Source organism: Streptomyces sp. SLBN-31, assembly GCF_006715395.1.
In the GTDB taxonomy this organism is placed as follows: domain Bacteria; phylum Actinomycetota; class Actinomycetes; order Streptomycetales; family Streptomycetaceae; genus Streptomyces.
Map to the genome: position 1 here is coordinate 734400 of NZ_VFNC01000001.1, position 111983 is coordinate 846382.

The following is a 111983-nucleotide window of genomic DNA, read 5'->3' on the forward strand; positions in this document are numbered from 1 at the left end:
CGCGCGGCGCGCCCGTCACCGACATCACCAGGGAGTACACCGTGGTCGCCGCCGTGATGAACAGGCGGTTGTTCTTCGGGCCGCCGAACGTCACGTTGGCCACCGTCCCGGGCACCCGGAGCCGGCCGATGAGGGTGCCGTCCGGGGCGTAGCAGTGCACCCCGTCCTCCAGGGCTGCGGCCCACAGCCGGCCCTCGTCGTCGAGCCGGATGTTGTCGTAGTGCACCCCCTCCCCGGCCTCGGCGAAGACCCTCCCGCCGGACAGCGTGCCGTCGTCGGCGACGTCGAATACACGGATGCGGGCGGCCCGCGAGTCGGAGACGTACAGCCGCCGCTCGTCCGCCGACAGGATCACGCCGTTGGGCCCCTCGAACCCGTCGGCGGCAAGATGCACCCGCCCGCTCGCGGGGTCGATCCGGTACACGTTGCAGGCGCCGATCTCGGACTCGGCGCGGTGGCCCTCGTAGTCGCTGAGGATGCCGAAGTCCGGGTCGGAGAACCAGATCGTGCCGTCGGAGCGTACGACGGCGTCGTTCGGGCTGTTGAGGCGCTTGCCGTCGCAGCGGTCGGCGAGGACGGTGACCGTGCCGTCGGGCTCGGTGCGGGTCACCCGCCGGTTGCCCTGCTCGCAGCTGACCAGCCGCCCCTGCCGGTCGAGGGTGTTGCCGTTGACGTGACCGGCGGGGTGACGGAACACGCTCACCGCGCCGGTGGCCTCGTCCCACCGCAGCAGCCGGTCGTTGGGGATGTCGCTCCAGACCAGCTGCCGCCACGCGGGCACGTACAGGGGGCCCTCCGCCCAGCGGCAGTCGTCGTACAGCACCTCGAGCCGCCCGTCGCCGTTGGCGCAGCGTCCCGTGAGGAAGCGGTCGTCCAGAACCTCGTACAGGCCGTTGACCACGTGACCGGACATGTCCACCCCTCGCTGCCGCTGATCGGAACGTGATCCAACCTACGCCGTGTCAGGTCCCTTGCTGATCGCTTACAGCGAACGTCACGGCGGCCCGGGAACATCCGCGGAGCCTCGCGCATTGAGTCGGCATAGCTCAACTTGACTGCCGAAGGGGAGATCATGGCTTCGACGTCCACACCGCTCACCCTGCCCGTGCTGCCGCTCGACGGCGAGGTCGTGCTGCCCGGCATGGTGGTTCCGCTGGACCTCAACGACGCCGACGTACGCGCCGCGGTGGAGGCCGCCCAGGCCGCCGCCCGGTCCGAGCCCGGGAAGCCCAAGGTCCTCCTGGTTCCACGCATCGACGGGACGTACGCGAGCACCGGTGTCCTCGGCACCGTCGAGCAGGTCGGCCGGCTGGCCGACGGTGACCCGGGCGCCCTCATCCGCGGCCGCGGCCGCGTGAGGATCGGCGCCGGCACCACCGGGCCGGGCGCGGCGCTGTGGGTCGAGGGCACGCGGATCGACGAGAGCGTTCCCGAGCCGCTGCCCGGGCACGTCGCCGAACTCGTCAAGGAGTACAAAGCCCTCGCCACCGCCTGGCTGCGCAAGCGCGGCGCCTGGCAGGTCGTGGACCGCGTGCAGGCCATCGACGACGTGTCCCAGCTCGCCGACAACTCCGGCTACTCGCCGTTCCTGACCACCGAGCAGAAGATCGAACTGCTGGAGACCACCGACCCGGTCGCCCGCCTCAAGCTCGCCACCCAGCACCTGCGCGACCACCTCGCCGAGCAGGACGTCGCCGAGACCATCGCCAAGGACGTCCAGGAGGGCGTCGACAAGCAGCAGCGTGAGTTCCTGCTGCGCCGTCAGCTCGAAGCCGTCCGCAAGGAGTTGCGCGAGCTCAACGGCGAACAGGACGGCGAGGAGTCCGACGACTACCGCGCCCGGGTGGAGGCCGCCGACCTGCCGGAGAAGGTCCGCGAGGCCGCCCTCAAGGAGGTCGACAAGCTGGAGCGGTCCAGCGACCAGTCTCCCGAGGGCTCCTGGATCCGCACCTGGCTGGACACGATCCTCGAACTGCCGTGGAACGAGCGGACCGAGGACGCCTACGACATCCAGGGCGCCAAGGCCGTCCTCGACGCCGAGCACGCCGGCCTGGAGGACGTGAAGGAGCGCATCACCGAGTACCTCGCGGTGCGCAAGCGCCGCAGCGACCGCGGCCTCGGCGTCATCGGCGGCCGGCGCGGCGGCGCCGTCCTGGCCCTCGTCGGGCCGCCCGGCGTCGGCAAGACCTCGCTCGGCGAGTCCGTCGCGCACGCCATGGGCCGCAAGTTCGTGCGGGTCGCCCTCGGCGGCGTTCGCGACGAGGCGGAGATCCGCGGCCACCGCCGTACGTACGTCGGCGCGCTGCCCGGCCGTATCGTCCGGGCGATCAAGGAGGCCGGCTCGATGAACCCGGTCGTCCTGCTCGACGAGATCGACAAGGTCGGCTCCGACTTCCGGGGCGACCCGGCGGCCGCCCTGCTCGAAGTCCTCGACCCGGCGCAGAACCACACCTTCCGCGACCACTACCTGGAGGTCGAACTCGACCTGTCCGACGTCGTGTTCCTCGCGACGGCGAACGTCCTGGAAGCCATCCCGGAGGCGCTGCTGGACCGTATGGAGCTGGTCCGCCTGGACGGCTACACCGAGGACGAGAAGGTCGTCATCGCCCGTGACCATCTGCTCCCGCGCCAGCTGGAGCGGGCCGGCCTGGACAAGGACGAGGTGACCCTCGACGAGAGCGCGCTGCGCAAGCTCGCCGGGGAGTACACCCGCGAGGCGGGCGTGCGCACCCTGGAGCGGTCGATCGCGCGGCTGCTGCGCAAGGTCGCGGCCCAGCACGAACTGGGCGACCGGGAGCTGCCGCTCACCATCACCGACGCCGACCTGCGCGGGCTGATCGGCCGCCCGCACCACGTCCCGGAGTCGGCCCAGGACCCGGCCGAGCGCCGTACGTCCGTCCCCGGTGTGGCGACCGGCCTGGCGGTCACCGGCGCGGGCGGCGACGTCCTGTTCGTCGAGGCGTCCCTCGCTGACCCCGAGACGGGCGCGGCGGGCCTGACGCTCACCGGCCAGCTGGGCGACGTCATGAAGGAGAGCGCGCAGATCGCCCTGTCCTTCCTGCGCTCGCACGGCGCGGAACTGGAGCTGCCGGTCGCGGACCTCAAGGACCGCGGCGTGCACATCCACTTCCCGGCGGGCGCGGTCCCCAAGGACGGCCCCAGCGCCGGCGTCACGATGACGACGGCCCTGGCGTCGCTGCTGTCGGGCCGGCTGGTCCGCACGGACGTGGCGATGACCGGTGAGGTCTCGCTGACCGGCCGGGTTCTGCCGATCGGCGGGGTGAAGCAGAAGCTGCTGGCCGCGCAGCGGGCGGGGGTCACGACGGTGATCATCCCCAAGCGCAACGAACCCGACCTGGACGACGTCCCCGCCGAGGTGCTGGACAAGCTCGACGTCCACACCGTGACCGACGTCCGCCAGGTCCTGGAACTGGCGCTCGCGCCCGCGACGAGCGGCGCCGAGCCGGAGGTTCCGGTGGCGGCGTGACGGACGCCGCCGGACAGGCAGGGCCCGGGTCCCGTGAGGGAGGCCCGGGCCCTCGCCGTACCCGGGCGCCTCAGCCGTTCGCGAGAGCCTGTACGCGGTCCAGGGCGCCGTTGAACTTGTCGTGGTCGCCGACGGTCGGACCGGACGAGGTGTACTGCCACATCGTGTAGTAGCCCCAGCCGGCCGGCAGCGTCCCCGGGTCCGAGGCGTACCGGGCGATCCACAGCGGGTTGTTCGCCGCGAAGCCACCGTAGTTGCCGGTGCAGTCCGTCCACCAGCTCGTGGCCGTGTAGATCACGGCGTCCCGGCCGGTGCGCGACCGGTAGGTGTTCAGGAAGTCGGCGATCCAGCTCACCATCGCGCTCTGCGACTTGCCGTAGCAGGCGGCGCCGTACGGGTTCCACTCGATGTCGAGGACGCCGGGCAGGGTCTTGCCGTCGCGGGACCAGCCGCCGCCGTGGTCGACGAAGTAGTTGGCCTGGGTCGCCCCGCTGGTGGTGTCGGGCGTGGCGAAGTGGTACGCGCCGCGGATCATGCCGACGTTGTAGGAGCCGTTGTACTGCTGGGCGAAGTAGGGGTTGGTGTAGTACGTCCCCTCGGTCGCCTTGGTGTAGGCCCATCTGACCCCGCTGCTCCACAGGGTCGACCAGGCGACGTTGCCCTGGTGACCGGAGACGTCGACGCCCTCGGTCTGGGTGACGGCGGTGGGCGCGGGGGTGCCGTGCTGCCCGTCGTGCGCGAGGACGCCCATGCCCATGTGGGCGGAGCCGCGGGCCGGGGTGGTGGTCGCCGCGTCGGCCGGGGCGGCCAGGGCGAGGGTGAGGGCGGTGAGCAGGAGGCCGGCGAGGAAGGGGCGCCGGGGGCGGAGGGGGTTCGGTCTGTGCACGGGCATGGCGTGCCTCCGAAGGCTCGGTGATGCTCGGTGGGGGGAAACACTGGGTGCCGGTGGCCGGCCGTCGCGGGCGGCTCGGCCCCGGCTCGTCAACGAAGCTACGCACGTAGACGAGCGGCTGGGAAGAGGGGCCGGACGGTGCCGTTGGTCTAGCCCTGCGAAATACTGACGGAGCTGCGGCGATGACGGGGTTTGGCGGAAACTTTCAGTACGGGGAAAACCGAGGCAGGGACTGACGTGCACGAAGGCGGAAACGACGACGGAGGCCGGCTCTCAGCGGAGCCGTCGGCGAGTGGTGCAGACCAGGAGTACCTGTCCCTGGAACGCGAACTGACGATCCTGTTCCGGCGCGCCCGCGCCAACCAGGGCGAGATGGCCCGCGAGGTCCACCCCGACCTGGAGTCGGCGGCCTACGGCCTGCTGATCCGTCTCGACGAGTGCGGCCGCCAGCGCGCGACCGAACTCGCCGCCTACATCGGCGTCGGCAAGGCCACCATGTCCCGTCAGCTCCGGGCGCTGGAAGAACTCGGCCTGGTGGCCCGCGAGCCCGACCCGGCCGACGGACGGGCGTGGCTGGTGCACCTGACCCGGGAGGGACACGCGCGGGTCGCCAAGGTGCGCGACGCCCGACGGGCCCGGTACGTCAGCCAGCTCTCCCACTGGGACCGCCGCGAGGTGGCCCAACTGGCGCATCTGCTGGGGCAGTTGAACCGCGGCATGGAGCGGTAGGCCCTGCCGTCGCATTCCCGCCTGCCCGGAGGCGTCTGGCACGCACGCTCGTGGCGTTGCCGGAGCGCCCGAACAGCTCCGCTGTCAGGACGCTCCGGCACTTTGCGATCGCACGCACCAGACGTCTCCGGGCCCGCCCTGCGGGCGGACGGCGGGAATGTGACGGCACGGCCTGGCGCCGCTCCGCGGGGGCGGCCGGTCGTCAAGAGTGCGTCATGTGGCGCCGGACGCTGAGAGCACGGCGACCGCCGGACGTACCAAGGGGCGACAGGACGGCGACTCCCGCAGAAGGGCAACCCCGTGATTCCGCACCGCATCGTGCTCGCCTCGGCCACCGGCCTTATCGCAGCGTTCCTGCTGGCGGCGTGCAGCTCCGCCGGCTCCGACGCCTCCGGTACGGGCTCCGGCACCGTCGCCCCGGCGGCCGTCGCCTCCTCCGGCCCCGCCACCTCCGCACCGGCCACCCCCACGCCGGCCGGCGGCGGACAGGCGGTCACGACCGCCGTGCGCGGCGCGGGTGGCACCGTCAGCGACGGCAACGGGATGACCCTCTACCGCTACGACCGGGACCGGCCGAACCCGTCCCGGTGGACGTGCTCCGGCGCGTGCGTGAAGACGTGGATCCCGGTGATCGTGCAGGGCGCGGTGCAGACCTCGGGAGTGGACAAGGGCCTGCTCGGCACGGTCCACCGCGACGGCAGGACGCAGCTCACCCTCGCCGGCTGGCCGCTGTACCGGTACGTGGGCGACACCGCGGCCGGGCAGACCAACGGTCAGGGCAGGGACGGGCAGTGGCACCCCGTCACCCCCACCGGCGGCAAGGCCGGCTGAGCGTGTACGGCCGCGCGCCTCAGGGAAGTTCGACGTACACGACCGTCGCGTCGTCGTGCGTCTTGCCGCGCCCCAGATGCACCCGCTCGCGCTCGTCGGCCCGCTCCAGCTCCCGGACCCGGTTCACGAGCGCCCGCGCCCCCTCCTTGCCCACGAACCGCAGACAGTCCTCCCAGTCGCCCTCCCCGAACCGCTCCACCCACCGCGCGGCCCCGTCCGTCAGCGCGGCCAGCACCTGCGCCCGGCCCCGCGGCACCGCGCCGGTCACCGCCCGCGCCGCCACGGCCGGATCGGCCGCCGCCGTGAAGAAGCCGCCCTCCTTGTTGCGGACCGTCGAGTCCACGATCGCGTCCGTGGCCAGCGAGGCCGCCGGCAGGCGGGACAGACGGTCGTCCAGCACCGCCGTGACCACGCCGTCCGGAGACCGCAGCAGCAGGGCCGAGTCGGACAGGACCAGGTACTCGACCGTCTCCGCGCCCCAGCGCGCGACGGCCACGGTCGCCTGCGGGGTGCGCGGGTGAGAAAGGTCACAGGTCCGCTCATGCGCCTCGGCGGTACGGGTGATGGCGCGGGAGAGCACCTCGGTCAGCGGCACATCCGGGAGGGAAACGGTCAGTTCGGTCAGTGCGCCGCCCAGGCGGGCCGTGTACCAGGGAACCGAATGCAGACAGCCCGTCCCGCCGCGCGGCGGCGTCACCCCGTCCAGGACGACCACCGCGCCGCCCTGGCCGGAAGCGGGCAGCGCCACCGAGGCGAAGTCCTCGTTGGGACGGCCGGGATCGCCGGGTTCCGAAACAAGTTCCGTACGCATCCGGCCAGTCTCCACGACGTCTTCACAGCGTTCACCAAAGGCTGGCACCGGTCGCCGAATTGGCGCACCCGCGCAGGTCAGGCGTCTGATTTGGGGTGTAATTCGTTGATCCGGGAAAGCGCGGCGGCAAATACTGCCACCGCCCGTCGCGGACGTCCAACCGGCCCGCCCCGCAGGGCGCCCGCAATCGCCGGAGGAACTTGCCCGCCAACTCCTCTCCGAGGTTCACTCCTTCGGGTGGCGGGTCAGGTGATGCGCGACCGCTGCCCAACGGAGTTGGGAGGGTCGGGACCCGTACCCGGGTGCGCGGTCGGCGTCAGTTGACACAACGTCACTCGGGCCCACGAGTATCACGAGTCAGGAATGCGAGCACCGGTGCAGAAGACGCGGCCTCGTCGCACAGGCAAGCAGACGGCCCCCCAAGGGGGTTCGGAGCAGCCCTCCGGCACCGTCACCGGCAAGGGCCGGCCCACCCACGTACGCAATCGGCTCATCGTCGCCGTGGCCGTCGTGGCCGCCGCCATAGCCGGAGCGGGAGCCCCGTCAGTCCTGGCCGCCTCCGGGCAGCTCAAGGACTCCCAGGACCTGGTGACGCTGGCCGGGCAGACCCAGGACGCGCTGGTCCTCGCGCACTCCCTGGCCGACGAGCGGGACGACGTCACGTCGTACATCGCGGCCGGCCGGTCCAAGTCCAAGGCGCCCTCCGAGCAGCGCAGCGCCCGGGTCGACCGGCAGATCGAGGAACTGCGCGCCGACCCCGACATCCCCGCCTCGCTCCGCGGCGATCTCGACGGCATCGCGACCCTGCGCCGTTCCGCGCTCACCGGCAAGAGCAGCGCCCTGGAGACGCACGACGCCTACTCCACCGCCATCGCCGGGCTCCACCGGCTCGCCGAGCAACTGGCCGAGAAGATGCCGCCCGGGGCCGGAGGCGGCGCCCACGCGCTCGCCCAGCTCGACACCGCCGTACAGCAGTCGGCCGCCGCCCGCGGGCTGCTGCTGGCCGCCCTCGGCGTGCCCCGCTCCACGCAGACCGTCATCAGCCCCGTCACCGGGCTGCCGACCACGACCACCGGCTCCTCCTCCGCCGACGCCAAGACGCGCGACGCCCTGTCCGCCGCCGCCCAGCAGGCCCGGCTGCGCTCCGACGCCGCCCTCGCCGGCTTCCGCGAGACGGCCCCCAAGGCGGCCCTCGCGTCCTACGACTCCACGGTCACCGGCGCCGAGGTCAACCAGGCCGACAAGTACCTGGCCTCCCTCACCGACCAGCCGACCCTGAGCGACTCCGAACTCGGAACCTCCGCCTCCAAGGTCGACGCCGCGCTCTCCGCCCGCGTCGAGATGATGCGCGGTGTCGAGTCCGCCCTCTACGACCGCCGCACCAAGGACCTCGCGAAGCTGCGCGACGACGACGTCACCGCGCTGGAGATCCGGATCGCCGTCCTGGGCGCGCTGATGCTCCTCGCCGTCGGCGTCGCCACCGGGATGGCCCGCAGCCTCACCCGGCCCCTGTCGGTCCTGCGCCGCGGCTCCGCCCGGCTCGCCGAGTCGGCCGACCCCGCCGCCGAGGAACCGGTCACCTTCACCGGCCGCAACGACGAGTTCGCCCAGGTCGTCCGGTCCGTCAACGCCCTGCACGCGCACGCGGCCACCCTGCACGAACGCGTCACCACGCTGGAGTCCGACCGCAAGCACCTGGTCGGGCAGCGGCAGAAAATGGCCGACGCCCGCGAGGAGCTGCGCGCCGAACTGACCGACTCCGCCGCCCAGCTGGAGCGCCTGCGGGAAAGCATCGGCGGCACCTTCGTGAACCTGGCGCTGCGCACGCTCGGCCTGGTCGAGCGTCAGCTGACGGTCATCGAGGGCCTGGAGGAGCGCGAGCAGGACCCCGAGCGCCTCGCGACCCTGTTCAAGCTCGACCACTTCGCCACGGTCATGCGCCGCCACAGCGAGAACCTCCTGGTCCTCGCCGGTACCGAGCACGTCCAGCAGCACGCGGGTCCGGTGCCCCTGGTCGACGTGGTGCGGGCCGCGGTCAGCGAGATCGAGCGCTACGAGCGGGTCCGTATCTCCGCGCTGCCCCCGCACGCCCATGTGGCGGGCTTCGCCGCGGACGACCTCTCGCACCTGCTGGCGGAACTGCTGGAGAACGCGGCCTCGTTCTCCCCGCCGGACCTGCCCGTCGAGGTCTCCGGCTGGCTGCTGGAGAACGGCGAGGTCATGCTCTCCGTCCAGGACGAGGGCATCGGCATGACCGCGGAGCGGATGACCCGCCTGAACGCCCGCCTCGCCGAGTTCGACCCCGAGTCCCCCTACGACCAGGAGGGCGAGGAGGGCCTCGGTCTCGGCCTGTACGTCGTCGCCCGCCTCGCGCACCGGCACGGCGTCCGCGTCCAGTTGCGCGAGCAGAAGCAGGGCGGGGTGGCGGCGGTCGTCGTCCTGCCCAAGTCGCTGCTGGCGGCGGCCCCGTCGTCCGCGGTACCGGCGTCGTCGTCCTCGGTCCCGACCGCCCACACCTTCTCCCTCCCCGGCGCCGACGCCGAGGCCAACTCCAACCTCCTGCCCGCCCGCACACCCACCACCGACCCGTTGGTGGCCCTGGCGGAGAAGGCGGTACAGGAGAGCCCGGAGGCCCAGGAAGCCGGAGCCACCCCGGAGGTCGCGGCGGAGCTCCCGGCCCCGCGCACGGCCGGCGACGACCTCGCGCCCACCCCGGAGCGCCCGGCCGAGACCACCATGGAACTCCTGATCCCGGGCCCGGCCGCGGAGGCCCAGGCCCCGATCGCGGAGGCCCTGGCGACGGAGGCCCCGGCCGATGTGCCGGAGGCCCACGGCCGCCCGCCGGAGGCGGACGGGACCCACACCCAGACCGCTCCCGCGGCCGCCGACGGCGACTGCGCCCCACAGGGGCCACCCGCACCCGGCGACGAAACCCGCACGGGTGGTGCGGGTGGGAGCGAAGAGCGGGCCGAAGGCGAAGCCGAGGCCGCCGAACACACCCGCACCCCGGACGAGGAGGAGCCCGTCACCGCGAAGGGCCTCCCCAAGCGCACCCCGAAGATCACCACCCCCACCGAGGCACCCCGCCCGCGCGGCGGATCCGTCGACGCCGATGCTCTGCGCCGCAGGCTGGGCGGCTTCCGTCGGGGGGCGGAGGCCGGCTACCGCGACGTACAGGCGGAGATCGCCGAACAGACAGGCCAGACCCAGGCTCCCGCCACAGAACCAGCCACATCCGAAGAAGCCACGGGGGGCACAGTCGAGGAGGCAAGCAGTTGACCGCGCCCAGTACCTTCGGACTGAGCAGTGAAGCCCGTAACCTGCACTGGCTGCTGACGAACCTGGTCGAGGAGGTGCCGGGCATCCAGTCGGTGGCGGTCGTCTCCTCCGACGGCCTGCTCCTGCTCTCCTCCGACCAGTCCCGCAACGACGAGGCCCGCCAGGCGCAGACCCGCACGGCGGCGAAGGGCCCCCGCGGCTCCGCCGCCGACCTCGCCACCATCGTCTCCGGCATCGGCAGCCTCACCATCGGCGCCGCCCGGCTGATGGACTCCGGCCCCGTGAAGCACACGATGGTCGCGATGGACGAGGGCAGCCTGTTCGTGATGTCGATCAGCGACGGCTCGCTGCTCGGCGTGCACGGCTCCGCGGACTGCGACATGAGCGTGGTGGCGTACCACATGGCGCTGTTCGTCGGCCGCGCCGGCCACGTCCTGACCCCCGAGCTCCGCAGCGAGCTGCGAAAATCCCTGGAGCAGGAGTCCGCGGGGAGTGCCCGATGACCAGTGACAAGCAGCAGAGGCGGACGCTCCCCGTCCGCGGCGGCGACCGCAAACCGGCCCGTGTCCGCCCCTACTCGCTCACCGGTGGCCGTACCCGCTTCGGACATGTCCTCCTCGTGGAGACGTTCGTCGCGGCGCTCGAGGCCCCGGAGGAGCGCAAGGAACTGACGAATGGTTCCCTCAGCACCCGGGTGATGCCCGAGATGCGGGCCATCGTCGAACTGTGCCGCCGCATGCGCACGGTGGCCGAGATCGCCGCGCTGCTGAAGATGCCGCTCGGCGTGGTCCGCGTGCTGCTCAGCGATCTCGCGGACCAGGGAAAGATCCGTGTGTACGGCACCGGGACCGGTCACGGCACGGGCCGTCCGGACCGCGCTCTGCTGGAAAGGGTGCTGAGTGGACTCCGCCGTCTCTGACGCCGCTGGCGTCGCCGCCTTCGTCGACCCCGACGAGAACCTGCAGTCCTGGCAGACGGACCGCACACGCGCCCCGATCGCCACGAAGATAGTTGTGGCGGGCGGGTTCGGCGTCGGCAAGACGACCCTCGTCACCACCGTCTCGGAGATCACGCCCCTGCAGACCGAGGCGCTGATGACCGAGGCCAGCGAGGAGACCGACGACCTCACCGCCACGCCGGAGAAGCTGACCACCACAGTGGCCATGGACTTCGGCCGCCTCACGCTCGACGACGACCTGGTGCTCTACCTGTTCGGCACGCCGGGCCAGCAGCGGTTCTGGTTCATGTGGGACGACCTCGTGCGCGGCGCGATCGGCGCCGTCGTACTGGCCGACACCCGGCGGCTGAAGGACTGCTTCCCCGCGCTCGACTACTTCGAGAGCTGCGGACTGCCGTACGTCGTCGCGGTCAACCACTTCGACGGCAGCGAGCTGTTCGAACCGGAGGACGTGCGGGAGGCGTTGACGATCCCCGCGCACATACCTGTAATGATCATGGATGCGCGGCGGAGGATCTCGGTGATCGAGACTCTCCTGTCCCTCGTCGGCCACGCGCTCGACGAGACCCCCGAGTAGTCGCCCTCTTAGGAGCAGTCACCCGCATGCGGAAGATACTCGTCGTAGGAGCCGGCCAGTCCGGACTCCAGCTCGCCCTCGGCCTCCAGTCGCACGGGTACGAGGTCACCCTGATGTCCAACCGGACGGCGGACGAGATCCGTTCCGGCCGGGTCATGTCGACGCAGTGCATGTTCCACACGGCACTGCAGCACGAGCGCGATCTCCAGCTGAACTTCTGGGAGTCCCAGGCCCCGAAGATCGGGGGACTCGGCGTCTCGGTGGCGGCCCCCGGCTCCTGGAGCGAGGGCCCGGCCGCCCGTGCGATCGACTGGGTGGGCGACCTCGACGGGTACGCGCAGTCGGTCGACCAGCGGGTGAAGATGGCCGGCTGGATGGAGACCTTCGCGCAGCGCGGCGGCCAGCTGGTCATCCACGGCGCGGCCGTCTCCGACCTCGACTACTTCTCCCGCACCTACGACCTGGTGCTGGTGTCGGCGGGCAAGGGCGAGCTGGTGTCGATGTTCGGCCGGGACGCCTCGCGTTCCCCGTACAGCGAGCCGCAGCGCGCCCTCGCCGTCTCCTACGTCCACGGACTCGGCCCGCGTCCCGAGCACCCGGACCGCGAGGCGGTCCGCTGCAACCTGGTCCCGGGCGTGGGCGAGCTGTTCGTCATGCCGACGCTCACCACCTCCGGCCGCGCCGACATCCTGTTCTGGGAGGGCATACCCGGCGGCCCGCTCGACGTCTTCAACGGCGTCAAGGACCCGGCGGAGCACCTCTCCCTGACCCTGGAACTCATGGAGCGGTACACGCCCTGGGAGTACGCGCGGGCCACCAAGGTCGAACTGACCGACGCCGGCGGCACGTTGTCCGGCCGTTACGCCCCGACCGTCCGCAACCCCATCGGCCGCCTGCCCGGCGGCGGCCTGGTCCTCGGTGTGGCCGACGTCGTCGTCGCCAACGACCCGATCACCGGGCAGGGCTCCAACTCCGCCTCCAAGTGCGCCGCCGCCTACCTCGCGTCGATCCTGGAGAACGGCGAGAAGGAGTTCGACGAGAGCTGGATGCAGGCGACGTTCGACCGCTACTGGGAGACGGCCCAGCACGTCACCAAGTGGACGAACGCGATGCTCGCGCCGCCGCCGGAGCACATCCTCAACCTGATCGGCGCCGCCGGGCAGCTGCAGCCGGTCGCCGACCGGTTCGCCAACGGCTTCAACAACCCCGCGGACTTCGAGAACTTCTTCTACGAGCCGGCGAAGGCGGAGGCCTACCTCGCCTCGGTCGCGGGAGCCTGATCACCGTCCGGCCGCACGGCCCCGAGGACGGGGTACGAGGCGATCGGGGAGACCCTGATCTGCTCGCCCGTCCTGGGGGCCTGGATCACCTTTCCCGCGCCCAGGTACATCGCCACGTGCGTGGCCTCGGGGAAGTAGACCACCAGGTCGCCGGGGCGCAGCCGGTCGAGGGGGACCCTCGGCAGCCGCGCCCACTGCTCCTGGCTGGTGCGGGGGACCGGCGTTCCGGCGTGACCCCAGGCCTGGGACGTCAGCCCCGAGCAGTCGTACGACTCCGGGCCCGCCGCGCCCCAGCGGTAGGGCTTTCCGAGCTGCTGCACGGCGTAGCGCAGGGCGCGGTCGCCCGCCCGTGACGGCTCGCGCTCGGCGCCGAGCGCCCCGGAGGGCACCAGGGCGCGCTGCGCGGTGTCGACGCTGCTCTTCTCCAACTCGTCGATCTGGGCGATCTGTTGCGGGGTGAGCGAGACGAGGAGTTCCTCGACGTCCCGCAGCCGCTTCTGTACGTCGTCGCGGTTCTTCTTCTGCCGTGCGACGAGGGTGAGTTGCGCGTCGAGCGCCTTGCGCGCCCTGCGGGCGAGGTCGTCGGCCTTCTTCTCGGTGCCGGTGAGGCGGCCGACGGTCTTGGCGCGTTCCTGGGCCAACTGGCCGATGACATGGCTCTCGTCGAGGGCCTGCTGGGGGTCGCGGGCGAGGAGCAGGCGGACGTAGGGGGAGAGGGCGGTGCTGTTCTGGTACTGCTCGCGGGCCAGCCGTCCCGCCGCGCCGCGGCTGTCCTTCAGGGCGATCCGGGTGCGGGTCAGCTCGGTGTCCAGGCGTTCGACCTCGGCCCGCTGCCTGGTCAGCTTCTCCTCGGTGGCGTCGTACGTCTCGGTGGCCTTCTCGGCCTGCCGGTACAGCCGCTGAAGGTCCGTCAGCAGCTCGGAGACGGGACGCTCGCCGGTGCCGGGCTCGGGAGCGGCCGTGGCGGGCAGCGGTGCGAGGACGGTGCCGGCCGCCACCGCGGCCGTACACACCAGACGCAGAAGCCTTCCTGACATGTCATCACCTCCGGTGCGGGGCAGCCCCTCCGCCCCGCACCGCGAGCCTGCGACGGACGCCGCGGCTTCGCGCGCCGAGTGTGCGCGGTTCGGCGCAACCTCGTCACCCGTCGGTGTCCTCCGGCTTGCCGCCCGGCGTGGCGTCCGGCCGGGACCAGGGCCACTTCGGCCGGCCGGTGTCCCTGCCCTGAGGGTCGTACGCGTACTTCCAGCCTCGCGGGAGCCCGAGCCGTTTGCTGTGCCCGCGGGGCACCCGCCGGTAGACCAGCACGGTGCCGGGCCCGCCGGCCGGGTCGGGGACCGGGATGCGGTAGGTCTTGGGCGGGTGCCCGGTGGCGCCGACCAGCACCGGCAGCACCCGGCCGTTCATGGGCCCACCCTCGAAGGGGGTCGGTTCGCTTCTCACGGCACCAGTGTCAGACATCCTCGGCCATGGTCCGCACCAGCGCCGCGGTCTGCGGGTCCCGGTTCGCGGTCACGGTGAGGACGGCCAGGAACTGCTCGACCAGCCAGTCCCGCAGTTCGTCGAGCGGGGGCTGCTTGTCCTCGTCCAGCCAGATGAGCGAGGCCGCCTCCACGGCGGTGATCCACATTCGCACGGTCATGCGCAGCAGCAGACCGGGGTCGCTCACCCCGAGGTGGTTGAGGATGTGCTCGGCGGCGGCCCGGCGCACGCCGTCCACGATGGCGGTCGTCCGGGACGTCTCGACCACGCTGCCGCCCTGGAGGAGGGCGCTAAACCCGGCGTCGTGCTGGTCGACGAAGGCCAGGTAGCGGTCGAGGGCGCGGGCGAGGCGGGGCAGGAGCGGCCCCTCCCGGGGTTCGTCGAAGCACAGCCGCAGCTCGTCGGCGGCCGACCGCAGCGCGGCCTCGTACAACTGCTGCTTGCCGCCCGGGAAGTACCGGTACACCAGCGGGCGGGAGACTCCGGCCGCCTCGGCCACGTCGTCCAGGGAGACCTCTTCGGGCGCGCGGTGCGCGAAGAGGCCGAGGGCGGCCTCGAGGAGCTGGCTACGGCGCTCCTCGACACTCAGGCGGCGATAGGCGGGCGCGGCAGGGGTCATGGGTGCAGCGTAGTCGGGCGTCCACAGGTGTGTCGTGGCTGGTCGCGCGGTTCCCCGCGCCCCCGGAAGAACCCAGCCGGACCTCCTCGAGGGGCGCGGGGAACCGCGCGACCGGCCCCCCGCCGGCCCGCAGCCCGCATCAAGCCAGCAGTCCCGAGCTCTTCCACAGCCTTCGGCCGACGCCCCGGAGCACCCCGATGTCGTCCAGGAAGTCGGTCAGCCGCTTGGCGCCCGTCTGCATGATCTCGCGCCGGTGCCCGCTGGTCTTCACCTGCGCCAGGGCCTCCCGCTTGTCGAGCCCGACGTTCGTGTAGACCTCGGGGTTGACGAAGGCGACGGAGAACACCCGCGCGAACTCGCCGGAGGTGACCCGGGTGAACTCCTGCGACCACCTCGGCGCCGTCACCATCTGCCGCCGCAGCTCCTCACGCGCGTACCGCACGTGACGGGCCTCCTCCACGACATGGATGCGCGTGACGCCGCGGATCAGCGGCTGCACCCGCTCGTCGGGGAAGGTCAGTCGCTGCATCCAGTCGAGGACCTCCTCGCCCAGCAGCGTGGCGGTGAACGACCCCGGCGTGGTCGAGATCGTCTTGAACAGCCGGCCGAGGTGCTGGTGCGCCCGGGCCACCGGGTACCAAGGCGTGCCCCCGTGCGAGATCAGCCGGGCGAACATCTTCGAGTGCCGACACTCGTCCTCGATCTCGGTGAGCGCGTAGCGCACGTGCGCGCTCGTCGCCGCCTTGTCGTAGATGTGCCGCACGAGCAGCTGCATCAGGATGATCTCGAACCAGATGCCCAGCGAGGCGAGGGCGGCGGCCTCGTGCTGGGACAGCAGGATCCGCTGCTCCTCGCTCATCCGCTTCCACATCGGGGTGTCGTAGAGGGACACCAGCTCCGGCGGCCAGAACCACTTGCCCTCCTCGAAGGGGGCGTCCCAGTCCAGCTCCTTGTCGGGGTCGAAGGAGTGTTTGGCGGAGGACGCGAGGAGTCGCTCGGCGACCTGCTCGCGGTCCTTGAGCAGCCCGAGAGCGTCGCGCAGGCCGTCGAGCGCGTCGGCTTCCGTGAGAGTCGTCATGGTTCTTATGAGACTGCCTGTCAGCAAGGCAGTCAATCCCCTGCACGGGACTTGTTGACTCGGCGTCTACGTGTGAGCCTGCGGGGTATGCCGACCCGTGAGCTGTACACCAATGACCCCGGTGACCATCTCTGGCAGGTTCCCGCCTCCGGCGCGGCCCGTTTCAGCTGGGAGTACGACGACGGACGGGACCGGCTGCTCGCCCTGTACCAGAAGGGAAAGGACAAGCAGTGGGACGGACAGCGCCGCATCGACTGGGACCTGGAGGTCGACCCGCACGACGTGCTGGGCACACCGGACGAGGCCATCTCCCTGTACGGGACGCCGTACTGGGTGAAGATGAGCGACCGGGAGAAGGGTGAACTGCGGCAGCACTACGCCTCCTGGCAGTTCAGCCAGTTCCTGCACGGCGAGCAGGGCGCCATGATCTGCGCGGCGCGGATCGTGGAGTCGGTGCCGGACCTGGACGCCAAGTTCTACTCGGCGACGCAGACCATGGACGAGGCGCGGCACGCCGAGATCTACGGCCGCTTCCTGCACGAGAAGGTCGGGATGGTCTACCCGATCAACGACAACCTCCAGTCGCTGCTGGGGGACACCCTCCGCGACAGCCGCTGGGACATGCCCTACCTGGGCATGCAGGTGCTGATCGAGGGGCTGGCGCTGGCGGCCTTCGGCATGATCCGCGACACGACCACCAAGCCGCTGCCCAAGCAGATCCTCGCCTACGTCATGCAGGACGAGGCCCGGCACGTCGCCTTCGGGCGCATGGCGCTGCGCGACTACTACAAGCAGCTCACGGACGCCGAACTGCGCGAGCGCGAGGAGTTCGTCATCGAGGGCTGCTACCTGATGCGCGACCGGCTGCGGGGCGTCGAGGTCCTGGAGAACTTCGGCATCCCCACCGCGCAGGCGGAGGAGTACAGCGAACAGTCCGAATTCCTCGCGCTCTTCCGGCAGTTGCTGTTCTCCCGCATCGTGCCGTGCGTCAAGGACATCGGTCTGTGGGGCAAGCGGCTGCAGCAGGCCTACGTCGACATGGGCGTCTTCGAGATGGGCGACTCCAACCTGGACCTGCTGATGGCGCAGGACGAGGAGATCGCCGAGAAGCTGGACGCGGAGCGGTTCGCGGCCGAGGAGCACGAGCGGGTCGCCGAGGTGACGGAGGCCATCGAGGCGGGTGTCGGTGAGGGCGTCGGGGAGGGCTGACACCCCGGCGCGGACCGCGGACCCGCCCGTATGCAGTAACGTGCCGACGTGTCCACGCCACCACCGCCGCAGGGCCCCTACGGGCCGCCGAACCCCTACGGAGGGCAGCAGCCCCCGCAGGGCCCCTACGCCTCCGGCCCGTACCCGCAACAGCCGCAAGGGCAGCCGCCGTACGGAACCCCCTACCCGCAGCAGCAGCCCTACGGCTGGGGCGCGCCCCCGATGGCCCCGCCTCCGCGCAGGCGCCGGACCGGTCTCGTGCTCGGCATCGTCGGCGGAGTCGTCGCGCTGATCGTGGCGGTCGTCGTGGGGCTCGCGATGGTCGGCGCGAAGGTGACCGGCGGCAGCTTCCCCAAGGCCGAGTACACGCTGACGCTGCCCAGGACCCTGGTGGACGGCCGCTACGAGCTCGCCAAGGACCTCTCCGACACCGAGGGCCAGAAGGTCGAGAGCGAGGCGGAGGGCGCCTGGGACGCCAAGGACGTGCGGGCCGTGGTCGGCCAGTACAGCCTCGGCGGCGACCAGACCAGGGGCACGCTCGTGGTGTCAGGCATGTACGGGCGGTTCAACCACACCGAACTGACCCGCAAGAACATGATGCGGGGCGCCGCCGAGGGCGCCGGCGCCAAGGTGGCCGTACCCGCGCAGGACTTCCACCCCGAGGGCGCCGACGGCATCACCGTCAGCTGCGAGGTGCTCACCCAGACCCAGCTCGGCACCCAGGTGACCGTGCCGGTCTGCGGCTGGGCCGACGGCAACACGGGCGCCTCCGTCGCCGAGGTCACCACCGCCACCATGAGCCAGGACCCCTCCGAGGTGGACCTGGACAAGGCGGCGGCGACGGCGGCTCAGATCCGCACGGAGATGCGCAAGCCCATCGGGTGACGGGAGGTCAGACCGGACAGCCCAGGTCCTCGGGGAGATCCGCGGGCACCGGGGTCCGCGTGCCCGGCGGGAACGAGGTGCGCAGGGTGAACGCGTACGGCGTCGGGCCGTTGGCCCGCAGATGCAGGACGCGTTCCTCCGCCTCCGCGACCGTGGGGCGGTGGCCCGCCGGGACCCACCACAGGGCCACCATCGCCTCCGCGACCCGCTCGAAGAACTCCCGGCGCCGCGCCAGCATCTCGCGGTGCCGGCCCTGGTACATGTAGGCCGTCAGCGCGTTCGTGTCCCGCCACACGGACATGTTGATGATCAGCCACTCGTCGCCGAACACGCCGATGTCCGTCGCGTCGCCGCCGTCGCTCTGCAGCCGCCACACGAATCCGTCGGCGGCGTCCGCGTCGGCGTTCACGGGGTCGAGGTTGTCGACGAAGTCCTTCAAGTGCGGTGAGTCCAGCGGAGCTTTGAGACGGCCGATGTTGACCTGGGCGAGTTCGTACGCGGCTGAGATCATGGACCGAACGTTAGGTCGGGAGCCGCCGCGTCCGGTAGCCCCGTCTCATCGACCGAGAAGCCGCCCAGGACGACCGAGAAGCCCCGCCTAGGAGTGCAGGACCGCCTCCATCACCGCCCGCGCGATCGGCGCGGCCACCCCGCCGCCGGTGATCTCACTCCGGTCCGCCGAAGCGTCCTCCACCACCACGGCCACCGCCACCCGGGGCTCGGGGTCGCGGTCCCCCTGCGCCCAGGACACGAACCAGGCGTACGGCGTCCCGGAGTTGCCGACGCCGTGCTGGGCCGTGCCGGTCTTGCCGCCGACGGTCGCCCCGGGGATGGCCCCGTTGGTGCCGGTGCCCTCCGTGACCACGCCCTCCATCAGCTCCCTCATCCGCTCCGCCGTCTCGCGGCGCATCACCTGGCGGACCGGGCGCGGCCCCGGCGCGGACAGCGTGCTGCCGCCGTCCGTCGTGGTCCGCTCCACCAGGTACGGCTCCCGCAGCTCCCCGTCGTTCGCGACGGCCGCCGCGACCATCGCCATCTGCAGGGGAGTGGCCCGCGTGTTGTACTGACCGATCGAGGACAGCGCCAGCTGCGCCCTGTCGACCGTCGTGTCGAAGGTGCTCGGCGCCACCGAGAACGGCACACGCACACCAGGGTCGTTGAAGCCGAACGCCTGCGCCGTGGCCGCCATGTCCGCCACCCCGACATCCACCCCGAGCTTCGCGAACACCGTGTTGCACGACCACTCGAACGCGTCCCGCAGCGGTGCGTCCTCGCAGCCGTCGCCCTCGTTCGCCAGCAGCGTGCGCGTCCCCGGCAGCCGGTAGGGGTCGGGCGAGTCCGTCGGCCGGTCGACGTCCGTGACGACCCCCGCGTCCAGCGCCGCCGCCGCCGTGACCACCTTGAACGTCGAACCCGGCGGATACGTCTGCCGCACCGCCCGGTTCAGCATCGGCTTGTCCGGGTCTGCGTTCAGCCGCGCCCAGGAGCGTTCGGTGGCAGCGGAGTTGCCCGACAGCAGGCCCGGGTCGTACGACGGCGACGACACCAGCGCCAGCACCTTCCCGGTGGCCGGCTCCACGGCCGCGACCGCGCCCTTGCGCCCGTCCAGCCCCTCGTAAGCGGCTTCCTGCGCCGCCCTGTTGAGCGTGGTGACGACGTGTCCGCCCGGGCTGTGGGTCCGCGTGAAGTCGTTCCACAGCGGCAGCGGCGTGAGGACCGGGTCGGTGCCGGAGAGGATCGCGTCGTGCGTGTGCTCCAGCAGCGTGGTGCCGTACATCTGCGAGGCGAAGCCGGTGACGGGCGCGTACAACGGGCCGTCCGCGTACGTCCGTTCGTAGCGGAGCTGCTCGCGGGAGTCCCGGGAGCCGGTGACGGAGCGTCCGCCGACCAGGATGTCGCCGCGGGGCCGGTCGTAACGGGCGATCGTGGTGCGGCGGTTGGCCGGATCACGGTCGTAGGGGCCGGCCAGGACGATCTGGATGCGGGCGGCGTTGACGAGAAGGGCGACCAGGAGGAGCGCGCAGAAGGCGGCCGCGTGCCGGATGTACCGGGTCATGGGGCGCTCTCGCCGTCGTACTGCCTGCGGGCGCGATCGCTGATCCGGATCAGCAGGGCGACGATCGCCCAGTTCGTGACGACCGAGGAACCTCCCTGCGCCAGGAAGGGCATGGCCATGCCGGTGAGCGGGATGAGGCCGGTGACCCCGCCCGCGATCACGAAGACCTGCAGCGCGACGATCGAGGCCAGACCGACCGCGAGAAGACGGCCGAAGGGGTCGCGCAGGGCGAGGCCGGCCCGGTAGCCGCGCTCCACCAGCAGGCCGTAGAGCAGGAAGATCGCGGACAGACCCGCCAGGCCCAGTTCCTCGCCCGCCGTGGCCAGGATGAAGTCCGACTTGGTGGCGAAGCCGATGAGGACCGAGTGGCCGAGGCCCAGGCCCGTGCCCAGGACACCGCCCGCGGCGAAGGCGAACAGGGACTGGGCGAGCTGGTTCGGTCCCAGTCCCGCCTCGATCGACCCGAGCGGGTGCAGCCAGTCCTCCACCCTGCCGTGCACGTGCGGCTCCAGCCAGCCGACGGCCACGGCCCCCAGGGACGCCAGCAGCAGGCCGACGGCGATCCAGCCGGTGCGGCCGGTGGCGACGTACAACAGCACGACGAACAGGCCGAAGAAGAGCAGGGAGGTGCCCAGATCGCGCTCCAGGACCAGGACGCCGACGCTCAGCAGCCAGATGGCGAGGATCGGCCCGAGGACGCGGCCGGTGGGCAGCTGTACGAACCACACCCGACGGCCCGTGTACGCGAGCGCGCTGCGGTTCGCGGCCAGGTACGCGGCGAAGAAGACCGCCAGCAGGACCTTCGCGAACTCGCCCGGCTGGATGGAGAATCCGGCGATCCGGATCCAGATGCGGGCGCCGTTGACGGCCGGGAAGAGGATCGGCAGGGCCAGCAGGACGAGAGCGGCGGCGACGCACACGTAGGAGTAGCGCTGCAGCCACCGGTGGTCGCGCAGCATCAGGACGACCACGATGAACAGGGCCACCCCCAGTGTGGACCACACCAGTTGGGCGGGGGCCGCCCGGTTGCCGGGCGTCTCCAGGTCGAGGCGGTAGATCAGGACCAGGCCGAGTCCGTTGAGCAGCACGCCGATCGGCAGCAGCAGCGGATCGGCGTACGGGGCCCGCAGGCGCACCGCCCAGTGGGCGAGCAGCGCCAGCACGCCGAGTCCGGCGCCGTAACCGGCGGCGCCGGGCGGGACGGTGCCGTTCCTGGCGAGGCCGACGTCGCAGTAGCCGTACACGCAGAGCAGGACGGCGAGGACGATCAGGGACAGCTCGATGCCACGGCGCCGGGGGAGGCGGACGGCGGGAGCGGGGGCGTCCGCCTCGGCCACGGCGGTTCCGGCGTTGGTCATGTCCGGAACTTACCCAAATAGTGGGTCTTGTGACCTCAGGGTGTCAGCACCAGCGTGGCGTGGGGCCGAAGGTGTCGATGTAACGGGCCGACCCCCAGGCCCAGGTGCCGTCCGTGAGGAGGTACCAGAGGTGGTTGCCCTGGATGTTCTGGCCGGTGGTCTTGCAGAAGATCGAGACGCGCTCGCCCCGGTGGGCCACGCGGATCACCTGGCTGCCGCGGGTGGGCGCGCTGCGCAGGAACAGCTCGCTCGCGGTGACGACGCCCCGGTACAGCCGCTGGTCTTGCTGGTCGCCGTTGCCTCCGCCGCCGCTCCAGCCGTCGTTGCCGCCCGACGTCTGGCCGTTGCCTCCGCCGCCGCTCCAGCCGTCGTTGCCGCCCGACGTCTGGCCGTTGCCTCCGCCGCCGCTCCAGCCGTCGTTGCCGCCCGACGTCTGGCCGTTGCCTCCGCCGCCGCTCCAGCCGTCGTTGCCGCCCGACGTCTGGCCGCCGCCGCCACCTCCGCCCCAGCCGTCGTCGCGGTCGGCCGTCTGGTTGCCGCCATGGTCACCCTCGCCGTCGGCGAGTGCCGGGGTGGCGCAGACGGAGGCGAGGAGGGCGCCGGCGGCGGTGGTTATGGCGAGGCGGGTGAGGGCGCCGCGGGGGGAGCGCAGGGACATGGGGTACCTCCACGAAAAGGGGCGAACCTGACTATCCGCCACGTTAGGAGGAGTGCCGCGGGGCCGCCCGTCACGTTGGGCCGTCGGGGACGGCCGGGTCATGAGGAAGTGTCAGGACCGCCACCGCTCCGCCGTCCGGGGCGTTGCCGAACTCCAGCCGGGCCCCGAGCACCTCCGCCTGCCCGACCGCGATGGTCAGCCCCAGCCCGTGCCCCGTGGCCCCGCCCTCGGTCCGGAACCGCTGCGGACCGTGCTCCACGAGGTAGTCCGGGAACCCCTCCCCGTGGTCCCGCACGCGCACCACGGCCCCGTCCACCGTCACCGTCACCGGCCCCCGCCCGTGCTTGTGCGCGTTGGCGACAAGATTGCCCAGCACCCGCTCCAGCCGTCGCCGGTCGGTCTCCACCCGCACGTCCCGTACGACGACGACCTCCGTGTCCGTACCCGACGCCCGCACCACCCGGACCGCCAGCGCCCCCAGCTCCTCGGTGTCCACGTCGAGCTTCTCCCGGCCGGTGTCCAGCCGGGAGATCTCCAGTAGGTCCTCGGTCAGCGTCCGCAGCGCCGCCACCCGGTCCCGCACCAGTTCCGTGGGCCGCCCGGGCGGCAGCAGCTCGGCCGCAGCGTGCAGCCCGGTCAGCGGCGTACGCAGCTCGTGTGCCACGTCCGCGGTGAACCGCTGCTCGCTCAGCAGCTTCCCCTGCAGCGAGGCCGCCATGGAGTCCAGCGCGGCGGCTACCGCGCCCACCTCGTCCTGCGGCCGCGTCGCATCCTCGGCCCGCGGATCACCGACCCGCGCGTCCAGGTCACCGGCGCTGATCCGGCGCGCCACCGTCGCCGTCGCGTGCAGCCGCCGCGTCACCCGCGTCACCGCGAACGCCCCCACCAGCAGCGTCGCCCCGATCGCCAGCCCCGAGGACCACAGGATCGCCCGGTCGAGCGCCGCGATGGTGCGGGACTGCTGCGCGTAGTCGACCTCCACGGCCAGCGCCCGGTTCCGGTCGGCGGGACCGGCCGCCCACATCGTGGGATGCCCGTGCTGCCGGGAGACCATCGTGCCGCGCTCGCCGTCCACCGCCAGCTCGCGCAGCGCCCGCGGCAGCCCCGGCGGGTCGACGCCCGCGCCCGGCAGCAGCGTGTCCCCGGCCTGGTAGGCCCGCGTCGCGTCCGTCAGCCGCGACAGTGCCAGGTCGCGGGCCTGGCCGACGGTCTGGTTCGTCACCGAGACGTGCACGAGCACGCCCAGCAGCGCGGCCAGCGCGCAGCACATCACCGCGATGAACACCGCGGCCTTCACGGCGAGCGTGCCGGCCCACTGGGGCAGCCCGAGCCTGCTCACGGGGTCGCCGAGGGGGAGGGGGACGGCGTCGAGGGGTGCCCGGTGTCCCGCCGGCCGTGCTCCCGCCTGCCGATGTGCAGCATCTCGTCATGGGTGAGCAGCATGACCTTCTGCTCCGGGTCCCAGGTCCACTGGAAGCGGTACTCGTAGTCCGCGAGGTCGGACGGGGCGTGGATGATCACCGACCGCCCGGCCAGCTCGACCCCGCTGACGGCGTCGTTGTTCGACATCACCTGCACCACCCGGCCGGCCTCGACGGTGTACACGCGCACGGCCGTCTGGTTGCCGGGCAGCAACCGGAAGCCCAGCGTCAGATCCGGCTTCCCGTCCCCGGTCATGTCCCGGTAGTACGCCTTGAGCAGCGGGCACCTGCTGTCGGCGGGCTCCTTGCCGCAGTAGGCCATCCGGCGGGCCGTCACGCGGTACGGCGCCTTCGACCCGGCGTAGTCGTCCGGGTGCTGGGCGATCTCCCGGCGTACGAGGTCCAGCGGCGGCACCTCGCGGATGTCGCCGCCCGGCGCGGTGACGTGCATGGCCTCGGCCTCGCCGTTGTCGTAGTCCCAGGCCGGACTGGACGCGGGCGCGAGGTCCGGCCACAGCTTCGCCGGGCTGGTCGCCGTCGGCGTCGCCCCGGCCCCCTCCAGCCCGCCCGCGTCACCGCAGCCGGCCGCGGTCGCCGCCAGCAGCGTGACGGCGACCGCGGCGAGGGCGGTGCGAAGGGGGCGGGGCACGGGACTCCTGTGGCTGAGAACGATCGGTGGCCCAGTACACCCTATGGGGCCGAAGAAACGATTACCTCGCTACTCGGCCACGAACGATTACCGCGCTGCGCGGTCCGCAACGGCTCGCTACTCGGCCAGCTCCTCCAGCAGCCGGGCCGTCGGCAGCCCGGCCCGCAGATAGTCGACAAACAGTTCGTTGTGCAGGGCCCAGGGCGAGCGCCGGGCCCGGATCAGCCGGATCGCCTCCTCCGCGGTGTGCCCGCGCCGCACCAGGGCGTGCGCGACCACCAGACCCGAGCGGTTGTACCCGTGGTAACAGCGGACGAGGACCTTGCGGCCCTCGTCCAGTGCCTCGCTCGCGGCCCGCGCCAGGCGGATGACCCCCGCGAGCTGGGTCCCGTCCAGCGGCCCGTCCGGAATGGGCCACACATGGTGCTCGACGCCCGGATCGGGACCGTATCCGGGCAGTCTCAACAGGGTCTGGACGAGATCGAACTCATCCCGTACGACGACCGTCTCCACCTGTCCGGTCCGGCTCCGGAACTCGTGCCCGCCCATCCACAGACCGGGCACGATCTCGTTCCAGGGGCCGTCCGGAGCCGGTACGTCGGGTTGTTTTCCGCGGGTACGCAATCACGCCTCCCCAACTCCCCTCCAGCGGGGCCCAACTGCTCTCAAAGGTAGCCGGGTTCTTGCCGATGGAGCACCCCGCCTGTTCCCATGGTCGAGGGGTGATGGTGCATGAACGGACTGCGCGTCATACCGACCTGGCGACACGGTCAGGAACGGCTCTACGTGAGCCGTACGGACGGCCGGAACATCGCCTGGTACGACCGGGAGGCGGCCAGGATCAACCTGCTCAGCGAGGAGGTGAGGGACGACGTACTGGAAGTGCTCGGCCCCTTCCTCACCGGCCCGGTGACGGTCGGCCCGCCACCGGTGCCCACGCCGGCCGAACTGGCCAGGCTCTCCCTCCACCCGGACGACGACCTGGCGCCCAACCGGCCCGGCGAGGCCCTGATCGTCTCCCTGGACCGCGACCCCGGACCGCCCCACCGCCTGCGCCCGGACCCGCGACGCCGGGCCCTGGCCGCGGAACAGACGGTCGGCGACGCCCTGGACCGGCTCGACGGCGCGGGCTGGCACGCCCTGCACTCCGTCCCGCTCCCGGGCGGGGACCGCATCCACCACCTGGCGATCGGCCCCGGCGGTCTGTTCGCGATCCACACCCTGCCCGCCCGCAAGCAGCGGGTGACGGTGACCGACCCCATGATCACCCTGGGCCGCCGCGACCCCCAGCCCCTGCTGCGCCGCGTCCGCGCCGACGCGGACCGGGCGTCCTACGCCCTCACCGCCGAGGTCCACCCGGTCCTGGTCCTGGTCGCCCCCACGGACGTCTCCGTCACCGCCCCGCCACGCGAGGTCCGCGTGCTGCGCGACACGGAGATCGAGGGCCTGTCCCGCACCGGCGGCGTCCTGAAGCCGGCCGACGTGGAGGCGTTGCACGCGATGGCGCGGGACCGGGGGACCTGGGGTCGGGTGTGAAGGGGCGCTCACGGCAGTGAGCCGGCGTTCGCCCGGTCGAGGAGCGGCGCCAGCAGGTCGCCGTAGTCCTGCACGCGGGGGGCGATGTCCGGCGCGAGGAAGGTGAGCTGCCCCGGCGCCTCGCACTCCTCGACCTCGGTCCAGGTCACCGGGGCGGACACGGTGGGCTCGGGGCGGGCGCGCAGGGTGTAGGGCGTGGCGGTGGTCTTGCGGGCCGCGTTCTGGCTCCAGTCGACGAAGACCTTCCCCGGTCGCAGGCTGCGGGTCATCCGGTGCAGGGCGAGCCGGGGCATGGCCCGCTCGGCCTCGACGGCGAGCTGTCTGGCGTAGTCGCTGACCTGCTCGGACGGCGTCGGCCGCACCGCGGCCAGCAGATGCAGCCCCTTGGAGCCGGAGGTCTTGACGCAGGCGTCGAGCCCGTCGGCGGCCAGCCGCTCGCGCAGCCACAGGGCGACCTCGCAGCAGTCGACCACACTGGCCGGCGCGCCGGGATCGAGGTCGAAGACGATCCGGTCGGCGACGCCGGGGTCCTGGATCACCCACTGATGCGTATGGAACTCGGTGACGAGATTGGCGGCCCACATCAGGGACGCCAGATCCTGCACGAGCACCATGCGCGCGGGCCCCTCCGAGCGGGGGACCTCCGCGGTGGTGACCCAGTCGGGCGTACCGGGCGGAACGTTCTTGGCGAAGAAGACCTGCCCGTTCGGCCCGTCGGGGTAGCGCAGGAAGGAAACCGGCCGATCCCGCAGGTGAGGCAGCAGCACCTCGGCGTTGCCCGCGTAGTAGTGCAGTACCTCGGCCTTCGTGAACCCGGTCTGCGGATACAGCACCTTCTCCAGGTTGCTGAGGGCGAGCCGTCTCCCCTCCACCTCCGTGATGGGCGTCATACGATGAGAATCTCACGCAAACAGTGACAGAACGCCACAAAGCGAACGAAGCAACCGAAAGGGTGCCGCAGGTGAGATCCATATGGAACGGCGCCATCTCCTTCGGCCTGGTCAGCATCCCGATCAAGCTGGTCAACGCCACGGAGAGCCACTCGATCTCCTTCCGCCAGATCCACACCGAGGACGGCGGCCGCATCCGCTACCGCAAGTTCTGCGAGGCGGAGGACAAGGAGGTCAGCGGGGCGGAGATCGGCAAGGGCTACGAGGACGCGGACGGCTCGATCATCCCGATCACGGACGAGGACCTGGCCCACCTGCCGCTCCCGACGGCGAGGACGATCGAGATCGTGGCGTTCGTGCCGGCGGACCGGATCGACCCGTTGCAGATGGACGCGGCGTACTACCTGGCCGCGGGCGGCGCCCCGGCCGCCAAGCCGTACACACTCCTGCGCGAGGCGCTCAAGCGCAGCAACAAGGTGGCGATCGCCAAGTTCGCGCTGCGCGGGAAGGAACGGCTGGGCATGCTGCGGGTCGTCGGCGACGCGATCGCCATGCACGGCCTGCTCTGGCCGGACGAGGTACGCGCCCCCGAAGGCGTCGCCCCCGACGCCAAGGTCACGGTGAACGACAAGGAGCTCGACCTGGCCGACGCCCTGATGGACACGCTGGGCGAGATCGACCTGACCGAGCTGCACGACGAGTACCGCGAGGCACTGGAGGAGGTCGTCGCAGCGAAGGCGGCGGGCGAGGCGCCGCCGGAGACCCCCGAGCCGGCGAGGGGCGGCAAGGTCCTGGACCTGATGGCGGCCCTGGAGAAGAGCGTGAAGGCGGCACGGGAGTCGCGGGGCGAGGGCACGGAGGAGAAGGCGGACGAGAAAGCGGAGGCGGAGGTCACGCGCCTTTCGGCCCGCAAGACGTCCCGCTCGACCCCGAAACAGGCCAACGGCAAGAAATCGACGTCAACGGCGAAGAAGACGGCAGCGTCGGCCAAGAAGCCCGCAGCCTCCACCCGGAAATCGACGTCCAAGTCGACGCAGGGAACGAAGAAGACGGCATCCGCGAAGAAAACGGCGTCTTCGGGAGCGGCGAAGAAGACAACGGCAAAGAAGACGACACCGCGCAAGCGGTCGGCGTGAGGGGCGGTACGCGGTACGGGTCAACGACCCGAATCGGTAGGTCCGCGTTCGTTCAGCCCTCGCCCTGTCGGGTCGGCTCCGACCTGATCGCCGAGGCGCTCAACCCTCACGGGACAGCCAACCTCACCAGCGACAACCGTACGACGTCACCAAGCTCATGCCCGGCTCGATCCCAGCCGCCCTTCCGAGGCCGACGCGGACGGCTGGGTGGCCGGCTGGGGCACATTCAATGGCGGCAGAGGACGAACTACCCCTGTTCGCCTCGTTGCATTGTGTCGGGCGCCGGCGTGTGTGTCGCGTACCCGGGCCTGACGTCCACGAAGCCTTGCTGGAACTCGTCGGCTGCCCGATCGTCCCTGCCGAGATCCGCTCCTCGTGTCTGCTGAGGCGGGTCGGAATTCGGCCGTTCGCCCGAAGCTGTCGTCCGCCGCGCGGCCAGGATGCCGGTCCGTCCATGGTTCCGAGGTTCCATGGCCGGTATGACAAGGCTGAGCACCTTGGCGCAGCTGCGCCAAGGTGCTCAGCGCAGCTGCGCCGAATTTCTCAGCGAGGCACACGTCAGGGAAGCCGAAGGCGGCGGAGACGTCTTCGCACGTATGACGGTACGGTCGGCAACCGTCTGCAGTGGGCGGCACTGGCCGCGTCATCTTTGCCGGGGCTCGCTGCTCTTGCCGCCTTGCTGTTCACCTGGGTCTCGGTCGAGCAGTCGGGCGAACAGCTGAGGATCGCCGAGCGCGGACAGGTCACCGGCCGCTTCAACGCGGCAATCGGCAACCTCTCCTTGTCCGCCGTGGACGTCCGCCTCGGCGGCATCTACGGGCTGGAACGCCTCATGCGGGACGCGCGCCGTACGACCAGCCCACCGTCGTCACTCTCCTGACGGCATACGTCCGTGAACACACTCACGGGCAGGCGAACGGCTCAGCCGATGCCCGTCCGGCCACGGACGTCCAGGTGGCCATGACGGTACTGGCCAACCGGGATGCCGCGCGTGACGGCGGCGGTGACTTCGACCTGCGCAACGTCCGTCTTCGCAACCTGGGTTACATGAGGATCTGGGACCGGGCTCGCCAACGCGTGATCGGTATCAATTCCCCAGAGGCCGACTTCAGCGACGCAGACCTGAGCAGCGCGGACCTGGGGCATGCCGATCTGACCGGGGCGGTCCTGGTGGGCACATCTCTGCGCGAAGCAACTCTGGACGGGACCGAGTTGGCAGACGCCGCCCTGACTGACGCCGATCTGTCCCGATCGCGCCTCCTGCGCGCCGACCTGAGGCGGATCCAGGCGACGGGAGCACACTTCGACGATACCTACCTGACAAGGGCCGTCTTGGAAGGTGCCCGTCTGCAGCGAGCCAGTTTCGTCCGTGCCAGCCTGCCCGGCGCCATTCCGCGCGGCGCGGACTTGAGGAAGGCCGATCTGCGCGACGCGGACTTCACCGGAGCAGACCTGAGCGGCGCCGACTTCACGGGTGCCAAGAACCCGTCGACCGTGGACCTCAAGGGCGCGGTCCGCAGGGGCACTCGAGGCTTGAGCCCGTACCGTTGATGGCTTCCGTCTGGACAAATGCGGGGTTCTCCGAGGCGCCACGGCAAGTATCGCGTGTCTGTGGCGAGCAGCGGCGAGAAGGCGGGGGTGGCCAGTGCCCTGAACAGTCCGACGGTCGGAACCCGCCCCCAAGCTTCCGCGCCCGTCGACGCCGGCTTCAGCGGTTCGCTCGGAGTCGGCTCCGGCTCCGGCTCCGGCCGTTGCCGGGGAAAGATGCGACGGCCGGACGGAGACGCGGGTGTACGTCTCCGTCCGGCGTGTCGATGTCAGCCGTGGATGGCAGCTGTCGATCAGGCAACGGGCCCGCCTCTCGCCTCAGATCCGCCCACCGGTCAGACGGGTGATCGGACCGTGCGTGCGGCGCCCCGAACGGCGACCCGCCAGGTATGACGTGGCACCGAGCGCTGACAAGCCCGCGCCCACACCAGCCGCAAGGAGCTTTCGTTGGGCGATCAACGTCCATGCCGTCTTCGCCAAGGCCACGGCTTGTCCCGAGGCGGCGACGACGGCCTGGCGGCCGGCTTGGACACGTTCGGCCGCGCCGTGCACGACCGCCGTGCCTGCCCGGGCCGTACGCTCGGCCGCGCCCACGGCTGCTGACGCCTGGTCACCCGCCTTCTCGGTCGCCTTGTCCGCCGCCTGAGACGCGGGAGCGGTTGCCTTCGCCGTGGCACGCCGGGCCTTGGCCGATGCACTGCGATTGGATGCGGAGTTCTGCTTTGTGTCGCTGTTCGATTGACTCATGGACTTCGCGTTGCCGTTCGCGCCAACGGCAAACCACTCAGCGGGGACGGCACACGCCGATAGACATTCGGCACAACTTCTCTCCGGTCGGGCCGACTTGGGCGAGTGCCCTCCTCGACCGGGGACGAACCGCTGTGAACGGCTGCTCACCCCGGCTCGCCCGATCCCAGGGGCCTCGCTCCTCCGGATCTGCCGGCAGACCCGCAGCTCCGGTCAACGCGGTGGGCTACGTCATTTGCTATCCGCTCGCTCCCCACCCCCGCGAGGTGAAGTCGGAGAGACACGATCAGCGTGAGAGCGCCCCAAGGGGAGTAGAGCCAGCTGAGTGCGACGGCAAGACCGACGAGGGCGTAATCGACGCTCTTGCGGGAACTCTGCCTCAGCCACGGCTCTGTCGTACTCGTCGAACAAGTCGTAGTGGGCGATGAGGAGCTTTATCCGAAACTGCCTGCTCTCGCCAAGAATGTCGCGGGCCACAAGTTGACCAGACCATGTTCGCCTTGCTCCCGCCGGGCATCTCCACCCTCTCCTTGCCCCGGAGCGGGCACTCGGCCTTGCGTCCGAAGAAAGCGAATCAGGTCATCGAACGCGAGCTTCGATACGCGGTCTCAGGGCCATCTGAACGTTCCTGAGTCTCGCTGTCTTCCGCGCCTCCCGCACATTCGTTGTGGCGACGCGGGCCATCAACATCGAGCCGATGAGGTACGCGGCAAAGGCTGCGGACGCCAGTAAAGCGGCAGGGCCGATCAAACCACCGAGAGGATACAGCGACGCCCACACACCGCGAGCTTGCTCCTTGGTAGGGACCTGGTGCTCCACGATCAGCCTGAGGGTCAGGAGCCATACGCACCCCGAGGACAGCGGTGCCCGGACGTCACGAAGAACCAGGCAGTAGGTTCGCCAGCATCTTCCCTCCTCGACTCCATGCGCTGGCAGCTGCGATCGCCCACACTCCAGGCCACGCACTGCGGAACCTCACAAGTAGCAGCGTGAAGGCTGGAGGCTGGCGTTGCGGCCACATGCCCGGGATCTTCACTTGCACCACCGTTGATCGGCCGGCGGATCCGCCAAGGTCATTACGTAGCTAGCACGGGAGCACCGGCATTCGCCGCTCTCGGCCCAGCTGCAGATACGTGAAGACCCCGCACGCAGCGTTCTCGCTGGGGGCGGGGTCTCTAGGCACTTCAGTCGAAGTGCCCCCGGCAGGATTCGAACCTGCGCACACGGCTCCGGAGCCCATCAGAGACCGTTGCCCTTCTGGGCCGCTGATCAGCGGGGGAGGGAAGATCTCGATCTTGATCGAGCAAGGTCATTACGCCCCTATTACGTGGGCGGCCTGTTGACCGGTCGGCCTGGCCCGTATGGTCGAGGCATGATCTCGGGCAGCAGCGGGGCACCTGACGGCGGCGGCACGGAGTTCACCGCGGAGGGCCTGGAGCCGGTCCTCCGGGAGGCATGCGCGACGGCCCAACTCGACGACCATGGCGCCGAGTTGCTGCGACTCGGCTCGAACGCGGTCTATCGCCTGGCGTCGTTACCGATCATCGTCCGCATCGCGCGTGATCCGGCGGTGCTCGACGAGATGGGACGGGCCGTGAGTGTGGCCCGGTGGCTTGAGACGCAGGACTTCCCGGCTATGCGCGTGCCGGCGTCGGTCGACCAACCGCTTGTCGTCGACGACTTCGTGGTGACCTTCTGGGAGAGCGTCCAAGAGCGCGAGGAGTACGGGACGGTCGGGGAACTTGCCGATCTTCTCCGCCGCCTGCACTGGCTCGAAGAACCTGAGTCGCTGCGTCTGCCGTACTTCGACCCGCTGGCCAAGGTGGCGGCGTCCCTTGAGGGGCTGGACGGTATCTCGGCGGAGGACCGAACGTTCCTGGACGAGCGAGCGGCGAGACTCGGCAAGGACTACGACCGCCTGGACTTCGTCCTCCCCTTCGGCATGATCCACGGCGATGCCAGCATCGGGAACATCCTCCGCCACAGCGACGGGCACGCGGTGCTCATCGACTTGGACGGCTTCGCTCTCGCTCCGCGCGAGTGGGACCTAGTCCAGACGGCGATTTTCTACGAGCGGTACGCCTGGCACACGAAGGCGGAGTACGCCGAGTTCGTGCACCGGTACGGCTTCGACCTCATGAATTGGCCTGGGTATGACACCCTGGCAGACCTGCGTGAACTGATGATGGTTGCCTGGCTCGGCCACCAGGTCACGAGCAGTGACCGGGCTGCCGCCGAGTTCGCTCGTCGAGTGAGGTCCCTTCGCACTGGTGAGGGCCGAGACGAGTGGGGCCCATTCTGACCGCGCCTTTCAGGAACCGAGGTGATCGCCGGAGGCGAGCCACAACCTGTGGTCTCTGACCTGATCGGTGAAGGTCTCTATGTCCCTGTTGCTGCCGACACCTGCAAGGTTCTGCCGGAACTCGGCAAGGTAGCTGATGCAGCGAGCCGACTTGAGCTGCTCGCCCAGGTCGAGCGCATCGAGCGCGACACGGCAGGCTTCCTCGACGTCGCCGGCGCGTAGGTGGGCGTCGGCCAGAACCATGGTCGCGAAGAAATCGCTCCGTACGTGGCTGCCGCTCATAGCGTTCTCGGCGTGGGCGACGGCCTTTCGGGCGCTGTTGACGTCGCGGAAGCAGTGGGCGGCCTCCGCAGCAAGTTCAGCTTCGTCGAAGTAGCTGATCCACTCGGGCTCGTCGTCGCTGTTCCTGCTCTCCAGCGCTTTCGTGGCCGCGGTCAGGGCGGCCTCGCAGGCCCGTACGTCGCCGGTGCGGGCAAGTGCGCGGGCCTCCATGGCGTGGAACTGGGCGCGCAGTGTCGGCGTGGCCACGGGGGAGATGCCCATGAGAGCCGCGCGGGCGAGCGTCGCGGCCTGCGTATAGCGACCGAGGAACGTCGCCTGATGGCTCATGGCGGACAGGATGCTTCCGGCGAGCCGACGGTCGTTGGCGTCCTGGCCTAACCGGAGAGCCTGGAGGAAGTACCGCTGCGCCAGGCCGTGACGGCAGGCGTCGTATGACATCCAACCGGCCAGGAGGGTCGCCTCTGCCACGGTCGAGAACAGGGCTTGCCCAACTTGCTCGCTGTACTGCCCGCGCAGGAGCGGCGTTACTTCGGTGCTCAGGTACTGGACGGCTGCGTGCCGAGCGTGGTCGCCGCCGAATCGGTCGTCCAACTCGGCGAACATGTCCGCCGTGGTTTTGATGGCGGCCACGTCTCCGAAACCGACGCGCATTCCGTCCCGACGAGGACGAGGAACGGCTGGCTCGGGTGCGACCAACCAACGTAGCGAGGCTTCGTTCCACGCGGGCTCGGACGGTTCGGCCTGCAACAAGGGCTCGTGCCGGTTGAGATCAGCGCGCCACAGCTGCCCGACTGTATCGATCGCACCTTCGGGACTCGCCGGATAGCTCGCGTCCAAGAGTCCCGTGTCCCGCTCGCCCTCGTGGTTCAGCCCCAACTCGGCGGCGCTGAGGTCGTACGCCTCGCACAGCAACGGGCCGTAGAAGTCGTCCGGCGTGCTGTGGCCGTTCTCCCAACTGGCGATACGGCGTTTCACGCTGGCGTCCGACGGAAGTTGGTGCCCGCGGCGAAGCGCAACCTGACGCAACTCGCGCACCAACCGCGGTTGACTCCAGCCGCGGCCGACACGGGCTTGCCGTAAGCGAACGCTGATCGGCTCCAGCGAAGACGTGACCGTTCCCTCCCCATCTGAGCACGGGTGCGACTTCTGGGGCGCACGACTCTTTGGCCTTACAACCGAATGTACGCGCTGTTCTTCACTGGGCGCTGCAAGTAACCGGAGATCGAGGGCTGTTGTTCCATGACGGGGGATGACGCCTCCAGGCATGACCCGTCACCCCCCGTCACCTCTCGTCATCTGCCCTAGCCGGGGTGGCGACCCCGAGTCTGGACACAGGGCGGCATTGCGGCCCCAACCGAGTCTCGACCGAGGTGAGTTGACGTGCAGAGGATGACCAGGAGGGGCATGGAGTGGCTGTCGGCGGCAGCGGACAACCCCACCGAGTGCCGGCAGGTTTGGGGGGACGATCCCCGGAAGCCCTGTCTGCTACCGACCGGCCGTTACTTCGACGTGGTGAGCGTGGAACAGCGCCTCGGGATGGAGATGTTCGACCGCCTCCTGCGAAGCGCGATGCCGTTCGGACCGACGGTCGTCGACCGCAAGGCACAGCGGGTCGGGTTCTTCCTCTGCTCGCAGAGCCGCGAGACCTTCACGCACTACCTCGAACGCGAAACGTCCTCGCCACCGCCCTACCGGTACCTGAGCCACGACTGCGCCGTCGTCGTACCGGGCCCCATCCCGCTGTCCGATGACCGCTATCAGTGGCTCCGCGCGCCTACACGCCGACCGGAAGCCAACCCGCTGCGCCCCGTCGCTCTCGCCACCGCGCTGGTCGCCTCGGCCGAACTCCCGGCAAGGATCGATCGCTTCGACGAGCAGTACCCGACGCCGTACGCGGCGGTCGCCGCGCTCCCTGAGGAGACGAGCACGGATGCCGACTGAGCCGACCGACGGGCGCGACGCTGCCGCGTGGTCGCCCCTCGACAGCGACGGCTGGTACGCGGCCCGAAACGCGACCACCGCATTGCGAGACGTCCTCGTTCGTGCCGGGCTGGAGAAGGACTTCCCCTACCTGCGCGCGGACTTGAACGCCTTCGGACACGGCCTCGTCGAACTGGGCCGAGTGTCCCCCGCCACGGCCGAGCGTCTCGCAGAGCTCCTGCGCCTGGCCCTGGCAAGCGGCTTCGGCCGAGACCATAACGACGACGATCACGGGCCGACCGTCGCCGAAGAACACAAGGGAAGGGCCTGACGACATGACCGACCGGCGCGGAGTGGTAGCCAAACGAGCGGAGAACCTGTCGCCCGGTGTGCCCTACGTACGCGGCTGGAACCGCGCACGACGAAGCGCCGGCGTCCTGGCTGATCAGCTCGTGCTCCTCGGGCTGGACTCCGACTTCCCTGGCCTGGTGGCCGATGTGAACGTCTTCGGTGATGGACTGGTGCAGCTCGGGACCGTTCGTCCCGAAGCGGCTGAGTTGCTGGCGACGCTGATTACGGCCGGACTGGCCGCGGAATCGCGTGACGCGGCGACGGACGGCTCTCTGCTCCCTCCCGGGGAAGCACCTGCGGCTTGAACTGCTCCCGGCGGTCGGGCCATCAGTTTGGGAAGCTGAGGGTATTCAGGAGTTGTTCCGAGGCCGACCTGCAGGTGAGAAGCGTCGAGGCGTGGTGGGCGGTCGACTGGTTCCCTGGTGATCCCCGTGGCCGCACGATCTGGCACGGGTTTGGCACGCCTGTCGTCGGGGGCGTGCTTCAGCAGTCGGCCCGCGTGGCTGACGCGACACGGGGCCCCGAGGGCCAGTGGGGTCGTTGATGCACAGTCATGAGGAAGGCCCCCGCCCACATGGGCGGGGGCGGAGCTTCACCCTGCCCTACAGGCTGTCGATGATCGCCTTCCTTCGGTCCTGATATTCCGCATCAGTGATAGCCCCTGCGGCTCGCAGCTGGTCCAGCGTCGCGAGTCTGGATGCAACATCCTGACCTTGTACGGGAGTGGGCGCCGCCGCTGGTGCCGCGCCTGGCTGCGTTCCCTGAGCGATGTGCATGCGCAGTTTGTCAGCCATCGCTTTGCCCTGGTCCTTCGGCATGTTCTTGATGTCCGCGCGGTTCCCTGACGTGTATACAGTCAGCGTCCCCATCACCAGGCCACCGTGCCACTGCACCGAGGAGACCTTGCCGTAGGGGAAGTCCTCCACGGTTTGTGACATCACACCATGCTTAAGGAACAGCAGCCGCATGTTCGTCATCGCGACGATGCCCGTGCCGTTGGCGTACGTGCCTGTGGCGAGCATGTCGACGAGTTCGTCTTCCCATAGCACCTCGGGAAGTCTCTTGATCTCCCTCTTGGCGCCAAACGTGTTGCTCAGCTTCGCGGCAGCGGCATCGATGTCCGGCCGCACATTGAAGGTCGCCATCAGGCACCTCTCTCGAGACAGCAAGGTAGGCGAGGTCCTGGGCCTGGGGGGTTAGCTCGGTGCCCTCCGTGATCCACAATCATATCGGTGCACCAACCCAACTGACCCAGATATGCAAGGGGATGGTTCGGTGAAGGGGCGGTTCGTGGCGGCCAGAACGCCAACTCGGGCGGACGCGGCGATGGATCGCCACGAAGCCGGAGCCGGCGGAGCATCCTGCCTAGGACCACCGGTGTAGGGGGTTCGATCAGCAGCCAGGGAGCCTCCGACGCTCGCCAGATGTGACGGCCACGAGAAGCCCCGTCCCGGTGTGCGTACTGCTGCTGCCGTTGATGTCAGTCGGCGAGGGCTGGCGCTGTCGTTTGTCCGACTGCCCTGCCAGAAGTAGGAGTTCGATCCGAGCTCGCTCCGGCTGCTGTCGGCGACGGGTGCGTCGGCCGGACATGGGTGCTGGTGTACACCCCCGTCCGGCGTCGTTGATGTCAGCAGTGAATGTCAGAAGCTTTCTGATCCGTAGCTCTACAGAGATCGGTCAGGGGGGTCATAGAGGTTGTTATTTGGTCCCTTAGGGTGACGGTTGGTCATGGTCACTTGCTGTGGCTGCTGTACTTCGCTGCTGTACTGCTGGCCGCGAGCAGCAGCGCCCTGGCGAACGGCTTGGCCATGGTCTCCCTTGTGCGGGTGTTCCTCGGCGTCTATCGCACGCGCCGCAGGAAGGTCCGTCATACTGCGAGCACGCCATCAGGGATGAGAGGGCTGCGCGATGACGGACGTAGTGAGTGACCGGACTACCATCACACCGGTCGCAGTTGACGGCGGCGTGCTGTACATCGAGGCGACGAGCCTTCACGGTGCCTCAGAGACGGGGGGCGGCACATGGTCCGAGGACGAGGAAGTTGCCAGCGTCATCCCCGACCTCAGCTCCGTCACCGCCGCGTTGTCCGGATTCGCGAGTCAGGTCACCCAGGCGCTGCGCCAAGCCAGACCCGACAAAGTGACTCTGGAGTTCGGGTGTGAGCTGGCAATTGAACCTAGCGGACTGAGCGTTCTGATCGCGAAGGGCAGCGCCAAGTCGAATCTGAAGGTCACGCTGGAGTGGCAAGCGTAGGGGCACACTGTGAGTACGTCGGGCATTGCCGGTGCTAGCAGTTTGGAGACAGCATTCCGGACGGCGACTCTTGCCTTGACTGTCCGGACGGCGGGGGCTACCAAGTACGGCACTGGTTTCTTCGTCGCGCCTGGTGTGGTGCTCACCTGCGCCCACGTGGTTCTTGGTGCGGACGGCGAGTTGGCACCGGGGGTGGAGGGGCTCTGGAACGGTAAACAGCTTCGGCTGTCGACCGACCCGAAGGACATGCGACCATTTGGGGAGGGACAGGGCCCTGACCTTGCCCTTCTTCGGGTCGCTTCTTCTGAGGCCCCTCACCCCGGGGTGTGCTTGGCCGTGCCTTGTGACCCTGGAGACGAACTGTGGGCCTTCGGGTATCCCCAGACGGACTATCGGGGCGGAGATCCGCTCGCGTTTCGTTACGTGGGCGGCGGCTGGCATGTTGGCGGCGCGGCTCTCGACAAAGTTGCCGGTGGCCAGGTGTTCCCGGGGCACAGCGGTGCACCCGTGCTCAACAGGAGGACAGGGTGCGTGGCTGGCGTGATCCGAGCCCGTCAGCGTCCTCAGGCCGGGGCCGGTGAGGAGTATGGAGCCCGACTCATCCCGACGTCCGTTGTTTTGGACGCGTTTCCCGAGCTTGTAGAAGCCCGCGGGCAGGCGGTGTCCGACAACTGGGGCTGGCTCAGCCTCCTCGACGACGAACAGATCCGAGCAGGTGGTTGGTGCGCTCCTGGTCCCCGTTTGCGTGCCTATCTCTATGCCGCGCGGGAATCCGCTGACGAACATCCCTACGCTGCGGCACTTCCCGCTGCCGGAGACTTGTCGGCTGTCTACCTCGAACAGAGGCTCGCCCACGGACCAGAGGCAAGCAGTCCGCGCTCCTCGGGATCTTGGTCCTCGGAGGATGCCGCCTCACGGCGGTCCATGATGATGATGCGCAGACACATACGACTTGCGTTTGCCGGATACAAAGCCGACCGCCAGCGGCAAAGCACCGAACCGGCGGGCGCCATCGACGAACCGGACTCGCTGGACACGGAGGACGGGCGACACGGCGTAGAAGGCGACACGACAGAATCCACCTGGGCACCTATGACAGTGGGTGGGCTCCCGGAACTAGCACCCCATGCGCTGATCCTTGGTGGTCCCGGAGCTGGCAAGTCGAGCTTGCTACGCCATATGACCACACGGCTCGCGTCCTCCTGGCTCGATCACCGTATGGGCGCCGCGGTGCCCGTACGGGTTCCGGCCGAGGCCCTTTCTGCGTCCACTAGCCTGTCGGAGGCGCTTCACGCCGCGGCGTGCGCGGACTTGGGGACGCGACTGCACTCTCCGCTGCCAGCAGATTTGTTCCAGGTGTCTCCGGTGCCTGGTGTGCCGTGGCTAGTGCTAGTCGACGGCCTGGACGAAATTCTCAGTCGTCGTGATCGCCGACGGGCTGTGCACGCGGTGATGGCTGCGGACCCACAGCGATATCGTTTTGTCCTGACGAGCCGGCCGTTGGACGAGGCCGAAACGCTGCTCTTGTGCCGCAAGGCACCAACGCACTGGCTTCAACCTTTCGACCACTCCGAGCTTCGTGTACTCGCCACCAAATGGTTCGAGGCAATGAACCTTTCCGGCACCGAGAGCCTTGCTGAGCGTTTTCTTGTCGAGCTGGACCGTGGTCGGCTTCGGGATGCGGCCCGGGTTCCGCTGCTCGCGACAATGGCCTGCCTGTTGTTCGGCCAGAGCGGGGATTGTCGTCTGCCGAGGAGCCGGGCGGAGCTGTATGAGCAGTTCACCGAGCTGCTCCTGGATGTCGAGCGAGAGCGCCTCGACCTGTATCGTCGCCTGCCCTCCCATGTGCGCCGCCAGGCAGGGACACGGGGGGAGGAGGCTGCCGAACAACTCATCTCCGGTGTTCGTGAGTTGATGGAGGAGATCGCCCACAGGCGCATTGAGGGGGACGCTCGACCGTTGTTGGACATCGCCGTCGAGGCCACAGACGGGCTACGGCCCGCAGGCCTGCCCGTTGGCCAATGGCGCGAAGTTCTCAGGGAACTGCTGCGTCAGAGTGGCGTTTTGGTCGAGCGCTTCGGAGTGTTCTCCTTCGTTCACGAGACTTTCGCTGAGTATCTGGCCGCCTGCCGGTACTGCCGGGAGGTTCCTCCGGATGAGGAGACACTGTCTCTTGCGGTTCTCCCCGACATGGAGTCCTTCGCCTTGTTCACGGCTGGGGTGTGGGCGCGCGAGGGCCATAACCTGGAGAGCCTCGTACTCGCTCTGCTGGCGCACGGCACCCCGACCGCCCAAGAGGCGGCCGCTGCTTTGGCTATCGATGGGGTTCCACTGTCCGCTGGCGTGATCGAATGCGTGACTGAAGCGCTGGTTCGCTCTGCGACAGACCCGGACGTGCATCACGCGGATCAGCAACTGGCCATTTTGTATCTAACGGAGCTGGACCGACGTCGGGGAGCTGCCCTGATCGCTCGTCTCGCCGACGACGAGCGTTTTGGCTCCTGGGCTGCGCGATGGCTCGTCGACGTGGACCGGGAGCAAGGCATCGAGCTGTTGCGCCGCATGGCCGGTTCGGACAAGCCTCACGACAAGCGGATCCATGCTGCACGACGACTTCTGGACGTCGACGCACAGTTGGGCGACGAAGCGCTTACAGCGCTGGCAAGTGATGACTCGGCGTCCCCGTACACCCGGACCATGGCGGCAGCCACGCTGGCTCGGACAGCCCCCGAGCGGTCGATGGCGTTCTTGCTTAGCTTCGCGGCCGATCGCACCGCGGAGCCTGGCGAACGCATCAACGCAGCTGTGGAGCTGGCTAAAGTCGCTCCCGATCAGGCAAAGGATGTACTTGCGACTCTGACCAACGACGAGGGCCTTTCCGTGTCGGACCGGCTCCGAGCTGCCACGGACCTTCACTCCGTCGATCCGGAACGAGCCGCCACTCTACTGCGTGTGTTCGCCACGGATCCGCGCGTTCCCTCGACCGATCGCGCGGACGCGGCCGGGTCCCTCCTTATGCGTGGCCATGAAGAACAAGGCGTTGCCCTGTTGGCGGAATTGGCCAGTGACCCAGCGATCGAGTCGGAAGGCCGCGAGCGTGGCTTGATGTGGCTGATGGAACTCACCAGGGGAAAAGCCGCGGAACTCCTTGCCACCTGGTCGTCGGACCCGTCCCGGCCCGTAGAAGTACGTATCGAGGCCGCCGAGCGGCTGATGGATCTCGGGTCTCCACTCGCAACAGCGCACCTACAGGCCCTGGCATCGGACCCAGCCTTAACTAGCCGCGAGCGCAGACGTGCGAGACGGGCCTTGAGCCGAGGAGAGTAGTAGGAGGCCGCCCCGATTGCTGGTGTGTTGAAGAGGACTGTCCACGTGACTGGGCTTCGTGGCGATGATCACCCCTCCTCGAATGCCGTTGTGGCATCACTGGGACGGTCGCCACGTGGGCTACGGCACCTCGCGAGCGCGTCTGCCACTGCTGATTCTCGACGCGGACGGCAACACGCTGGAGGCATGCACCGGCGTCCGGCAAACCCAATCGGGCCAAGCGCGACCAGACACCCGCTGAATCTCGCACCGCCAACACGCTTTCCAATTGTGTTGGTGGGGCATTGGGCTTCGTGCAGGGGCGTTCACCTGCGTTCATGCGCGGCTGGCCTCTTGGAGACGGCTGGCGTCCGGTCTTGTCTGAACGGCCGTGAACGGGGCTGAATGAGACGGAAACCGAGACGGCCGCCCATGGTCCTAGAGCTGACCTCGCCACCATGGCACGTCCAGGCTGTCAGCCGGGATGACCTTGGCCCTCGCCAGGATCTTCTTGTCGAGGGCCCACAGGACGGCGCGCAACTCACGGGCGCTCTTCCTGGGTAGTGCGTGAGGCACGGCTTCAAGGTGTCCGCGGAAGTCGACGCCATAACACCCGCACCCAAGGATGCCGCAATCAGAGTCCGCGAGTTGGTCCACGAGTTGCCTGAGAGGGCCATGGGCAAGGGCCTTCCAGTGCCAGAACGCTTCTTCCGTGGCTTCGGGCCAGAAGCGGGTCCGCTCCAGCCGGCGCAGGTCAGCTGTGCAAGATCCCGACAGGCCATCTATAAACGGGTACCGTCGCCGCCTCAGGAGGCGGATAGAGAGGTCGCCCCGCAGGGCTGATGGGCGCCTACGCGGCATTGCCCCTTCGGTTGTTGGTCATGGGGGCAAGGTACAGAACCACGTGCCAGCTGGCCACTGCGTATCCGGCGGCGGAAGCCCTGAGCTTGGGAACCTGCGGGCATTGCAGACGGTCCAGGCAGTTTCATTCGACATCTCTGCTTAGCGGCCTCCCCGGCGACCTGGCGGTGGGGAGACCCGCCCGAGCAGCTCCCACAAGTGGTCGAACCATTCGGCATAGTGTTCGAAAATCTTCCGATTCACTTCAGTTCTTGACCGGCGGGTCCAAGCGATCATATTTACGCCGCCGGGGGCCGCCCCGAATGACGATGAGTCCAGAGCGTCTCGTGGATGCGGGCGCTCGGTCCTTTCAGCCCGATCATCTCGACGGTTTGCGGTGAATCGCTGATGACCATCGGCGTCGTCCACATCGCGGAAGGCGAGTCGTCGCTGATCAAGGTCACCGTTCCGGAGAGCGGTGTCTCCGAGGGGCTGGCGTTGGGCGCGCCGGTCTCGCTGCCGGGGCTGGTCGCCCGGCCGTGGGAGTCCGTGTTCGACGGGCAGCAGGCCATGCCGGTGCACGCCACCGCCGCCCCGGCCGCGGTGAGTACGACACCGGTCGTCACAAGCCGGGTGCTGATCTCGATCGTCCGTTGGGACCGGTGGTGATGGTTCATGACTCCACCATCCAACGGCGGAACCGCATCGCATCCCGGCCAACGGCTCAGGACCCCGCTGCGGGGCCCCGAAGGCACCGGGTGGGTGATAGGCGCAGCCGGCCGGAAAGGTCCGGTCAGGAATCTGTTGGCCACGTGGTCTCCGTGCTCGAACTCGCCACCTGAACCCCGCATCGTGGACGCACGGACGTGCAGGTCGCTCCCTTACGGCCGGGATCTGTACATTTATACGCCAGGGCATACAGACTGCCAGGCGTGCCGACGGCCGCACCCGCCTTATGAACCTCGCAGGCGAGGACCCTATGTTGGATTTGAGTGCGCCGATCCTCACTACGTTCCTCATATACGTGGCTGCCATGATCGGAACAGGCGTCTGGGCGTACACCCGCACTCACACCTTCGCCGACTTCGCCCTGGGTGGCCGCAGGCTCAGCGCGTTCGTCGCCGCCCTGTCCGCCGGGGCCAGTGACATGTCCGGCTGGCTGTTCCTCGCGCTTCCCGGAGCGGTGTACGCGGCCGGCCTCGGCGCCAGCTGGATCGCTGTCGGCCTGGTCATCGGCACCTACCTCAACTGGCTGTTCGTCGCCCCCCGGCTGCGCACCTACACCGAGCGCGCCGAGAACTCCGTGAGCCTGTCGGCATACCTGGAGGAGCGGTTCGAGGACCGCACCCGGATGCTCCGGGTGGTGTCGGCTGCGGTCACCCTCGTGTTCTTCACCGTCTACGTGGCCAGTGGCCTGGTGGCCGGCGGGTTGCTGTTCAAGCAGGTCTTCGACATCCGTTTCGGGGTCGGGGTGACTCTGACCGCTTTGGTGATCGTCATCTACGCGTGCCTGGGCGGCTTCCTCGCCGTGAGCCTGACGCACGTCATGCAGGGCACCCTGATGTTCCTCGCCCTGCTCGTGGTCCCTCTGACCGGTGTCGCGGCGCTCGGCGGCTTCGGCGCGTTGCGCCACGGCCTCGACGGCGAGGCGTCGCACCTGCTGGACATGGGGGCCCGGGTCGACTACGCGGACGGCCGGTGGTCGCCAGGCGGGTCGCTCGGCGCCGTGGCGACGGTCTCCTTGCTCGCCTGGGGCCTCGGCTACTTCGGCCAGCCGCACATCCTGGCCCGCTTCATGGGCATCCGCAGCACAGGTGCCATCCCCGCGGCCCGCCGTATCGGAACGGGATGGGTCATCGTCGTGCTCGCCGGCGCCACGCTCGTCGGCCTGGTGGGCATCGGGCGGCTCGGCACGCCGCTCAGCGACCCGGACACGGTGTACATCGCCCTGACCCAGACCCTGCTCACGCCCTGGATCGCCGGCGTGATGCTGATCGCCGTACTGGCCGCGATCATGTCGACCGCGGACAGCCAGCTTCTCGTGTCGTCCGTCGCCCTCACCGAGGACTTCTACCGCGCGCTTCTCCACCGGCGTGCCGGGGACAAGGCGCTCGTGTGGGTCGGTCGCGGCGCCGTCGTCGTGGTGATCCTGGTGGCCTATGGGATCGCGCTCAGGGGCGGCGGGCTGCTGGACATCGTCGCGCACGCCTGGGCGGGTTTCGGAGCCGCCTTCGGACCGGTCGTCCTCCTCTCGCTGTACTGGCCGCGCATGACGTGGGCGGGGGCCATGGCCGGGATCGTGTCGGGCGCGGCCACGGTCCTGCTCTGGAAGAAGATCAATCCACTGCTCGGACCACTCGAGTCGGGCATCTACGAAATGGTCCCGGGCGTACTGGTCGCCACGGTCGCCGCACTGGTCTTCGGCAGGTTCGTCGGCCGACCACCGAAACGGGCCTTCTGGCGGATGCCGGGCGGAGGGACGAGCCAGCTGATGGGCACCCCGTTTCTCACTCACGCACCGGTCGGCATGGCCGTCCTGGACACGGATCTGCGCTACGTCTGGGTGAACGAGCCACTGGACCGCCTCATCCCCCTCGAGCAACGACTGGGGCGGCACGTGAGGGAGGTACTGCCGAGGCCGGAGGCGGAGGTGTTCGAGGAGCAGATGCGCAAGGTTCTCGAGACCGGGACCCCGGTGCTGGACCACGAGTACCGCGGTCCCAGTTACACCGACCCCGACCGCATGCGCGCGTGCTCCGCCTCCTTCTTCGGCATGAAGGACCGCAAGGGCCGGTACGTCGGCATCTCGTACATGGTCGTCGACGTCACCGAGCGCTGGCGGGCCCAGGAACGCCTGGCCCTGCTGAACGACGCGGGCGCGCGTATCGGCAGCACGCTGGAAGTGACGCGGACCGCGCAGGAACTGGCGGACGAGGCGGTCCCGTCCGTCGCCGAGTTCGTCGCCGTCGACCTGCTGGACGCGGTCATGAGAGGCGAGGAGCCGGCCCCCGGACCGGTGGGCATGACGCCCGTCATACGCCGCGCGGGCCAGCAGTCGGTGCGGGAGGGCTGCCCGGAGGCGAGCCTGGCCGTGGGCGAGACGGTCCGGCGTGCCCCCTTGTCGCCGGTGACCCGGTGCCTGCTGGAGAGCACCACCCTGGTGGAACTCGCCCTGGACCTCTCCTCCAGCGCCTGGGTGACCGAGGACGAGTCACTGGGAGCCAACCTCCGCGATTTCGACTTCCGCTCGCTGATGGTGGTCCCGGTTCGGGCGCGCGGCATCACCTTGGGCGTGGCGACGTTCGCCCGCACCGGGCGTACGGGCCCCTTCGAGGACGACGACGTGCGGCTCGCCGAGGAACTCGTCTCCCGTGCGGCCGTCGCCGTCGATAACGCGCGCCGCTACACCCGCGAGCGCACCGCGGCCCGCTCCATGCAGCGTTACCTGCTCCCTCAGGAGCTGACCGGAGGCTCCGCCCTGGAAGTGGCGTCCTGGTACCTGCCCGCGGATGCCCCCAGCGGTGTGGGCGGCGACTGGTTCGACGTGATTCCGCTCTCCGGAGCCCGGGTCGCACTGGTCGTCGGGGACGTCGTCGGACATGGCATGAACGCGGCGGCGACCATGGGGCGCCTGCGCACCGCGGTACGGACGCTCGCCGACCTGGACCTCCCCCCGGACGAACTGCTGGCCCATCTGGACGACCTGGTCATCGGCCACATGGGGGAGCAGGGCGGCGAGGAGTCGGCGGCGGCCGACGACGAGACCGCCGCCGCCGCATTCCTGGGGGCCACCTGCCTGTACGCCGTGTACGACCCCATCAGCAGACGGTGCACGCTGGCCCGCGCCGGCCACCTCCCGCCCGTGATTGTCGGCCCCGACGGCACCGCCGATGTCCTCGACCTGCCCGCCGGACCACCCCTCGGGCTCGGGTACCTCCCCTTCGAGTCCATCGAGGTGGAGCTGGCCGAGGGCACCCTCATCGCCCTCTACACGGACGGCCTCATCGAGACGTTCGACCGGGACATCGACGTAGGGCTCTCCCGGCTGGGCGACGCCCTCGCGGTGTGCGGGAAGGCGCTCGAGGAGATCGGCATGGGCGCGGTCGACGCCCTGTTGACGGGGCCGCCGTCCGACGACGTGGCCCTGCTCCTCGCCCGGACCCACGTCCTGGCCCCTGACCAGGCGGTCTCATGGCACCTGCCCAGCGATCCGGCCGCCGTCGCGGACGCCCGCGGCCTCGCCGTCCGGCAGTTGTCGGAGTGGGGCATGCTCGATCTGGCCTTCACCACGGAGCTCATCGTCAGCGAGTTGGTCACCAATGCCATCCGCCATGCGACCGGACCGGTCTCCCTCCGCCTGGTCCGGGACCGCGGCCTGATCTGCGAGGTCTCCGACGCCAGCAGCACTTCACCGCGCCTGCGCCACGCCCGTACCACCGACGAGGGAGGGCGGGGCCTGCTGATCGTGGCCCAGCTCGCACAGCGATGGGGCACGCGTTACACGGCGACCGGCAAGATCATCTGGACGGAGCAGGTCATACCCGCCGACACGGTTGCCCATCCTGGTCCTACGGCATGAGGAGGCGACAGCCTAGCTGGGCGGCCACATCAACGAGCTTTTCGGCACCGACCAGTTGAAACCGTTCTTCTCGCCGCGTCGGCCGGGGTGGTGCACCAGCATCCGGTAGATCAGGCGGGTCCGCTCGCCCGGCTTCGCGCAGACCATCCCGGCGACCGACACCCGTCCCGATCCCTGCCCCGACACGTTGACCTGCGGTGGCACTCCGATACGGGACCAGGTGCGGGCCTTGGGCGGACGCAGAGCCTGGCCCGACTCGTCCTCGAACACCAGCCACGCATCCTGCTCCCTCACCTTCTTTCCACGCGCGCCCAGGTCTCCTCTCGCCACACGCGTACCTGCTCCTCGTCCCGTTCGGCGGCCCGGTGCACCGGGACCTGGACGGAAAAGCCCATCTGCCTCAGGATCCTGGAGAGTGCGGCTGGCTGAAGCGCACATGGAAACGACGGGCGACCAGCACCGAGACCCGAGCAAGCGTCCACAGCTGGTCTTCCGCCCAGCCGTGCGCAGCCGGCCCTGCTCCAACGCCCCAGCCAGCCAGGCCCGCCAGGCCGGCTTCATCCGCGAAGCCACCCCCGAGGGCCCCTTGGAACGCAGGGCGTCCATCCCGCCCTCCCGCCAGGCGGCATGCCAGGCATACGCGGACTTCCGCGACACCCGTAACGCCCGCGCGACCTGCGGCGGCTTCATGCCGGCCGCGAACATCCCGGCGGCCTGGAACCGGAACCGCACCCGCTCCCGCCTGTCCCGCTCCACCGCGGTCAGGCCACCCCCATCGGGATACCTCATGTCACCGGACTACACCCACCCACGGCGGCCTCGTCACCCCGAAGCGAAAACCTCAGTTCGCCTCGACTTAGGGCACGCGGAGGGCACGTCACCCTCGAATTGGACTAGACAACAAGTGACCCCCAGGCCGCTGACCTGGGGGCAAATTCTGGAGCGGGTGACGAGAATCGAACTCGCGCTCTCAGCTTGGGAAGCTGAGGTGATCTAGGGGCGATTGTCCGGCTGACCTGGGCGGAGCGCTGCCAGCATCCGATTGCGTGTGGAACCAGTACCCGATGTTCCCCGTGGTTCCCCGCACGATCTGGCACGGTTCTGGCACGTCTGCCTTCTACGGACGGTAAGCCGGAGTCGCTAGCATCCTCCATATCGAGGGGGAGTCATGACACTGGGGCGTAAGGGCGCACGGCGCATCGTCGTGGATGGCACGGCCTACCGCTGGCGGTTGCGACGCTGGCCGACCTACGCTCAGGGTCTGGCCTGGTCACCGTGCACGTACGCGGTCGAGCACGCGGATATCCCGGGGACGACGCTTGTGGTCACCACCAATCAGGCGCACCCGAGCAACTGGATCGGGCGCGAGGCTGAAGCGGTACTGCCGTCCGCCGTTGCCCGAGCCATCGAACGCGCCCTGTGCGAGGGCTGGATTCCAACGGCTTCAGGATCCCCCTTCCATCTCAACCTGTCCGCCGACTTCATGCCCTGGACCTGAGCGGAAGGTGAGCACCGCTTCAGGAGTTCGATCACTCCTCGGCCCTGCCGGGGAGCCACATGACCAAACTGGCCCTGCCAGGTCGCCTAGGAGTGCTGGCGTCCGGGGCCGTTGATGTCACTTATGGATGTCAGGGCGGCCCAACTGCGCGCGCTGCGCTGGCACGATGGTCCCGTGGTTGACCTGGAGCGAATCGCGGCAGAGATCATGGCGTACCTGCGAGCACTCGACGAGAGCGCCACGCTGCGGCACCACTTCCGCCACGCTGACGAGGAAGGCGGCCTCTGGTACATCGAGGCCGTACCCGACCGCGGCGAGTTGATCGTCATCAAGCAGGCCGAGCTGACCTCGGCCGGCCAGCTCCACCGGTACAGCTGGGAGCACCTGGAGGACGAGCACGGCGGCCTGACAGACCAAGCGATCGATCCTGAAGAAGATCCGCTGGAGGCCATCCCGGCCGAAGAGTTCCAGAGAGTGTGGACTCAGTGAGCGTGCTGGACAACCACTTTAGGAGAGAGGATGGGCGATCTTACGCCTGAGCTGCGGCTTTGCTGGCCGGCGAAGCGAGCCGCTACTCGACCGCAGAGCACTGGCGTTGACCGTGGCTGACCCCTGCATCTGGCACGGTTGTGGCACGGACCTCAGCCGACGACAGTGAGCCACGACGGCGGGTGCGCCGACCGACCAGGCGCGCGTGTGCCTCGCTGCACCCCCACCGGCGTCAGCCACGCTGCCGCTCGTATCGTCTTTGGCCCCGCCTCACGGCCATGACTTGAGGTTGACCTGCATGTCGCGCTATCCGCACAGGTCCAATGACCATCCGACATGCCGTAGACGCGAGAATGTGCTTCCCTATTTGTATGCGCGTCCTCAAGGCGGACAGACGCTTCGGTGAAGCCAGCAAATGAGATTCCACGCTGGGGTTCTCGTTGTTGACACCGCCCAAGTGGGGGACTTCGTTTGAAGGAATGAGAACCGTGACTCCTTCAGTCATGCGGGCCAAAGAAGTATCGGCAGAGATACTTACGACTCTTGCCGCCCCAAAAGGCAGCGTGCCAGTGCACGCGTACAGGGATGCAATTATAGAAGGGCCTCTTAATCTCTCGCATGCGGTTGTTGAGCAGCCATTGATATTCGATCATTGCTTTTTCACGGATGAGGTGAATCTGACAGAAGCAACCCTTCCCTCTGTCTCGTTGAGGAGGTGCACATTCCCGAAGCTAGAGGCCAGCCACTTGGAGGTAATGAAGGGTGACCTGCACCTGGAAAGTATCACAGGGGCGGTAAATATTTCGGGGGCTCACATACGCGACGATGTGCACCTCGAAGGTGCAAGACTGTGCGGGGACGATGCGCTAGCAGCGAGCCACATGGAGGTCGGGGGAAATTTCATTAGCAGCTGTACTAAAAGGCGTTTGTCCGTCACGGGACGAGTAGATCTGTACGGTGCGCGTATTCGTGGCTCACTGAACTTGCAGGGTGCGAGAATCACCAATGGCAGAAATGTCGAAGGGTGCGAGAACGCGGAAGCAATTTTCGCGGAAGACATTAAAGTTGATGGTGAACTCGAAGCCGACCAACTCAGGGCATTTGGTCAGGTGAATTTCATCGGGGCCAAGGTTGGTGGAGAGTGCAATTTTAGGGGTGCGCATTTCTGCAATATTACCAACGTTCATGAGTGTCACGGGGAGCACCCTTCCGTCTATCTCGATCGCGCGCAGATTGGAGGCAGCCTATTTTGTGACCGCGCAATGATATGCATTGGTACATTGCATGGAATTGGATGCACTGTGGATGGGTCAGTGTATTTCGATGGCGCCACACTCCATGGGATATCGTCGTTGGTTGCTCAAGATTCGATAATTTTTGATAGATCCACTATCAAAGGAAACCTGTACCTCCGCTCGTGGCGCCCCGCAGTGGATTTGGACCGAAAGTCCTTTCTTCGGAGGTGCCGTCAGGTAAACCCTGAAAACACATCGCCTCAGTTGTCGTTCGCTGCCCGTGGCACAGTAAGTCTAATGGGGGTTACGGTCGGCGGAGAGGCTTGGGTGAAGACAACTGATTTGGAGAGGGGTAAGTGGGAGCCGGCGCTTGACCTCGGTGGCCTTCGGGCCGGTATTCTGCACATCTCAGGAGAATGCGCTCCGCAAGAAGGAGGTATAGTCGACCTGACGGGTGCCAAAGTGGGCGTACTGCTTGATGACTTGATAGACAAGGAATGCTACGCGGCGGTACTGAAGGGTTTTGAGTACTATCTTATACATGGCGCTGATCCGCAACGGCGGCTCAACTGGGTCGCTCAAGGGGCGCGCAAGTCGCGACACCGCAACGATAACCAGTCTGACCTGCCTGCAATTTCCTACGATGACCTTAAAGAAGAGGGGCCTAGCCCTCAGCCGTTTATGCAGCTAGCGAAAGCCTACGAGCGCGATGGTCGGAAAGCGTCGGCTCGAAAGGCACTGTGGCGTATGACTGCGGATGGTTATGGGGTCAGCTTCCCGTCTAGTTATGCAGAGTGGAATAAGGCTATACGGAGATGGCTGAACACTATTCGGCGGGTTTCAGCGAGAGTTGTGCATTTGTTCCGGCGTCAGAATACCGCCATAGTGACGGGCGAGGTCGCGGTTCGGCGAGGTAAGCTGCGGAATTTTATTCATTGGGTGGAGGATGCGACTATAGGCTACGGTTACAAACCGTGGCGTGCGGCGAAATGGCTGATTGTTCTATGGGGCATAGGTTTGATTACCTTTGCGGCGAGCGCGCCAGAATCGGTTACTGCGAAGCCGCTGCATATGTCTTGGGTCGAGCACATTATTTACCCCCTGGACTTAATTATCCCATTGGTAGGATTCAGTGAACAAGCTAGGTGGCATCCGACTTGGTGGGTTCCACAACTGGTAGCTGCCTGTCTCGTTATCTCAGGCTGGGTGATCGGAGCCACGGTTATTGGCGCAGTGAGCCGCGTCCTCCGACGCGGCTGATTATGGGAGACTGCGGAATTTTCGTGATTAGAGGTCGGTGCAACGGCTTTGATGTGGCGCTGCTTTGGCGCGAGTGATCACGAACCCGTAAGCTTTCGGCGCGTCGGGCAGTCTGTGGACCTGCCCGGTAAAGCATGACCTTGAGGCCGTGACCTTCGAGGCTCGCACCAAAGCGGCTCCGCAAAGCCGTGAAGCCGACCGCCCCAGCCACGACGTACCCCTTTTCTGGCCTCAGGCGGCTGATTGCTGCGCGCGGGGCGGGCGCCGGCCGGGCTGGAGCGGGGCGGAGACTGGAGCGCAGGCCCGGCCGGGGGCCGGGCCGCGCGCGGGGAGCGGAGCGAGCCGCCTTGATTCCGTGGAGAAAGTCTGAGCCAACTGGGGTTCGGCTACAGCCGGAACGACAGCTCCAACTCGTCGCCCGGTAGGTGGAACTCTTCCAGCGCCAAGGGCTTGTCCGCCTCCGCGAGCGTCACGCGGAGGACGTGTAGGAGAGGTACGCCATCCGCCAGTCGGAGCGCCTGGGTCTGGTCCGGTAGTGGCATGCGGGTGCGGACGTACTCCGTGAAGTGGAGTTCGTGGCCCAGGCCAGCGAGTGCGCTGTAGAGCTCCGGAGCTGGCGGCGGAGCCTCCTCCTCGTACTTGGTGTCGATCAGTACTGAGAACGGCACGTACGTCCGGTGGAGCTGGCGGAGCCGGCCATGGTCGGCCGTCTGTAGGGCGTCGTACGTGAACATCGGCTCGCCCGGTGGGATGCGGAGTAGGTCCGCCAGGGCCAACGGGGCGTCGGTTCGGGTGGCTACGGGTGGCTCGGCGTCGGTCCAGCGGATGCCATCGGCCTCGATGTAACGGCCGTCGGGGGCCCGGCGTACGCCGCGCGGACGCGTGTGGCTCGGGCGGTTGTGGGGGGAGCGGGCGAAGGTGCCGCGGCCCATGATGGCCTCGACGAGACCGGATGCCCGTAGCTCGGACAGGCCCTGACGGACTGTGGGGCGCGTCACGCCGAACTGCTTCGCCAACGCCTCCTCCGACGGAAGCGGTTGGCCGGCCGCGAAGGTGCCGTCCAAGATGCCATCGCGCAGGTAGTCGGCGATCTGCCGATACTTCGGCTGCGTGTTCTTCGGCGGCATGTGGGCCCTCCGTGGCCGTGGCTTCTGCGGCTGTTCTTCGTCGTAGACGGCGTGCCCACGATCGTGGACAGCTTCTCGCATCGCTGAGTCTGTTGACAACCCGTACTACGGGTTGCACTCTTGTCTGCGTCACCCGTACTACGGGTGGTCTAGCAACCCGGAGGATTGGCCTTCGAGTGCCAGAGAAGAGGAGATCCGAAAAGTGGCAAGCCTTCCGATCGACACCGCGAAGTTCACGGGGATCATCTGCGCCGTACCTCCGGCTCCGCGGGTCGCCAACCGAGAGACCGGTCAGCTTCGCGTCGACCGCGAGACCGGCAAGACCATGTATCAAGTCGGGCTCTGCCTGATGGCCGGGTCGTCGGCGGACGTCGTGAACGTGAGCGTGGCCGGCGAACCGAGTGGCGTGCAGCTCGGCATGCCGGTGGCCGTGCGGGACCTGGTCGCGACGCCGTGGGAGAACGAGGGGCGGCACGGGATCGCGTTCCGTGCTGCGGAGATCCGGCCCCTGAACGCTCCCGCGCCGGCGGGTAAGGGGGCCGCGCAGTGATGAACCTGGCCTCCACCACTTCGGCCGGTGCGTCCGGGCCGAATTGGGTTCTGGTGGTGGCCGCAGCACTGGTGTCGGGCCTGCTCCTGGCAGGCCCGGCCCTGCGCGGCCGCTATCCCGTTGCCGGGTGGTTGTTACTCGGCTTCCCGGTCGCCGTCTTCCGCGTCATGCGGACCTGGCGGCAGCTGATGGCCGGGTGTGGGCTCGCCGTCAGTCGGCGACCGGCGCTGATGGTCGTGTCCGGGCTCGTCGGCAATGGAGCGCCTCCGCCTCAGCCGCGGGTCCCGCGTCGCGGGCTCATACGCCCGACCTCCGGCGGCTTCGTGCTGCTGGTACGGCTGTTGCCGGGCCAGGTGCCGGAGAACTTCGTCAAGGCTGCGCCCGCCATGGCGGAGGACTGGCAGGTTCACGCGGTGCGCGTGACCTCCTGGAAGCCGGGGGTCGTGCGGATCGTCGCCTCGGCCGCTGACCCGTTGGCGGCTCCGCGGATACCGAAGCAGCGGGGTCCTGGCCATCTGCTCCGGGTGACCGTGGGCGCGCTGGAGACCGGTGCCGCGTGGGTGCTCGACCTGCGACGCGTGCCGCACTGGCTGATCGTGGGCGCCACCCGTTCCGGCAAGTCCACGCTGATCAACGCTCTCGTCGCGGGGCTGGCTCCGCAACCCGTCGCCCTCGTCGGCATCGACTGCAAGGGCGGCATGGAACTGTCCCTCTACGAACTGCGGTTGTCCGCCCTCGCGACCAACCGTGAACAGGCAGTGCGGCTACTGGCCGCGCTCGTAGACCTGACCCTCGACCGCATGGCGGTCTGTCGCGCGGCTCGTGTGCGCAATATCTGGGGTCTGCCGGACAAGGAACGCCCGGTCCCTGTCGTCGTGATCGTCGATGAGCTGGCGGAACTGTTCCTCGTCGCGAACCGGAACGAGAAAGACGAAGCTCAGGCGGCCGGTACGGCGTTGATCCGACTTGCCCAACTCGGCGCGGCCCTCGGGGTGTTCCTCGTCGTTGCCGGCCAACGCGTCGGCTCCGACCTGGGGCCCGGTGTCACCGCCCTGCGGGCACAGCTCGGCGGCCGTGTCTGCCATCGCGTGGCCGACCCCGGTACGGCCGAAATGGCGCTCGGGGATCTGAATCCCGACGCCCTGAAAGCGGCGCAGGCCATCACCCCGGAGCAGGCCGGTACGGCCGTCCTCGCCTCCGGCGACGGCTGGGAGCGGGCCAGGTCGCACCTGATCACGGAGGCGGAGGCAGAAGCCGTCGCCGCCGAATACGCGCACCTGACTCCCGTCCTGTCCGAACTGCTCGTCGACGCACGGTGAAAGGGGCCTGCCGTGCTGGTGTCCATGTCCGGCGTCCTGCTGCTGGGCCTGCTGATCTGGTTCCTGCTGCGCATCCGGTACCTGCGGTGGGTCGACGCGCTGCTCTGCGGAGCCTTCGGCTTCCTGCTCTCCAAGACCGTGGCTGCGCCGTTCGCTCAGGCCTTCCTCGACGGCGTGAACGGATTCCTCGGCCAACTCCGCTTCTGAGACGACACGTTGACCCGAGAGGAGTACATCCCGTGTCCGCATACACCATCCGCTCCGGTGACCGCGCCGCGTTCCTGGCCGGTCTGCGAGAGCTGGTCGACTTCCTGACAGCCAACCCCGCGGTCGTCGTACCGCGCCATGCATCCGTCGCCGTGCTGGTCGACGCGTCCGACTCCGCCGGTCGACGAGAGGGAGTGGAGTCCGTCGCCGCTCCGCTCGGTGTGCCGACGGAGGACCTCGGTCAGGGCTACTTCGACGCGCGCCGCGAGTTCGGACCGATCGCGTACGTCGTCGTCGCGATTCCGCCCGAGGAGCGGCAGTGATCGCCCGTACGAAGGGCTCCCGACGGGGCGCGAAGTCGCCAAACCCGACCCCGTCAGGAACCCACTCCATCCGCCACATGAGCAGTGAAAGGAGCACTCACACTTTGACCAGCGCGCATCATTCGCGCAAATCCCCGCTGCCCGACTGTGAACTCAGGCAGCGCGACTCGGAGGTCTCGACCTGCGCCGGCAAGGAACAGGTCGTCCTCATCGGACTCGACGACACCGAGCAACATCTGTGCCCGGCACACGCCGCGGCGCTCTGGCTCACGGATCCGACGTTCCGCTTCAGCGCCAAGACTCGGCCCGAGGGCATCTCGGCCGTGATGGCGCATGCGTTCGGCGGTGGGGGTGGTCGCCGATGACCACGACCCTCACGAGGAACGCCGCCGCTCTGGTCGCCAGGGCATCTGAGGCGGACTTCGCGGCCTGGCGCCGGAACATCGTCCGCCTCGGTGGCTGCAGCAACCCGATCCACCTGGTCGGTGCGGCGACCGTCTACGACACAACTACGGGCGCGGCCCTGCTCTCCTATGGGTCGGACCTCTACGGCGGTCGCCTTCTTGTCGCATGCGGCAATCGGCGCGCGACAGTCTGCCCGGCCTGCTCGGGTCTGTACCGGGCGGACACGTATCAACTCGTCCGGGCGGGCTCGTCGGCGGCAAGAACGTCACGGAGGCGGTGAGCGCGTTCCCGCGCGTGTTCGCCACCCTCACCGCTCCCAGCTTCGGCTCAGTCCACACACGGCCGGAACGCGACGGGCGCGTACGTGCCTGTCGTCCCCGTCGGGCGGGGGAGTCGTGTCCCCATGGCCGGCCGACTGGATGCCTTGAGCGTCACTCGACGAACGATCTCCGTCTCGGCGAGCCGCTCTGTCCGCACTGCTACGACTACGCGGGCGCTGTCCTCTGGCACGCGTTCGCCGGTCGGCTCTGGCATCGGTTCGGTTTGGAGCTGCGGCGGGACGTTGCTCGGCGTGTTGGGGTGTCGCGAACGGAGTTCGGGGAAGTCGCCCGACTCTCGTACGCCAAGGTCGCCGAGTACCAGCGGCGCGGTCTGGTCCACTTCCATGGCGTGATCCGCCTCGACGGACCGGAGGGGCCGGACTCACCCCCGCCGGGCTGGGCGACTGTGCCACTGCCACTCCTGATCGATGCCGTACGGGAGGTGGCCGGTCGGGTGCGGCTGGCCGCTCCGGGCGCGGACATCGTCGGCCCGCGGGAGCTCCGCTTCGGAACGCAGGTCGACGTACGACCGGTCACCTCGTACGAGCGGGATGCGGGGGAGCGTCCTGCCTCCGCGGCGGCTGTGGCGGGCTACATCGCCAAGTACGCCACGAAGGGAGCGGAGTCCGCCGGCGCAGTGGACGGCCGGATCTACCACGTGCGGGACATGGTCATGCTGCCTGTGCGCGCACACGTGCTGCGCATGATCGGTACGTGCTGGTGGCTCGGCGGTCTGCCGGAGTTCGAGCCGCTCGGGCTGCGTCGTTGGGCCCACATGCTCGGGTACGGCGGGCACTTCTCCACCAAGTCACGCCGCTACTCGACCACGCTGACAGCGCTCCGGCAAGCCCGTGTCGATCACCGTGCGGAGCAACAACGGACGTCGCTCGGCCTGGTCGGCGGCTCGACTGTCACGGTCGGCGAGTGGCGTTACGCGGGACGTGGCTATTCGCCCGCGGCGGCGCTCCTTGCCGCTTCCGTGCGGGAGGGCGGTGGTCTCCATGGCGCGTGACAGCCGCGCAAAGACGGCCGAACTGCTCACGGTCCGCCAGGTGCTCGACGAACTGGGCGGCGTCTCCCGACGAACCTTCTACCGCTGGCGGGAACTGCGACTCGCTCCGTCCTGCATACGGCTCCCCAATGGGGAGCTCCGGATTCGGCGGGACGTGCTCAACGACTGGCTGGAGGACCGGGCGGAGGGGGCTGCGTCGTGAAGTCGTACAAGGTTTCTGTCTGGAAGATTTCCGTCAACAAGACCACCAAGAAACCGACGTACCTGGTCCGCTGGGTTGTCGACGGACAGCCGTTCAGCGAGTCGTACAAGACCAAGACGCTGGCTGACCGCTTCCGCGCGAAGCTGGTGCGGGCGCTCGACAAGGGTGAGCCGTTCGATACGGTCACCGGTCTGCCCGACTCGCTGCGCGGGGGCAAGGCTGCCCTGTCGTTCCTCGACTTGGCGGTGAAGTACCTGGACGCACGTTGGCCGGAGGCCTCGGCCAAGCAACGGGACAGCATGACCGATGCACTGGCGACGGTCGTTCCCGTTGTGGTCAAACCGGCAAGGGGCAGGCCTGCTCCGGAGGTGCTTCGGAAGGCGTTGCGCTCGTACGTCCTGCCGGTTCCGCGCAGGGAGCGGGAGCGACCCGAGGAGATCGACGCGGCCGTGCGGTGGATCGAGAAAGCGTCGCTTCCGGTGGGGGAGCTCCAGGAGATCACCCGGGTACACGAGCTGATCGATGCGCTCGGCCGGAAGCTGGACGGTAAACCGGCTGCGACCCAGACGTACCGGCGACGGCGCGCGGTGGTGTTCAACGCCCTTGAGTACGCAGTGGAGTTGGAGCATCTTCCGTCGAATCCGTTGACGCGTGTCCGGCGCAAGCGCGGGAGACGGGCGGTGCAGGAGGTTGACCGCCGGGTGGTGGTCAACCCTCGGCAGGCTCGGGAGCTTCTGACTGCGCTCACGTACGTGGGCGGCTACGACCGGGCGAGCGGTCGGCGGCTCCGGGCGTTCTTCGGGTGCCTGTACTACGCGTCGATGCGGCCGGGGGAGGCGCTGGGGCTTCGCCATTCCGACTGCACGCTTCCGGCGTCCGGCTGGGGCCGCATCGAGCTGGCGGAGACCCGTCCCACAGCGGGCAAAGCCTGGACTGACTCCGGCGAGGCTCACGATCGTCGCGGCCTGAAACAGCGAGCCCACGGTGAGGTGCGCATCGTGCCGATACCGCCCCCGCTCGTGCGCCTGCTCCGTGAGCATCTGAAGGAGTTCGGCACCGCGAAGGACGGCCGGCTGTTCTCCAGCGAGCGGGGCAACGTGATCGCCGCATCGTCGTACTCCCGCGCGTGGAAGCAGGCTCGTGAACTGGCGCTCGTCCCCGACCAGGCCTCCTCGGTCCTGGCCTTCCGGCCGTACGACCTCCGTCACGCGGGCGTTTCCCAGTGGCTCAACTCCGGCGTCCCGGCCCCGGAAGTCGCTGCCCGCGCCGGCCACTCGGTCGACGTCCTTCTGAAGATCTACGCCAAGTGCATCGACGGCCAGGAGGAGGAGATGAACGACCGAATCATGCAGGGCCTGGGGGAGGAGGATTCCACGGACTGAACCCCATGACCCACTGCCGGTAGCCTCGGGCCGCTTCTGGTCCGGGGCTCTGGTCTGTCTATGTGCCTGCACGCGATTGCCTGTGATCACCGGCTGGTTAAGCTTCCGGGCATGGCGAACGATCTCGGCTACACGTGCTCATGCTGCGGGGAGTACCACGCAGAAGTTCCGATGGGCTACTCGACCGTGGCTCCTGATGTCTGGGATCAGAGTTTTGCGGACGATCCCGACAGCATGCTGTCCTCCGATCAGTGCATCATCAAGGGCCAGCATTACTTCATCAAGGGCCTGATCGAGATACCGGTGATCGGCAGTGAAGCCTCTTTCTCCTGGGGCGTCTGGGTCTCCTTAAGCCCAGACAACTTCGCCCGAGCCCTCGAAGTGTGGAACACCCCCGATCGCGAGACTGAGAAGCCGTACTTCGGCTGGCTGACAACCGAGCTGAGTCTGTATTCGCCCAGCACGCTCAACCTGAAGACGAACGCTCACACTCGTCCGCTGGGCCAGCGCCCCTTGATCGAGCTGGAACCTACAGACCATCCGCTCGCCGTCGAGCAGCGGACTGGTATCACCCGGGATCGCGTGCGCGAGATCGCAGAGGCCGTCCTGCACCCCAAGGTCGACAACGGCTGATCCGACCGGTCCACAGGTAGTCCACACGGCTTCGCTGCGAGGTGCGAAGAACGCCCTCTGACCTGCCGTGAAGTCCCTCAAGATCAAGACGCTATTACAGCGTGATCACTGTCAGACGGCTGCTTGCGACGGCATCCGCCTGCATACACGCGAAGACCCCGCACTCAGCGAATGCGCTGATGGCGGGGTCTTTAGGCACCTCATTCAAGGTGCCCCCGGCAGGATTCGAACCTGCGCACACGGCTCCGGAGGGCCTGTCACTTCGACGGCAACCTGCTGGGCAGAGGCACGGCTGAGGCCGATTGTGCCGCGTCTGTCCACGGATGGTCCACGAGGCGGCGACGTTCGTAGTCGATCCACGTCCGCACTCGGTGATCTTGTCCTGTGTCCTTCGTCTGCCGGACGGGGTGCCACGCGGCACCTACCGAGACGTAACTTGTGACGGGTCATCAACTACACCGTGAGAGTCGCTAGACTGCGGTAACGATGCCGTGCTGGAGCCTCGCCCCGGGCAACGCCCCAGCTACGTCAGCCAATTGAACGAGGTGGCCCTTGGTGAGCGCCGCGAATGAGAGCGAGCTCGAGAATGAAATCACTCGTGCGTTGGCTGACTTTCGGGAGGGTCTGAAGAGACATAGCGCTCCTCTCGGCATAGTCCGCGAGTTCATTACGCATGGACCTTGTGTAGCTATCGACCGACCAACACATGCGGCATTGCGCGAGACGGTTGCGAGTGCCCTCGGCGTCCACCCTAATCGAGACGTGTACACAGTAGGGTCTGCGAAATTAGGGTTCAGTATCAAGCCGAAGGCTCGTTACCGGCCTTTTGGTGACACCTCAGATGTGGATATCGCTGTGGTTTCACCTGAAATTTACGCTGATCTTTGGCGTGAAGTTCGTGCGTTCAAGTCAGAACGTGGAATTTGGAAACCCGAGCAAGAGGACCGATTCAAGCTTCGCCACTTCTGGGGATCAATTCACCTCTCCGACATTCCTCGATCGCCGCTCATCCCAACTCAAAAGAAGCTATGGGAGCTCGGGAGATCCCTCCAACGAAGTAGAGCTGCTGGGCCGTACAGGGTCACCTTTGCTGTTTGGAGCGAGATGGAGTCTCTAGAGACCTACCAGTGTCGTGCAGTGGCGGCATGTCAGGAGAGTAACCGACTGTGAAGACGACTGCTACAAACAAGAAGATTCGCCAGCTCCTGACGGAAATCAGCGACGGAAGCCTGATTCTCCAGCCGGAATTCCAACGGCGGCTTGTATGGACCCATAAGCACAAGCAAGAGTTCATTCGGACCGTCCTCGAAGGGCTTCCATTTCCAGAGATCTTCTTGTGTGATGGCGACGTTAACCTGAAAACCGGTCAAGGGAACCAGCAAGTTGTTGACGGTCAGCAACGACTGACGACGCTGCACCAGTATTTCACTGCTTCCATGGATTTGGTGCTCGGCTCGCTTGCACCGTACGAAGACCTTGAGGACGACTCGAAGCTTGCCTTTCTGAACTATGACGTTGTCGTTCGAGATCTCGGGGAATTGACGAACGCCGAGGTTCGCGATGTATTCACTCGAATGAATTCCACTAACTATGGACTCAATGCGATGGAGGTTAATAATGCTCGCTTTGACGGTGCACTTAAGCGCACTGCACAGGAAGTGAGTGAGTGGACTTTCTTTGATGACCATCGAGTCTTTAACGCTGTCGATATTCGCAGGATGAACGATATTAGGTGGTGTCTGACCCTAATTATCACCCTTGCCTCCGGATATTTCAGCAGAGATGTCGAACACGAAGCCTACCTTGAGCAATACAATGACGAATTTCCGGAATCGGACGATGTCAAGACGAAACTGGAAGCAGTGGCTGACTTGATCGAGAATCTGGGAATCGTCAGCACGAGTCGGATGTGGCAAAAGAACGACCTTTTCACGCTCATGGTAGAACTTTCAAATCTCGATCCGAAGAAATGTAATGACGCGGCTGGTCTTGGCGAGAGCCTAGCCACTTTTTATGCGGAGGTTGACGGGATCTCGGAAGGCGCAGAGCCAACGGTCTTTAAGGACGAGGCTGAGCAGTATCGAGTTGACGTTATTTCCGGCACGAACGAGCGGGCTCGTAGGATTAGGCGAGGGGATATCATCCGAGATATTTCTGCACCATACTTTGAGTCGCCTGCTGAAAGCTGAGTAAATGCGGCTAACCAGTGGTGTGACCGCCGGTGTCACTCATGGAGGATGTCAAAATGTCACCCGCGCCACCGCTGAGCGTCCGTGGCTTCATCGCACCTGGCAATCCAGAGTGTTTGGCCTGCGGAGCTATACATCCGGTTTGGCCTAATGCTGAAATGTATCCGCCCCTTGGTGAAATGGGCTCGAACCCCTACACACCTGGGTTGGTGCTGCGCGTCCTCGCCGCAGCAGGCGATGGTTCACCCAAATGCAACACAACTTTGCTCCTTGCTCCCGTTCAGGCATACAGAGCAGTACTCGAGCGCGATGGCACGAGCGAACGAAAGCGGCGTAAAGACCAACGACAGCGTATACGGCGGCGTCAACCGCTGTTGCATGAGGAGCTTTTTTACGCCTTCAATAGTCTCACCCTGTGGTGGGCCATGCGGATCGGGAACCATACGGGCGAGTCGTATCTCGGAGACACCATTTTGAATCGTGTCGTCTACCCAGCGAATGCCCTCATTGCGGATGTACCCGAGGACCTCGCAATGCTGGCGGGTGCTGTTTTTCACGTCGCCCTCAAGTCCACTCCACCTCTTAGCGATGGCGCCATAGTGGAAAGCCTCTTGCGTGAGAGCGTGCAGTTGGAGGCTCTGGCGGAGCGGGGCCGTCCACTCGATGTGTACGCAGGTATGCATGGCATGTTGCTGACCGCTGCTTCCTACACGATTTACGCCTGTGCTCTTGCCGCTCAGCTAGACAGCTGACCCCATACCTCGGTCGCCTTACGACAGGACGTCATCTTCCTTGCCGGGCCAGGCCAAGGTGATCCCCACTCCGCGGCAAAGGTCAACCCACCTTGTTTCAGACGGCTCACGTTCCACCCATAGAACGGCTGTTACCGCTGGCGCCCGGCGGCTGAGTTGGTCGTGGTAGTCGAGAACCTGCCCGAGGCCTGTACGAAGTTGGCGGACCTCGTTGGCCCTCGTCAGTGACTTGACTTCGCAGACCGTTACACGACCTTGAGAGTCACGCCACGCAATGTCGAAGTCGGGATCGGCTGCGTCTGGAGACAATATTGTGAAGCCGCGCTTCTCCGCCTCCTCGGCAAGGGCGTTTTGCAGCCGCCGGTGCGCCGACAGGTTCCGTCCAGCCAAGTCAGGGTCGGGGGCGCTCGGTGTGGCAGGGGCCGGCGTCACGCTTTCATCTGGCGCCACGTAGCTGCGCCCGATCTGTACGTCGGGGTCGGTGATCGTGGCTTTCACGGGAACCAGGTGGAAGCGGATGACCTTACGATGAGGGCCTCCACCTGTGGCCGGCGCCACTCCTTCGGAATACGGCTGATCCGGGTGAAGGACCCACTCGCCGAGATAGCGAACCGTTCCGCGGGCGCCCTCGAACAGACGCAGCCGTTTGCCAGTTTCACGGTGTTCGTAGATGGCTTTGTTGCCGCGGATCATCCTCTGATCACCGGTTTGTCCCTCACCGGTGTAATGGAACGTGCCGTCTTCGTTCCAGGTGTCGTAGTAGCCGTGCTGGTGCCCCGAGCTTGGTGCGGTGAATATGAGGATGTTGTTCGTCGTTCGTGACGGACTGATTCCGTTCTGGGAGCTCCCGCCGTAGCGCTCGTGTAGCTCTACCCGTCGAATCTCCTCGCCCGGGGTCAACTGCCAGTTGGGATCCTCGGTCTGTGATGCGGTGATGGCTGCTCGGATGGCTTCCCACTGTGCGTCGGTCAGACGGTGAGGATTGGCCGCCCACGGCTGGGTGAAAATGCTCGCGCCGGCCATACGGGGATCATCAGCCAGCTGACCCTTGGGCGCCAATCGGTCCAGCCATTCAGTGACTTCGAGAGGGACGTAGTCCCGGACCCCGGGGTCCGTTGCCCAATATTCTCCGTCGGAGGTGGTACCGCGGGTGGCCCCTCCAATGAAGTGACCGTAGGCGATGACGCCTGCATTGGGGCCGGTGGTCCAGATGGCAAAGTCGTCTCCTGCCGCGACATCAGCCTTGTGACGCGCGATGGTCCAGGAGTCAAGTATTTGGCCATCGCTACGGAAGCGCCCGAGGTCGAAGACGTCAGGATTGCAGGTCAACAGCCACGCGGCCACGATTCCCCCAAAGTCAAGAGACAGGTGTGCGAACCCTACGGCACCGCTCTGACACTCGGGTTCCGCGCCGGCAACCTTGCTGGGTACTGGCCCTCAATGCGCATTCGACAGGGGGCGCCGGGGGAGCCGTAGAAGCTACGGAGCGTGGAGCCTCCCTGGCCTCGGCCCTGGTCAGGATGTCTCCAGTTTCCCAACGGCGTCCGCCCAGGCCGGGCTCTTGGCATACTCCTTTAGCCAATCGACCATCGCTTCACAGCTCGCGATGTAGTCCTGGGCGGCACCAGTGGTTGGGAGTCGCCTTCTGTCTCGGAGCTCCCGTGAGATTGCGTGGAGATCACGCAGGGATTGCGCGATGTCATGGGGGAAGTACCGTTCACTCCAGAAGAGACGCGTCAAGATGGTCTCGCCGATCCTGCCGTAGGTCGTGTGCTCCAACACCATGCGGCTGATAGTCGAGCGAACTTGACTCCACGCTTCAAGCATCGCGTTGGTCGGGTCAATGTACGGAGCTGTCGGTCGCGCATCACGTTCACGTCGCTCGGCAACTCTCGCGGTCGACGGCAGCAGCAGTTCGCTGGCCTGCGGCTCGGCCTGTGTCACGGCCTCCTCTACCTCAGCGCTGGCCTGCTCAACAGCTTCCGAGAACTCAGCGTCCACACCGACAGCGCTCAGCGCTTTGACTCGCCGGAGCAAGCCTCGAACCTCCTCTCTGAACCCGTATGCGACGGCAAGGATCACGGCCGGCCACACGAGCATCTTGACGAACTCCAGAACCAAACGGGCTATCTCCACCAGATCATCTTGGCTTCCGGGGGCAACGCTGTAAGGCGTTTGCGCAACTAAGTCAGAAGGTGCGACGACCCAGGGGTGGGTGGAAGGCGTCACATCTTGGCCAAACGTGCAGGTAGAGGGCCCGTTTGCTGCTGAATTCCTGTCAGTTCTCCGGGCTTAGGCATGGCTCAACCACTGTCGCAGATCCAATCGGGTGACCCGGGGCTGCGAGGTGAGATATCTATCGTTGGCGGTCGTCGTCCGTCGCCGCCGAGCCTCCTCTAACGGCCCACAGACGGCACGGAACTGCGCCGGACTTGACTGCGTCTACCAGCGTGGATCAAGGAAGAAGGGGTTCAATGAGCACTTGGCTGACGCCCGTGCTGGGTCTTGTGGGCGCATTCGTCGGTGCATCGTTGGCGCCGTGGATGACCGCTCACCTGGCATGGCGACGTACCCGCCGAGAGGCATTCAATGGGGCGATTTCTGTTCTTCGAACCGCCCAGGTAGCACGTCACTTTGCGAACGGAGTTCCCGCTCACTATGTCGGAGGCGACGCGGCCACGGTCGAGGCCTATAGCCAACGACTAAGGGAGCGGGGCATTGACCGCTTCGTCGACTCCATGCACGAAGCGAAGCTGGCACTGGCGGCTCTTGAGCCCTTCTACAAGGTCAGCGGCGACCTTGACAGTTGGGAGATCACAGAGCCAGACGCTGACCGGATGCTGGCGGAGTTGCTCCGGGAACGAAGGCACCTGGGGTCTGCGTAGGAGCTTGGGGCTGGGGTCTCAGTGACCGAGACCGCTCACTCAAGAGGCGGGGCCGTCACCCTCAGCTGTTCACTGTGCAGCCACGTGAAGGTGCGGTCCGGTTCGAGGTGGGCGTCTCCCCAGTGGATGGCGTGGATGCCGTTCTCTGGGTCGGCCGTGAAGAACAAGCCTACGAGCTTCGTGGAAGCGCCCAACGCCTCGAAGGTCTCGTGCAGCTCCTCGTACTCCTCCGTCGTAAGGTCGTCGCCAAGAGGGAAGAGCCCGTCCTGCGGCTCCGGCCCATGACTGAGAAGCATCCGACGTCGAGTGGGGGAAGCGTTGGCCGCCAACCGGGCCCGTTCGAGAGGCTTGGGCCGGTCGGCGTACTTGAAGGGGAAGAGCGCGTGGTCGTTGATAACGGCGTACTCGTACCCGCGCACGTCCCGCACAGATTCGCCCAGCTCACGAGCCGTATCCGCTAGGTTCTCGCGCACCGCCTCGGCCAGGGTGAAGCCGTAAGGGCTGCGCTTCTTGAGTCTCGCTGTGAGGTGAACGGCATGAGCCCGGGCGTGGGCCCTGGCCAGTTGTTCCGGGATCGCTTCGACGAGCTTGCCGGCATGCCGCCCGAACCGTTCCACGGCCCAATCCGACGGCTCACCTCTGTTGCCACCCAACACAGACATGCAGAGTCTCCCTCCCCCAGACACTCCATCCACAACTGTGTGACACGTACATGAAGTATCAACAAGAGGGCGTAACCGGCCATGCGGCGTGAAGTGGCCTGCTGGACGTGCACTGACAGGCTTGGGTAAAGCGCTCAGAAGGCGCTTGACGATCAGACGCCGCGTACTGCCTGAGCTGCTATGAAGGCGGCTTGGATGCCTGTCAATCTAGGACATCGACGCGCATTCGACTGCGGCGGGGCGCGTCAGATTGAGGAACTAGAGACCAGCGCCTTCGTTTCTCCATAGGGTAGGCGTTGCGGCAGGGACGGATGGTCAACCCTGTCGGGGTAACGTAGCGGGCCTCCCCATGGCCCTGGTGGCCCTTGGTGCTCTGGAGGGTGGTCTTGGCTCGACTGCAGTACGCGTTGCTGGCGGAGTACGCGCGGGTAGACGCTGCCGGCTTACTCACCGTCGTTGGCGCTGGCTTTGACCACGTTGGAGTTCAGTCGCTTCCCGCCTACCAATCGATGGGGTTGGCCCTTCGGCTGCTGCTGCCAGAAGGGCAGGAACAAGCCAATGTAGGCATCGGATTGAGACCTCCTGAGGGCGTGCAGCTGCGCTTTGAGTCAACCTTGACTCGTCCTGTGGGTGCGAGGCCCCATCAGGGTTTTATCGGGGTTCCGCTGGCTATCAATCTCACAGTCCCTCTTACTGCGACCGGTGTCTATCACTGGAAGATCGAAGTAGATGGCGAGGAACAGCAAGGTCTGTCCTTCGAGGTGGAGGTGTCAGGAGCTACCCCGCAGGGCGCCGGCTGATGAGGCTCACCTACACTCGCCACGCGCAACGACGAATGGTCCAGCGCAACGTCACCAGGGCTGATATCGAGAACGCCCTGCAGCACTACATAGAACGCTTGGCTACACCCGAACCGAGCATCCGGTACAGAGGTCCTGGCCTCAACGGTGACATACTCAAAGTGTGGGTTGTCCCCGACGGTAGTCCTGGAGCAGACAAGACGATCAAGAGCGTAGCCTGGGAGGGTCGATGAAGCAGGAGCCGACGATCATCGTCGAGATAGACCCCGATGCAGACGCCGCATACGTCACGCTAAGTGACGGCGCTGTTGCTCGGACCGTTGAGTTCTCTCCAGAGATCATGGTGGACCTGGACGAACTCGATGTTGCGGTGGGTGTGGAATTGCTGACTTTGACGTCAGTGTTCGGTGTTGCTGAGGTTGCAGAGCTGGCGCGACGCTTCCACGTTCCCACATCCGTAGCTGCTGCCCTCCCGGCTGCCTTCGAAGCGCTTGCCCGTTGGACGCCAGCGAACATCTCGACCGCCGCCACTGGGACTGGGACCCTTCAGCGGTCGGGATTCGCGACGCTGCGTTCATCGGTTGGAACTCTCGAAGAGTGTGCGGGCTAGGCGCCGTAGCCTGCCGTGGCATTGGAGCTCTCTCCACTGACGGTTACTTTGCCTGCTCCGCTGCCATTCACAGACTGTGACTGAAACGGTGGCTGTCCTCTCGCCCGGCTACTACGCTGCGTCGCTACGCTGATCTTTGATCACGCAGCGTAGTAGCCGGGCGTCCCCTTCCGCGGTGAGTTCTGCCGAAGGTAGTCAACAGTCAGGCCACATGGCCCTGCGGTTGTACGTAGGTCGGCGTAGCGACTTTGGCCGGGAGCTGCTTTGGCGCGAGTGATCATGGCCCCGTAAGCTTCCGGCGCGTCGGGCAGTCTGTTGACCTGCCCGTTGAAGCACGACGTTGGGGCCATGATCTTCGAGGCTCGCGCCAAAGTGGCTGGCTAAAGTCGCGGAGCCGACCGCCCCAGCCCCCGCGGGTTTCTGCCCCCATCATGGCCGCGTCCGCCGTCCGGCCGGTGGCCCGGTGCGGGATCAGCGGGCCGTTCGAATGCCCGCGCATCACGCAGCGTCGACCCGCGTGCCGCCGCCACGACGGTCCAGCCTCTTTCGGTGACACAAAGCGTCTTCTACCTGCACCGTTAAGGCCATGGTTCACCCCCGTGCCCGTGTTGGATTTTGGCCGCTGAGTGCGGCGACGGTCGGGCGCCGACGTGCGCCGGTGGCGGAGACATGGAGGCGGCGCGGCGGCGACCGACCGGCGCCGCCGCGCTTGGAGCGGCCCTCGGACCTTGTTCGACCCCGTGTGGGCAACCGGGTGGAAAGGGGTGAGTGTGTGGCCTTTGAGACGTGGGCGTTGGGGTCTAGCTGCCGAGGATCCTTTTCACCCCTCAGGCCGGATCGTGGTGGCGGTGGCATGCGGGTCGACGGGTCCGTTAATGGGTCTGGGCGGAGTATGCGGCGGTCGGGTTGGCGATGATTGGCAAGCGCCGTCGGCCGCCGAACGAGCGAGCGCAGCGAGCCTTGATGAGGTAGGGAAAGTCCCACCGCGCTCTTTGATCGTCCCTGTGTGCAACCGACGATGATCGTTTACGCCTGGGGCGCGGTCTTCTGCTTGAGGCGTTCGTAAGGCGTCTGGCCGCCGAGGCCGCCGTGCGGGCGATGGTAGTTGTAGTAGTCCTCCCACTCGCGCAGCTTGTCGTTGAAGACCTCGGCGTCGTCGATGATGACGCCCTCCAGGAGCCGGTAGAACTCCTCTCCGTCGATCCGGTGGGAGCGTTCGACCTTCCCGTTGAGCCGCGGTGTGCGGGGCTTTATGTAGGCGTGGCCGATGCCTTTGTCGAGCACGTGGAAGTGGAAGGCTGACTGGAACTCGGCTCCGTTGTCGGTCTGGATCACCTCCACCTGGAACGGCAGCCTCTGCAGGACGTAGTCGACGAACTGGATGGCAGTGGCCTGGTTAAGGGTCGGATAGATCTTCAGGACCCGCAGCCGGGTGCAGTCGTCGATCGCCGTGAACTGGTAGTACTTGTTGCGGCCGCCGCGCCGGCCCTGGGGCATGGAGGCCAGCGGCTCGATGAACTTCACGTCGATCTGCACCCGGTGGCCGGGCAGTTGCTTCTCGTAGCGCTTCCACCGGCGGTCGTGCCGCTTGTAGCGCTGGGAGGCCGGCAGGCGGCCCATGTCCAGGCGCTTGAGGATCCGCCACACGCCCGATTTGCTGATCGTGACGTCGTGGTACCGCTTGAGGTACATCGCGATCTTCTCGGGCCCGAAGTGGTAATTCTGCCGGAGATAGATGATCTTCCCGACGACCTCGACGTGCGTGGCGTTCGGGCTGTGCTTGGGCGCCTTCGAGCGAGTGCGCAGCCCCTCGATGCCCTCCGCCTGGTAGCGGCGATACCAGATGTAGTACGCCTGCCGACTGACGCCGAAGTACCGGCAACTCATGGCGACGTTGCCGGTGACCTCTTCGACATGGCGTATGACGGCCAGGCGCCGCTTGGCCTCGCGATCGAGCGGGGGTGTCTTCGACATGTGGATCTCCTAGTGATCGGAGACCCAGGTGTCAACGATGATCGGCAGTTTTAGACTTTGATCGTCCCTGTCTGGTGTCGGCCATGACGGCTACGCTTAGGTGGGTCGGCCGACACAACATGGCGGGAGCGTGGCTGAGGGGATGGGACCGAAGTCGGAGCGGGTATACCGCACGATTCGTGAGTGGATCGCAGCAGGCAAGTACTCGCCGGGTTCCAAGCTCCCATCTGAGCGGACGCTGTCTGAAGAGCTGAGCATCGGCCGCACGGCGCTCCGCCAGGTGCTGGCCAAGCTCGTCAACGAGCGTGTCATCGAGGTGCACGGCCGAAGCTCCTACCGTGTTCCAGACCGATCCGTGACCACTCAGGCCCCCGGCGACCTGGAGCCATGGCAGATCCATGGTGAGCGGACGCTGTACGACAACCGGTGGGTGAAGTTGAGTCTCGTCGACGTTGAGCCGCCGGGCGTCGAACGGTTCGAGCATCACGTAGTGCGCCTGCACCATGTTGCGATCGCCGCGGTGATCGATGACCAAGACCGCGTACTCATGCTCTGGCGCTACCGCTTCGTTCCTGCGTCGTTCGGCTGGGAGCTGCCCGGCGGCATCGTGGATGAGGGCGAGGACCCCGCCGCGACCGCACTACGGGAGGTTGAGGAAGAGACTGGTTGGCGACCAGATGCTCTTGAGCACGTCGTCACCTATCAGCCCATGGTGGGCATGGTCGACTCACCGCACGAGATCTTCGTTGGCCGTGGCGCTAAGCACGTCGGCGACCCCACCGACCTCGAAGAGTCCGGTCATGTGGCCTGGGTGCCACTAGCCGACATCCCTGGACTCATGGAACGCGGCGAGCTGATGGGGTCGGGAACGCTCGTTGCTCTCTTGCACGTGCTCGCGTCGCGTGCTGCTGGACCGTCGCCTACAACCGCTGCGTGAGCTGTTCGATGCGCCGCCGGTGACGTACTGAGCCGGTTCGGCTGGCGAGTAGCCGTGCCTGACGCAGATGCTCGTGAGCCTGGTCGTATTCGCCGCGTGCGAGGTGCGCTTGCGCGAGATCGCACCGCAGTCCGGCTGTGGCCCGGACAAAGGTCGGGTCCGCAGAGTCCAGCGCAACGTACAAGCTGTCGACGGCATCGTCGTCTCCGAGCAGAGCGAGCGCGTTTCCACGCCACCGAGTTAGGTGGCCCTGGTTGAGGAAAATGCTCAGCATGTCGGGGTCGCGCGCCTCATCGCCGGGCGGGAGCGAGCTCACGGCCTTATCGAGGGCGTGCCGGCACTCCTCAGGCATCCCGGCCTTGGCGCATAGCTCCGCTTCGGCGGCGTATAGCCATGCTTGAAGCCGCGGCGACATCATCTTGCCGCCGACTCGCTGAGCGTCGCGAACAAGCTCGACTGCGATGGCTGGGCGGCCAGCGTCGCAGAGCACGTAAGCCTGCTCGGCCATGGCGTGCGCGAGGTACATCGGCTCGTCGGCTTCCTTGGCCGCCCGCTTGCCCAACTCGTAGTGGCGCCAGGCTCGTTCCACTGCGCCGACATCGAGGGCCTGCCAGGCTGCCAGGGTCGCCGCTCCCGCCAGTGCGCGAGCGACAGGGCGCCTTGTGTCGGGGAGCACCGCAAAGGTCAACGCGTCTTCCAGCGTCGACAGGTGGCCCGTCATCTGATCGATGAGGCTCGCGGCTCCCATCTGGCGGTCGACAGTGCGCAGTAGCTCGGTCTGCTGCATGAAGGTGTCGACCATGGTCAGGCTGACGCTTCGCGCTGCGTCGATCCGAGTGACTAACTCGTCGTACCCGTCGGCCTCGATCGCTTCCGCGGACGCCATGGACTTGCCGTGTAACTCATCGTCCGTTGCGCCTAGTAGAGCCCGGAGGATCTTCGCATAGTGATCGCTGATCGGCCTCCTGCCGTTCTCCCACTCCGAGACGTACACCTTGAGGCTCGCCTTAGACGCGACCGTGAGGACGTGCCGGCGTGCGTACTGCTCGATCTCGTGAACCAGTCGTTCTTGCGACCACTCGCGCGCGGTCCGCACTGCTCGGAGTCCGCTACTCACCTGCACCGCCCTGCATGTGATTCCTGATCCCTAACACCAGCATGCATCACATCAACGCAGGTCGGGAGGGGTTAACAGGGGACTTAACTGTGCGGTCGTGAACCCCTGTTGGCTACCGAGGCGTTGAGCTGCGCGGTTCCCTAGAAGTGTCGCAGGAAGGCGCGTTGAGAAAGCCAGAGCGCGACACCGCTTGACATCTGGTGCGCACCAGATGCAACCTACTGGTGCGCACCAGATGGGAACGCAAAACCGGCGTTTTCGCCGGCCAATGTCAGCACAGGAGCGGCGACCCACCGCCAAGCAAGTACGCCGCTCCCGCCCCTCTGAAGGGAACTTCAATCATGCGTCAGATCCCCGTCGACACGTCCACTGCCACCGTGATGGTGGCGCAGAACCCGGAGCCGAAGGTCAAGGACCGCCGTACCGGTGAGGTCGCTACCGACGCCGACACCGGCGCCACGCTGATGACCGTGAACGTGATGTTCGCGGCCAACGGTGAGGTCGAGATCCTGAACGTCACCGTCCCGGAGACCGGTATCTCCGGTGACCTGCAGATGGGTACGCCGGTCGCGCTCACTGGTCTGATCGCGCGGCCGTGGGAGAACGAGTTCAACGGCCAGAAGCGTCACGGCATCGCCTTCCGCGCGGTTGCGGTCACCTCGCTTGCAGCGGCTGCGTCGAAGCCGAAGGCGGCCTGATCATGCGGTGGTTACTCCTCGCCACCGTCGCGGCCCTGGTGGGGTCGGCGCTGCTGCTTCGGTGGCGCCGCCCGGCCTGGTACTGGATGACCTTCGGTGCCCTGTGCGCCATGGCCAAGGTTCGGCTCCGGTACGCATCAGTGATGGACGCCTGCGATCTCACCGTCGCGGCCTCACGGTTCCGACTGACGCTGGCGCGCTGGTTCGGCTGGGAGACCCCGATGCAGCGCGTCCCGCGGCTGCTGTGGATCAAGCCCACACGAACCGGTCTGCGACTGCGTATCCGAATGCGGCCCGGTCAGGACGCCTTCGACTACTCGGCCGCGGTCGACCGGCTGCGCCACGCCTTCGGCGTCCACCAGGTGACCTCCCGCGAGATCAAGCCCGGCACCATCGAGATCGCCATGACCGGCTATGACGTGCTCAAGCGGGTGCAGATGCCCGCCCGCGTGGATCGCGGCATGTTGCGTGTCCCGGTCGCGCTGTGTGAGGACGGCTCGGTGCACTACCGCGACTACCGCGAGGTGCCCCACTCGATCACCCTGGGTGCGGTCGGCTCGGGTAAGTCGGTGACGCAGCGCCGGGTGATCAGGGAACTCGCCGCACAACGAGTGGCGCTGGTCGGGATCGACTGCAAGAACGGTGTCGAACTCGCCCCGCTCGCCCGCCGCTTCTCCGCCCTGGCCGACAACGCCGACGATGCCGCCGACCTCCTCGAAGCCCTCGTGGCCCGGATGGAGACGATCTATCAGGTGATCCGGCGCGAGCAACGCATTAGTGCGGACACCCCGGATGCGGAGATCACCGCGGATATCTGGGGCCTTCCCGAGCACCTGCGCCCCGTCCCGGTCGTGCTCACCATCGACGAGATCGCCGAACTCGCCCTGTTCACCACCGCCAGGGAGAAGAAGCGCCGCGAACGCGCCGTGGTCGCCCTGGTCCGCCTCGCCCAGCTCGGCCGCGCCGCCGGCATCTTCCTCGACATCTACGGCCAGCGGTTCGGCTCCGAACTCGGCGACGGCATCACCATGCTGCGCGCACAGTTGACCGGCCGCACCTCGCACCGGGTCAACGACGAATCGTCGGCCAAGATGGCGTTCGGGGACATCTCCCCGCACGCGGTGTTCGCCGCCACGCAGATCCGCAACGACCGCCCCGGCATGGCCGTGGTCGGCTACTCCAACGGGGAGTGGAGGCGTATCCGCTCCGCCTACACCTCCATGCGGGAAGCCGTCTCCGCCTGCAACAAGCACGCGGACCTGACCCCGGACCTTCCCGAGCTGGCCCGCTTCCGCCCGCTGGTGGACGTTACGCCCGTCGAGGCGCCCGCCATGGCCGAAGCCGCCTGATCTCCTTCCCCTCCTGCTCGACGGTCGGCGTGACCGCTTCACGCCAGGTCCCTACCCGAGCCATGCCCGAAAGGAGATCACCCGCCATGTGCCCGAACTGCGAGGACTTCGCCCGCACCGTGGTGATGCTCGGCCAGCTCTCGCTCTACGCGGAGACCGTCGGCGCCGACCTGGACTTCGTCGACACCGTCGGCCCGTGTCTGGCGGCGTCGCTGCCCGAGCCTCCGCCCGGCCTCATCCCGCCGGCCGACGGCCCCGACTACCCCGGCGAGGGGTGGACCCCGTGACCGCCGCCAAGCGGCCCGCGACCCGCCGCAAGACCGCCCCGGCCAAGCCGCAGCCCGCGAAGTGCCCGGACTGCGACGGCCGCGGCGAGATCACCGAAGCCGTCAAGGTCGGCGCTCGCAAAGGCCGTATCACCGGCCACCAGCAATCCGGTCTGTGCCTGACCTGCCTCGGCACCGGCCACGCCCTCACCGACTGAAGCCCGCCCGGGCGGGGCGGGGCGGACACCACTCCCCGCCCCGCCCCGGGCCCGACTAAGAGAAAGGAGACGCCCACCATGGCTCAGCCGCTGACTACCTTGGACGATCTCACCGCAGATGACTTCCTGCGTCAGCTTGCGGCGCTGCGAGATCAGCGAGAACAGATCGATCGACACATTCGCGCCTGCCTGGCCTACGCGCGGGAGTTCACCGGTCCCCGCCCGTACACCCTGGCGTCGCTGGCTGAAGCGGCCGGACTATCAATCTCGGGCGTTCGCACCGCCTACAGCCCGGCCGACTGCGAAGCCGTAGCCCGTGCGCTGGGTCGGGCTCCTCGGAGGCAGGCATGACCCGGCCCACTGGGCGCCTCCGCCCCGATGCTGTGCTCGTACAAGCCGTGATCGCCGGTGCTCTGTCCTTCGCCCATTTGCACGACCTCGCCGACGCGGCCGGGCAGTCCGGATGGAAGGCCTGGGCCTACCCCGTCTCGGTCGACCTGCTGCTCGTCGCAGCGTGGCGACGGCTGCGCTCGGATGGTCCTTCCCGACTCGCCTGGTGCTGGTTCCTGGTAGCCCTGGTGGCCTCGCTCGGTGCCAACATCGCCACCGCCGGATTCCTCGACCTGGCCGACCCGCCCGCCCTGCTCCGCCTCGGCGTCGCGGGATGGCCTGCGCTGGCCTTCCTCGGCGGCACATTGCTCGCCCACTCACCCTCACCCGCTCCGACCGCAGACCGCAATCCGGTTGTGCCGGCGCCCACAGCGCCTGTCCCCGCACCCGACGTCGAGCCCGAACCGGTGCCTGCTCCGGCTATCACTGCCGAGGACACCCCGGCGCTTCCGGCCCGCGAGCCTCCGGCGGTGGCGGTCCCGGCTGCCCTCGTGGACCACGCACGAAAGGTCGCTGCCGACCACGAAAGCCGCACCGGCACCCGGATCGACACCGAGACCCTGCGCGCCCGCCTCGGCGTCCCGCCCCACCTCGCCGACGCCATCGCCGCCCAACTCGCCTAATCGAAAGGAGTCTGACCGATGGGACACCGCTTCTTCCTCTTCGAACGCCTCCAGCGCTACGGCCCCGTGGAGATCGGCCGCGCCCTCACCCGCGACGGTGAAAAGGGGTACGTCGCCTCATGCACCGCGGATCAGTGCGGCTGGTCGGCCGAGTACTCCAGCTACGGGCCGGCCTGCATGGCGGCCAAGGGGCACCGCTGCCAGATCAAGAGCAAATACGAGGGACGGAGGTAGCGCCGTGTCTGTGCCGCTGTGGTTCTTCATCGCCTGCCTCGCCGTGGTCGGCGTAAAGACTCTCCGACCTCCGCTCTGGCTCGTGGTTGTCCTCCTCGTCGGCGGCTACCTCGCCGCCAACAGCCTCCTCGCTCCGTTCGCCGACCCGTTCCTCAAGTAGCCACTCTCAGACAGGAGTTGAGCCATGTTCCGTCCGCAGATTCCGACCATGCCGACGCCCACCGGCGCGGTTTCCCCGCCCGTCGTCGAGCCGACCGCCGTCATCCCGGCCACCCAGACCCCGACGTCTACCGCCCCGGCTCCTGCGCCCGCGGCTCCTGCGCCGTCCCGGCCGGTCGTGCAGTTGACCCCTGGCACCGTGCTCGCCCTCGTCGGGGGCGGCACCGCGGTGATCCTCGTCGTGGGAGCCGTCCTGATCTCGATGCTGCTCGCGGTCACCCTCACCGGCGCCTCGGTCGCCGTGTGCGCGCTCGTCGTCCGCTCGATCCTCACTAGCGACACCCGACGATGACCGGCCCCCGGAGCGGCCTCTACCGCCAAGTTTCGTCCGCTCCGGGCGCCGTCCCACTCCGAACCAACGATCCGGAAGGAACCTCCATCATGACCGGCCCGACCCCGGCCCCACCCGCCAACCCGCGGATCTGCTCCAACTGCGACGGCTTCGCCACCGTCGCCATATCGTCCGGCCTCGGCCGTGACGCCCGCGGACACCTGCACACGCTCATGGTTGACTGCCGTGCCTGCTCTGGCGCCGGCACCGTGCCCGCTCCCGCCCGTCTGCTTGCCGGGGGGCGCGCATGACCGAGACCGCGGCTTTCGCGGGCTTGGACCCGATCACCCTTGGCGACGCGCTGCGGGTGGCCGGGCTTCCCGGTTTCGATCGCTGGCAAGACCAAATCCGCCGCACCGGGGGCTGTGCCGACCCGATCCACCTGACCGGCTGGACCCTGCACAAGGACAAGACGACCGGGGAGACCCTGCACCACTACTCCACCGCGGCTGAACCCGGCGGACGGCTCCGCATCGCCTGCGGCAACCGGCGCGCCTCCCGCTGCCCGGCCTGCGCCTGGACCTACGCCGGAGACACCTATCACCTCATGCGGGCCGGACTGGCCGGAGACCCGGACAAGGACATCCCGGCCACCGTCCGCGATCACCCGCGGGTATTCGCCACCTTTACCGCCCCCTCCTTCGGCCCGGTCCACAACCGGCCCGACCACGGCGCCTGCCGCTGCGGCTCCCGCCACGCGCCCGATGCTTCCGCCCTGGGCACCGCGCTCGATCCGGCGACGTACGACTACGCCAGCGCCGTGCTGTTCAACAACCATGCCGGAGAGCTCTGGGTGCGCTTCGCCAACCGGCTCCGCCGTGAGATCGCCGCCCGGGCCGGACTGAGCCAGCGCGAACTCAAAGAGGTATGCCGGGTGTCCTACGGCAAGGTCGCTGAGTTCCAGAAACGCGGCGCCGTCCACTTCCATGCCGTGATCCGCCTCGACGGCCCCAACGGTGCCGACTCCCCGCCACCCTCGTGGGCCAGCACTGAACTGCTCACCGACGCGATCCGCGCCGCAGCCCGGCACCGGTATTCCTCGGTCTCCGTGCCGGCCGTTCAGGATCAGCCCGCCCGCACCTTCCAATGGGGCCGACAGCTCGACGTCCGCCCCGTCAAAGCCTTCGGGGACGGCTCGGACCTGACTGAGCAGGCGGTCGCCTCCTACGTCGCCAAGTACGCCACCAAAGCAGCCGAGAACACCGGCACCCTCGACCGGCGCATCGGTGAACTCGCCGAACTCGACCGCCACGGCGTTCCCGACCACGCCCGCCGCTTGATCACCGCGTGCCGGGACCTGGACACGTTGTACCCGGAGCGGCGGCTGTGGGCCTGGGCGCACATGCTCGGCTTCCGCGGCCACTTCTCCTCCAAGTCCCGCCGCTACTCCACCACTCTGGGCACCCTCCGCCAGGCACGTGCCGACTACCGCGCCGCACAGGAACGCGAAGCCCCCGGCCTCGACGACGTCCAGCCGGACACCGTCCTCGTCCTCGCCGACTGGCAGTACGCCGGCCACGGACACACCCCCGGCGAGTCCCTCCTTGCCGCGTCGATCGCCCGAGATCTTCAGCTCAACCGCGAAACCGCTCGCGAGGTCCTGCAAGACCAACTCACCCGGGAAGGAGCGTGAACGTGAAAGACGAGATGCTGACTGTTCGGGAGATTTGCCGTGAGCTCAAGGGGATTTCACGGCGGACCTTCTACCGTTGGCGGGAGTTGGGGCAGGCGCCGCAGGCCTTCAAGCTGCCCAACGGAGAGTTGCGGGTGTGGCGTAGTGACTTCGACGCCTGGTTGGCCGCCCGTGAAAGGGCGACTGCGTGAAGTCACTCGACGTCAAGATCTGGGGTGTCCGGAAGAGGAACACCAAGAAGGCGTCTTACGACGTCAGATGGACCGTGGGCGGCAACGTATTCTCCGAACAGTTCCGCACTAAGGGACTTGCGGATCATTACCGTGCCAAGTTGCTGCGGAGCGCTCACGCAGGCGAGGAGTTCGACACGACGACCGGGCTGCCGGAGTCGATGGTCGAGAAGGCGGCGTCCATGACCTGGTACGCCTTCGCCCTGAAGTACCTCGCCATGAAGTGGCCACACGCTGCGCCTAATACGCGTGACGGTATCAACGAGGCACTGACCGCGGCGACGATGGCGCTTCTCGACGAGCGCCCGGGCCGACCAGCCGATGACGTGCTCAGGAAGGCGTTACGGAATTGGGCATTCGTCCTCCCGGGGCCCGATGATCGCGAGCTACCGGTAGAGGTCGCGAATGCGCTGCACTGGGTGGCCAAAGCCTCTCGCCCGTTGTCAGATCTCGCCGATGCTTCTGTCGGGCTGGCCGTGCTGAATTCATTCAAACTCAAGCTCGACGGAACGGCGGCAGCGTCGGAGACAGTCCGACGTAAACGACGCACGCTCGTCAACGCGGTCCACTACGCGGTAGACCTGGGCGAGTTCAAAGAGAACCCGATCACGCTGCTTCGCTGGAAGAAGCCCAAGGTCGTCAAGGAAGTCGACCCCCGAGTGGTGGCCAACCCGGAGCAAGCTCGTGCCCTACTCGCTGCCGTCTCCTATGTAGGCGGCTATGACCGGGCCCGCGGTCGTCGGTTGGTCGGGCTCTTCGCCTGCATGTACTACGGCGCTCTACGGCCGGCCGAGGTCCTGGGGCTCGCCGAGGCAGACCTGAAGCTCCCGGAGAGTGGCTGGGGAACGGCGCTGCTGCACCGTACTCGGCCCAGCGTGGGAAGGCAGTGGACCGATTCGGGGCAAACGCACGACGACCGGGGGCTCAAAAACCGGCCCGTGGAAGAACTCCGGCTCGTACCCATCCCGCCGCAACTGGTCACGATCCTTCGAGAGCACCTGGCCACCTTCGACACCGCACAGGACGGGCGCCTGTTCACCAGTGAACGCGGGGGAGTGGTCGCCTCGTCTTCTTACTATCGCGTCTGGCAAGAAGCCCGGACGCTGGCGTTGCCGCCGGCCGTAGCCGCGTCACCTCTCGCTGCCCGACCCTACGACCTTCGGCACTCGGCGTTGTCGACGTGGTTGAACGCCGGCGTGGACCCGACCGAGGTGGCGGGGCGCGCGGGTAATAGCGTCGAGGTCTTGCTGGGCCGCTACGCCAAATGCATCGACGGTCGACAAGAGATCGCCAACCGAAAGATCGAAGAGTTGCTGCGCGAATATGAGTAACGCAGAGCCTTGACCAGGAGCCCTCTGACCCGATCGGGTTGGGGGGCTTCGTGATGTATCAGCCGTGCACCGTTCGGCGTTAGTTGCGAGTTGCACCTTCCGAGTCGTGCTCAGTTTCAACAGCACGCGCATGCATCATGCGTTCGGTCCGATTCACCTCTTCGTATCGACGTGGGGGTTGTCGACCCTTGCCATATGGGGGCTTTAGAAGAGGAACCACGCAGGTTAGGGACCGGGCGATCACGCTGCCCGTACTGCAGTCTGCCGGTCGACCGCGTGGCGACGCTGGAGCATGACTGGGTGCTGCTCGAGCCGGACATGGCACCGCTTGCTCATACAGTGCCGGCGGAACATCGGTGGATCGTGCTGTCCGATGGGCGAGTGGCGGCCTACGGCGTGTGCCCGCCGGACCCGTACCAGCGGTGCCGTATCGAGCACCGACTCGCCTGTTCGGAACAAGCCCTGCCCGATCTGTGGCCGTGGCTGACCAGCTTGAGGGGCGAGAACGAGCGACGGGTGAAGCGTCAGGACGATCCGGGCCAGCCTCAACCACTCGAAACACTGCCGGATGCAGGGTGAGGCCTCAACCGCGGTAGCGGCTGCTCCTCCTGATTTCGCGGCGTGACCTGGGCGAACCCGGCAAGATCCTGTCCACGAATAGTCCACAGGGCCTGTCCTAGCGCCGCTCAGGGCTACCTACGGATGCATACGCCTGCACATACGCGAAGACCCCGGCCTCAGCGTTTCCGCTGGTGACGGGGTCTTTGGGCACCTCATGCTGGGTGCCCCCGGCAGGATTCGAACCTGCGCACACGGCTCCGGAGGCCGTTGCTCTATCCCCTGAGCTACGGGGGCGTGTCGGGCGCCTTGTGGGGCGGCGACGGGTAGAACCCTACCAGCTCCCTCGGGGTGTTCATGAACAGGTTTACAGGTCCGGCCGGGCGTCGGCTCTGTGCGTGTTCGCGGTGTGCGGCTGCAGCCTCCGGGGGCTGGTGTCGGTGCCCGGGAGGGCTCCTCTCGCCTGGTTCGGCGATCGGCCGTCCCGTCCCCAGCGCGGAGCGGAAGTATGGACAACCTCCGTCCCCCGTGCGGGGCGGAAGTATGGAAAACCCGGACGCGGTGGCCTGTCTCGACCTACTCTCGAGTTGTGCCAGGCACTTCGGGCCGGGTGCTTGTTGTGGACGACAACAAGGTCATCCGGCAGTTGATCAGGGTCAATCTCGAGCTGGAGGGGCTCGAGGTAGTGACCGCGGCCGATGGTGCCGAGTGTCTGGATGTCGTTCATCAGGTGCGGCCGGACGTCGTGACCCTCGATGTGGTCATGCCTCGGCTGGACGGGCTGCGCACCGCCGCCCGGCTGCGTACCGACCCCCGTACCCGTGATCTGCCCCTCGCCATCGTCAGCGCCTGCACCTCCTACGAGGTCGAGGCCGGGCTCGACGTCGGTGTCGACGCCTTTCTCGCCAAGCCCTTCGAACCCGCCGAACTCGTGCGTCTCGTACAGCAGTTGATCGAGCAGAGGCGAAGCGGGGGTGGCGCGGGAGGGGACGACTCCTCCCTCGGGTCCCGAGGGACCCTGGGGGCGCTCGGAACCGTCCTCGGCATCGGCGATGCCGAGCGTGCCGAGTGTGCAGAGCGAGCCGAGTGCGCGGAACACGCCGAGCGTGCCGGGCGGGCCTCCGGCGCCTGACGCGGGCTCCGAGCATGCGCGCAGGGCAGGCCTCCGGCGCCTGATGCGGGCCCTCGAGCACGCCGCACCGCGTGCCGGGCGAGCCTCCGGCGCCTGACGAAGTGCCCCCGAGCACGCCGAGCACACGCCAAGCGCGCATCGGGCGAACCCCCGTCGCCCGACAACCGCCCCCGAAGCGCGCCCGCGCCCGCCGCACCGACCGAGCCGACAAAGCTCCGCTCCGTCGCCTCGCCGACCGACCCGACAAGGCCCCGCCCCGTCCCACATCCCGGGACCTCTCGAAACCGGCTCGCCTACCCACCCCCCTCCTCCCATACGCTTGTCCCGTGACCCCCGTCGAGCTCTCCCGTACCGTGCTGCGCGCGGTGCGTCGTGCTGTCGACGAGGGGGAGCTCAGCGTTCCCGTGCCGGCGCGGGCCGTCGTCACGCCCCCCGGTCCCGGCGGCTGCGGTGACTACGCCACCAACATCGCCCTCCAGCTCGCCCGCCCCGCCGGCCAAACGCCTCTCCGCGTGGCCGAGATCCTGCGGCAGTACCTGGCCGGGACCGCCGGCGTCGCCGACGTCACCGTCACCCGGCCCGGCTTCCTCAACATCAGCCTGAGCGACACCGCGCCGGCCACGTTCGCCCTCGCCCGCCAGGTCCTCGCGGAGGGCATGGAGTACGGCCATGGCGACGCCCTCGCCGGCCGGATCGTCGAGCTGCGCATCCCGTACGACGTCCGTGCCGAGGTTGTCGCCGACGCGCTCACCCGTCTCGTTGCCGCGCAGGGCGGCCGCGCCGAGGTCGACCACCGCGAGCCCGTCAACCTCCGGCCCGTCCCGGCACCCGAGGACCCTGCCCCGCTCGGCCCCGACGCCGCACGCTGGGCGCTGCTGTACCCCGCCGCCCACGACCGGCCGCGGATCACCGCCGATCATCTGGTCCAGCGCGAGAGCAACCCTCTCTTCCGCGTCCGTTACGCACACGCCCGCACCCGGGCCCTCGGCCGTAACGCCGCCTCCCTGGGCTTCGCCGCCGAACCCGGGGACCCCGCCCTCGGCGCCCACCCCCATCACGCCGCCGAACCCCGGAACCCCGTCCTCGGCGCCGCCGCCCCCCTCCTCGGCGCCCACCCCCCTCACGCCGCCACCCCCCTCACCCCCCTCCTCACCGCTCTGGCCGACCACCCCCGCGTACTGGCCCTGGCGGCCGCCCACCGTGCCCCCGACCGTCTCGCCCGGCACCTCGTCACCGTCGCCGATGCCGTGCTTCCCTTTCTCCCTGCCGTGCTCCCGCTCGGCGAGGAGAAACCCGCGGCCGCCCACCGCGCCCGGCTCGCTCTTGCCGAAGCCGCCGGGACGGTGCTGGCCGGCGGCCTGTCCCTGCTCGGCATCGACGCACCCGACCACCTCTAGAGGCAGCCGGAGGAGTCGCCTGGAGCCGCAGATCGCTACACAGTTGGTCAGCTCGACTGCCCACAGCCGTCGGGTCGATTGACAGCCCACAGCCGTCGGACCGATCGACTGCCCACACCCGTCGGACCGACCCGGCCAACCCGGCCGCCCGGCCAACCCGGCCACCCGGCCAACCCGGCCCCCCGACCAACCCGCCCGGTCCCCAGCTCCCGCTCCCATCCCCCGCCAGCCCCCAGAGAAAGCCAAGAAAGCCACTGAGATGAGCCGTTCCGCACACCCCGCCGGGCCCCGTCACGCCGATGTCCTTCCCGAGGGGCACTACTCCGCTCCGCCCGCCGACCTCAACGCCCTCGACCCGAAGGTGTGGGCCGAGACCGTCGGTCGTGGCGAGGACGGTGTCGTCACCGTCGGCGGTATCGACGTCAAGCGGATCGCCGAGGAGTACGGCACCCCCGCCTACGTGCTCGACGAGACCGACTTCCGGGCGCGGGCGCGCGCCTGGCGTACCGCCTTCGGGCAGGACGCCGACGTCTTCTACGCGGGCAAGGCGTTCCTGTCCCGGGCCGTGGTGCGATGGCTGCACGAGGAGGGGCTCAACCTCGACGTGTGCTCCGGCGGCGAGCTCGCCACCGCGCTCTCGGCCGGTATGCCCGCCGACCGCATCGCCTTTCACGGCAACAACAAGTCCACGCAGGAGATCCGCCGGGCCGTCGAGGCCGGTGTCGGGCGGATCGTCCTCGACTCCTTCAAGGAGATCGTGCGGGTCGCCCACATCGCGCAGGAGCTCGGCAAGCGGCAGCGCGTGCAGATCCGTATCACCGTCGGCGTCGAGGCGCACACGCACGAGTTCATCGCCACCGCCCACGAGGACCAGAAGTTCGGCATTCCGCTGGCCGGCGGGCAGGCCGCGGAGGCCGTGCGGCGGGCGTTGCAGCTCGACGGGCTGGAGCTCATCGGGATTCACAGCCACATCGGGTCGCAGATCTTCGACATGTCGGGGTTCGAGGTCGCCGCCCACCGGGTGGTCGGGCTGCTCAGGGACATCCGGGACGAGCACGGGATCGAGCTGCCGGAGATCGACCTCGGCGGCGGGCTCGGGATCGCGTACACCAGTGACGACGACCCCCGTGAGCCCCACGAGATCGCCAAGGCCCTGACCGAGATCGTGACGCGCGAGTGCGAGGGTGCCCGGCTGCGCACGCCCCGGATCTCCGTCGAGCCCGGGCGCGCCATCGTCGGACCGACCGCCTTCACGCTGTACGAGGTCGGGACCATCAAGCCCCTCGACAACCTGCGCACCTACGTCTCCGTCGACGGCGGCATGTCCGACAACATCCGCACCGCGCTCTACGACGCCGAGTACAGCGTCGCCCTGGTCTCCCGCACCTCCGACGCCGAGCCGATGCTCGCCCGCGTCGTCGGCAAGCACTGCGAGAGCGGGGACATCGTGGTCAAGGACGCGTTCCTGCCGGGCGACCTGGCGCCGGGCGACCTGATCGCCGTACCGGCGACGGGCGCCTACTGCAGGTCCATGGCCAGCAACTACAACCACGTCCTGCGTCCGCCCGTCGTCGCTGTCAGCGACGGCGAGGCGCGGGTCATCGTCCGCCGCGAGACGGAGGAGGACCTCCTGCGTCTGGACGTCGGCTGAGCCCGTGCACAGCGCGGCGGGGTGGAAGATCTGCGGTTCTCCACCCTCCGAGAAATGAAATAGATGTCTCACGATCCGGACAATCGACAGAAAGTCCCGTCCGGTGAGTGAGACTGGACCCACCGTAGACGGTATGAGGAAACGAGGTCGGATGATGCGTACGCGTCCGCTGAAGGTGGCGCTGCTGGGCTGTGGGGTTGTCGGCTCAGAGGTGGCGCGCATCATGACGACGCACGCCGACGACCTCGCCGCGAGGATCGGCGCCCCCGTCGAACTCGCGGGCGTCGCCGTACGGCGTCCGAGCAAGGTCCGTGAGGGCATCGACCCGAGCCTGGTCACCACCGACGCGACCGCCCTGGTCAAACGCGGCGACATCGACGTGGTGGTGGAGGTGATCGGCGGGATCGAGCCCGCGCGGTCCCTCATCGCCACCGCCTTCGAGCACGGGGCGTCCGTGGTCTCCGCCAACAAGGCGCTGCTCGCCCAGGACGGGGCCGCGCTGCACGCGGCCGCCGAGGCCCATGACGCGGACCTCTACTACGAGGCCGCCGTCGCCGGTGCCATCCCGCTGATCCGGCCGCTGCGCGAGTCCCTCGCCGGCGACAAGGTCAACCGGGTCCTCGGGATCGTCAACGGGACGACCAACTTCATCCTCGACAAGATGGACTCCACGGGCGCCGGCTACCAGGAGGCCCTCGACGAGGCCACCGCCCTGGGGTACGCGGAGGCCGACCCGACCGCCGACGTCGAGGGCTTCGACGCGGCCGCCAAGGCCGCCATCCTCGCCGGCATCGCCTTCCACTCCCGCGTGCGCCTCGACGACGTCTACCGCGAGGGCATGACCGAGGTCACCGCCGCCGACTTCCGTTCGGCGAAGGAGATGGGCTGCACCATCAAGCTGCTCGCCATCTGCGAGCGGGCCGAGGACGGCGGCTCGATCACCGCGCGCGTGCATCCCGCGATGATCCCGCTGACCCATCCGCTCGCCTCCGTGCGCGGCGCGTACAACGCCGTGTTCGTCGAGTCCGACGCGAGCGGACAGCTGATGTTCTACGGCCCCGGAGCGGGCGGCGCGCCGACCGCCTCCGCCGTTCTCGGCGACCTCGTCGCCGTCTGCCGCAACCGGCTCAGCGGGGCGACGGGGCCCGGCGAGTCGGCGTACGCCGCGCTGCCGGTGTCGGGGATGGGTGAGGTCGTCACCCGCTATCACATCAGCCTCGACGTCGCGGACAAACCGGGTGTTCTCGCCCAGGTGGCCACCGTGTTCGCCGAACACGGGGTGTCCATCGATACCGTTCGGCAGCAGGGCAAGGACGGCGAGGCCTCTCTCGTCGTCGTCACCCACCGCGCGTCCGACGCCTCCCTGTCCGGGACCGTCGAGTCGCTGCGCAAGCTCGACACCGTGCGGGGTGTCGCCAGCATCATGCGGGTTGAAGGAGAGTAACCAGCAATGACCCACCAGTGGCGCGGAATCATCGAGGAGTACCGGGACCGGCTGCCCGTCTCCGACAGCACGCCGGTCGTGACGCTCCGCGAGGGCGGCACGCCCCTCGTGCCCGCGCAGGTGCTCTCCGAGCGCACGGGCTGCGAGGTCCACCTGAAGGTGGAGGGCGCGAACCCCACCGGGTCCTTCAAGGACCGCGGCATGACCATGGCGATCAGCAGGGCGAAGGAGGAGGGGGCGAAGGCCGTCATCTGTGCCTCCACCGGCAACACCTCCGCCTCCGCCGCCGCCTACGCCGTCCGCGCGGGCATGGTTTCGGCCGTTCTCGTGCCGCAGGGCAAGATCGCGCTCGGCAAGATGGGGCAGGCGCTGGTGCACGGCGCCAAGATCCTCCAGGTCGACGGCAACTTCGACGACTGCCTCACCCTGGCCCGCGCGCTGAGCGACAACTACCCCGTCGCGCTGGTCAATTCGGTCAATCCGGTGCGTATCGAGGGGCAGAAGACCGCCTCCTTCGAGATCGTGGACATGCTGGGCGACGCCCCCGACATCCACGTTCTGCCGGTGGGCAACGCGGGCAACATCACGGCCTACTGGAAGGGTTACAAGGAGTACGCCGCCGACGGCGTCTCCTCCAGGACTCCCCGCATGTGGGGTTTCCAGGCCTCCGGTTCCGCCCCCATCGTGCGCGGCGAGATCGTCAAGGACCCGTCGACCATCGCCACCGCCATCCGGATCGGCAACCCGGCCTCCTGGCAGTACGCGCTGGCGGCACGGGACGAATCCGGCGGCCTCATCGACGAGGTGACGGACCGTGAGATCCTGCGCGCCTACCGGCTGTTGGCCTCCCAGGAGGGCGTCTTCGTGGAGCCCGCCTCGGCCGCTTCCGTCGCCGGTCTGCTGAAGGCCGCCGAACAGGGCAAGGTCGACCCGGGCCAGACCATCGTCTGCACGGTCACCGGAAACGGTCTGAAGGACCCGGACTGGGCCGTCGCCGGCGCCCCGCAGCCGGTCACCGTCCCGGTCGACGCGGCGACGGCGGCCGAGCGCCTCGGGCTGGCGTAACACCGCACGCCGGGGGACATCCCCGACGGGGGTGCACAGGGGGCTTGCGACACGCATCGTGCGCCTCCTGTGCGCCCTATGTCGCCACAGAACCTTCCTTCGATAGGCTGTACCGAACCCGCCCGCTGCATATGCCTCCGCATACAGCCGGGTGCCGCGCCGTCTCCGCGGCCCGGAAGCGGTTCCACGGACCTCCAGGGTCCTCACGCACGTAGCGAAAGTCATCGAAGGTTTTCGACAATCACGCAGCTCAAGGAGAGTCGTCGAGCGATGGCCGGTCCAGCCTTCCGAGCCGCCGCCGTAAGGGTGCGCGTTCCCGCCACCAGCGCCAACCTCGGCCCGGGCTTCGACGCCCTCGGCCTGTCGCTGGGGCTCTACGACGACGTGGTCGTCCGGGTCGCCGACTCCGGGCTGCACATCGACATCGCCGGCGAGGGCAGCGAGACGCTCCCGCGCGACGAGAGCCACCTTCTCGTACGGTCCCTGCGCACCGCCTTCGACCTGCTCGGCGGGCAGCCGCGGGGCCTGGAGATCGTCTGCGCCAACCGCATCCCGCACGGCCGCGGCCTGGGCTCCTCCTCGGCCGCCATCTGCGCCGGCATCGTCGCCGCGCGCGCCGTGACGATAGGCGGCGAGGCGCGGCTGGACGACACGGCGCTGCTCGAGCTCGCGACCGAGATCGAGGGCCACCCCGACAACGTGGCCCCGTGTCTGCTCGGCGGCTTCACCATCGCCTGGATGGAGTCCGGCGCGGCCCGGGCGATCAGGCTGGATCCCGCCGATTCCATCGTTCCGGTGGTTTTCGTGCCCGGTAAGCCGGTCCTGACCGAGACCGCGCGCGGACTGCTCCCGCGCACCGTGCCGCACGTCGACGCCGCCGCCAACGCGGGCCGGGCGGCCCTGCTCGTCGAGGCCCTGACCAGGCGCCCCGAGCTGCTGCTGCCCGCCACCGAGGACCGTCTGCACCAGGAGTACCGGGCACCGGCCATGCCGGAGAGCGCCGCGCTGGTGGAGCGGCTGCGGGCCGACGGGGTCCCGGCAGTCATTTCAGGAGCGGGACCCACCGTGCTCGCGCTGGTCGACGCCGACAGCGCCGACAAGGTGTCCCATCTGGCAGGCGAGGGCTGGGCCGCGAACCGGCTCGACCTCGACGCGCAGGGAGCGAGCGTGTTGCCGCTTGCGCCCTGACACGCGGTTGCCGGATTTCGAGAGGGGGAATGTTTGTTGGATCCGGTAGTGTTAATCTCAAGTCTGCACCCGACCCCACCATGGCGAGGTGCTTCGTGTCCCCGTCCGGGACAGACATTCTTCCGGGAGCCTCCCAAGCCGCACTGTGTTCCGTACGACGTACGCGGGCAGTACCTCGTACGCGAGCACTGAACGACTTGCCGGGCACGCTCCGGAATCGGTGCTACCGAGCCACGTGACACTGACACCCGGTGCCGCGGCCCAGGCTCCGGGCAGCGCCATCCCAGATATTCCCTCCGCCTGCATTGGCGGACCACCGCCCCGGCACGGTCCACACAGCAAGGACCACTGCCGGACAGCACAACCGGTCGCCGAGCCAGAAGGCCGACGTCCGCTCCAGGGAAGGACCCTTCGTGAGCGACACCACCGATCTGATGGGCGCACGTGTCGAGGAGACCGCTGCCGCGCCCGCCACGGACGCCTCCGCGCCTACCACCGGTGCCGGCTCCCGGCGGCGCCGCGGTACCGGCCTCGACGGCATGGTGCTGGCCGAGCTGCAGCAGGTCGCCTCGGGCCTCGGCATCAGGGGCACCGCGCGGATGCGCAAGAGCCAGCTGATCGAGGTCATCAAGGAGGCGCAGGCCGGAGGCGGTGCCGCGGCCGCCAAGGCCGACGCCGCCACCGAGACCAAGCCGAAGCGCCGGGCCACCTCCAAGGCCCGTACCGGCGATGACGGTGCTCCCGCCGCCGAGAAGAAGGCGACCGAGGCCCCCGCCGAGAAGGCCGTGGCCCAGCAGCAGATCGAGATCCCCGGCCAGCCCGCCGCCGGTGACGACGCCCCCACCGAGCGCCGTCGTCGCCGTGCCACCGCCGAGGCCGGCGCCCCGACGGGTTCGGGTGCCGAGACCGTCGTCGCCGAGGCCAAGAGCGAGGCCAGGAACGACAACTCCGCCCCGCAGGCGCAGAACGACGCCAAGGGCGACGCCGGTGACGGCGAGGGCCGTGGCCGCCGCGACCGCCGGGACCGCGGCCGTGACCGCGGTGACCGTCAGGACCGCGGCGAGCGCCAGGACCGCGGTGACCGTCAGGACCGCGGGGACCGCCGCAAGGGCGACGACCAGCAGGGCCAGGGCGGCCAGCAGCGTGGTCAGCAGCAGAACCAGCAGGGCGGCGGCCGTCAGGACAACCGCCAGCAGCAGGACGACGACGACTTCGACGGCGGCCGCCGCGGCCGTCGCGGGCGCTACCGCGACCGTCGTGGCCGGCGTGGCCGCGACGACATCGCCACCGAGCCGCAGATCGCCGAGGACGACGTCCTGATCCCGGTCGCGGGCATCCTCGACATCCTCGACAACTACGCCTTCATCCGTACCTCGGGCTACCTCCCCGGGCCGAACGACGTGTACGTCTCCCTCGCCCAGGTCCGCAAGAACGGCCTGCGCAAGGGCGACCACGTCACCGGCGCGGTCCGTCAGCCCAAGGAAGGCGAGCGGCGCGAGAAGTTCAACGCGCTGGTCCGCCTCGACTCCGTCAACGGCATGTCGCCCGAACACGGCCGTGGCCGCCCGGAGTTCAACAAGCTGACCCCGCTCTACCCGCAGGACCGGCTCCGTCTGGAGACGGACCCGGGCGTGCTGACCACCCGCATCATCGACCTCGTGTCGCCGATCGGTAAGGGCCAGCGCGGTCTGATCGTGGCCCCGCCGAAGACCGGCAAGACCATGATCATGCAGGCGATCGCCAACGCGATCACGCACAACAACCCCGAGTGCCACCTGATGGTCGTCCTGGTCGACGAGCGTCCGGAAGAGGTCACCGACATGCAGCGGTCGGTCAAGGGCGAGGTCATCTCCTCGACCTTCGACCGTCCGGCCGAGGACCACACCACGGTCGCCGAGCTCGCCATCGAGCGCGCCAAGCGTCTGGTGGAGCTGGGCCACGACGTGGTCGTGCTGCTCGACTCCATCACGCGTCTGGGCCGTGCGTACAACCTCGCCGCGCCCGCCTCCGGCCGCATCCTGTCCGGTGGTGTCGACTCGACCGCCCTGTACCCGCCGAAGCGGTTCTTCGGTGCCGCGCGCAACATCGAGGACGGCGGCTCGCTCACCATCCTCGCGACCGCGCTCGTCGACACCGGGTCCCGCATGGACGAGGTGATCTTCGAGGAGTTCAAGGGCACCGGCAACGCGGAGCTCAAGCTCGACCGGAAGCTCGCCGACAAGCGCATCTTCCCCGCGGTGGACGTGGACGCGTCCGGTACCCGTAAGGAAGAGATCCTGCTCGCCCCCGACGAGCTCGGGATCGTCTGGAAGCTGCGCCGGGTGCTGCACGCCCTCGACCAGCAGCAGGCGGTCGAGCTGCTGCTCGACAAGATGAAGCAGACGAAGTCGAACGCCGAATTCCTGATGCAGATCCAGAAGACGACGCCGACCCCCGGCAACGGCGACTGACCTCATCCGCCTCGAAAGGCGCCCTCCGTCACCTGTGTGACGGAGGGCGCCTCTTTGGCGCTGATAGGAACGGGCGTGCTATCCCGCCCCTCCCATCACCTGTGCCCCCGGGGGGAAACACCCTTGTCCACATCCCTGTCCGGCAGCGGTCGTCACAGACGCCGGATGCGTCTCGCGCTGCCCCTCGCCGCCGCCGGTATCGCGGCGGCCGTCGGCGCCGCCGTGCTGACCTCCTCGGCCAGCGCCGCGACCTCCGTGCCGACGCCGACCGGCAAGCCCGACACCGTCTCCGTCTCGACGGCCGCGCTCACCGAGCGGATCGCGGGCGCGCTCGCGACCGACGGCACCGCCGGGGAGGCCGCTCCCAGCAAGTCGTCGTACAGCGCGAGCACCACCACCTCCGGCTCCACGGTCAGCCCGTACGTCATCGGCGGCACCGACACCGCCATCACCTCGGCGCCCTGGATGGCGCAGCTGTGGTACTACGACGACAACGGCACGTCCTCCGACACCAGCGACGACATCGGCTTCTTCTGCGGCGGCACGGTCGTGTCGCCGACGAAGATCCTCACCGCCGCGCACTGCGTCAAGGACGAGAACGGCAAGAGCTACAACTGGAAGGCCTACGGCGCCGTCCTTACCGGCACCAGCCAGCTGCCGACCACCGACAGCTCCAACAACACCGACCTGCACGGCGGCACCGTCTCGCTGCCGCTGCGGCAGTGGAACCACCCGTCGTACAGCCCGACGACCATCAACAACGACATCGCCGTCCTCACCCTGGCCTCCCCGGTCAAGGCGACGCCGATCCGCATGACGACGTCCGGTGACACCGCCTCGTACGCCGGCGGCACCAGCGCCACCGTCTACGGCTGGGGGCGCACCAGCTCCACCAGCCAGGACATCTCCGACACGCTGAAGTCGGCGACGCTGACCATCCACGCCGACTCGACGTGCTCGAACGTCTACGGCTCCGACTACGTCGCCGGGCACATGATCTGCGCCGGCGTGCAGAGCGGCAGCGACACCGGCACCAAGGCCGCCTGCAACGGCGACTCCGGCGGACCGCTCGTCGTGAACAACCGGATCGTCGGCGTCGTCTCGTGGGGCGTCACGGACTGTGTCGCGAAGGGCTACTACAGCGTCTTCTCGAAGGTCAGCACCTACATCGGCGCCGCCTACGCGAACGTCGACGACACCAACCTGAGCTACACGGACGGCAAGGCCGACCTGTTCGTGCGCAACTCCTCGACGAAGGAGGCGTACGAGAAGGACTCCACGGGTTCGTCGTTCGCCGCCCGGCAGTCGCTGGGGTCGTACAGCGGAGTGAACCTGGTCCTGCAGACCGACCTGAACCGGGACGGCTACCAAGACCTCGTGCTGCGCCAGAGCTCCACCGGCGACATGTACTGGCTGCACTACGTGCCGTCCAGCGACTCCTGGTCCAAGACGAAGATCTTCGGCGGCTGGACCACCCGGACCCGGATCATCGCCCCCGGCGACGTCACCGGCGACTACCTGCCCGACCTGCTGTCGGTCGACTCCGGCGGCGCCCTGTGGATCTACCCCGGCAAGGGCAACGGCACCTTCGCCGCCCGCGTCCAGGTCGGCACCGGCTGGAACCAGTACAACATGGTGCGCGGCAAGGGCGACTTCACCGGCGACGGCAAGGCCGACCTGCTCGCCCGCAACAAGTCCACCGGCGACCTGTACCTGTACAAGGGCACCGGCAAGTCCGGCACCGGCGCCTTCTCGACCCGGATCAAGGTGCGCAGCGCCTGGACGGGCTACAACGCCTTCGACGCGATCGGCGACGTGAACGGCGACGGCAAGGCGGACTTCCTGGCCCGTACGTCCGGAGGCACCCTTTACCTGTACAAGGGCACCGGTAAGGCGACGAGCGAGATCTTTGCCACAAGAGTGTCGGTCGGTACCGGTTTCCAGCAGTACGACATCTTCGGCTGACCAAGCAGGTGAGCCGGGGTGCCCCGGCGTCCATGTTCACTCTCTGTGCCCAATCCTCCTCGGATTGGGCACAGAGCGTTGTGCAACCCTTTCTCGAGTTTCGCCGTCTGACCCGACGGAGCGACCATGGAGCGGTAACCAGCCGCGCCTCTTGAGGCCTGTCCCCGGAAGCAGGGGGTATCCGACCGGACGAGATTCGAGGAGCACATGTCTGCCGAGAGCACGCCGGAGCCCGGCATACCGGGCGGAACCGGCACCGAGGGCCGGCGCGACCGCGCCAAGGGCCGCCGCCGCGCGCCGCGCAGCGAACACCGCAAGGCCTTGATCCTGATGGCCTGGACCGCCGCGGGCATCGTCGTGCTGGGGGGCACCGGCGCCGGTTACCTCTACTTCAAGCTCAACGGCAACATCAAGAGCATCGACATCAACGGCGCCCTCGGCACCGACCGGCCGGCGAAGGCCGGCAACGGCTCCGAGAACATCCTGGTCCTCGGCTCGGACAGCCGCTCCGGCAGCAACAAGAAGCTCGGCGGCGGCGCCGACGACGGCAGCGCCCGTTCGGACACGGCGATGATCGTGCACGTCTACAAGGGCCACAAGCGGGCAAGCGTGGTCTCCATGCCCCGCGACACCCTCATCGACCGGCCCGAGTGCACCGACTCCAAGGGCGACAAGCATGACGCCGCCTCCGGCGTGATGTTCAACAGCGCCTACTCGACCGGCGGCGCGACCTGCGCCGTGAAGACCGTCGAGTCCCTCACCGGCCTGCGCATGGACCACTACCTCGAGGTCGACTTCAGCGGCTTCGAGAAGCTCATCGACGAACTCGGCGGTGTCCCGGTCACCACGACCAAGAACATCGACGACAAGCAGAGCCATCTGGACCTCAAGGCCGGCACGCACAAGCTCGACGGCAAGCAGGCCCTCGGCCTGGTCCGCACCCGGCACGGGGTCGGCGACGGCTCCGACCTCGGCCGCATCCAGCTCCAGCAGGCGTTCATCAAGGCGCTGGTCGACCAGGTCAAGCACGTCGGCATCTTCACCAGCCCGAAGAAGCTCTACGACCTCGCCGACACCGCCACCAGCACCGTGACCACCGACTCCGACCTCGGCTCCGTGAACTCGCTCATGTCCTTCGCGGGTGGCCTCAAGGGCATCGGCTCCGGCGACCTGCACATGGTGACCATGCCGGTCCGCTACGACCCGGCGGATCCCAACCGCGTCATCGTCGAGAAGGCCAAGGCCCGGCAGGTCTGGGACGCCCTCAAGAACGACCGGGCGATCCCCGCGAGCGCCGTCAAGGACACCGCTTCCGGCAACGCCAAGGGTGTCGTGGAATAGATCGCCCCGGCCCCCGGTTTTGGGGGATGGCCCCAGTCCTGGCAGACTGGTACGTCGGCTCCGGTTCACGCCTGTCGCATCCCGCGGCGGCGACCCGGCGCCCTCCCGAAACTAGGAGACACCTTGAAGCGCGACATCCACCCCGAGTACGTCGAGACGCAGGTCAGCTGCACCTGTGGCGCGTCGTTCACCACCCGCAGCACGATCTCCAGCGGCACCATCCGCGCCGAGGTCTGCTCCGAGTGCCACCCGTTCTACACGGGCAAGCAGAAGATCCTCGACACCGGTGGCCGTGTGGCCCGCTTCGAGGCCCGCTTCGGCAAGGCTGCGGCCGGCTCCAAGAAGTAGCGAGCTCCAATCCGCCGGTCCACGGCCGCGTCCTTCCACAGGCGCGCCGGGACCGGCGTTTTTGGTCGCCCGCCTTCCCTTCCGCACCGCAGTACAGGAGCCCAAGATGTTCGAGGCCGTCGAGGAACTCGTCGGTGAGCACGCCGACCTGGAGAAGAAGCTCGCCGACCCGTCGGTCCACTCCGACCAGGCCAACGCGCGCAAGCTCAACAAGCGTTACGCCGAGCTGACTCCCATCGTCGCCACGTACCGCTCCTGGAAGCAGACCGGCGACGACATCGAGACGGCGAAGGAATTCGCCGCCGCCGACCCGGACTTCGCGGCCGAGGTCAAGGAGCTGGAGAAGCAGCGCGAGGAACTCACCGAGAAGCTGCGCCTGCTGCTCGTCCCGCGCGACCCCAGCGACGACAAGGACGTCATCCTCGAGATCAAGGCGGGCGCCGGCGGCGACGAGTCGGCCCTCTTCGCCGGGGACCTGCTGCGCATGTACCTGCGCTACGCCGAGCGCGTCGGCTGGAAGACCGAGATCATCGACGCCACCGAGTCCGAGCTGGGCGGCTACAAGGACGTCCAGGTCGCCGTGAAGACCAAGGGCGGCCAGGGCGCCACCGAACCGGGCCAGGGCGTCTGGGCGCGGCTGAAGTACGAGGGCGGCGTGCACCGCGTGCAGCGCGTGCCGGCGACCGAGTCCCAGGGCCGAATCCACACCTCCGCGGCCGGTGTCCTCGTCACCCCCGAGGCCGAGGAGGTCGACGTCGAGATCAACCCCAACGACCTGCGCATCGACGTCTACCGCTCCTCCGGGCCGGGCGGCCAGTCGGTCAACACCACCGACTCCGCCGTGCGCATCACGCACCTGCCCACCGGAGTCGTCGCCTCCTGCCAGAACGAGAAGAGCCAGCTGCAGAACAAGGAGCAGGCGATGCGTATCCTGCGCTCCAGGCTGCTCGCAGCGGCGCAGGAGGAGGCGGAGAAGGAGGCCGCCGACGCCCGCCGCAGCCAGGTCCGCACCGTCGACCGCTCCGAGAAGATCCGCACGTACAACTTCCCGGAGAACCGCATCTCGGACCACCGCGTCGGCTTCAAGGCCTACAACCTGGACCAGGTCCTGGACGGTGACCTCGACGCGGTGATCCAGGCCTGCGTCGACGCGGACTCGGCGGCGAAGCTGGCGGCCGCGTAAGAGGTACGTACGCACGACCCAGTACGACACGGAGGAATGCGTGAACCTGCTGCTCGCAGAGGTGGCACAGGCCACCCAGCGGCTGGCCGACGCCGGCGTGCCCTCGCCGCGCAACGACGCGGAGGAGCTCGCCGCGTTCGTGCACGGCGTGAAGCGGGGCGAGCTGCACTCCGTGAAGGACTCGGACTTCGACGCCCGCTACTGGGAGGTCATCGCCCGGCGTGAACAGCGCGAGCCGCTGCAGCACATCACCGGGCGCGCCTACTTCCGGTACCTCGAACTCCACGTCGGGCCGGGCGTGTTCGTGCCGCGGCCGGAGACCGAGTCCGTGGTCGGGTGGGCCATAGACGCCGTGCGCGCCATGGACGTCGTGGAGCCGACCATCGTCGACCTGTGCACCGGCTCCGGCGCCATCGCGCTCGCCCTGGCCCAGGAAGTCCCGCGCTCCAAGGTGCACGCCGTGGAGCTGTCGGAGGACGCCCTGGCGTGGACCCGCAAGAACGTCGAGGGTTCCCGGGTCGACCTGCGGCAGGGCAACGCCCTGGACGCCTTCCGCGACCTCGACGGCCAGGTCGACCTGGTGATCTCCAACCCGCCCTACATCCCGCTGACCGAGTGGGAGTACGTCGCCCCCGAGGCCCGGGACTACGACCCCGAACTCGCCCTGTTCTCCGGGGAGGACGGCCTCGACCTCATCCGCGGTCTGGAGCGGACCGCGCACCGGCTGCTGCGCCCGGGCGGCGTCGTCGTCATCGAGCACGCCGACACCCAGGGCGGCCAGGTCCCGTGGATCTTCACCGAGGAGCGCGGCTGGGCCGACGCGGCCGACCACCCCGACCTCAACAACCGCCCCCGGTTCGCCACGGCCCGCAAGGCGCTGCCGTGAGCACCGCCCGAGTCCTTTGCCCGCAGCACGTGTACGAGGAGGCCCGCTAGACATGGCACGGCGATACGACACCAACGACGCGACCGACCGCATCACCGGTCTGCGCGAGGCCGCGTCCGCCGTCCGCCGTGGCGAGCTGGTGGTCCTCCCGACCGACACGGTGTACGGCATCGGCGCGGACGCGTTCTCCTCGGAGGCCGTCGCCGACCTGCTCCAGGCCAAGGGCCGGGGCCGCACCATGCCCACCCCCGTCCTCATCGGCTCCCCGAACACCCTGCACGGCCTGGTCACGGACTTCTCCGAGATGGCCTGGGAGCTGGTCGACGCCTTCTGGCCGGGCGCGCTGACCCTGGTCGCCAAGCACCAGCCGTCCCTGCAGTGGGACCTGGGGGACACCCGGGGCACGGTGGCCGTCCGTATGCCGCTGCACCCCGTCGCCATCGAGCTGCTGACCGAGGTCGGCCCCATGGCGGTCTCCTCCGCCAACATCAGCGGCCACCCGGCGCCGGAGGACTGCGACGCCGCCCAGGAGATGCTCGGCGACTCGGTCTCCGTCTACCTCGACGGCGGCCCCACCCCCGGCAACGTGCCGTCCTCCATCGTCGACGTCAGCGGACCGGTCCCGGTGCTGCTGCGGGAGGGCGCACTCTCGCCGGAGGAGCTGCGCAAGGTCGTACCTGACCTCGAGGTGGCCAATTGACGGCCCCTGACGCGGGGCGTGGCATAGGCAACGGGGAACTCGCGGCGGAAATCACGACGACGTTCGTCGGGCTTCCGCGCGACTGCTTCCGCATCCTCCACGTCAGCACCGGCAACGTCTGCCGCTCGCCCATCACCGAGCGGCTGACCCGGCATTACGTGAAACAGCGGCTCGGCGTCCTGGGCGCCGCGCTGATCGTGGAGAGCGCGGGCACCTGGGGCCACGAGGGCGCGCCCATGGAGGCCAACGCGGAGACCGTGCTGGCCGACTTCGGCGCCGACGCCTCCGGGTTCACCGGCCGGGAGCTGCTGGACGAGCACGTCATCATGGCCGACCTCGTCCTGACGGCCACCCGCGACCACCGCGCCCAGGTCATCTCCATGGGCCACTCGGCGGGCCTGCGCACCTTCACGCTGAAGGAGTTCACCCGTCTGGTCCGCGCGATCGACCCTGCGACCCTGCCCCCGCTGGAGGAGGGCATAGTCGTCCGCGCGCGGGCCCTGGTGCGCGCGGCGGCGGCTCTACGCGGGTGGCTGCTGGCGCCCACCCTGGAGGCGGACGAGGTGTACGACCCGTACGGGGCACCGCTGACCTTCTTCCGGTCCATCGGCGACGAGATACACCAGGCGCTCGATCCGGTGGTGACGGCGCTGACCGGAGTGCCCGCGCGCATGTGACCGGAGGCGACGGACGGGTCGTCAAGGGGCTTACCGGTTCCCCGGAAGAGACCTCATGACCGGGCGCCCCACCAGTCCCGGGCCTACATTGGTCGTACGTCACCGTCGACGTTTCGGAGCCCACCATGCCGGTCACCCATGCCCCCGCGACCGCCGACGTCCTGCGGCTGCAGGACCCCGAGCTGGCCGAGATCCTGCTCGGGGAGCTCGACCGGCAGTCGACGACGCTGCAGCTGATCGCCGCCGAGAACTTCACCTCGCCGGCCGTGCTGGCCGCGCTCGGATCGGTGCTGGCCAACAAGTACGCGGAGGGCTATCCGGGGGCCCGGCACCACGGCGGCTGCGAGATCGTCGACGTCGCCGAGCGGCTGGCCGTCGACCGCGCCAAGGCCCTTTTCGGCGCCGAGCACGCCAACGTCCAGTCGCACTCGGGGTCCTCCGCGGTCCTCGCCGCGTACGCGGCCCTGCTGCGGCCCGGCGACACCGTCCTGGCCCTCGGTCTGCCCCACGGCGGCCACCTCACCCACGGCTCGCCCGCCAACTTCTCCGGCCGCTGGTTCGACTTCGTCGGCTACGGGGTGGACGCGGAGACCGGGCTCATCGACTACGACCAGGTCAGGACCCTGGCCCGCAGCCACCGGCCGAAGGCGATCGTGTGCGGCTCCATCGCCTACCCCCGGCACATCGACTACGCCCTCTTCCGGGAGGTCGCCGACGAGGTGGGCGCCTATCTGATCGCCGACGCCGCCCATCCCATCGGGCTCGTCGCCGGGGGAGCGGCGCCCAGCCCGGTGCCGTACGCCGACATCGTCTGCGCGACCACGCACAAGGTGCTGCGCGGGCCGCGCGGCGGGATGCTGCTGTGCGGGAGCGACCTGGCCGAACGGGTCGACCGGGCGGTTTTCCCGTTCACCCAGGGCGGGGCGCAGATGCACACCATCGCCGCCAAGGCCGTCGCGTTCGGGGAGGCGGCGACACCGGCGTTCGCCGCGTACGCCCATCAGGTGGTCGCCAACGCGAAGGTCCTCGCGGCCCGGCTGGCCGCGGAGGGGCTGGTCGTGACGACGGGCGGCACTGACACGCACCTCATCACCGCCGACCCCGCGCCCCTCGGCGTCGACGGGCGCACCGCGCGCGGGCGGCTCGCGGCGGCCGGGATGGTCCTGGACTGCTGCGCGCTGCCGCACGGGGACGCGCGAGGGCTGAGGCTCGGCACGGCTGCGGTGACGACGCAGGGCATGGGGGAGGAGGAGATGCGTCACATCGCCGCATTGTTCGCACAAGTCCTGCGCGGTGACGTGGAGAATCAGAAGGCGCGTGATCAAGTGCGTGAGCTGGCCGGTAGATTTCAGCCGTATCCCGGCTGAGCGGGGGTAGGCGCACCTGCGTCCACGTGCGTGCGACCGCACGCACAGCCACGCGTGCAACCATCGTCGCTACCCGGAAGTCCCCACTGATATGCGTCCGTCGCTAGGGTGTGGGGCTGAGATGGCCAGCGAGACCTGTGGGGAAGCCCGTGCGTGAATACCTGCTGACGCTCTGCATCACGGCCGCGGTGACGTACCTGCTGACAGGGCCGGTACGGAAGTTCGCGATCGTGGCCGGAGCCATGCCGGAGATCAGGGCCCGTGACGTGCACCGGGAACCCACTCCGCGCCTCGGCGGTATCGCGATGTTCTTCGGGCTGTGCGCCGGCCTGCTGGTCGCGGACCATCTGACCAACCTCAACGAGGTCTTCACCAAGTCCAACGAGCCGCGGGCGCTGCTGTCCGGGGCCGCGCTGATCTGGCTGATCGGCGTGCTGGACGACAAGTTCGAGATCGACGCCCTGATCAAGCTGGGCGGCCAGATGATCGCCGCCGGCGTGATGGTGATGCAGGGTCTGACGATCCTGTGGCTGCCCATCCCCAAGGTCGGCACGGTGGCGCTGACCCAGTGGCAGGGCACCCTGCTGACGGTGGCGCTCGTCGTGATCACCATCAACGCGGTGAACTTCGTGGACGGCCTCGACGGCCTGGCCTCCGGCATGGTGTGCATCGCGGCAGCGGCGTTCTTCATGTACTCGTACCGCATCTGGTACTCGTACGGCATCGAGGCGGCCGCCCCGGCGACGCTGTTCGCGGCCGTCCTGATGGGCATGTGCTTGGGCTTCCTGCCGCACAACATGCACCCGGCGCGGATCTTCATGGGCGACTCGGGCTCGATGCTGATCGGGCTGGTGCTGGCCGCGGGCGCGATCTCCATCACCGGGCAGGTCGACCCGGACAGCCTGTTCGGCGGCTCCGAGCGGCAGGCCGTGCACCAGATGGTGCCGGTCTACATCCCGCTGCTGCTGCCCCTGACGATCATCGCGATCCCGGCCGCGGACCTGGTTCTGGCGATCGTGCGCCGCACCTGGCGCGGCCAGTCGCCGTTCGCCGCGGACCGCGGGCACCTGCACCACCGCCTGCTGGAGATCGGCCACTCGCACAGCCGGGCCGTACTGATCATGTACTTCTGGTCGGCGCTGATCGCGTTCGGCGCGCTCGCCTACTCGGTCAACTCCGCGTCGATGTGGATCGTGCTCGGCATCGTGATGCTCAGCGCGATCGGCCTCGTGCTGCTCCTGCTGCCGCGCTTCACACCGCGTGCCCCGCGCTGGGCCGAGGCCTTCGTGCCGCCGCGCTACCGTCGCCGTCACGCCGCCTCAGCTGCCTTGGCACAGGCGGAAGTTGAGGCCTCGGAGGAGGAGCCGTGCGACGCGGAGGAGCGCACCCCTGCCGTGGCGGGTGTGGCGGGAGCCAACGGAGCGACCGCTCTCGGCGCCCGTACGCGCTTCCTGGACAGGCGAAAGGCCGGAACGTCCCGCTGACGTTCACAAGGTAAGAATCTGACTAGAGCATTGCCAAGTCGTGGGGTTGCAAAGCGACCCAATACCAGACAACTCGGCCCTGTTTTTGCACAGACGGGCGCTGTCACTCTCATGTGTGACAGCGAGCACACCTTCTAGGTAAAGACCGCATCAAATAGTTTGTGATACGGTTCACGAGAACCCCCGGACAGAGCCGAAGGACCGCAGTGCGACGGTCCATTGGCCGTGAGTTCCTCCCTCGCCCCGGGACTACGCTCGTCCATGACGACACCCTGCCCCCCTTTGAAAGCGGAGTTGCCGCCATGCCGTCCAACGACGTCCGGAACCTACTGCCGATCGCTGTGCCCACAGCGGCTGCCGGCGTGGTCGCCGTCGCCGTCAGTGCTGCGGTCGCCGGCGGCAAGGGTGCGATCGGGGCGGCTGTCGGTGTCGTGCTGTCGATGCTCTTCATGGGCCTCGGCCTCTACGTCCTGCAGTGGACGGCAAAAACGCTCCCGCAGCTGTTCCAGGCCATGGGGCTGATGCTCTATGTCGCCCAACTCCTGCTGCTCATGATCTTCGTGGCCGTCTTCAAGGGCACCTCTCTCTTCAACGGCAAGGCGTTCGCGCTCTCCCTGGTGATCGCGACCGTCGTGTGGATGGCCACGCAGGCCCGTGCACACATGAAGTCCAAGATCTTCTACGTCGATCCGGACTCCGAGAAGAGCGGCAGGCCCGAGAAGACAGGGTCGTCGTCGTGAGAGGTAGGGGCGGGATAAGCGCTTGCGAGATCTCCTGCTATCGTCCGGTGCCAACTGCGGCATCGCGGGCGCGGGCATCTGAGCTGACGCCTGTTCGATCGCGAGGCTCGAAGCCCCCCAGCCGCCCTCACATCCGTAACACCAGTCCGGTGCCGACCCGCGGCCGCGCGCCGCGCCGACACAACGAGGTTGCCGAACCCATGCGTCACGCCGAAGGAGCCCGCGGTGAGTGCTGACCCGACCCAGCTCGCCTTTGAGTGGGATTGCCGCATCCTGTCCGACAACGGCTGTGGCTTCCCGGCTCCGGGCCTGCACTCGTTCCTGTTCAAGCCGATCGTCACCGTCGGCGGGTTCGAGTTCAACAAGGTGATGCTGCTCGCCCTCATCACCACCCTGATCGTCACCGTCTTCTTCTCGGCCGCCTTCGGCAAGGCCAAGGTCGTCCCGGGCAAGCTGCAGATGGTCGGCGAGGCGGGCTACGACTTCGTCCGCCGGGGCATCGTCTACGAGACGCTGGGCAAGCGCGAGGGCGAGAAGTACGTCCCGCTCATGGTCTCGCTGTTCTTCTTCATCTGGATCATGAACGTCTGGTCAGTGATCCCGCTGGCCCAGTTCCCGGTGTCGTCGATCATCGCCTTCCCGGCGGTGCTCGCCGCGATCGTCTACATCACCTGGCTGTCGCTGACGTTCAAGAAGCACGGCTTCGTCGGCGGCTTCAAGAACCTCACCGGTTACGACAAGTCGCTCGGCGCGGTACTCCCGCTCGTCGTGATCATCGAGTTCTTCTCGAACGTCCTCGTCCGCCCGTTCACGCACGCGGTTCGACTCTTCGCCAACATGTTCGCCGGCCACCTGCTGCTCGCGATGTTCACCGTTGCCAGCTGGTATCTGCTGAACAGCTACATGATCCCGGCGGCCGGCGTCTCGTTCGTCATGACCGTGATCATGATCCTCTTCGAGCTCTTCGTGCAGGCCGTTCAGGCGTACGTCTTCGTCCTCCTGGCCTGCTCCTACGTTCAGGGCGCTCTCGCCGAGCACCACTGAGCACCGTCCGCCCCACCCCCACCAGTCGTCCGGTGGCCAACCCCCACCGGTCCGTAAAAGAGAAGGAAGAAACGGCATGTCCGCTGCCATCGACCTCGCCGCCGGCGTCTCGGGTTCCCTCGGTTCCATCGGTTACGGCCTCGCGGCCATCGGCCCCGGCATCGGTATCGGCATCATCTTCGGTAACGGCACCCAGGCCCTGGCCCGTCAGCCCGAGGCGGCCGGTCTGATCCGCGCCAACCAGATCCTGGGCTTCGCGTTCTGTGAGGCGCTCGCCCTCATCGGCATCGTTATGCCGTTCGTGTTCGGTCAGTAAGACCTACTTACCGACACGTATCGACGAAAGGCACTGATGTGATCGCCAACCTGGTTCAGCTGGCGGCCGAGGAGAAGCAGAACCCCCTCGTCCCGCCCGGCCCCGAACTGCTCGTCGGCACCATCGCCTTCGCCATCGTGTTCTTCTTCTTCTGGAAGAAGCTGCTCCCGAACATCAACAAGGTTCTGGAGGAGCGCCGCGAGGCGATCGAGGGTGGCATCGAGAAGGCCGAGGCCGCTCAGGTCGAGGCCCAGAGCGTTCTCGAGCAGTACAAGGCCCAGCTCGCCGAGGCCCGGCACGAGGCCGCGCGTCTGCGCCAGGAGGCGCAGGAGCAGGGTGCCGCGCTCATCGCCGAGATGCGCGCCGAGGGCCAGCGGCAGCGCGAGGAGATCGTCGCCGCGGGTCACGCGCAGATCGAGGCCGACCGCAAGGCCGCCGCGTCCGCGCTGCGGCAGGACGTCGGTCACCTCGCGACCGAGCTGGCCGGCAAGCTCGTCGGTGAGTCCCTCGAGGACCACGCCCGGCAGAGCCGTGTCATCGACCGCTTCCTCGACGAGCTCGAGGAGAAGGCCGAGGCCACCCGATGAACGGAGCGAGCCGCGAGGCACTGGCCGCCGCCCGCGAGCGTCTCGACGCGCTGACGGACTCCACGTCCGCCGACGCGGCGAAGCTCGCCGACGAGCTGGCCGCCGTCACCGCGCTGCTCGACCGCGAGGTCAGCTTGCGTCGGGTCCTGACCGACCCGGCGCAGGCCGGTGAGGCCAAGGCCCAGCTCGCCCAGCGTCTGTTCGCCGGCCAGGTCGGCGGCCAGGCCGTGGACCTGGTGTCCGGCATGGTGCGTTCCCGCTGGTCGCAGTCGCGCGACCTGGTGGACGCGCTGGAGGAACTGGCGAACACCGCCGACCTCACCGCCGCGCAGAAGAGGGGCGCCCTCGACGACGTCGAGGACGAGCTGTTCCGGTTCGGCCGGATCGTCTCCTCCAACACCGAGCTGCGCGCCGCGCTGACCGACCGCGCCGCCACCACCTCGGCCAAGGTCGAGCTGCTGCACCGGCTGCTGGGCGGCCGCGCCGCCGCGGCGACCGAGCGTCTGGTGACGCGCCTTGTGACCGCGCCGCGGGGACGTAGCCTGGAGTCGGGACTGGAGTCCCTGTCCAAGCTCGCCGCCGAGCGTCGGGAGCGCCTGGTCGCCGTCGTCACCTCGGCGGTGCCGCTGAGCGACACGCAGAAGCAGCGCCTCGGCGCCGCCCTCGCCAAGCTCTACGGCCGCCAGATGCACCTCAACATCGACGTGGACCCCGAGGTCCTCGGCGGGATCCGGGTGCAGGTCGGCGACGAGGTCATCAACGGCTCGATCGCGGACCGCATCGAGGACGCCGGCCGCCGCCTGGCGAGCTAGCAGCAACTCAATACGACGTAGTAAGACGGCCCGCGTTGGGCCGTGCAGAGGATTCCTGGGGGTCGCCCCCAGACCCCCAAGTTGAAACTTCGGGCCCAACAAGGAGAGCAGGGAACCCAGATGGCGGAGCTCACGATCCGGCCGGAGGAGATCCGGGACGCGCTGGAGAACTTCGTCCAGTCGTACAAGCCGGACGCGGCCTCGCGCGAGGAGGTCGGTACGGTCACCGTCGCCGGCGACGGCATCGCCAAGATCGAGGGCCTGCCCTCGGCCATGGCGAACGAGCTGCTGAAGTTCGAGGACGGCTCCCTCGGTCTCGCGCTGAACCTGGAAGAGCGCGAGATCGGTGCGGTCGTCCTCGGCGAGTTCAGCGGCATCGAGGAGGGGCAGCCGGTGCGTCGCACCGGTGAGGTGCTCTCCGTGGCCGTCGGCGAGGGCTACCTCGGCCGCGTCGTCGACCCGCTCGGCAACCCGATCGACGGCCTCGGCGAGATCGAGACGTCCGGCCGCCGTGCGCTGGAGCTGCAGGCCCCCACGGTCATGCAGCGCAAGTCGGTGCACGAGCCGATGGAGACCGGCTACAAGGCCGTCGACGCGATGACCCCGATCGGCCGCGGTCAGCGTCAGCTGATCATCGGCGACCGCCAGACCGGCAAGACCGCCCTGGCCGTCGACACGATCATCAACCAGCGCGACAACTGGCGCACCGGCGACCCGAACAAGCAGGTCCGCTGCATCTACGTCGCCATCGGTCAGAAGGGCTCCACCATCGCGTCGGTCCGCCGCGCGCTGGAGGAGAACGGCGCGCTGGAGTACACGACCATCGTCGCCGCCCCGGCGTCCGACCCGGCCGGCTTCAAGTACCTGGCGCCGTACACCGGTTCGGCCATCGGCCAGCAGTGGATGTACGAGGGCAAGCACGTCCTCATCATCTTCGACGACCTGTCGAAGCAGGCCGACGCCTACCGCGCCGTGTCCCTGCTGCTGCGCCGCCCGCCGGGCCGCGAGGCCTACCCCGGTGACGTCTTCTACCTGCACTCCCGTCTGCTGGAGCGCTGCGCGAAGCTCTCCGACGACATGGGCAAGGGCTCGATGACCGGTCTGCCGATCGTCGAGACCAAGGCCAACGACGTCTCGGCGTTCATCCCGACCAACGTCATCTCCATCACCGACGGCCAGTGCTTCCTGGAGTCGGACCTCTTCAACGCCGGTCAGCGCCCCGCGCTGAACGTCGGTATCTCCGTCTCCCGAGTCGGTGGTTCCGCGCAGCACAAGGCGATGAAGCAGGTCTCCGGCCGTCTGCGCGTCGACCTGGCCCAGTTCCGTGAGCTGGAGGCGTTCGCCGCCTTCGGTTCCGACCTGGACGCCGCGTCGAAGGCGCAGCTGGAGCGCGGTCAGCGCATGGTCGAGCTCCTGAAGCAGGCCCAGTACCAGCCGATGTCGACCGAGGACCAGGTCGTCTCGGTGTGGGCCGGCACCACCGGCAAGATGGACGACGTTCCGGTCAACGACATCCGCCGCTTCGAGCGCGAGCTCCTGGAGTACCTGCACCGCAAGGAGCAGGGCCTCATGACCTCCATCAAGGAGGGCGGCAAGATGTCGGACGACACCCTCACCGCTGTCGCCGACGCGATCGCCGAGTTCAAGAAGCAGTTCGAGACCTCGGACGGCAAGCTTCTCGGCGAGGACGCTCCGGCCGCCGCCAAGTGACGTAAGGAAGGGACCTGACTCATGGGAGCCCAGCTCCGGGTCTACAAGCGTCGCATCCGATCCGTCACCGCGACCAAGAAGATCACCAAGGCGATGGAGATGATCGCCGCCTCGCGCGTCGTCAAGGCGCAGCGCAAGGTGGCGGCCTCCACGCCGTACGCGCGGGAACTGACGCGCGCGGTCACGGCGGTCGGTACCGGCTCGAACACCAAGCACCCGCTGACCACGCAGGCCGAGACGGTCACGCGGTCCGCGGTGCTGCTCCTGACGAGCGACCGAGGGCTCGCCGGCGCCTTCAACTCCAACGCCATCAAGAAGGCGGAGCAGCTCACCGAGCGGCTGGAGCGCGAGGGCCAGGAGGTCGTGACCTACATCGTCGGCCGCCGTGGTATCGCCCACTACAACTTCCGTGAGCGCAAGATCGCGGAATCGTGGACGGGCTTCACCGACGAGCCGACGTACGCGGACGCCAAGAAGGTCGCGGCGCCGCTGATCGAGGCCATCGAGAAGGAGACGGCCGAGGGCGGGGTGGACGAGCTCCACATCGTCTTCACCGAGTTCGTCTCGATGATGACGCAGACGGCGCTCGACGACCGTCTGTTGCCGCTCAGCCTCGAAGAGGTCGCCAAGGAGGCCACGCCCAAGGGCGAGATCCTCCCGCTGTACGACTTCGAGCCCTCGGCGGAGGACGTCCTCGACGCCCTGCTGCCGCGCTATGTGGAGAGCCGTATCTACAACGCGCTCCTCCAGTCGGCCGCTTCCAAGCACGCCGCCACGCGGCGCGCGATGAAGTCGGCGACCGACAACGCGGGCGAGCTCATCGAGACGCTCTCCCGGCTTGCCAACGCGGCCCGCCAGGCCGAAATCACCCAGGAAATCAGCGAGATCGTCGGTGGCGCCAGCGCCCTGGCCGACGCGACCGCGGGGAGTGACCGCTAATGACCACCACTGTTGAGACCGCGACGGCCACGGGCCGCGTCGCCCGGGTCATCGGCCCGGTCGTCGACGTGGAGTTCCCCGTCGACGCGATGCCGGAGATCTACAACGCCCTTCACGTCGAGGTGGCCGACCCGGCCAACGCCGGCGAGAAGAAGATCCTGACCCTGGAGGTCGCCCAGCACCTGGGTGACGGCCTGGTCCGCACCATCTCCATGCAGCCGACCGACGGTCTGGTCCGCCAGGCCGCGGTGACCAACACGGGCACGGGTATCACCGTCCCCGTCGGGGACTTCACCAAGGGCAAGGTGTTCAACACCCTCGGTGAGGTGCTGAACGTCGACGAGTCCTACGACGGCGAGCGCTGGTCCATCCACCGCAAGGCGCCGAACTTCGACGAGCTCGAGTCGAAGACCGAGATGTTCGAGACCGGCGTCAAGGTCATCGACCTGCTGACCCCGTACGTCAAGGGCGGCAAGATCGGTCTGTTCGGCGGTGCCGGCGTCGGCAAGACGGTGCTCATCCAGGAGATGATCTACCGCGTCGCCAACAACCACGACGGTGTCTCCGTGTTCGCCGGTGTCGGTGAGCGCACCCGTGAGGGCAACGACCTCATCGAGGAGATGTCGGACTCGGGCGTCATCGACAAGACCGCGCTGGTCTTCGGTCAGATGGACGAGCCCCCGGGCACCCGTCTGCGCGTCGCGCTGGCCGGCCTCACCATGGCCGAGTACTTCCGTGACGTCCAGAAGCAGGACGTGCTGTTCTTCATCGACAACATCTTCCGCTTCACGCAGGCCGGTTCCGAGGTCTCCACGCTGCTCGGCCGTATGCCCTCCGCGGTGGGTTACCAGCCGAACCTGGCCGACGAGATGGGTCTCCTCCAGGAGCGCATCACCTCGACCCGTGGTCACTCGATCACCTCGATGCAGGCGATCTACGTCCCCGCGGACGACCTGACCGACCCGGCCCCGGCCACCACCTTCGCCCACCTCGACGCGACGACGGTTCTGTCCCGTCCGATCTCGGAGAAGGGCATCTACCCGGCCGTGGACCCGCTGGACTCCACGTCCCGGATCCTGGACCCGCGCTACATCGCGCAGGACCACTACGACGCCGCCATGCGCGTCAAGACGATCCTGCAGAAGTACAAGGACCTCCAGGACATCATCGCGATCCTCGGTATCGACGAGCTCGGCGAGGAGGACAAGCTCGTCGTCCACCGTGCCCGTCGCGTGGAGCGCTTCCTGTCCCAGAACACCCACGTCGCCAAGCAGTTCACCGGCGTCGACGGGTCGGACGTCCCGCTGGACGAGTCGATCGCGGCCTTCAACGCGATCTGCGACGGCGAGTACGACCACTTCCCGGAGCAGGCGTTCTTCATGTGCGGTGGCATCGAGGACCTCAAGGCCAACGCCAAGGAGCTCGGCGTCTCCTGAACTCCCTGAGTTCGACTGAGGGGGCGGGTGCGTCCCGCCCCCTCTTTCACGCCTACTAGACTTGTAACCAACACCCGGCAGACCCGCCGGGTGGTGACCCGAGGAGCCACCTTGGCTGCTGAGCTGCACGTCGCGCTGGTCGCGGCCGACCGAGAGGTCTGGTCCGGCGAGGCCACCCTGGTCGTCGCGCGCACCACGTCCGGCGACATCGGCGTCATGCCCGGTCACCAGCCGCTGCTCGGTGTGCTGGAGTCGGGCCCGGTGACCATCCGTACGAGTGATGGTGGGACGGTCGTCGCCGCGGTGCACGGCGGTTTCATCTCGTTCGCGGACAACAAGCTGTCGCTGCTGGCCGAGATCGCCGAGCTGTCGGACGAGATCGACGTCCAGCGCGTGGAGCGCGAGCTGGAGCGGGCGAAGGCGGAGGGCGACGCCGCCGCCGAGCGCCGCGCAGATGTACGACTGCGTGCGGCGGCCACGCGCTGAGGCCGCACGGAGCTGCATGACGTCACTCAGCCGCGGTCGGCACCGGAGCAATCCGGCGCCGACCGCGGCTGAGGCAGATATGGATGTTTTTTCCGTTCCGTTACCTGAATTCGGTACCTAGGAGACGAGGAGGTCGGTGTCGATGGTCCTCGCTCTGACTGTGTGCGGAATCGTCGTGGCACTCGTGGTGCTGGGGCTGTTCGTCTTCGGTCTCCGCCGCAGACTCATCCAGCGCTCCGGGGGCACCTTCGACTGTTCGCTGCGCTGGGACGTCCCCGAGAAACCCGACACCAGCGGAAAAGGGTGGAGCTACGGCGTCGCCCGCTACAACGGCGACCGCATCGAGTGGTACCGCGTCTTCTCCTACGCCTACCGGCCGCGCCGCGTCCTGGAGCGCGCCGCGATCGAGGTGGCCGGCCGCCGCCTCCCCGAGGGAGAGGAGGAGCTGGCCCTCCTCTCCGACGCCGTCGTCCTGACCTGTCTGCACCGCGGCACCCGCCTCGAACTCGCCATGAGCGACGACGCGTTGACCGGTTTCCTTGCGTGGCTGGAGGCGGCGCCTCCAGGTCAGCGCGTGAACGTGGCCTGACACACCGGGTTCGGTACGTCGGCCTGCGAGGCGACGACGGTACGTGGCTCGGGGCCGAACGTCACCGTTATGTTCACCGGCGACGCGGCCAGCAGAGCTGCTGCCGCTGCTCCGGCGAAGCCTCCGTAGGACACCGCCCTGGAGGCGGCCGTCCGTGCGTTCTTATGCGGCCTGTGGGGCCTGCGTTTGATTCTTCCCCCCTGAATGAGCAATTCCGCTTACTGCCTGAGATACAGGATGTTCCCGGCCAGAGGGGTGCCGCACCTGCCGACCTTCCCGTCCTGGGGGCCGGATGACCCCACGCCGCGCACGCCTGGGGCGCGCGGCATGTGCCGCGCGCCCCAGGTGGTGGATTCAGGCCGTCAGCTCATTCCGCTGCTGATGGCGCTCACCAGCTCTCCGTTGCTCGTGTCGCCGCTGAACTCCCAGAAGAACGCGCCGCCCAGACCCTGGGACTTGGCCCAGCTCATCTTTCCGGCGATGGTCGACGGGGTGTCGTAGGACCACCAGTTGCTGCCGCAGTGCGCGTACGCCGTTCCCGCGACCGTGCCGGTCGCCGGGCAGGACGTCTTGAGGACCTTGTAGTCCTCGATGCCCTGCTCGTAGGTGCCGGCCGCCGGGCCCGTGGCCGTGCCGCCCGGGGCGTCCTGCGTCACGCCCGTCCAGCCGCGGCCGTAGAAGCCGATGCCGATGAGCAGCTTCTTCGCGGGGACGCCGATCGCCTTGAACTTGGCCATCGCGTCGGCCGTGGTGAAGCCGGCCTTCGGGATGCCGGAGTACGAGGTGAGCGGGGAGTGCGGGGCGGTGGGGCCCTTCGCGTCCCAGGCGCCGAAGAAGTCGTACGTCATCACGTTGTACCAGTCGACGTACTGGGCGGCGCCCGCGTAGTCGGCGGCCTCGATCTTGCCGCCGGCCGAACCGTCGGCCGTGGTGGCCGCCGTGACCAGGTTGTTGGAGCCGAACTTGGCGCGCAGCGCCGACATCACGTTCTTGAAGGCCGCGGCCCCGCTGGTGTCGCAGGACAGACCGCAGGCGTTCGGGTACTCCCAGTCGATGTCGATGCCGTCGAACACGTCGGCCCAGCGCGGGTCCTCGACCAGGTTGTAGCAGGAGTTCGCGAAGGCGGTCGGGTTGGCCGCCGCCTGGGCGAAGCCGCCGGACCAGGTCCAGCCGCCGAAGGACCACAGCACCTTGATGTTCGGGTACTTGGCCTTCAGCTCGCGGAGCTGGTTGAAGTTGCCGCGCAGCGGCTGGTCCCAGGTGTCCGCGACGCCGCTGACCGACTGGTCGGCGGTGAAGGCCTTGTCGTAGTCGGCGTAGGAGTCGCCGATCGCGCACTGGCCGTTGGTGACGTTGCCGAAGGCGTAGTTGATGTGCGTGATCTTCGCCGCCGAGCCGGACGTCACGAGGTTCTTGACGTTGTAGTTGCGGCCGTAGATGCCCCACTCGGTGAAGTAGCCGAGCTTGACCTTGTCGCCGGTGGTCGGCGGCGGGTCGGTGGTGCCGCCGGTGGTGTGCACCGCGACCGAGCCGCTCACCGGACCGGTCTGGTCGGCGGTGTCACGGGCGCGCACGGTGTAGGAGTAGTCGGTGCCCGCGCTGAGGCCGGTGTCGGTGTACGAGGTCGTCGTCACCGTGGAGACGACCTTGCCGTCGCGCAGGACGTCGTAGTTCTTGACGCCCTTGTCGTCGGTGGCCGCGCTCCAGGACAGCTTCACCGAGGTGTCGGTGACGGAGGAGGCGGTGGGGGTGCCCGGCGCGGACGGCGCCGCGTCGCCGGGGACCGTGGTGCCGTCACAACTGTCGCCGTTCAGCTTGCAGTTGGACGGGGAGCCGGAGCCTGCGCCGTTGAAGCCGAAGGAGACCGAGGCACCGGGGGCCAGGGTGCCGTTGTAGGACTTGTTCTTGGCGGTCCAGTGGGTGCCGGAGCTCGTGACGTCCGCGTCCCACGCGGAGGTGACGGACGTGCCGGAGGGGAAGTCCCACTCGACGGTCCAGGAACTGATGCTGCTGGAGCCGGTGTTCTTGATGGTCCACTGACCGCCGAAGCCGGTTCCCCAGTCCTGGGTCTTGGTGTACGTGGCGGTGGCGTTCGTCGCGGCCTGGGCGGGGCTCGCGAGGCCGACCAGTCCGGCCAGGGGGAGCAACAGGGTCGCGAACCCTGCCGCGGCTCTGTGTCTGAAGCGCATGCTGCGCCTCCCTCTTCGTCAAGGGGGTGGGGGCGCGACTGAGCCTTCACGCCCACGGTGTCGCGAGAATAGAAAGGTCTGGACCATCGGTCAATAGGTCTGGACCACTTGACTTCCAGCTCCTCCCGGATCCTGCGCGGCCCGGTCAAGGACCGTACCCTGACCGGGCGATGAACGAGGGAGGGGCGCATGGGTGAGACGGACCGCCCCGGGGCCGTCCTGGTGGTGGACGACGACGCGGCCATCCGCCGGTCGCTGGAGCGCGGCCTGCGGCTGAGCGGCTTCGCGGTGCGCACGGCCGAGAGCGGGCAGCAGGCGCTGGCCGCCGTCCGGGACACGCCCCCGGACGTGCTCGTCCTGGACGTGTCGATGCCCGGCATGAGCGGCATCGAGGTCTGCGAGCGGCTCCGCGGCGACGGCCGGGACCTGCCCGTCCTCATGCTCTCCGCGCTGGACGAGACCGCCGACCGCATCGCCGGCCTCCAGGCGGGCGGCGACGACTACCTGGTCAAGCCGTTCGCCCTGCAGGAACTGGTGCTGCGGCTCCGGGCCCTCCTGCGCCGCCGCCCGCCCGCCGGCGAGGTGCTGCGGGTGGCGGGCCTGGTCATCGACCCGGCCGCCCGCACCGCCGAGCGGGACGGCCGGCCGCTGGAGCTGACCCGGCGGGAGTTCGAGCTGCTGGAGGTGCTCGCCCGCAACGCGGGGATCGTGCTCACCCGCGACCAGCTGCTCGACCGGGTGTGGGGCTACGACTTCGACGTGCGCACCGACGCCGTCGACACCTTCGTCAGCTATCTGCGGCGCAAGCTGGAGGCGGACGGCCGCCCCCGGCTCGTGCACACCGTGCGCGGGGTGGGCTTCGTCCTGAGGCGGGAGCCGTGAGGCTCTCCACCCGGATCGGGCTTGCCGTCGGCGTCACCGTGCCGCTGCTCGTCCTGGCCTCCGGCTGGCTGCTGCTCCGGCTCGTCGAACACGACCTGCACAGCGCCGAGGACGACCACCTGCGCACCCGGGCCACCGCCCTCACCACCGACGCCCGCGCCCTGCTGCGGGCCACGGCCAACGACCGTCCCAAGGCCGCCGACACCCGGGAACGCCGTCTCTTCAGCGCGGCCCTGGACGTCGGCGTCCGGGTCGTCGGCCCCGACGCCACCTTCAGCGGCGGCCCCCAGCCGGACGCCTCGGTGCCGTTGCCCGAGCGGACCAGGGGGCCGGTCACCGTCCGCGAGGGCGGCACCAGCTGGCGTGCCCTGTCGAGGACGATCACCACCGCGCGCGGCTCCGGCACCCTCTGGGTCTTCTCGCCCGACGCCGCCGGCCAGGCCCAACTCCGGCTGGTCGGACGCCGGGTGGCGGTGACGACGCTGACCGCGGTGCCGTTGTCCGGCCTGCTCGCCTGGGCCGTGGCCACCGGCGCCACCGGCCCGCTGCGCCGGCTCGGACGCCGGACCGCGGGACTGGACCCGCGCACCAGCGGCACCCGGCTGCCCGACGAGCCGAGCGGGGTCACCGAGGTCGACGAACTGGCGGCCACCCTGCGCACCGTCCTCGCCCGCTACGACGAACAGGCCGCCCGCACCGCCGAGGCCCTCGACACCGCCCGCTCCTTCTCCTCCGCCGCCGCCCACGAACTGCGCACCCCGCTGATGAGCATGGGCACCAACCTCGACATCCTCGCCGCGCACCCCGATCTCCCCGGGGCGGACCGCACGGAGGTCCTGGCCGACCTGCGCACCGAACACGCCCGGCTGCTGAACCTGCTGGTGATGCTGCGCGAACTGGGCCGCGGTGACCTGGTGGAGGCGGAGGCCCTGGGAAGCGTGGACGTGTCGGAGGCGGCGGACGCGGCGGTCGCCGAGGCCCGGCGGCGGGCTCCGGGCGCCCGGATCATGCTGCGGGCCGAGCCCGGCGCGACGGTGCCCGGCTGGGAGCCCGGTCTGCGGCTGCTCCTGGACAACCTGCTGGCCAACGCCCTGACGCACGGTACGGACACCGACGGCCGCGCCACGGTGACGGTGGGGGTGCACCGCGCGGGCGAGCAGGTCGTCGTCACGGTCGACGACGCCGGACCCGGGGTGCCCGCCGATGCCCGCGCCCGGATCTTCGAGCGCTTCGAACGCGGGCCCGCGAGCTCCGGCTCCGGACTCGGTCTGACCCTGGTGGCCCAGCAGGCGGCCCTGCACCGGGGGAGTGTCACCGTCGGGGACGGCCCGTCGGGGACCGGCGCCCGCTTCGAGGTGCGGCTGCCGTCGACCGGCGGGCCGCTCCCCGCGCACCGCGACTGGCTGATCGGCACAGCCGGGACGAAACGGTCACAGAGTTTCCCCAAAGACGGTTCCTAGCCTCCCCTCGCGAGCGGACGGACGAAGGGGGCCGTCCGCGGGAAACGGAGGCAGAGATGCACGTACGACGACACCGGCGCACCCTCCTCGTGGGGGCGGCCGTGGCGGCGGTCCTGGCGGGCACCGCCGGGGCGGCCGTGGCCGAGAGCACGCCGTCGCCGGCGGCGACACCGACCGGCGACGGCGCGCGGGCCCTGTGCAAGCGGGCACCGAAGATCGACCACCGCATCGACCGGGCCCTCGCCCGCCTGAACGCGGGCGCCGACAAGCGCGGTTCCCTCGCCCGCCTGCAGCAGCGCGTGGACAACGCCAAGGCCGCCGGGCACTCCGAGATCGCCACCTATCTCCGGGACCGGCTGACCTTCCGCAAGTCCCTGGTGACGACCCTGGGGCAGCGGCAGAAGGATTTGGCCGACGTACGGACCTGGTGCGAGGACAACCACGAGGGCGCGAGCTGATGCGAGCGGGACTCGCGGCCGCCGCGGTCGTCCTGCTCGCCGCGCTGACCACGGCCTGCGGACCCGACGGCGGCTCGGCCGGAACCCCGGACAAGGCCGCCGCCACACCGTCCGGCTACTCGGAGATGCAGAAGAAGGTG

112 protein-coding genes, 1 tRNA gene and 5 pseudogenes (2 of these 118 cut by a window edge) are annotated in these 111983 nt (G+C 68.4%); 86 read left to right on the forward strand and 32 right to left on the reverse strand.

Annotated elements, in window-relative coordinates; genetic code table 11:
• A protein-coding gene (locus FBY22_RS03535) for an SMP-30/gluconolactonase/LRE family protein (protein ID WP_142142430.1) crosses the window boundary here: on the reverse strand, positions 1-913 show its 5' portion. 5 nt of this gene lie to the left of the window's left edge; only the first 913 of its 918 coding nucleotides appear in the window; its start codon is at positions 911-913; its stop codon lies off the left edge, out of view.
• Between the two features lie 159 nt (positions 914-1072).
• On the opposite strand from FBY22_RS03535, the gene lon reads away from it, so the two are divergent.
• Positions 1073-3487: an endopeptidase La gene (gene lon / locus FBY22_RS03540; RefSeq protein WP_142142431.1), complete on the forward strand. Its 2415-nt coding sequence runs from the start codon at positions 1073-1075 to the stop codon at positions 3485-3487.
• Between the two features lie 70 nt (positions 3488-3557).
• Here the strand turns inward: lon and FBY22_RS03545 are convergent, their stop codons facing one another.
• Positions 3558-4379: a lysozyme gene (locus FBY22_RS03545; protein WP_142142432.1), complete on the reverse strand. Its 822-nt coding sequence runs from the start codon at positions 4377-4379 to the stop codon at positions 3558-3560.
• A gap of 237 nt (positions 4380-4616) precedes the next feature.
• Between FBY22_RS03545 and FBY22_RS03550 the strand changes: the two genes are divergently transcribed.
• Together FBY22_RS03550 and FBY22_RS03555 are read left to right on the forward strand one after the other, a co-directional pair.
• Positions 4617-5108, forward strand: a complete 492-nt coding sequence (locus tag FBY22_RS03550) for a MarR family winged helix-turn-helix transcriptional regulator (protein ID WP_142142433.1) — start codon at positions 4617-4619, stop codon at positions 5106-5108.
• A 300-nt stretch (positions 5109-5408) separates the two neighbouring features.
• Positions 5409-5939 (forward strand): hypothetical protein, encoded by a 531-nt coding sequence (locus tag FBY22_RS03555; protein WP_142142434.1) that lies wholly within the window; start codon positions 5409-5411, stop codon positions 5937-5939.
• Between the two features lie 19 nt (positions 5940-5958).
• Here the strand turns inward: FBY22_RS03555 and FBY22_RS03560 are convergent, their stop codons facing one another.
• Positions 5959-6750 carry a protein phosphatase 2C domain-containing protein gene (locus FBY22_RS03560; protein WP_142142435.1) on the reverse strand — a complete coding sequence of 264 codons (792 nt, stop codon included), beginning with the start codon at positions 6748-6750 and terminating at the stop codon, positions 5959-5961.
• 375 nt (positions 6751-7125) lie between these two features.
• Between FBY22_RS03560 and FBY22_RS03565 the strand changes: the two genes are divergently transcribed.
• From FBY22_RS03565 to FBY22_RS03585, 5 genes are read left to right on the forward strand one after another with little or no spacing between them, the layout of a single operon-like run.
• Complete coding sequence (locus FBY22_RS03565; protein ID WP_260844701.1) at positions 7126-10029, forward strand: nitrate- and nitrite sensing domain-containing protein; 2904 nt, start codon at positions 7126-7128, stop codon at positions 10027-10029.
• Positions 10026-10532 (forward strand): roadblock/LC7 domain-containing protein, encoded by a 507-nt coding sequence (locus FBY22_RS03570; RefSeq protein ID WP_142142437.1) that lies wholly within the window; start codon positions 10026-10028, stop codon positions 10530-10532. The genes FBY22_RS03565 and FBY22_RS03570 overlap by 4 nt, the downstream gene beginning before the upstream one ends.
• Positions 10529-10948, forward strand: coding sequence for a DUF742 domain-containing protein (locus tag FBY22_RS03575; RefSeq protein WP_142142438.1), 420 nt, complete (start codon positions 10529-10531; stop codon positions 10946-10948). Before FBY22_RS03570 ends, FBY22_RS03575 begins: the two co-directional genes overlap by 4 nt.
• Complete coding sequence (locus FBY22_RS03580) at positions 10929-11564, forward strand: ATP/GTP-binding protein (protein ID WP_142142439.1); 636 nt, start codon at positions 10929-10931, stop codon at positions 11562-11564. The genes FBY22_RS03575 and FBY22_RS03580 overlap by 20 nt, the downstream gene beginning before the upstream one ends.
• Positions 11565-11590: 26 nt before the next feature.
• The gene (locus FBY22_RS03585) at positions 11591-12844 is read left to right on the forward strand and encodes a styrene monooxygenase/indole monooxygenase family protein (RefSeq protein ID WP_142142440.1); all 1254 of its coding nucleotides are present in this window, start codon (positions 11591-11593) and stop codon (positions 12842-12844) included.
• Here FBY22_RS03585 and FBY22_RS03590 read toward each other — a convergent pair.
• The 4 genes from FBY22_RS03590 to FBY22_RS03605 all read right to left on the reverse strand — a co-directional run bounded on the left by FBY22_RS03590 (position 12817) and on the right by FBY22_RS03605 (position 16023).
• Positions 12817-13881 (reverse strand): C40 family peptidase, encoded by a 1065-nt coding sequence (locus FBY22_RS03590; protein WP_142142441.1) that lies wholly within the window; start codon positions 13879-13881, stop codon positions 12817-12819. The genes FBY22_RS03585 and FBY22_RS03590 overlap by 28 nt on opposite strands.
• 103 nt (positions 13882-13984) lie before the next feature.
• Positions 13985-14305 (reverse strand): hypothetical protein, encoded by a 321-nt coding sequence (locus FBY22_RS03595; RefSeq protein ID WP_174267077.1) that lies wholly within the window; start codon positions 14303-14305, stop codon positions 13985-13987.
• Positions 14298-14945, reverse strand: a complete 648-nt coding sequence (locus FBY22_RS03600; protein WP_142142443.1) for a TetR/AcrR family transcriptional regulator — start codon at positions 14943-14945, stop codon at positions 14298-14300. The genes FBY22_RS03595 and FBY22_RS03600 overlap by 8 nt, the downstream gene beginning before the upstream one ends.
• A gap of 139 nt (positions 14946-15084) precedes the next feature.
• Positions 15085-16023 (reverse strand): diiron oxygenase, encoded by a 939-nt coding sequence (locus FBY22_RS03605; protein ID WP_142142444.1) that lies wholly within the window; start codon positions 16021-16023, stop codon positions 15085-15087.
• Between the two features lie 87 nt (positions 16024-16110).
• Between FBY22_RS03605 and FBY22_RS03610 the strand changes: the two genes are divergently transcribed.
• Complete coding sequence (locus FBY22_RS03610) at positions 16111-17232, forward strand: ferritin-like domain-containing protein (protein ID WP_142142445.1); 1122 nt, start codon at positions 16111-16113, stop codon at positions 17230-17232.
• A 48-nt stretch (positions 17233-17280) separates the two neighbouring features.
• A complete protein-coding gene (locus FBY22_RS03615; protein WP_142142446.1) occupies positions 17281-18117 on the forward strand; it encodes a hypothetical protein in 837 nt (278 codons plus the stop codon).
• Positions 18118-18124: 7 nt separating this feature from the next.
• Here FBY22_RS03615 and FBY22_RS03620 read toward each other — a convergent pair whose 3' ends face one another.
• The 7 genes from FBY22_RS03620 to FBY22_RS03650 form a co-directional block, all read right to left on the reverse strand.
• Complete coding sequence (locus FBY22_RS03620; RefSeq protein ID WP_142142447.1) at positions 18125-18628, reverse strand: DUF3291 domain-containing protein; 504 nt, start codon at positions 18626-18628, stop codon at positions 18125-18127.
• Between the two features lie 87 nt (positions 18629-18715).
• Positions 18716-20173 (reverse strand): penicillin-binding transpeptidase domain-containing protein, encoded by a 1458-nt coding sequence (locus FBY22_RS03625; protein ID WP_142142448.1) that lies wholly within the window; start codon positions 20171-20173, stop codon positions 18716-18718.
• The gene (locus tag FBY22_RS03630) at positions 20170-21531 is read right to left on the reverse strand and encodes an FtsW/RodA/SpoVE family cell cycle protein (protein ID WP_174267078.1); all 1362 of its coding nucleotides are present in this window, start codon (positions 21529-21531) and stop codon (positions 20170-20172) included. Before FBY22_RS03630 ends, FBY22_RS03625 begins: the two co-directional genes overlap by 4 nt.
• 43 nt (positions 21532-21574) lie before the next feature.
• Complete coding sequence (locus FBY22_RS03635; RefSeq protein ID WP_142142449.1) at positions 21575-22189, reverse strand: SH3 domain-containing protein; 615 nt, start codon at positions 22187-22189, stop codon at positions 21575-21577.
• Positions 22190-22259: 70 nt separating this feature from the next.
• Positions 22260-23528 (reverse strand): HAMP domain-containing sensor histidine kinase, encoded by a 1269-nt coding sequence (locus FBY22_RS03640; RefSeq protein ID WP_142142450.1) that lies wholly within the window; start codon positions 23526-23528, stop codon positions 22260-22262.
• Positions 23525-24259: a hypothetical protein gene (locus tag FBY22_RS03645; RefSeq protein WP_174267079.1), complete on the reverse strand. Its 735-nt coding sequence runs from the start codon at positions 24257-24259 to the stop codon at positions 23525-23527. Before FBY22_RS03645 ends, FBY22_RS03640 begins: the two co-directional genes overlap by 4 nt.
• Before the next feature lie 117 nt (positions 24260-24376).
• On the reverse strand, positions 24377-24883 hold the full coding sequence (locus FBY22_RS03650) for a dual specificity protein phosphatase family protein (RefSeq protein WP_142142452.1): 507 nt from the start codon (positions 24881-24883) through the stop codon (positions 24377-24379).
• A 108-nt stretch (positions 24884-24991) separates the two neighbouring features.
• Between FBY22_RS03650 and FBY22_RS03655 the strand changes: the two genes are divergently transcribed.
• On the forward strand, positions 24992-25795 hold the full coding sequence (locus tag FBY22_RS03655; protein ID WP_142142453.1) for a nuclease-related domain-containing protein: 804 nt from the start codon (positions 24992-24994) through the stop codon (positions 25793-25795).
• Between the two features lie 8 nt (positions 25796-25803).
• On the opposite strand, the gene ligD is transcribed toward FBY22_RS03655, so the two are convergent.
• A complete protein-coding gene (gene ligD, locus FBY22_RS03660) occupies positions 25804-26685 on the reverse strand; it encodes a non-homologous end-joining DNA ligase (RefSeq protein ID WP_142142454.1) in 882 nt (293 codons plus the stop codon).
• A 62-nt stretch (positions 26686-26747) separates the two neighbouring features.
• Between ligD and FBY22_RS03665 the strand changes: the two genes are divergently transcribed.
• From FBY22_RS03665 to FBY22_RS03675, 3 genes are all read left to right on the forward strand, one after another.
• Positions 26748-27821 carry a Ku protein gene (locus FBY22_RS03665; protein WP_142142455.1) on the forward strand — a complete coding sequence of 358 codons (1074 nt, stop codon included), beginning with the start codon at positions 26748-26750 and terminating at the stop codon, positions 27819-27821.
• A 676-nt stretch (positions 27822-28497) separates the two neighbouring features.
• A complete protein-coding gene (locus FBY22_RS03670; protein ID WP_142142456.1) occupies positions 28498-28701 on the forward strand; it encodes a hypothetical protein in 204 nt (67 codons plus the stop codon).
• A gap of 80 nt (positions 28702-28781) precedes the next feature.
• Positions 28782-29372, forward strand: coding sequence for a pentapeptide repeat-containing protein (locus FBY22_RS03675; RefSeq protein WP_142142457.1), 591 nt, complete (start codon positions 28782-28784; stop codon positions 29370-29372).
• Positions 29373-29687: 315 nt separating this feature from the next.
• On the opposite strand, the gene FBY22_RS03680 is transcribed toward FBY22_RS03675, so the two are convergent.
• On the reverse strand, positions 29688-30116 hold the full coding sequence (locus tag FBY22_RS03680; RefSeq protein WP_142142458.1) for a hypothetical protein: 429 nt from the start codon (positions 30114-30116) through the stop codon (positions 29688-29690).
• Positions 30117-31313: 1197 nt separating this feature from the next.
• Positions 31314-31380 (reverse strand): annotated as a pseudogene (locus FBY22_RS43820).
• Positions 31381-31488: 108 nt separating this feature from the next.
• Between FBY22_RS43820 and FBY22_RS03685 the strand changes: the two are divergent.
• Positions 31489-32418, forward strand: coding sequence for a phosphotransferase family protein (locus FBY22_RS03685; RefSeq protein ID WP_142142459.1), 930 nt, complete (start codon positions 31489-31491; stop codon positions 32416-32418).
• Positions 32419-32427: 9 nt separating this feature from the next.
• On the opposite strand, the gene FBY22_RS03690 is transcribed toward FBY22_RS03685, so the two are convergent.
• Positions 32428-33675 carry a hypothetical protein gene (locus FBY22_RS03690; RefSeq protein WP_174267080.1) on the reverse strand — a complete coding sequence of 416 codons (1248 nt, stop codon included), beginning with the start codon at positions 33673-33675 and terminating at the stop codon, positions 32428-32430.
• 405 nt (positions 33676-34080) lie between these two features.
• Between FBY22_RS03690 and FBY22_RS03695 the strand changes: the two genes are divergently transcribed.
• Genes FBY22_RS03695 through FBY22_RS03705 form a run of 3 tightly spaced genes read left to right on the forward strand, consistent with a single transcriptional unit; the run spans position 34081 to position 35276 of the window.
• Positions 34081-34641 carry a bifunctional DNA primase/polymerase gene (locus tag FBY22_RS03695; protein WP_260844702.1) on the forward strand — a complete coding sequence of 187 codons (561 nt, stop codon included), beginning with the start codon at positions 34081-34083 and terminating at the stop codon, positions 34639-34641.
• A complete protein-coding gene (locus tag FBY22_RS03700; protein ID WP_142142461.1) occupies positions 34631-34951 on the forward strand; it encodes a hypothetical protein in 321 nt (106 codons plus the stop codon). The genes FBY22_RS03695 and FBY22_RS03700 overlap by 11 nt, the downstream gene beginning before the upstream one ends.
• A gap of 4 nt (positions 34952-34955) precedes the next feature.
• Entirely contained in the window at positions 34956-35276 is a 321-nt protein-coding gene (locus FBY22_RS03705) for a hypothetical protein (RefSeq protein ID WP_174267081.1), read from the forward strand.
• 297 nt (positions 35277-35573) lie between these two features.
• Here FBY22_RS03705 and FBY22_RS03710 read toward each other — a convergent pair whose 3' ends face one another.
• Positions 35574-36116, reverse strand: coding sequence for a PH domain-containing protein (locus FBY22_RS03710; RefSeq protein WP_142147334.1), 543 nt, complete (start codon positions 36114-36116; stop codon positions 35574-35576).
• Positions 36117-36879: 763 nt separating this feature from the next.
• Between FBY22_RS03710 and FBY22_RS03715 the strand changes: the two genes are divergently transcribed.
• The 3 genes and pseudogenes from FBY22_RS03715 (at position 36880) to FBY22_RS44650 (ending at position 40551) form a co-directional block, all read left to right on the forward strand.
• Positions 36880-37224, forward strand: coding sequence for a CU044_2847 family protein (locus FBY22_RS03715; protein WP_142142462.1), 345 nt, complete (start codon positions 36880-36882; stop codon positions 37222-37224).
• A 9-nt stretch (positions 37225-37233) separates the two neighbouring features.
• Positions 37234-37755, forward strand: a pseudogene (locus FBY22_RS45865) (serine protease); the annotation flags it as partial.
• A 969-nt stretch (positions 37756-38724) separates the two neighbouring features.
• Positions 38725-40551, forward strand: coding sequence for an NACHT domain-containing NTPase (locus FBY22_RS44650; protein WP_260844703.1), 1827 nt, complete (start codon positions 38725-38727; stop codon positions 40549-40551).
• Between the two features lie 417 nt (positions 40552-40968).
• Here the strand turns inward: FBY22_RS44650 and FBY22_RS43825 are convergent, their stop codons facing one another.
• Complete coding sequence (locus FBY22_RS43825; protein WP_160159856.1) at positions 40969-41106, reverse strand: hypothetical protein; 138 nt, start codon at positions 41104-41106, stop codon at positions 40969-40971.
• A 654-nt stretch (positions 41107-41760) separates the two neighbouring features.
• Between FBY22_RS43825 and FBY22_RS03725 the strand changes: the two are divergent.
• Positions 41761-42039: pseudogene (locus tag FBY22_RS03725) on the forward strand (hypothetical protein); the annotation flags it as partial.
• 310 nt (positions 42040-42349) lie between these two features.
• On the forward strand, positions 42350-45949 hold the full coding sequence (gene putP, locus FBY22_RS45670) for a sodium/proline symporter PutP (protein WP_142142465.1): 3600 nt from the start codon (positions 42350-42352) through the stop codon (positions 45947-45949).
• Between the two features lie 12 nt (positions 45950-45961).
• On the opposite strand, the gene FBY22_RS03735 is transcribed toward putP, so the two are convergent.
• The 3 genes and pseudogenes from FBY22_RS03735 to FBY22_RS45675 all read right to left on the reverse strand — a co-directional run.
• Positions 45962-46243: a hypothetical protein gene (locus FBY22_RS03735; protein WP_142142466.1), complete on the reverse strand. Its 282-nt coding sequence runs from the start codon at positions 46241-46243 to the stop codon at positions 45962-45964.
• Positions 46240-46344 carry a winged helix-turn-helix domain-containing protein gene (locus tag FBY22_RS44665; protein ID WP_260845003.1) on the reverse strand — a complete coding sequence of 35 codons (105 nt, stop codon included), beginning with the start codon at positions 46342-46344 and terminating at the stop codon, positions 46240-46242. Before FBY22_RS44665 ends, FBY22_RS03735 begins: the two co-directional genes overlap by 4 nt.
• A gap of 238 nt (positions 46345-46582) precedes the next feature.
• Positions 46583-46738: pseudogene (locus FBY22_RS45675) on the reverse strand (helix-turn-helix domain-containing protein); the annotation flags it as partial.
• A gap of 379 nt (positions 46739-47117) precedes the next feature.
• Here FBY22_RS45675 and FBY22_RS03745 point away from each other — a divergent pair.
• Both FBY22_RS03745 and FBY22_RS03750 read left to right on the forward strand, forming a co-directional pair.
• Positions 47118-47447 carry a hypothetical protein gene (locus FBY22_RS03745; RefSeq protein ID WP_142142467.1) on the forward strand — a complete coding sequence of 110 codons (330 nt, stop codon included), beginning with the start codon at positions 47118-47120 and terminating at the stop codon, positions 47445-47447.
• A gap of 174 nt (positions 47448-47621) precedes the next feature.
• Positions 47622-47936 carry a hypothetical protein gene (locus FBY22_RS03750; protein ID WP_260844704.1) on the forward strand — a complete coding sequence of 105 codons (315 nt, stop codon included), beginning with the start codon at positions 47622-47624 and terminating at the stop codon, positions 47934-47936.
• Between the two features lie 974 nt (positions 47937-48910).
• On the opposite strand, the gene FBY22_RS03755 is transcribed toward FBY22_RS03750, so the two are convergent.
• Entirely contained in the window at positions 48911-49132 is a 222-nt protein-coding gene (locus FBY22_RS03755; protein WP_142142468.1) for a hypothetical protein, read from the reverse strand.
• A 366-nt stretch (positions 49133-49498) separates the two neighbouring features.
• Between FBY22_RS03755 and FBY22_RS03760 the strand changes: the two genes are divergently transcribed.
• On the forward strand, positions 49499-50431 hold the full coding sequence (locus FBY22_RS03760; RefSeq protein WP_142142469.1) for a hypothetical protein: 933 nt from the start codon (positions 49499-49501) through the stop codon (positions 50429-50431).
• A 386-nt stretch (positions 50432-50817) separates the two neighbouring features.
• On the opposite strand, the gene FBY22_RS03765 is transcribed toward FBY22_RS03760, so the two are convergent.
• Entirely contained in the window at positions 50818-51558 is a 741-nt protein-coding gene (locus tag FBY22_RS03765) for a GntR family transcriptional regulator (protein WP_142142470.1), read from the reverse strand.
• A 202-nt stretch (positions 51559-51760) separates the two neighbouring features.
• Between FBY22_RS03765 and FBY22_RS03770 the strand changes: the two genes are divergently transcribed.
• The 11 genes and pseudogenes from FBY22_RS03770 to FBY22_RS03820 all read left to right on the forward strand — a co-directional run bounded on the left by FBY22_RS03770 (position 51761) and on the right by FBY22_RS03820 (position 60852).
• Positions 51761-52108 (forward strand): hypothetical protein, encoded by a 348-nt coding sequence (locus FBY22_RS03770; RefSeq protein ID WP_142142471.1) that lies wholly within the window; start codon positions 51761-51763, stop codon positions 52106-52108.
• Positions 52108-53427: an FtsK/SpoIIIE domain-containing protein gene (locus FBY22_RS03775; RefSeq protein WP_142142472.1), complete on the forward strand. Its 1320-nt coding sequence runs from the start codon at positions 52108-52110 to the stop codon at positions 53425-53427. Before FBY22_RS03770 ends, FBY22_RS03775 begins: the two co-directional genes overlap by 1 nt.
• A gap of 12 nt (positions 53428-53439) precedes the next feature.
• Positions 53440-53634: a hypothetical protein gene (locus tag FBY22_RS03780; protein ID WP_142142473.1), complete on the forward strand. Its 195-nt coding sequence runs from the start codon at positions 53440-53442 to the stop codon at positions 53632-53634.
• Positions 53635-53666: 32 nt separating this feature from the next.
• Positions 53667-53957 (forward strand): hypothetical protein, encoded by a 291-nt coding sequence (locus FBY22_RS03785; protein WP_142142474.1) that lies wholly within the window; start codon positions 53667-53669, stop codon positions 53955-53957.
• Positions 53958-54061: 104 nt separating this feature from the next.
• Entirely contained in the window at positions 54062-54322 is a 261-nt protein-coding gene (locus FBY22_RS03790; RefSeq protein WP_142142475.1) for a hypothetical protein, read from the forward strand.
• A pseudogene (locus tag FBY22_RS03795) lies at positions 54319-55694 on the forward strand (replication initiator). Before FBY22_RS03790 ends, FBY22_RS03795 begins: the two are co-directional and overlap by 4 nt.
• Positions 55684-55896 carry an AlpA family transcriptional regulator gene (locus tag FBY22_RS03800; RefSeq protein ID WP_142142476.1) on the forward strand — a complete coding sequence of 71 codons (213 nt, stop codon included), beginning with the start codon at positions 55684-55686 and terminating at the stop codon, positions 55894-55896. Before FBY22_RS03795 ends, FBY22_RS03800 begins: the two are co-directional and overlap by 11 nt.
• Positions 55893-57278 carry a site-specific integrase gene (locus tag FBY22_RS03805; protein ID WP_142142477.1) on the forward strand — a complete coding sequence of 462 codons (1386 nt, stop codon included), beginning with the start codon at positions 55893-55895 and terminating at the stop codon, positions 57276-57278. The genes FBY22_RS03800 and FBY22_RS03805 overlap by 4 nt, the downstream gene beginning before the upstream one ends.
• A gap of 171 nt (positions 57279-57449) precedes the next feature.
• Positions 57450-57911: a DUF2199 domain-containing protein gene (locus FBY22_RS03810; protein WP_260844959.1), complete on the forward strand. Its 462-nt coding sequence runs from the start codon at positions 57450-57452 to the stop codon at positions 57909-57911.
• Between the two features lie 1166 nt (positions 57912-59077).
• Positions 59078-60100: a DUF262 domain-containing protein gene (locus tag FBY22_RS03815; RefSeq protein ID WP_142142479.1), complete on the forward strand. Its 1023-nt coding sequence runs from the start codon at positions 59078-59080 to the stop codon at positions 60098-60100.
• A 41-nt stretch (positions 60101-60141) separates the two neighbouring features.
• On the forward strand, positions 60142-60852 hold the full coding sequence (locus FBY22_RS03820) for a hypothetical protein (protein WP_142142480.1): 711 nt from the start codon (positions 60142-60144) through the stop codon (positions 60850-60852).
• Between the two features lie 18 nt (positions 60853-60870).
• Here FBY22_RS03820 and FBY22_RS03825 read toward each other — a convergent pair whose 3' ends face one another.
• Positions 60871-62196, reverse strand: a complete 1326-nt coding sequence (locus tag FBY22_RS03825; RefSeq protein ID WP_142142481.1) for a hypothetical protein — start codon at positions 62194-62196, stop codon at positions 60871-60873.
• A gap of 171 nt (positions 62197-62367) precedes the next feature.
• Positions 62368-62988 carry a hypothetical protein gene (locus FBY22_RS03830; protein ID WP_142142482.1) on the reverse strand — a complete coding sequence of 207 codons (621 nt, stop codon included), beginning with the start codon at positions 62986-62988 and terminating at the stop codon, positions 62368-62370.
• A 338-nt stretch (positions 62989-63326) separates the two neighbouring features.
• Between FBY22_RS03830 and FBY22_RS03835 the strand changes: the two genes are divergently transcribed.
• Positions 63327-63737 (forward strand): hypothetical protein, encoded by a 411-nt coding sequence (locus tag FBY22_RS03835; protein ID WP_142142483.1) that lies wholly within the window; start codon positions 63327-63329, stop codon positions 63735-63737.
• A gap of 35 nt (positions 63738-63772) precedes the next feature.
• Here FBY22_RS03835 and FBY22_RS03840 read toward each other — a convergent pair whose 3' ends face one another.
• Positions 63773-64399, reverse strand: a complete 627-nt coding sequence (locus FBY22_RS03840; RefSeq protein ID WP_142142484.1) for a hypothetical protein — start codon at positions 64397-64399, stop codon at positions 63773-63775.
• 386 nt (positions 64400-64785) lie between these two features.
• Between FBY22_RS03840 and FBY22_RS03845 the strand changes: the two genes are divergently transcribed.
• The 3 genes from FBY22_RS03845 to FBY22_RS03855 are packed head-to-tail and all read left to right on the forward strand — an operon-like array spanning position 64786 to position 65809.
• The gene (locus tag FBY22_RS03845; RefSeq protein WP_142142485.1) at positions 64786-65199 is read left to right on the forward strand and encodes a DUF6941 family protein; all 414 of its coding nucleotides are present in this window, start codon (positions 64786-64788) and stop codon (positions 65197-65199) included.
• Positions 65199-65432 carry a DUF4258 domain-containing protein gene (locus FBY22_RS45870; RefSeq protein WP_142142486.1) on the forward strand — a complete coding sequence of 78 codons (234 nt, stop codon included), beginning with the start codon at positions 65199-65201 and terminating at the stop codon, positions 65430-65432. Before FBY22_RS03845 ends, FBY22_RS45870 begins: the two co-directional genes overlap by 1 nt.
• Positions 65429-65809: a DUF2283 domain-containing protein gene (locus tag FBY22_RS03855; protein WP_142142487.1), complete on the forward strand. Its 381-nt coding sequence runs from the start codon at positions 65429-65431 to the stop codon at positions 65807-65809. Before FBY22_RS45870 ends, FBY22_RS03855 begins: the two co-directional genes overlap by 4 nt.
• 1026 nt (positions 65810-66835) lie before the next feature.
• On the opposite strand, the gene FBY22_RS03860 is transcribed toward FBY22_RS03855, so the two are convergent.
• Entirely contained in the window at positions 66836-67783 is a 948-nt protein-coding gene (locus tag FBY22_RS03860) for an IS481 family transposase (RefSeq protein WP_142142488.1), read from the reverse strand.
• Positions 67784-67925: 142 nt separating this feature from the next.
• Here FBY22_RS03860 and FBY22_RS03865 point away from each other — a divergent pair, with 142 nt between their 5' ends.
• Positions 67926-68720 carry an NUDIX domain-containing protein gene (locus FBY22_RS03865; RefSeq protein WP_142147338.1) on the forward strand — a complete coding sequence of 265 codons (795 nt, stop codon included), beginning with the start codon at positions 67926-67928 and terminating at the stop codon, positions 68718-68720.
• Here the strand turns inward: FBY22_RS03865 and FBY22_RS03870 are convergent.
• Positions 68704-69837: a helix-turn-helix transcriptional regulator gene (locus tag FBY22_RS03870; protein WP_142142489.1), complete on the reverse strand. Its 1134-nt coding sequence runs from the start codon at positions 69835-69837 to the stop codon at positions 68704-68706. The genes FBY22_RS03865 and FBY22_RS03870 overlap by 17 nt on opposite strands.
• 341 nt (positions 69838-70178) lie before the next feature.
• On the opposite strand from FBY22_RS03870, the gene FBY22_RS03875 reads away from it, so the two are divergent.
• The 14 genes from FBY22_RS03875 to FBY22_RS03935 all read left to right on the forward strand — a co-directional run bounded on the left by FBY22_RS03875 (position 70179) and on the right by FBY22_RS03935 (position 77938).
• On the forward strand, positions 70179-70535 hold the full coding sequence (locus FBY22_RS03875; RefSeq protein ID WP_142142490.1) for a hypothetical protein: 357 nt from the start codon (positions 70179-70181) through the stop codon (positions 70533-70535).
• A gap of 2 nt (positions 70536-70537) precedes the next feature.
• A complete protein-coding gene (locus FBY22_RS03880; protein ID WP_142142491.1) occupies positions 70538-71884 on the forward strand; it encodes an FtsK/SpoIIIE domain-containing protein in 1347 nt (448 codons plus the stop codon).
• 86 nt (positions 71885-71970) lie between these two features.
• A complete protein-coding gene (locus FBY22_RS03885) occupies positions 71971-72171 on the forward strand; it encodes a hypothetical protein (RefSeq protein ID WP_142142492.1) in 201 nt (66 codons plus the stop codon).
• Positions 72168-72368 (forward strand): hypothetical protein, encoded by a 201-nt coding sequence (locus FBY22_RS03890; RefSeq protein WP_142142493.1) that lies wholly within the window; start codon positions 72168-72170, stop codon positions 72366-72368. The genes FBY22_RS03885 and FBY22_RS03890 overlap by 4 nt, the downstream gene beginning before the upstream one ends.
• Before the next feature lie 78 nt (positions 72369-72446).
• Positions 72447-72719 (forward strand): hypothetical protein, encoded by a 273-nt coding sequence (locus FBY22_RS03895; RefSeq protein WP_142142494.1) that lies wholly within the window; start codon positions 72447-72449, stop codon positions 72717-72719.
• Positions 72716-73381 carry a DUF2637 domain-containing protein gene (locus FBY22_RS03900; RefSeq protein WP_142142495.1) on the forward strand — a complete coding sequence of 222 codons (666 nt, stop codon included), beginning with the start codon at positions 72716-72718 and terminating at the stop codon, positions 73379-73381. The genes FBY22_RS03895 and FBY22_RS03900 overlap by 4 nt, the downstream gene beginning before the upstream one ends.
• 18 nt (positions 73382-73399) lie before the next feature.
• Complete coding sequence (locus FBY22_RS03905; protein ID WP_142142496.1) at positions 73400-73615, forward strand: mobile element transfer protein; 216 nt, start codon at positions 73400-73402, stop codon at positions 73613-73615.
• Between the two features lie 4 nt (positions 73616-73619).
• Positions 73620-73775, forward strand: a complete 156-nt coding sequence (locus FBY22_RS44090; RefSeq protein ID WP_174267082.1) for a hypothetical protein — start codon at positions 73620-73622, stop codon at positions 73773-73775.
• A 24-nt stretch (positions 73776-73799) separates the two neighbouring features.
• The gene (locus tag FBY22_RS03910; RefSeq protein ID WP_142142497.1) at positions 73800-74126 is read left to right on the forward strand and encodes a SpdD-like protein; all 327 of its coding nucleotides are present in this window, start codon (positions 73800-73802) and stop codon (positions 74124-74126) included.
• Between the two features lie 89 nt (positions 74127-74215).
• Positions 74216-74416: a hypothetical protein gene (locus FBY22_RS03915; RefSeq protein WP_142142498.1), complete on the forward strand. Its 201-nt coding sequence runs from the start codon at positions 74216-74218 to the stop codon at positions 74414-74416.
• Entirely contained in the window at positions 74413-75798 is a 1386-nt protein-coding gene (gene repSA / locus FBY22_RS03920; protein ID WP_142142499.1) for a replication initiator protein RepSA, read from the forward strand. Before FBY22_RS03915 ends, repSA begins: the two co-directional genes overlap by 4 nt.
• A 14-nt stretch (positions 75799-75812) precedes the next feature.
• Entirely contained in the window at positions 75813-75989 is a 177-nt protein-coding gene (locus FBY22_RS03925) for an AlpA family transcriptional regulator (protein WP_174267185.1), read from the forward strand.
• The gene (locus tag FBY22_RS03930; RefSeq protein WP_142142501.1) at positions 75986-77359 is read left to right on the forward strand and encodes a tyrosine-type recombinase/integrase; all 1374 of its coding nucleotides are present in this window, start codon (positions 75986-75988) and stop codon (positions 77357-77359) included. The genes FBY22_RS03925 and FBY22_RS03930 overlap by 4 nt, the downstream gene beginning before the upstream one ends.
• A 195-nt stretch (positions 77360-77554) precedes the next feature.
• A complete protein-coding gene (locus FBY22_RS03935; protein WP_174267083.1) occupies positions 77555-77938 on the forward strand; it encodes a DUF6083 domain-containing protein in 384 nt (127 codons plus the stop codon).
• 204 nt (positions 77939-78142) lie between these two features.
• Here the strand turns inward: FBY22_RS03935 and FBY22_RS03940 are convergent.
• Positions 78143-78214, reverse strand: a tRNA-Arg gene (locus FBY22_RS03940).
• A gap of 313 nt (positions 78215-78527) precedes the next feature.
• Here FBY22_RS03940 and FBY22_RS03945 point away from each other — a divergent pair.
• The 26 genes from FBY22_RS03945 to FBY22_RS04070 all read left to right on the forward strand — a co-directional run bounded on the left by FBY22_RS03945 (position 78528) and on the right by FBY22_RS04070 (position 106854).
• Positions 78528-79049, forward strand: a complete 522-nt coding sequence (locus FBY22_RS03945; protein ID WP_142147340.1) for a response regulator — start codon at positions 78528-78530, stop codon at positions 79047-79049.
• 326 nt (positions 79050-79375) lie between these two features.
• Entirely contained in the window at positions 79376-80446 is a 1071-nt protein-coding gene (gene nrtL / locus FBY22_RS03950; protein ID WP_142142503.1) for an ArgS-related anticodon-binding protein NrtL, read from the forward strand.
• A gap of 259 nt (positions 80447-80705) precedes the next feature.
• Positions 80706-82097, forward strand: coding sequence for a diaminopimelate decarboxylase (gene lysA / locus FBY22_RS03955; RefSeq protein ID WP_142142504.1), 1392 nt, complete (start codon positions 80706-80708; stop codon positions 82095-82097).
• 151 nt (positions 82098-82248) lie between these two features.
• A complete protein-coding gene (locus FBY22_RS03960; RefSeq protein WP_174267084.1) occupies positions 82249-83541 on the forward strand; it encodes a homoserine dehydrogenase in 1293 nt (430 codons plus the stop codon).
• Positions 83542-83547: 6 nt separating this feature from the next.
• Complete coding sequence (thrC, locus tag FBY22_RS03965) at positions 83548-84606, forward strand: threonine synthase (RefSeq protein WP_142142505.1); 1059 nt, start codon at positions 83548-83550, stop codon at positions 84604-84606.
• A gap of 270 nt (positions 84607-84876) precedes the next feature.
• On the forward strand, positions 84877-85794 hold the full coding sequence (thrB, locus tag FBY22_RS03970; RefSeq protein WP_142142506.1) for a homoserine kinase: 918 nt from the start codon (positions 84877-84879) through the stop codon (positions 85792-85794).
• A 413-nt stretch (positions 85795-86207) separates the two neighbouring features.
• Entirely contained in the window at positions 86208-88244 is a 2037-nt protein-coding gene (rho, locus tag FBY22_RS03975) for a transcription termination factor Rho (RefSeq protein WP_142142507.1), read from the forward strand.
• 165 nt (positions 88245-88409) lie between these two features.
• Positions 88410-90209: a trypsin-like serine protease gene (locus tag FBY22_RS03980; RefSeq protein ID WP_142142508.1), complete on the forward strand. Its 1800-nt coding sequence runs from the start codon at positions 88410-88412 to the stop codon at positions 90207-90209.
• Positions 90210-90569: 360 nt separating this feature from the next.
• A complete protein-coding gene (locus tag FBY22_RS03985) occupies positions 90570-91550 on the forward strand; it encodes an LCP family protein (protein ID WP_399211431.1) in 981 nt (326 codons plus the stop codon).
• 123 nt (positions 91551-91673) lie between these two features.
• A complete protein-coding gene (gene rpmE, locus FBY22_RS03990) occupies positions 91674-91898 on the forward strand; it encodes a 50S ribosomal protein L31 (RefSeq protein ID WP_019753312.1) in 225 nt (74 codons plus the stop codon).
• A 106-nt stretch (positions 91899-92004) separates the two neighbouring features.
• Positions 92005-93081, forward strand: a complete 1077-nt coding sequence (prfA, locus tag FBY22_RS03995; RefSeq protein ID WP_142142510.1) for a peptide chain release factor 1 — start codon at positions 92005-92007, stop codon at positions 93079-93081.
• Between the two features lie 40 nt (positions 93082-93121).
• Positions 93122-93967, forward strand: a complete 846-nt coding sequence (gene prmC, locus FBY22_RS04000; RefSeq protein WP_142142511.1) for a peptide chain release factor N(5)-glutamine methyltransferase — start codon at positions 93122-93124, stop codon at positions 93965-93967.
• Between the two features lie 52 nt (positions 93968-94019).
• Positions 94020-94667, forward strand: coding sequence for an L-threonylcarbamoyladenylate synthase (locus FBY22_RS04005; RefSeq protein ID WP_142142512.1), 648 nt, complete (start codon positions 94020-94022; stop codon positions 94665-94667).
• Positions 94664-95344, forward strand: a complete 681-nt coding sequence (locus tag FBY22_RS04010; RefSeq protein ID WP_142142513.1) for a protein-tyrosine-phosphatase — start codon at positions 94664-94666, stop codon at positions 95342-95344. Before FBY22_RS04005 ends, FBY22_RS04010 begins: the two co-directional genes overlap by 4 nt.
• Positions 95345-95469: 125 nt before the next feature.
• Positions 95470-96711 carry a serine hydroxymethyltransferase gene (gene glyA / locus FBY22_RS04015; protein WP_142142514.1) on the forward strand — a complete coding sequence of 414 codons (1242 nt, stop codon included), beginning with the start codon at positions 95470-95472 and terminating at the stop codon, positions 96709-96711.
• A gap of 149 nt (positions 96712-96860) precedes the next feature.
• Positions 96861-98195, forward strand: coding sequence for an MraY family glycosyltransferase (locus FBY22_RS04020; RefSeq protein WP_142142515.1), 1335 nt, complete (start codon positions 96861-96863; stop codon positions 98193-98195).
• Positions 98196-98497: 302 nt separating this feature from the next.
• Positions 98498-98935 carry a hypothetical protein gene (locus tag FBY22_RS04025; RefSeq protein ID WP_142142516.1) on the forward strand — a complete coding sequence of 146 codons (438 nt, stop codon included), beginning with the start codon at positions 98498-98500 and terminating at the stop codon, positions 98933-98935.
• A 273-nt stretch (positions 98936-99208) separates the two neighbouring features.
• Positions 99209-99979 carry a F0F1 ATP synthase subunit A gene (gene atpB / locus FBY22_RS04030; protein ID WP_058928167.1) on the forward strand — a complete coding sequence of 257 codons (771 nt, stop codon included), beginning with the start codon at positions 99209-99211 and terminating at the stop codon, positions 99977-99979.
• A gap of 76 nt (positions 99980-100055) precedes the next feature.
• Positions 100056-100295 carry an ATP synthase F0 subunit C gene (gene atpE, locus FBY22_RS04035; protein WP_046591560.1) on the forward strand — a complete coding sequence of 80 codons (240 nt, stop codon included), beginning with the start codon at positions 100056-100058 and terminating at the stop codon, positions 100293-100295.
• 38 nt (positions 100296-100333) lie between these two features.
• Positions 100334-100882, forward strand: coding sequence for a F0F1 ATP synthase subunit B (locus FBY22_RS04040; RefSeq protein ID WP_058923150.1), 549 nt, complete (start codon positions 100334-100336; stop codon positions 100880-100882).
• The gene (locus FBY22_RS04045; RefSeq protein WP_142142517.1) at positions 100879-101694 is read left to right on the forward strand and encodes a F0F1 ATP synthase subunit delta; all 816 of its coding nucleotides are present in this window, start codon (positions 100879-100881) and stop codon (positions 101692-101694) included. Before FBY22_RS04040 ends, FBY22_RS04045 begins: the two co-directional genes overlap by 4 nt.
• Before the next feature lie 120 nt (positions 101695-101814).
• Positions 101815-103404 carry a F0F1 ATP synthase subunit alpha gene (atpA, locus tag FBY22_RS04050; protein WP_142142518.1) on the forward strand — a complete coding sequence of 530 codons (1590 nt, stop codon included), beginning with the start codon at positions 101815-101817 and terminating at the stop codon, positions 103402-103404.
• 21 nt (positions 103405-103425) lie between these two features.
• Entirely contained in the window at positions 103426-104343 is a 918-nt protein-coding gene (locus FBY22_RS04055) for a F0F1 ATP synthase subunit gamma (protein WP_142142519.1), read from the forward strand.
• Positions 104343-105779 (forward strand): F0F1 ATP synthase subunit beta, encoded by a 1437-nt coding sequence (gene atpD, locus FBY22_RS04060; protein WP_142142520.1) that lies wholly within the window; start codon positions 104343-104345, stop codon positions 105777-105779. Before FBY22_RS04055 ends, atpD begins: the two co-directional genes overlap by 1 nt.
• Before the next feature lie 111 nt (positions 105780-105890).
• Positions 105891-106265: a F0F1 ATP synthase subunit epsilon gene (locus FBY22_RS04065; RefSeq protein ID WP_079659511.1), complete on the forward strand. Its 375-nt coding sequence runs from the start codon at positions 105891-105893 to the stop codon at positions 106263-106265.
• 142 nt (positions 106266-106407) lie between these two features.
• The gene (locus FBY22_RS04070) at positions 106408-106854 is read left to right on the forward strand and encodes a DUF2550 domain-containing protein (RefSeq protein ID WP_142142521.1); all 447 of its coding nucleotides are present in this window, start codon (positions 106408-106410) and stop codon (positions 106852-106854) included.
• A gap of 362 nt (positions 106855-107216) precedes the next feature.
• Here FBY22_RS04070 and FBY22_RS04075 read toward each other — a convergent pair whose 3' ends face one another.
• Entirely contained in the window at positions 107217-109043 is a 1827-nt protein-coding gene (locus FBY22_RS04075) for a glycoside hydrolase family 18 chitinase (protein WP_142142522.1), read from the reverse strand.
• A 189-nt stretch (positions 109044-109232) separates the two neighbouring features.
• On the opposite strand from FBY22_RS04075, the gene FBY22_RS04080 reads away from it, so the two are divergent.
• The 4 genes in view from FBY22_RS04080 to FBY22_RS04095 are tightly spaced (at most 56 nt apart) and all read left to right on the forward strand, a layout consistent with a single transcriptional unit that may run on beyond the window.
• Positions 109233-109925, forward strand: a complete 693-nt coding sequence (locus FBY22_RS04080; RefSeq protein WP_142142523.1) for a response regulator transcription factor — start codon at positions 109233-109235, stop codon at positions 109923-109925.
• Positions 109922-111385 (forward strand): sensor histidine kinase KdpD, encoded by a 1464-nt coding sequence (locus FBY22_RS04085; protein WP_142142524.1) that lies wholly within the window; start codon positions 109922-109924, stop codon positions 111383-111385. The genes FBY22_RS04080 and FBY22_RS04085 overlap by 4 nt, the downstream gene beginning before the upstream one ends.
• Positions 111386-111441: 56 nt before the next feature.
• Positions 111442-111843, forward strand: a complete 402-nt coding sequence (locus tag FBY22_RS04090; protein WP_142142525.1) for a hypothetical protein — start codon at positions 111442-111444, stop codon at positions 111841-111843.
• Positions 111843-111983, forward strand: the 5' portion of a protein-coding gene (locus FBY22_RS04095) for a hypothetical protein (RefSeq protein ID WP_142142526.1). 66 nt of this gene lie beyond the right edge of the window; the window shows 141 of its 207 coding nt (coding positions 1-141); its start codon is at positions 111843-111845; its stop codon lies off the right edge, out of view. The genes FBY22_RS04090 and FBY22_RS04095 overlap by 1 nt, the downstream gene beginning before the upstream one ends.

Excerpts from the sequence above, each read along its gene's own strand:
- FBY22_RS03710 (WP_142147334.1), bottom strand. The coding sequence starts at position 36,116 with ATGGCGACCTTCAATGTGCGGCCGGACATCGATGCCGCTGCCGCGAAG.
- FBY22_RS03810 (WP_260844959.1), top strand. The coding sequence starts at position 57,450 with ATGGGCTACTCGACCGTGGCTCCTGATGTCTGGGATCAGAGTTTTGCG.
- FBY22_RS03675 (WP_142142457.1), top strand. The coding sequence starts at position 28,782 with ATGACGGTACTGGCCAACCGGGATGCCGCGCGTGACGGCGGCGGTGAC.
- FBY22_RS03600 (WP_142142443.1), bottom strand. The coding sequence starts at position 14,945 with ATGACCCCTGCCGCGCCCGCCTATCGCCGCCTGAGTGTCGAGGAGCGC.
- thrB (WP_142142506.1), top strand. The coding sequence starts at position 84,877 with ATGGCCGGTCCAGCCTTCCGAGCCGCCGCCGTAAGGGTGCGCGTTCCC.
- FBY22_RS04070 (WP_142142521.1), top strand. The coding sequence starts at position 106,408 with ATGGTCCTCGCTCTGACTGTGTGCGGAATCGTCGTGGCACTCGTGGTG.
- FBY22_RS45870 (WP_142142486.1), top strand. The coding sequence starts at position 65,199 with ATGAGGCTCACCTACACTCGCCACGCGCAACGACGAATGGTCCAGCGC.
- FBY22_RS03900 (WP_142142495.1), top strand. The coding sequence starts at position 72,716 with ATGACCCGGCCCACTGGGCGCCTCCGCCCCGATGCTGTGCTCGTACAA.
- FBY22_RS03605 (WP_142142444.1), bottom strand. The coding sequence starts at position 16,023 with ATGACGACTCTCACGGAAGCCGACGCGCTCGACGGCCTGCGCGACGCT.
- FBY22_RS03905 (WP_142142496.1), top strand. The coding sequence starts at position 73,400 with ATGGGACACCGCTTCTTCCTCTTCGAACGCCTCCAGCGCTACGGCCCC.
- FBY22_RS03915 (WP_142142498.1), top strand. The coding sequence starts at position 74,216 with ATGACCGGCCCGACCCCGGCCCCACCCGCCAACCCGCGGATCTGCTCC.
- FBY22_RS03625 (WP_142142448.1), bottom strand. The coding sequence starts at position 20,173 with ATGACCCGGTACATCCGGCACGCGGCCGCCTTCTGCGCGCTCCTCCTG.
- FBY22_RS03610 (WP_142142445.1), top strand. The coding sequence starts at position 16,111 with ATGCCGACCCGTGAGCTGTACACCAATGACCCCGGTGACCATCTCTGG.
- FBY22_RS03560 (WP_142142435.1), bottom strand. The coding sequence starts at position 6,750 with ATGCGTACGGAACTTGTTTCGGAACCCGGCGATCCCGGCCGTCCCAAC.
- FBY22_RS03595 (WP_174267077.1), bottom strand. The coding sequence starts at position 14,305 with ATGTCTGACACTGGTGCCGTGAGAAGCGAACCGACCCCCTTCGAGGGT.
- putP (WP_142142465.1), top strand. The coding sequence starts at position 42,350 with ATGTTGGATTTGAGTGCGCCGATCCTCACTACGTTCCTCATATACGTG.
- FBY22_RS04025 (WP_142142516.1), top strand. The coding sequence starts at position 98,498 with ATGCCGTCCAACGACGTCCGGAACCTACTGCCGATCGCTGTGCCCACA.
- thrC (WP_142142505.1), top strand. The coding sequence starts at position 83,548 with ATGACCCACCAGTGGCGCGGAATCATCGAGGAGTACCGGGACCGGCTG.
- FBY22_RS03935 (WP_174267083.1), top strand. The coding sequence starts at position 77,555 with ATGGGGGCTTTAGAAGAGGAACCACGCAGGTTAGGGACCGGGCGATCA.
- lon (WP_142142431.1), top strand. The coding sequence starts at position 1,073 with ATGGCTTCGACGTCCACACCGCTCACCCTGCCCGTGCTGCCGCTCGAC.
- FBY22_RS03590 (WP_142142441.1), bottom strand. The coding sequence starts at position 13,881 with ATGTCAGGAAGGCTTCTGCGTCTGGTGTGTACGGCCGCGGTGGCGGCC.
- FBY22_RS03775 (WP_142142472.1), top strand. The coding sequence starts at position 52,108 with ATGAACCTGGCCTCCACCACTTCGGCCGGTGCGTCCGGGCCGAATTGG.
- FBY22_RS03880 (WP_142142491.1), top strand. The coding sequence starts at position 70,538 with ATGCGGTGGTTACTCCTCGCCACCGTCGCGGCCCTGGTGGGGTCGGCG.
- FBY22_RS03685 (WP_142142459.1), top strand. The coding sequence starts at position 31,489 with ATGATCTCGGGCAGCAGCGGGGCACCTGACGGCGGCGGCACGGAGTTC.
- FBY22_RS03585 (WP_142142440.1), top strand. The coding sequence starts at position 11,591 with ATGCGGAAGATACTCGTCGTAGGAGCCGGCCAGTCCGGACTCCAGCTC.
- FBY22_RS04090 (WP_142142525.1), top strand. The coding sequence starts at position 111,442 with ATGCACGTACGACGACACCGGCGCACCCTCCTCGTGGGGGCGGCCGTG.
- FBY22_RS03875 (WP_142142490.1), top strand. The coding sequence starts at position 70,179 with ATGCGTCAGATCCCCGTCGACACGTCCACTGCCACCGTGATGGTGGCG.
- glyA (WP_142142514.1), top strand. The coding sequence starts at position 95,470 with ATGCCGGTCACCCATGCCCCCGCGACCGCCGACGTCCTGCGGCTGCAG.
- FBY22_RS03895 (WP_142142494.1), top strand. The coding sequence starts at position 72,447 with ATGGCTCAGCCGCTGACTACCTTGGACGATCTCACCGCAGATGACTTC.
- FBY22_RS03705 (WP_174267081.1), top strand. The coding sequence starts at position 34,956 with ATGACCGACCGGCGCGGAGTGGTAGCCAAACGAGCGGAGAACCTGTCG.
- FBY22_RS03840 (WP_142142484.1), bottom strand. The coding sequence starts at position 64,399 with ATGTCTGTGTTGGGTGGCAACAGAGGTGAGCCGTCGGATTGGGCCGTG.
- FBY22_RS03860 (WP_142142488.1), bottom strand. The coding sequence starts at position 67,783 with ATGTCGAAGACACCCCCGCTCGATCGCGAGGCCAAGCGGCGCCTGGCC.
- FBY22_RS03765 (WP_142142470.1), bottom strand. The coding sequence starts at position 51,558 with ATGCCGCCGAAGAACACGCAGCCGAAGTATCGGCAGATCGCCGACTAC.
- repSA (WP_142142499.1), top strand. The coding sequence starts at position 74,413 with ATGACCGAGACCGCGGCTTTCGCGGGCTTGGACCCGATCACCCTTGGC.
- FBY22_RS03715 (WP_142142462.1), top strand. The coding sequence starts at position 36,880 with ATGACGGACGTAGTGAGTGACCGGACTACCATCACACCGGTCGCAGTT.
- FBY22_RS04080 (WP_142142523.1), top strand. The coding sequence starts at position 109,233 with ATGGGTGAGACGGACCGCCCCGGGGCCGTCCTGGTGGTGGACGACGAC.
- ligD (WP_142142454.1), bottom strand. The coding sequence starts at position 26,685 with ATGACGCCCATCACGGAGGTGGAGGGGAGACGGCTCGCCCTCAGCAAC.
- FBY22_RS04045 (WP_142142517.1), top strand. The coding sequence starts at position 100,879 with ATGAACGGAGCGAGCCGCGAGGCACTGGCCGCCGCCCGCGAGCGTCTC.
- FBY22_RS03655 (WP_142142453.1), top strand. The coding sequence starts at position 24,992 with ATGAACGGACTGCGCGTCATACCGACCTGGCGACACGGTCAGGAACGG.
- atpE (WP_046591560.1), top strand. The coding sequence starts at position 100,056 with ATGTCCGCTGCCATCGACCTCGCCGCCGGCGTCTCGGGTTCCCTCGGT.
- FBY22_RS03855 (WP_142142487.1), top strand. The coding sequence starts at position 65,429 with ATGAAGCAGGAGCCGACGATCATCGTCGAGATAGACCCCGATGCAGAC.
- atpA (WP_142142518.1), top strand. The coding sequence starts at position 101,815 with ATGGCGGAGCTCACGATCCGGCCGGAGGAGATCCGGGACGCGCTGGAG.
- atpD (WP_142142520.1), top strand. The coding sequence starts at position 104,343 with ATGACCACCACTGTTGAGACCGCGACGGCCACGGGCCGCGTCGCCCGG.
- FBY22_RS03960 (WP_174267084.1), top strand. The coding sequence starts at position 82,249 with ATGATGCGTACGCGTCCGCTGAAGGTGGCGCTGCTGGGCTGTGGGGTT.
- FBY22_RS04005 (WP_142142512.1), top strand. The coding sequence starts at position 94,020 with ATGGCACGGCGATACGACACCAACGACGCGACCGACCGCATCACCGGT.
- FBY22_RS04075 (WP_142142522.1), bottom strand. The coding sequence starts at position 109,043 with ATGCGCTTCAGACACAGAGCCGCGGCAGGGTTCGCGACCCTGTTGCTC.
- FBY22_RS03865 (WP_142147338.1), top strand. The coding sequence starts at position 67,926 with ATGGGACCGAAGTCGGAGCGGGTATACCGCACGATTCGTGAGTGGATC.
- FBY22_RS03575 (WP_142142438.1), top strand. The coding sequence starts at position 10,529 with ATGACCAGTGACAAGCAGCAGAGGCGGACGCTCCCCGTCCGCGGCGGC.
- FBY22_RS03885 (WP_142142492.1), top strand. The coding sequence starts at position 71,971 with ATGTGCCCGAACTGCGAGGACTTCGCCCGCACCGTGGTGATGCTCGGC.
- FBY22_RS03635 (WP_142142449.1), bottom strand. The coding sequence starts at position 22,189 with ATGTCCCTGCGCTCCCCCCGCGGCGCCCTCACCCGCCTCGCCATAACC.
- FBY22_RS44665 (WP_260845003.1), bottom strand. The coding sequence starts at position 46,344 with ATGGGCTTTTCCGTCCAGGTCCCGGTGCACCGGGCCGCCGAACGGGAC.
- FBY22_RS04055 (WP_142142519.1), top strand. The coding sequence starts at position 103,426 with ATGGGAGCCCAGCTCCGGGTCTACAAGCGTCGCATCCGATCCGTCACC.
- FBY22_RS03835 (WP_142142483.1), top strand. The coding sequence starts at position 63,327 with ATGAGCACTTGGCTGACGCCCGTGCTGGGTCTTGTGGGCGCATTCGTC.
- FBY22_RS03910 (WP_142142497.1), top strand. The coding sequence starts at position 73,800 with ATGTTCCGTCCGCAGATTCCGACCATGCCGACGCCCACCGGCGCGGTT.
- FBY22_RS03800 (WP_142142476.1), top strand. The coding sequence starts at position 55,684 with ATGGCGCGTGACAGCCGCGCAAAGACGGCCGAACTGCTCACGGTCCGC.
- prfA (WP_142142510.1), top strand. The coding sequence starts at position 92,005 with ATGTTCGAGGCCGTCGAGGAACTCGTCGGTGAGCACGCCGACCTGGAG.
- FBY22_RS03545 (WP_142142432.1), bottom strand. The coding sequence starts at position 4,379 with ATGCCCGTGCACAGACCGAACCCCCTCCGCCCCCGGCGCCCCTTCCTC.
- FBY22_RS03630 (WP_174267078.1), bottom strand. The coding sequence starts at position 21,531 with ATGACCAACGCCGGAACCGCCGTGGCCGAGGCGGACGCCCCCGCTCCC.
- FBY22_RS03680 (WP_142142458.1), bottom strand. The coding sequence starts at position 30,116 with ATGAGTCAATCGAACAGCGACACAAAGCAGAACTCCGCATCCAATCGC.
- FBY22_RS03745 (WP_142142467.1), top strand. The coding sequence starts at position 47,118 with ATGACACTGGGGCGTAAGGGCGCACGGCGCATCGTCGTGGATGGCACG.
- FBY22_RS03620 (WP_142142447.1), bottom strand. The coding sequence starts at position 18,628 with ATGATCTCAGCCGCGTACGAACTCGCCCAGGTCAACATCGGCCGTCTC.
- FBY22_RS03980 (WP_142142508.1), top strand. The coding sequence starts at position 88,410 with ATGCGTCTCGCGCTGCCCCTCGCCGCCGCCGGTATCGCGGCGGCCGTC.
- FBY22_RS03925 (WP_174267185.1), top strand. The coding sequence starts at position 75,813 with ATGCTGACTGTTCGGGAGATTTGCCGTGAGCTCAAGGGGATTTCACGG.
- FBY22_RS03820 (WP_142142480.1), top strand. The coding sequence starts at position 60,142 with ATGGAGGATGTCAAAATGTCACCCGCGCCACCGCTGAGCGTCCGTGGC.
- FBY22_RS03700 (WP_142142461.1), top strand. The coding sequence starts at position 34,631 with ATGCCGACTGAGCCGACCGACGGGCGCGACGCTGCCGCGTGGTCGCCC.
- lysA (WP_142142504.1), top strand. The coding sequence starts at position 80,706 with ATGAGCCGTTCCGCACACCCCGCCGGGCCCCGTCACGCCGATGTCCTT.